The sequence below is a fragment of the Staphylococcus sp. HMSC071G07 genome (genome assembly GCF_001811435.1).
GTDB classification, from domain to species: Bacteria; Bacillota; Bacilli; order Staphylococcales; family Staphylococcaceae; genus Staphylococcus; species Staphylococcus pettenkoferi.
Window position 1 is genome coordinate 375,918 of the sequence record NZ_KV804768.1, and the last position, 115,343, is coordinate 491,260.

Here is a 115,343-nt window from a genome sequence, read left to right on the forward strand (position 1 = left end):
TCTCGACCCATTTGAAGTGCTTTCGTTCTAAGTTGATTAAACTCATTACCAGTAGCACCAGATGTGGCCTTTACTTTGCGCATAGTATCGTCAAAGTCTATACTTTTCTTCATCGCAGCACCAAAACCTGCCACAATTGGTGCGGTAACGTGTAAACTCATGTTACGCCCAACTGACTTCATTGATTCACCAATAGATTTCATCTTAGGTCCTATTTCAGAAAATGTTTGCCCAAGTCTACCGATAGACGATTTACTTACTGCAATCATTTCTCTATATTTACCTCGCGTTTGGTCGAGTTCGTTTTGTAAATAGTTGAGATTATCAGCTTGTCGACTATACTCTTGTCTTAATTGAGCGGCTTTTTTGCTATTCACACCAGATTCTCTTGATACTTCTTGGTATTTTGCTTTTAACGCTGCAACGTTAGCTTTAGATTCTTTGACTGCTTGGGATAATTCCCTAGTTCTTAACTTATATGAGTTCAAACTTTTTTCGGAATACTTAAAGTTATTGTTAGATAATTTTAAATCAGCGTTTAGTCCTTTAAAACTACGTTTTATTTCTGCGAGGCTACGTTGAACGCCCATATCCTTCATGGAAAGGTCAATCTGCAACCCTTTAATTCTTTCTGCCATCACTCCACCTCCTTACTTGTGAGATGTATTACATGAATGCATTAATCATGCTATCCGTTTTCTTGACGTTTTTCTTATTACTTTCGTCAACTAATTCCATGAAGAAAGCGAAAGGCATGTCTAAAATATCGTTAATATCCTTCCCGCCTTCCTTCATCATTTGCAGCATGAGTTTCTTCATATTTTCTTTATGTTCCTTGTATGAAATGGACTTTAGATGATTCGCGCTAGTTCCTTTTTTCTTTCTTCGTCCATTTGTCCCTGTGCGATAAATTCAATTTGCCCTTGTAATTCTTCAACTGCATCTGGTGCATGTAATCTGTCTAGTAAGTCATCTTTAGTGAATTGGTTATTGTAAATGTCTACGACCATGTCTAGCATTTGGTCGATATTTTCTTGTGCGGAAGTATTTTCATCTGATGCACCGTCCATTAAGTCTGCAGCATCATAGATTTTACGGAATGGAATTTGAGTTGGAGTAATGAATGTATCGTATTTTGCGTTGCCTTCTGTATCAGTTACTGCGTTACCTTTTTTGTCTACTTGTACTAATTTAATAAAGTTACGTTTAGCCATATTTAATTGCTCCTTTAATTTTGGTTTTTATTTGCAAATAAAAAGAGGGCATATAGCCCTCAAGTAGAATTATTCTTGTGATTCGTCTGAATCACTTTGTGGTTGATTAACCGTTACTTTAGTTGTTGCTTTTTTATTACCATCTTCAGTAGTGACAGTAATGTTAGCTTGTCCAGGTGCTACGCCAGTAACGTGTCCATTTTGATTTACGGTTGCTACATCTTCGTTTGATGAAGCTAAACTAATAGATTTATTTGTAGCCGTAGACGGCGTTACTGTTGCTTTTAATACACCTTCTTCGCCAACATTAAGTGACATTGTTGTTGGTTCGACTGTCACGCCACTTACTGCGATAGGTTTCGTTTTAAAACCAGGCACTTTCACTTTTTCAGATTCACCGTTTTCGTTTTTACGAGTAACAGTATAAGTACCTGCTTTATAACTAGTATTAGCATTTAAGCCGTCGATAGTGACTGTTGCTTGTCCATCTGTGTACTCTGTGCTTTTGACAAGCTCATCACCTTTGTACACATTAAGTGTTTCTGTCATTCGTATTCACCTCGTTTGATTTTGCCCCTATTCTGCTGAAATAGCCGCAGATGAATCATCTGTTTCTACTTCAACATTTTGGGGATTGTTAGGGTGTTTCTGTTTCTTCTGCATTATCGTCAGAAGTATTTTCTGAATCATCTTCTGCTTTACCATCAAAGATTGCAGACCAAATAGCATCCTTCATAACAGATGTGCCTTTAGCATCGTGACCTAATAACATAGCTTTTTCTTCTTCAAAGCCTTTAACTGGTGCTTGCATGAATTCTGCAGTAGTAGAGTCAGAACTGAATTCTACACCATCTTCTTTTGTGTTACCTTCTAATTCAGGGAATGTGAATAATCCTTTAGGTAGTCCAACGTATTCACGTGAACCATCTTCCATAGTTTTAGCGAACATAACAGCTACATATGGAGGCGTATCGTTACCAACTGATACAATGCCATCTTCTGATTTTTCTAAGCCAAATAACGCCACTCTGTCCTCTAATGGTAGTTTGTGGAAACCAGCTTCTACTTCGATAGTACCGTTAGCAACAGCCATTTCTGCTACTTGGTTATCACCGTATGCTTTTTCAATGTCTTGGTCCTTAGATACTGAAATTTCTTGCAAATATTTAATACGTTCTGGGTCTGTAACAGCTTGTACATCTTCGCCATGTACTTTGTAATAAAACTCTGTTAATCCTGTAAATGAACGGTAGTTTTTCTCTGCCATATTAAAACACTCCTAAATTTTAAAATATTGTTTACCTTCAAACCGTTTAGCTTGATGGTATAAGTTGAACTCTTTAACATATTCAGGTTTCATAGAAGATGTTTCACCAAATCCTAATACTTCCCACATTGTTCTTTGCAATAAAAAAACGAGCCTATCTGATAGGACTCGTCCGTTTACGCCTTGCTTTTGTTTTACAAATACATCTATTTGATAAAAATATTCGTAAGTGAGATTATCATTATCACCAAAATCAGTAGGTGTAGGTGTATCTAATGGATCTATGACAATCACTACATCTTTAATTTCTTGTGCGTTTGGATAATCAAAGAATTTAATATTGTTCTTTTGAACATGCTCCATAATTTCTTTATTATCTGTAATCGCTTCATATATCTTCATTGTGATGTCATCCAATAAGTTACACCCTCTTTCTCAATTCTTCTTTAACTGTTCTGAAATACGTTTCTCTGCCTTCACGCATCGCGTTTTCAATAACGCCTTTGCCTCGTGTATTAACCCACTTTCCAGAACGGTCATAGTGTCCGTACTCATTTAAGTGGATAATTCTATAACGTTGTTTAGGCCCACGCCAATGAATTTTCACTGTGCGCACACCATTTATCGTCATAGGTTTAGATACTGTCGTTTCTTCGACAGATTCACCGGTATCTTTAAATGACTTCATGTTGTTTTTGATTATTCGAACAACCTTCTGGCCACCTTTAGTTAGTGCGAAGTCTGTAACTCGTTTCATCGCACCTCGGCCATATTTGCGTTCTAGAGCATCTTGTATCTCTTTGTAGCCTCTGAGTGTCACACTCATTGTTCTTCACCCACAATCTTGACGTAACCTTTTGTTTTCGCAGGCGACACATTTTTGATATTAAAAAACAACCCTGCATACATACCGTTATGAACTTCAAATACTTGGTTCACAGTCGGTACAAATTGAGGTTGTGCATCTCTAATATTTAATGTGACGGAGCGTTTACTCACTTCTAAATTGTTAAGTTGTACGTCTTTTTGTGTTGGCTCATACATATCTGCAAAGCAACTATAGACGTTTTGCAACTCGCCCATGCCCGCTTCTGGTCCCTCATCTAAATCTGTGTAGAAACTAATACGATAATCTAAACTATTCAGATTCAAGTAATCGTCTCCGTTTCCATTTAACTAAATCTGTTCTTAACGTTTGAATAAGTGACATAGATGAGGCGGGTACGTCATATGATTGTTCATTACTCGTGATTGAACGATTATCGTTGTGGTGCGCGACAATATTTAATACTGCTAAATTAAACAATGCGTTATCTTCGAAAAATGCTTGGTCTTCATCTGCAAGCGATACGGCAGCCTTGACTTCATTGATCGCACTGGGTACATAGACGTTCATGATTAAATCATCATCAAAGTCATGGTCTACACGTATCGCTTTCTTAACAGAATCTTTGTCGTTAATATCAAACAACTAATCACCCCTATTCTGCCGTAATAGATACAGACTTAGCGTTTGCATTAACTACGACATTTTGGGGCGTGTTAGGGCGTTTCAGTAGCCGCGTCATCTTCGAATGTTACGAAATATCCAGCGTTAGCGTCGGCTTGTTTAACGTCGAAACGGAATGCGCCCATAAGGTATTTACCGTAAATGTCGTTGTCAATCCATTGAACCGAAATATCAGTACGGTCTGCGAATAATACGGCACGTTCTAAATCGCCAACGAATGCAACTGCATCGCCGTTTTTACCTAATAAGTCATCACGTACTACTGTTACGTTCATACCTAATACAGTGTTGCCAGCAGTGTTGATAATGCTGTCTTGTAGTAAGTAACGTCCATTGCCATCTTTAAGTGTGTCTAGTTTTTGATAGAAGCTTTGAGTACAAACAATACGACGGTTGTATCCAGGATCTAATTGAACGTTAGTGATTGCTTTTAAGTCATCAACATCAGAAACAGTAGTAGGATTGAATTGTTTTAATACGTCTCCAATTTTTTCGTTGAGAGTATTCACTTTTTGTTCTTGGATATTATCTTGAACGATTTGAGTTAAGTTAGCGATTGAGTCATCGAGTGCCTCTTGAGAAATTGGGATAGCACCACGATAAGTCGCTACTTCCCATGCAACCGTTTCGAATTTTGGTTTAGCGAGTTCTGGGTTTTTCTCTAACTCTTCAACAGTGTGGAATTTGTCGTCCGCACGTTTTAAGATTGGATATTTACCACTTGCAGTTGATACAGAAGTTTTTGTAACAAGTTCAGATAAATCTTGTACCGTTTTTACTTCCTTTTCAGGAATGTATTTGATCTCTTCTGGAATTGTTACACCAACGTCATCTGATTTAACGTTATCACGTTTAGCTCCTTTTGATTTCATGTACTCTTCAAAACCTTGAATTTTAAGGTCTTGTTCTGGGCTCTTTTGTAATTTTGCCATGCGTTTTCCTCCTTGTTTTTCTTTCTTTTTCTTCTCTTCTTCAAGTTCTTCTTCTGTAGGCTCTTCAACCTTTTCGATTGATTTGTCTTCATCAGATTCACTTTCAGAAGCGTCGTCAGAGTCTTTTTCTTCTTCCTCTTTGACTTCTTTAGGTTGCTCCTGTTTAGGTGCATCCTTTACCTCTGATTCAGATTCAGTTGTGTTTTCAGATGTTGGTTTTTCTGGTTTATCTTCAGCCACGTCTGATTCCTCCTCATTTTGATTTGGTGCAATCTCATCGATTTCTTTAGAAAGAGACTCTAGCTCTTCTAAAGACTTTTTCTGTTCGTCGATGTCTGCTTTGAGCTTGCGCGCAGTCTCTAAATCGCCTTTATTAACTGCATCTTGTGCTTGGTTAATTAAGTCTTGAAGTTCTTTCTTCAAGTCGTTAAAGCCAGCCATTTAATCACTCCTTTTTAAAATTAGGTATAAAAAATAGCCTTACGTATCTAAACGAAGGCTGTCTAACTGTAATGAGATTTTCAGACTTTCCAAATCTTTAAATCGCTCTAAAGATTTGGCACGTTGACCAACTTCAACTGATGTGTCTTTGTAAGCAGGGATAGTTACTACACTCACTTCAATGAGTTGGTCAATTTGATGTATGGTTTGCACGTATTCGCCGTCTTCATTCGACCACGTTCGTGCCGATTCTTCGTTAGGTAAGGTGTAGAAGAAACTACATTGATTGACGTTACCTGCTTTAATATTCTCGTAGATGTCACGCGCATAGCTTGTATTAGGCAAGTGACACTTAAAGTAAAGCCCTTTTTCATCTACATTAAGTTCTAACGTCTCTGCCTGGGTACGACCGATAACATAGTTGAAGTCGTGATTAATTAAACATTTCACGTCACTCACATCCACACCATCTAGCGCATCAGGCGATACAACCTCTTTGAAACCACCTAAATCATCACTCATTGAGTTAAATAGTATGGCATATCCCTCAATGACCATGTCTTGTTGTCCAGTGTCAACGTTGCTATTCGTCATTCTCATCACCCCCTTTAAGGGTGTCTATATCTCTGTTTTGTTTGTTAATTTTAGCTTGTTGATAATCTTTAAGTGCAGACAATGGCGCACGGTTAAGGTCGACAAGTGGTTCATCACCGTTATCAATCGGTTGATAACCAAATGTGCTACGTGCTTCATCTGTTGAGATAATCCCTTTACTGTGCAATTCAGATATACGATTGAGTTGCAATTCAGGGTCAATATCAATTAAACGTGATGAATCAAACTCTAATTCATAATCACTGCCAATTGTTTTGAATATCTTCGTCTCAAGTTCGGCAATCATCATCTTAAAGATAGGATCTAATGTACTTTGTAGATACTCTAAATTGGCTTGTGTGATTGATGTATTGACCGTTTCAATTCCGAGTTTAGAAACAGGTAAGCCAAACGCTTTAGCAACTTGAGACGTACTGAATTTGTAACTATTTAAGAAGTTCAATACTTCAGTCGGAATTTGCAGTCTTGAAAATTCCATCGTGTCATCTAAAGCAACTAAACCACCGTTATTCGCTAACTGGCTTTCAGAGAAGTTCTTTTTAAGCTCTTTCAACTGTTCAGCGTTAATCTGACCTTTTTTATACTTGAGTACCGATGTCGATGTTCCACCATTATCAAAGAAATTACGTAAGAACGATTTACTTCCTTGCGATATACCAATCTCGTGCATGAGCGCATACAACGGACTGTAGCCCGTATATCCGTCTAACGTGATGTATCTGAAGTGTAGTATATCGTCGCCCGTTTTACGCTCTGTGTTGCCGTGAGCGTCTTCTGAGACGTTATACATCACTTCCCCGTTCACTTCTTCCAATCCTACCAAATCATTATGTAGGAAGTAGAAACTTGTAGGGAAACCATTTTTATCACGTACAATTTCAACAAACGACTGACCGTTCAAAAGCATATTAGCGATGATAATGAACTTAAAGTGCCAACCAGGCAACTGACCGTCTGGATTATCATTAAACAATTTAAGAATATCATCCATAACAACGTTCGATTCATGACCTTTAACTTTTAAACGTGTACTTGCAATATCGGCAGAGATGATACGTGTTGCAGTAAATACGTCACTGTTACGTAAAGCGTTAATACCTGTAAAACTTGCGTGCATCCCGTGTTCTTGCCAATATAAGATACGTTCCAGGTCACGGTTCATCCGTTGTTCTTTTGTGTTAAAGCCTAAATCAAGTAATGGCATTATTTATCCCTCCTTTCCGCCGAAGAGTCATCGGTATAGAGTTGATTAAGTAAATAAGCAATACCAACTAATACAACACCGATAAAAATAAAGGCTATCGGTTTCCAAAAGATAAATAAGCCATAAAAAATACTCGCAATCCCTAATATAAATACGATAGCGAGCAACAAGGCGTATAGTATTTTGTTCACTTTATACACCTCCTTAAATAAACAGTGGCATGTTAACATCTGCATTCCATTCGTGTTCACACGCTTCTACATAAGCAAAAATTGTACTCATTAATGGATCTATCTTCTCACGATTCATTCGTTTTTCTATCATGATTGAGTCGTTTGTATCTTTAGCGACCGCATTCTTAATTGCTATATCTAGCAATGGATTGTAAGCGTGTTTAATATCGCCATTGATTACGTTAAGTCTAAAGCTCATGTTTGGATTAGATAGTGTTTGCGGTCCTTGTCTTATTTCAATTAAGTCATAATATAAGTGCCATTCCCTACGTTCTATTTCTGCTAGAACACCATGTATAGCATAAGGGTCGTAACAGATTGCTTGTACTTCTAAATTGTGGCTTTGAACATAGTCATCAATGTAATCAAGCACTTGATCTGTGTTAATAATACCGCTTGATAAGTCTGTAATCGTGCAAAAGCCGTCATTAGCAAGTTGCCGATAATCGATATAGTCGCGCTCTATCTTCGCTTGTAAACCGCCTTTAGTACCAACGAACGAATGACTGTCTACATAGTATTGTTGGCTCTCTTCATCTAAGTGGATGAAAGACACTGCAGTTAAGTCATCGGCTCTGGATAAGTCAAGACCGATATAAACTTTAGTACCGTCAATGTCAAACTCTGTTTCGTTCTTTTTCCAGTCATTAAAGTCGAGGTAAGATTCTTCTGATGCTTGCATCCAGTAGTTAAAGTTCTTAACTAAGATTTTAAACATCGAACTTTTCTCTGAACCTTCCTTAACACGCTTTTCAAGGAATGATTCAATCTGTTCACGTAAGTCATCCGACTCGTTTATTAACGGATTAGACTTCGCCCACATCTTTTTATCTTGCCATTCCTCTTCTGAATCTTGTTCAAAGATAATCGCTAGATACTCGTCGTCTCTATACTCTTCATGTAAGATTTTACGAGCGTACGGCAACTCATCGACATACATGGGTGCATTTAAGTTAAAGCCTGCCGTTGAGATGATGAAGATAAGTGATTGTAGTAAGTTCCCTTGCCCAGATTCGATAAGCTCCAACATCTCATCTGTCTTCGCTGCATGATACTCATCGATAACTGCCATGAATGGTTCGAAACCATCGACGCCGCCAGTATCACGGGATAGTGGCATGATGTAAGAACCGTCTTTTAAGTTATTGATTTGCTCACGTACTTTCTTCACATCTTTCTTAACTTCGGGTACGCGTGTTGTAAATGATTGCAACTGTTTAGAGACCATGTTAAACACGATGCTCGCTTGTTTCTTATCATTGGCCGCACAATACATCTGACGCCCTTCTGTAGGCTCGTTATCGAATAGAAAGGCGTATAGGACTAAACCTGCGACCATGAGCGATTTACCCTGTTTACGTGCCATAGAGATGTAAGCTTTTCTAAAGCGTAAGTAGTCATTTTCATTAAACCAACCACGTACCATAGAGATAATGAACTTTTGGAATAGTCCTAGCTTATGCACTTTCCCTTTGGTGTCGGGTAATATCTCGATAAACTTAATTACTTTATTGGCTCTCTTAGGCTTATAGACGTACGGGAATGTATCATCTGATGTTATCCTTTGAATGTCTTTTAAATGGCGTATACAGGCGTTCACAGTGTCCTCACAAGCGACGTATGTGCCAGATAAAACCATGACGCAGTATTTATAAGCATCATCTTTATATTTTTCTGGTATATCAAGCAGTTGTTCATACATATCAGGTATTTTTACGCTAGTCATCATCGTCAACCCCGAATTCATCGTACACAGATTTCTTGACTTCACTTTCGGTCGGTACGACCAATCGCATACGTGAATCAATCGTCATTCCTAATTGACCACAGATGGACCTTAACTCTTTCAATGATTCCATATACGCCATGAAGGCACCTGTTTTACGATTAGTTTCAGGGTCGACCATACCTTCAATACCATCTTTTGAACTAATTGCACGATATAAAGTATCGTTTTGGTCTACTACTTCACAATATTTCTTGATAAGCGTGTAATCTAATTCAGCTATAGGCAATTGTTCGAGTAATGGAACAACTCTCAACCATTCTTTAGCAGCATTTTCGGTTAATCCTTCGGGTATAGAATCGACATTAATCTTTTCAAACTTTTGTAAGCCGTTTTCTTTATACTCAGCTTGCTCTAATACTTCTTTATTGTGATTTCCTGTTTTAGCAGCGTTTAATTTAGGCTTTCTACCTGCCATATCAGCACCTCCTAACGATATATGACTTTGTGAATGTTTTCATTTCTAGAATTTGGTCACAAAAAAGGCCGGCTCGTTTTCGGCGCTCTCTCAACACCCACGCGGTTTTTCTCGCCCCGTCAAAATCAAAAATCGAAAAATTATTTTTGACCGTGAATTTTATTGTGACACCGATAACAGACTGCCTCTAAATTATCCATATCCAGTCTTTTAGACCAATCCCGTTTCAGCTCAACCTTATGATGGACAATCAAACTATCACTTGTAATCACGCCTTGTTCTAGACATCTCTGACAAAGGTAATTATCACGTATTAACACTTGTTCTCTTGTCTTACGCCATACAGTTGAGTTATAAAAGGCTGTATAAGCTTGGTTCTCTCTATTACGTCGAACCTGTGAGTTATACCTTTTAGTATTGGCTTTCCTATACTCTTCCAACTCGCTTTGCTTATACTTTCTGTTTCCTAATCTTACTTTAGTTTCGAATTTCATTTTCAGTTTCAACTTCTTTCAAATCGAAAACAATTCAAACAATAAAATTAAAAAGATAAAAACAAAAAGACAAAACGAAATTCTAAAATAGAAAATCATTTTGTCTTTTCGCATTTGCAAATCAATCATAAAACTTTATTTACTTTTATCATTTGAATTCTCTCAATCAATTCTTCTAAACAATTCTTTACTTGATAATCTTTTTTCAAATGACAAACAACTTCTAAATCAAATCGAATAAACAATTTGAAATAGAAGTTGTCATTAATACAGAAAGGAAATCATAGAATGAATCACTCAATACGAAACGATAACGTTGTCACATTCAGAGACGTTAACTTATCGATCGTAAGCTTAACCCTTTGGCTAGGTTCATAAGTGTGTACCTTAAATACTAGCCATCAATTGATATGGCTTACAATGAGGGGACTATCAAGTATGCCATGGATTAATAGCGTGTGCCTTTAACACACGTGCTATCAATCCCTTATAGGCAAAAGCCTATACTACCATAATAAATCTGTATGGGGTGGACTTACATAGGGTCAAAGTCCGTTCCTAGACATAGCCGATATAGTTAGCAAGCTTAGTAAGCATTGCGTTACGTCGTCTTAATATCGTTGTCTTACTTACATAGAAACGGTCTGCAATTTGATCCCACTGATTACAATCAATAGGGCAATCCCAATAACGCAACCGAATCATTTCCATGTCATCTTCATTTAACTCATCCATCAACCTATCTACACCATTAACAATGTTAGCTAAGTTGTTGTATTTTTTATCCTTAGTCTTCTTAATCACTTCACGCTCTACAGGATTACCAGGTAAGTTTGACTTGCCACCTTCTGGATTATCTATCTCATGACTCTCAAGTAATTCATATTCTCTAAAGCGTAATTGCTTTTTGTACTGTGTAATGTTCTGAATGTAGTCTTCTAGTTTACGTATGTCGTAACGCTCAATCACAATCATGTAAGTCCTCCCAACTACTTATTGTTATAACGTTCAATGATTCGTTGTATATCTTTATCTTTAATCAGACAACTAAATATATAGTGGCACTCGTCTAACTCTTTACGCATAAGTATATTAGATATCAAAGCATACAATGCAATGAGTGACATGATGATAGTTAACATTATCCACATTTTTATCCACAACTCCTCCAAGTTTTAATATAATTGTACTTATTGGAAATGTTATTTCAGCCAGCACTAATCACTCACTTCTGCTTTAATCCTATTCAAATCATATTGGTCCGTTTCTAATGCAAAGTCTTTAGGTGCTTCGATATCATCTTCACTTTCTAAAATAGCGATGAGTAGAGAAGTGAGATGCTTACCTAACTCATACACCGCGATAGTAAACCAAATCTTTAATATGCGTTTAATCAACTTATTCACTCCTTATCCAGCTTATTATTTTCAAATTGTTTTCTTTTACGTTCTTCAAACTCTTTTCGCTTATTCCGAGTTTTCTTTGCAATCTTTTTATACTCACGTTCTTGTTTTGTGTTTTCTAAATAAGTCTTAACAATCATCCCAACTAATATAGCCAATAAAATAAAGCAAACTATAATTATTAGTAAATCACCCATTTACCATTCACTCCTTACCTAATATTCTTTTAATCTCTGCTACTATTTCTTTAGTATCCTGTTGATCCAAACCCTTGCTCTCCTCTTTCCGACTCATTGCTAAACTCCTCTACCTCTTTTAACTCTGGTGTCCAAATAGGTACGATAACGAGTTGTGCGAGTTTGTCGCCTTTGTTGATTTTATATACCTTTCTAGCACCTTCTCCTTCGTTTATACAATTACCTTTTATATCTAAGACGCTTACTAATTCATCATCTAAATCTTCATATAGTGATGTTATACCGTCATCTTCCATATCATTTTTAATGTTAATCCCTAGATTTCCTTGATAACCTGCATCTATCTTCCCAGTTTCAATTACTAAATGCGTTTTGCTACTCACACCACTTCTTGAAGTTAATAGTCCAACGTAACCCTCTGGTATGTTTACAGCTACATCAGTTTTAATTACTACTTTCTCCTGTGGCTCAAGTATTACTGTTTCTGCTGAATAGATATCGTACCCAGCATCTAATCTATCTCTCTTCGGCATAGTTGCATTCTCTGATAATAATTTGATTTCTAATGTATTTTTCATTTATGAAACTCCTTTATATTCAGATTGTTTAAACCATTTACAACCTTTATGTGATTTATTAATACCTCGGATACATTCACTTATATGCCCACTGCTAAAACCATTTCTTTCAGCTTCCATCATTGATTTATAATAGTTACATTCTCCGGTTTTTATATTTATGCCCACTATTGGAATAGTTTGTTCTCTTAACCACTTTGGAGAAGTTTCTCTACTTTTTACCATTCTTATATTCTTGGTGCCATGATTTGCATTATGTTTGTAAGTACACCACTCTAAATTAGACAAACAATTATTTTTGCGGTTTTCGTCTATATGATTAACACATTGGTCTTTTGAATTTTTGTTTAAAAATGTTTCAGCTACTAATCTATGGACTAAATATCGCTTAGTCTTACCGTTCTTCGTCAAACCAACTCTTAAATATCCGTAACCATTGTCTGATTGTTTTAGCATTTTATCACTTTTATTACTCCACACGTTACCTTTATCAGATATCATGTATTCTTTATTAAATTTTTTAATATACATCCAATTTTCTTCCATCCTACTCGTCCTCCAATAACTCTGGGTTTTCGTATATGTTGCCTTGAACTTTTAAAATTAAATCATTTGTATAAGATTTAAAATAAAAATCTGACAACATGATAATTTTAGGAAAATCTATAAACTCTATATAAAAAGAACCTTTTGCGTACTTAACAATACTTAATTTATAATTGACGTGTACAATATCCCCTTCATAAATCTCGATACCATTTATGTCTTTCAAACCAGTTGATTGCATGAGTTCAAAATTTTGCATATGTTCACAAGCCGAATAAATATTAGAAAGGTCTGTAACACTTACATTTCCATTCTCGCCAAAACTCACTATCAATTTCTTATCTGTATATTCCATATATTCTCGGTCTTTATCCCACGCTCTAAATTTAGGCATCATCTCAAACACTCCTTATTTATTGATTTGGTAGTCCTGTGCTCAACTTTTTAACTTATCTATCTCTCTTCTGCATTTAAATTTCTATCTAAACAAAACTGTTCAAACTCTGTCTTATTAAATCGAAACTTTAATCCGTGATACATCGTCCGATAATGTCCACATACTTTATACAAACCATCGACAATGTGAACATGTGCTACTCTTTTGCCATCATTATTTAAGAGGTAGTGTTTATTTTTAAAGTAATCTATCATTATTACCATTCCTCGTTTTTAATTAAGTCTTGGCAAATCTCATTAAACGTTTGTATACCACGTCCATTTGTAATATCCAATATCACACCGTAAACGTACTGATTTATTGAGAACTCCGAACGATTTTGCTCTTTTGATACATGACCAGTACCTTGTCTAACATCAGTACACTGTACGTAGACGTCATATTTATCGTTATCTACATATTGCAATAACCCATGTACATAGCCCATTTCTGCTATCGTCCCTTGTGCATGGGGCAAATAGTCAAAGATGAGTATATCGCTCTTGTAAATACCTGCTGTGTCGTTATAAACGATACGTTCTGCTAATCCTGTTTGATCCGCATTCTGTTTATCATTAATATCCTTGTCATCTTGAGGCGCATAGACTCTAAAGCCTAAACGCTCAAGTTCTTTCTTTTCGAACTCACGACGCATTTGTTGTCCAATAGACAACATATCTCCTCCAAGATATACTTGCTTACTCATCTGCCAGCACCTCACTTAATCGACGTTGATAAACGCCAATCTTATTCAAGTCTTCTAAATCATTTTCTTTACGCCCTAAACGAGTAGTATATTTGATAATGTTGAATTTTAAAGCGCCTACCAATTCATCGTGAGTAAACTGTTGGCGACAGAATTCAATAACATCAATGCCATCAGTGCCTTGATAATGACAAGGGACATCGTTCATCTGTTTACGTTTACGTTGTTGCATATCATTTGTTTGCATAGCGCTGACCCCACTTTCCAAACATTTGATTCCAAGTATTCTCAAACCAATAGTCATCTTTAACTTTGTGATAAGTCGCCATTTCTTGAGCAGACACGTTGCGTCTTTTAGTGATTCTTGCTAGCCGTTTCAATTTCACTTCTCTTTCTTGCATTACCTTTCGTTTACGCTCTACTTTTTGCTCTTCTTTGTGTTCTTTCTCGTATTGCTCTGGATTTTGTTTATACTTAACAACACGTTTAAGATTGCGAATACCTTGCTTGAATTCATCCTTAATCTCTTTATGCGTCATTCCTGTATTGATCGCGTCTTTATAGACATCCACAGGAATGTAATAAGGCTTTGAGCCATCTGTTGTTAGATAGCACAAGCGACCTTTATTGTCCTTTTTCTTTGGCAAATTAATTGTTTTTCCCATGTTCTCACTCCTAATCAATATCTTTAATTTCGACATTATCTATATCCAAAAACTCCAGGTCTTCGTATTCCATAAGTGTTGGTCGTTCGACAAACTTATAAAAAATACGTTCAACCTCTTCATTTACTTCTTCATCATAGTCATAAGTAGACTTTGTTATAACAGGAACTGTCAGTTCTGCTTTGATATTCATTTGAACTTTTACATTCGTTTCTTTCCAATTCATATCATCACTCCATAACTTCTAGTTTTAATACGATGCGTGGATTATCTGAGAATCGTTTAAAGCTCTTTATCTCTACAATTTGTCCATCGTCTTGCCACAAATGCTTATTCGCAGCATCTAATATCGTTTTCATCAAATTATCTATGTCGGGCTTTTTACCTTTGTATCGCCCTATCATTTTGCTACGTTTCTTTTTTGACCACGATTTGAGTAATGGAAAGTAAAATTCCAATTCAAGTCGTATATTTTTATCTATCATGAGCATTGGTAATTGCCACTGAATGTCTTTCTTGTGTTGTTCATAACTTTTAGGCATATAAGTTTGTACATACTTGCCCATGCGTCTGAATCTCGGACGTGGTGACGCTACAGGCTTATCAAGTTTAATTTCAATCGTTTCCATGCCAACACCTACATATCAAAGATAGTCGCTTGACTATTTAGTTCTTCTTCAAGATATAAGTTGTGATTTGTTTTGAATTTATTTAGTGCGTTTGGTGCCATCATTTTGCTATCAACGTTCCAATAGCGTTGTCCTGCCAAATTTTCTACGTAAAAATCACCGTCACCTAATTCAGTTACTCTAAACACTCGTTCGCTCTCTGAAGTGAACAGATAGTATTGGTCATTCTCTTCTTGCATGTTTAAATGCCTCCATTTCGTTAAAGATAAAATCTTTGTTCTCTTCAAAACCATCAAAAATGTTGAGTCGTTTCTCATCTAGTAATCGATTGATTGTTTTGCCCCAATCGATGATACGCATTTGAATGAGCGGCTCTCGCTCGTACTCTTTATACATGCGTCTTAACGTCTCTTGTAATTCATTTATTTTCATCCGTAAAACCTCTGTGTCTTCTTGTAAAATTCTAAGTCAACCGTGCCTGTTTCTCCGTCTTTATTTTTAGCTATGATAAACTCTATATCAGATTTGCCTGTGTCGTTATCCACTAGATCTTTATCGTAATAATCTTCACGGTATAAAAAGAAGATCATGTTAGCGTCTTGCTCAATGCCTCCAGCTTCTCTCAGATCGCTCATAAGCGGTCGTTTATCTTGTCTCGACTCTACCCCTCGACTTAGTTGAGAGAGAGCTATAATGGTGCTCCTAGTCTCTTTAGCGATGACTTTTAAATCACGGCTAATCTTTTCAACTTCTAGTCGTCTATCTTTCTGTGGTGTGTCTGATGACATCAAGGTTAGATAATCGATAAATATTACATTAGGCTTGCCATTGGATTGCATCGCTATTTCTCGTATATCGCTAGGTGTTAACTGAGCTTGGTCTTCAATGCGTAAGTGATTGTGTTTTTTAATTACATCAATCGCTTGCATGACTTTATCAACTTCCTCTGGCTTCAGCCCATCCCCTCGCTTAATCTTATGAAGAGGGGTATTTGTCATCATCGCTACAAGACGCTCAACAATATTACTCCCGTCTGTTTCCAAACTGAAAAAGGTCGTAGGAATTCCTGTTCGCGCAATATGCCACATCATCGTTAGTGCAAGTGATGTCTTACCTAAGCTGGGCCTTGCACCTAAGACATTCAGTTGACCACTTTCAAACCCTATGATTTTGCTATCAATAGAATTAATTCCTGTTTTGATAAACGTCTTGCGCTTATCAGATAAGATATTGTCCATCACTTCCGTCAAAAAGTTATCGGTCGGATTGTCTTTTTGGATAGATAGCTCATTTAATTCGTTGAGTTGTTCTGTTAGTAATTTAAAATTCTGTGGCGTTGGACTAGATTGATAATCTTTTGCGTCTGCTAATGCTTTTTTTAGTACATAGTTCTGTAAGATGTTCATTTGATCAGACATGAAAAACGTCTTATCTGCTTGTTTTGAATCATAGAGTTGACTAAGTCTTTGAGTTGGTATAAATGATTTGTCTTTTCGACTTTTGAAATAGATTTGGTTTACATCAACTTTGCCTTGTTCAATAACATAGGTGATAAACTTCTTAATCCCTTCGTTCTCAAACATCTCTGGCTTGACTTTTAATTTACCTAGTAAATCTGGAGTTTGGAGCAGGTTAGAAACAATCGATTCTTCAGTGGATAAAACATCAATGTTATTCATCTTCTTCAGCCCACTCTCTTTTGAGTTGTTCCCATCGTTCTTTTAATTTTCGGTATTGAGATGCGTATTCACTATCATGTTTCATCTTGTATACATGCGTTTCTTTCTCAGGGACAGTTACGGATTCTGCCTTTTTAGGTTGAATTTTTAATATCTCAGATATTGTCGGCTTAAACTTACTACGACTAATGTGTTGTTTAGCCTTTAATAAAGTGCCTTCGTATTCACCGTACTTAGTAAGTTGTTCAATCCACAACTTTGCTTTTAAATCGTCTTCAGGAAAGTTCATAACGAAGGCAGTTTCAAGTAAACTCATAATTGTCGTAGCTTCTTTTTTAGTCATTCCCATTTAATTACGCCTCCCCATTTTTAACTCGTTCAAAATAACTTCCTTCAGTATTTTTGTTACTTTCTTTTGTTGTTTTAGGCATCTCTTTACTGTAATCGTTCATATAGCTTTCTTGTGATAAGAATGTCTTAGGATATTTTTGATACTGTTTATCTGTAATTGTTTTAAGGTAATCTTTAGTACCATTCATAATTGTTTCAAAGTCGTGTTTCTTTAATGCTGACTTAAATAAACTAAATGCTTTTTTCTTATCTAGTTTCTTATCATATAAATTCCACCATTGGTTGAATTGCTCTTGCGTAACTTTAGTTGCGCTATTATTAGTAGTCTCTGAAGTAATCTCTGTGTTAGTCTCTGGTATTGGTTGTGTCATATTGTCATCATCTAATCGTGACAAATTGTCATTTTGTGTTGTGACATTTTGTCCTAATGGTTGTGTCACTATGTTATTTAGTTTTTGGTAGTTAATTGTGTACCATTTAGTTCTATCAAACGCGTATTTGTTATAGTTACCAGTTAGGATTAATTCTTGTTTTTCTAAACTATAGATAATCCTTTTGATAGTACGTTCACTCCAAAATTTAAATTGTTTATGCCATGAATGATAAGAATTGTATATCCATTTCTTGCCATCAAATTGATTTTTGCTTGCATTCAACCAATAGTGCATTTGTTGTAGTATGATAGCTTCATTTAATCCTATTTCTTCGGCTAGCTTCGGTAATACTTGAATCGGATAATCATCGATTAATAGTTTGCTCAATTTTCTTATCCTCCTTTCAGCAATTTGTTCAACCTGTCATCAACTTCCACCCAATTATTTGTTAAGTGATATTTTTCATTAAATGTATTTATACCTATTTGATGTTGCTCTAAATGATGTGAATGACATAGTGCTAGAACTTGGTTATCTTTATGATTAATCTTGTTTCTGTTGCGCCCTGTACCAACTGTATGGCGGTGTGCTAACTCGGCGTTCTGTGCGCCACATATAACGCAAACTCTATTCACAGTACATTTGTATAAGAAATACTTGTCGTTGCTCATGAGAGCGCTTGTGTGCTTTCTCATGGGGATGTCATGTTCAAATACGAAGTCGAGTATTAACTCAATTAATTGGCTTGCTTGTCTTCTTGTGCAATTACTTAACGAGATAGGCTCGTAACCATTAAGCAGTTCCAATTGTTTTTGAAACATGTAACGCAAGTATTCAATCGGTTGTGCGAAGTAGTCGTAAATATCACGCAGCATTGCGAATATCTTACGACGTTGTTTGTCTGTTATTTGATATGGATCAGTAATATCAACTTCGCACTCTACTTCTAAATCGTTATCTAACAGTAGAAAATCTTTATCAGATAAGTCGACACCTTTGACAACTACTGTTGTAGTACCATCATCTTGCTGAACGTAATTAGTTATAATTGCCATCTATATCAACTCAAAACGGTAATTCAGATTCGCTAATATCGGTATTTTCGAAAGGATTATCATCTTGTGAAACTGGTTGTTTAGCATTAAACGATTGGTTAGATTGATTGTTTTGTTGTTTAGATTTAGATTCTACAAATGTCACATTTTCTACAACGCAGTCATTCGTATATATTGTTTGACCGTCTTTTTCAAATTTGCCTGATTGCCAACGACCAGTGATTCCAATTTTGTTACCTTTATTGAAGTTGTTGCTGATGATTTCTGCCGTTTTACTGAAAGCGATACAAGGTACAAAATCACTTTCATACTCACCTGTTTGCTTGTCTTTGAATGGACGTTGCACCGCCACCATAAATTTGACTACATTGTTATTTTCACCGTACGTTTGTGGATTGTTGACTAAGTTCCCTATTAAGCTAATTGAATTCATCATTTTTCCTCCTTGTACTTTTTAGCAGTATTTTGAAGTTGTTTGATATAACCTACTGCTTGAGATTGAGAAATCTTATTATCATCAGGTATCTTGAACTGTTCTCTTACTTGTGCTTCAGTTACTTTTTTATTAAGTGATGACATTAAATCTAAAAAGTTGTTTATCTCTTCGTTTAGTAACTTGATTTGTTTGTTATCAGCTTTTGAATATTGTTCTTGTTTCTGTTTAGCATCTGCATCGTCTTCATCTGTTGGGATATTAAAGAATTTCATTAAGAAATATCGTTCGGAATATGTGAGCGCAGTGCCAAATGCTTGTGATGGATCTTGTTGCTGACCAATTGCATAAAAAGGAATTTCTAATTTTTCCTGTGGATTGTCTGCGTTAATCCACGTATAAGTTAGGTTTGTTTTTACTACAAACTCTGTACTAGTCACTTCTTTTTTCGCTTTATGGTTATAGCGAGTTAATTCAACTTGTTCATATTCTTCGTTTTCTAAATGAGGCACTAACAACAAATTGTGTTCAATCATTTTCTGTCTAATTCTGTGTAAAATCTGCGAACCGCTTACGTAAGTGTAGTTAAAGCCTTTTGTATCTTTCGTAAAACCGTCTATATTCGATTTAACATCTGCAATCTTTTGATATAGATTCAATTCTTCAGTCATCAATATTGACCTCCTCGTATACATCTTTTTCTATGTGCGTGTGTTTGATTGCTACGTGGTCTGTCATGTCTATACTTGCGCCTTCTATGCCATTAAACTCTCTCGCACGGCTAAAGTTTGTTGAATAACTTATATCGCCGTTTCTGTCGGTCGGTTTATTTGTTACAAATAACTCTGTGTCTTTTCGTTTAATTAAATACGTTATCGTCTCTTTCAAGTTGATTACCTCCGTTAAATTGGGGTATAATAAATTCGGTATATTTATTAAATGTTTGACTGTTTGCTAATTGCCGTTAGCATTCAGTCTTTTTTATTTCTTCAATCCAAGTCTTCCAGAATGGGATTGCAATTAGTAATACGGATAAGCTAATAACTAGTGTTGTAGCTAAATGTACTCTTAGTAATACAAGTGCTAATGCAACGATAATCATTGTTAGGTATGCCAATAGATACTTCATCTCATCACCTCCTTTATTTGCCATGTATTTCATTGAAATGTTCGTCGATAAATTTATTCATCTTTCTTGCGTTGAATCTCCATCTGTTAAAACTTTCATCTGGATAGTGAGCTATCCCTTGTTTCTTCAAGATTTTTTCGAATTTAGGATTGAATAACAATCTATCCTTAATAGTGTCGTCAGAAGACATCTTTAACTTTTTCTTCAAGTCCTTTAAGTCCCAGACAGGATCTAAAGAGTAATTAAATAACTCTTCGTATTCTTCTTTTGCAATGAGTACGTGTGTGTCTGGAATGGGCACTGATACATTAAGTGTTTGTGGCATCAAAGCCACTCCTTTCGTGTATAATTTGGTTATCGCTACTGCGTTAGATTGGGGGTGTGCAAATGTATAACGATCCTTTAAAAAATGTTAGACCGATAATTGATAAAAATATCTATGAGTTAAGAAACGTTGCAATGACAGCAACTAAACCTTCGAGAGAAATTAGACAAGTTATAAATCAAACTATGAAATTCGATTATATTTATAAAGATATTGAGAAAATTCCGATTCAATTAAAGCCAATTAATTTCGATACTTCTAACTTGCTTAAAATTTCTGCACCAAGTATTAATATTGCTAAAAACTTTAGAAATAATTTATTTTCTGAAGAAATTCTTAATGATTTCATAAGCTCTACTAACTTTCAGAAAAACGAAGTTTTGAAAATTAGTAATCGTTTGAGACAATCTTTTATCAATACTGTCGATGTCTCTTCTTTTAGTGAAACCATCGATTCTCCCCATCCAATAGATGAGATATATCGCGATTATTACAACAATATATTCAAAGAAGCGCTCAATCATAAGTTCATTTATCCTTCCGCTAAATTTGTAAAAAATGTTTCAGTAACATCTGCGTCTAGTGTTACTGGACCGGTTTTACTAAGAACTATCCTCGATCAATATGTGAATTACTTTGTATTTTCTTCAGTGATTGCAATATTGTTTACTTGTTTTTTAATAGCAAATTGTTTTGCTGAAGATGATACTGATGATTAGGCTACTCACATGCTTAGCACTTCTAATCTCCTCCGCCAAGATGACGATTAGGAGTGCTATTTTTAGTTTCTGCAGCATGGTTATGCCTCCTTTGATGTATAATTTGCTTATCTTCAAATGAAAGTGAGGTGATATAAATGTCTAAGATATATTTCGACCCTCAACAGTTTGCAAATGCTTATTTAAGCACTCAAGAGTTCAAACCGAGTAATTATGAAAGTGAACAAGAAATGCTTGACGAAGCGTTTGCCGTATATTTAATGGCGTTTGAACACGCTAGAAAATATGTCGAGAAAACCCAAAATGACGGTTAGTATTTAAATCTTTTTTATCGATGTAACTAATTGTCGTTTTCCTAGTGTTTATTTCAATTTTTACAACCTTCCATGTCACAACTGCCATTGTGATGAGGAGGGTTGTTTTGTATAAAATATTCATGTTATGCCTCCTTACTTAAAAACTTGTTAATAAAATATTGTTGACCTTTGCCAGTAATCTTAGTTGTACGAGTAACTCTGATTGAGCCATCTGGATTATTTTGAGTTCTCTTTTTGATGTCCATGATTTTTAAATCCATGCTTCTTTGAGTTGGTAAGTTATAAGCCTCACCTTGCTTCTTGATTAGATAACCATTGTCTCTTAACCACTGGAATAATCTATTTTGTCCTATCTTCACACCGTTTTGACTAATTAATTTAGCAAGTTCTCCTACAAGTATTGAACTTGTGCTTGTATCTACTGCGTCTGCAAACATCACTTTTGGTTTGTCTCTTTCAATTTGAGTTTCTAGTTGGTTAATCGTACTGTTAGCAATTTTTAATGCACGTTGCATTATCATTTCTGGACTGTTCCACGCTTTCTCTACTTGAATAAAATATTGTCGTGCTCTTTTACCTGGCTCACTTCTTTGTATCATTGCAATTTCTTTTGCAGTGTCTAGTGTGAGTGCGTGGTCAGTTATATTTTGATATCCACCTCGGGTAAGACAATTTTGGGTCACCCTTGTGTAATCGATATTTTCTTCAAAACCATATTCAGTCATTCTACTGAACCACTTTTTATATTCTGTTCTAATCTCTAGTGCTTCATGTAATTCACGACCACTTATTGCGATCTCTCCATTTTCTTTTTCATGAATGTTGAACATTTGGCCAATATCATTATTTGTTTGTAATTCGTTCAATTAATTAACCTCCTTTTAAAAGTTATTAAAAGTTATATAGATAGTAAAATTTTTTATACTTTAATTTGGTCAATTTCTACATCGTATAACTTTGCTAAAGCATAAACTGTAACATTGCTTAAATTAGTTTCTTCTTTTTCCCAATGTCCGACAGTTTTAGGATTTACTCCTAAAATATCCGCTACTTCTTGTTGCTTTAAATCTCTAATCAATCTCCACTTTCTAACTGTTAGTTGTTCTGGCATGTTGTTCACCTCTCTTTCACACGTATAACTTTATATTACTTTAAATTACTTGTCAACGGGTAAGGTTATATTTTTTCAATTAAAGTTATAAAAAGTATTGTAAAGTAATGTTAGTTGTGGTAAGTTAATATTACATTAAGTAATATTAAAGGAGACAATTATGGAAAATAACAACGTTAGAAAAAAATTATCTGAAAACCTACAAGAACTTATGAAAGAAAGAAATATCGACCAAAAAGAACTTGCTGAAGCTATTGGAGTAACTCAACCTACGGTCTCAAATTGGATTCAACAAACTAAATATCCACGTATAAAAAGAATCCAACAACTTGCAGATTACTTTAATGTATCTAAATCAAGAATTACAGAAGGGAAAAAGGAAATACAACAAGATACACTTGCCGCACATTTAGACGGTGATTTTACAGAAGAAGAATTAGCTGAAATTAGAAAGTACGCTGAATTAGTAAGAAAAGCACATCGCAATAATTAAGGGGAGATTTCTGTGTCACTGTACGAGAATTTAGTTATTAAAAATAAGCATATTCCTATTGATGATGGAATTGCTTTAAAAGAGGGTTTTGAAGGTTTTTATGATAACGGTGTTATACTTATTGATAAAAATCTATCCGAAACACGCAAAGCCGAAGTCTTATACGAAGAACTTGCACATCACAAACTTACATACGGTAACATTTTAGACCAGTCTAAATGGATAAACCGCAAGTTTGAAAACTACGCCAAACGTCACGGGTACGAGGCAGCACTTCCCCTACGTATTATTGTAGAGGCGCATCATTACGGTGTAAGTAACTTATACGAACTAGCGCAGTATGTTCAATTAAGCGAAGAATACGTATTAGAAATATTAGAACATTACAGAAATAAACATGGTATTTACATACGTTATGGAACTTACTTAATTCAGTTTGAACCATTACGTGTGTTTAAATATAAAAATATTAATTAAGGGGGGACATATTTAAATGTCTAAGAATGTTTCAAATTTAACAAATGAAGAATTGTTGGAAAGACAAAGTCGACAATTCGAAGAGTACAAACAACAAGAAAAAGCTAAAAAGAAAAAAGGATGGCTTTTTGGTTGTGGTGGTTGTCTAGTCCTACTAATTCTTATAATTATTGGTATAACTGCTTGTACTGGAACTTTTGTTAATGAAGTAGATAAAAATATTAATAAAGAGAGTTCTGAAGTTAAACAAGATAAAAATGCTACTAAAGAACAAACTGCTGCATTAAACTCTGCTAAAACTTATGCAGATACAATGCATATGTCTAAAAATGGTATCTATCAGCAATTAACGTCTGATGCGGGGGACAAATTTTCTGAGGAAGATGCGCAGTACGCAGTAGATAACTTAAAAGCAGATTATAAGAAGAATGCTCTTGAAAGTGCTAAATCATATCAAGAAGACCAGAACATGTCGAAAGACTCAATTTATAATCAATTAATTTCTGATGCGGGAGATAAATTCACTGAAGAAGAGGCACAATATGCAGTGGATCATTTAGATAAATAAAACAATAAGGGTACTTAGTACCCTTTTACTTTACTCTATTACGATTGAGCCGTTGAGGATGTTTAAATATAAAAATAAAGAATAAGGAGAATGTAAAATGAAGAAGTTTTTAGTTTTGATTTTATCAAGTTTTTTAGTATTGGCAGCGTGTGGGCAAGAAGAACATAAAGATAAGGATAATAAGACGGAAACAAATAAGAAAGCAGAAAAGAAAGATAAACAAAAGAAAGCTGATAACAAGAAAGAAAAGAATGAGGAAAAATCTGCTACAGAAAAATCTACAAATCAAAACGAAACAGATAATAATCAATCCCAAAACTCACAGCCACAATCTCCTCAACAAAATCAAGAACAAACAAGTAACCAACAAACAAGCAATCAACAATCAAATCATTATTTAACTAAAAGTCAAATGCAACATAGACTAAAAAGTGGTCAAAGCGTAGATGGTATGGTTGATACAGATGGCGATACTTGGTACCAAGCACCTGGTAACGGAGATGTGGTAGGCTACACTAAACCTGATGGCACAGTTTGTACTGTCGGAGGATGTAGGACACCCGAGGAGCTACAGCCACAACAAGATAAATCCAATAATGAAGAGTCTGAAGGTCATGAAGAAAAACAGAGAAGTGATTCTCAAGACAATAACCCCGATCAAAAGCAATAGAACTCCTCATCTACCGAAAAACAATCAGTTAATGAAAGTGAGAAAACACCAATAAGGGGAGTCGTTGTCGCTTCCCTTTATTATTTTTTATCTTTTTTAAGGGGGGGACAGTATGCGAACACGTTGTTATGATGGTAAAAAATGGCAATACGAATTCAAATACGAAGGGAAACGTTATCGTAAGAAAGGCTTTAGAACGAAACGTGAGGCAAATTCAGCAGGATTAGACAAGTTGAATGAATTACGCCAAGGATATAACTTCGATAGTTCATTGACGTTAAAAGACTATTTTAGAAATTGGTGTGAGACTTACAAAGAACCTGTAGTTACACCTACTACTTATCGGCATTATAAATTCACCTTACAACATTTAGAAAATCATAAAATAGGGAGTATGAAACTTACAGAGCTAAATAGACAAGTGTATCAAAAGTTTATTAACGACTTTTCTGATAGTCATGCTAAAGAGACTATACGCAAAACAAATGGTGCAATTCGCTCCTCATTAAATGATGCTATATACGATGGACTGATTAGCAAAAACCCTACTTATAAAGTGAATTACAAAGCGGGTAAAGAAACAAAAAAAGAAAGTGAAAAATACGTCACTATTAATGAATATGAAACACTCAAAGAACACTTTAAAAACTCTAATTCACGTGCAGGATTGGCTTTGTATATTATGATTTGCACGGGTTGTCGTATTAGTGGAGTTAAGTATATGAAAGTACAATATATAGATCAAATTAAAAATCAAATATACATTGACGAACATAAAACAGATTCATCTCCTAGATATGTTACTGTTGCTAAAAAAGATATGCAACATATAGTTAGCGCTATTGATGATATGATTATTAGCTATGATGGTTATATATTTAAAAACGGTGGCATAATTCTAACATCAAACGCTATTAATAAAGCTTTAAAAAAAGCTTGCATTAAATTAGGTATTACACCGATAACTTCACATGCTATACGACATACTCATTGCTCTTATTTACTAGCGAAAGGTATATCTATTTATTACATTTCCAAGCGATTAGGACATAAAAATATATCAATAACTACCTCAATATACTCACATCTTTTAGAAGAGAAATTTGTCGAAGAAGATAATAAAGCGGTAGAAGCATTAAGTGAAATGTGATTTTTAGGGACCCGTTAGGGACTTCGACCCTTATGAAATCCCGTGTTATAAGATGCTTATATTCCCTTCGAGGAGGTAAATTTACACTTTAAAGCCGATGTCATCAGTGCCTATGATACTGTTGATGTCGGCTTTTGTTTGTGTAAAATGTGATTTTCATGGCTTCCTAGTAAATCTATATGTAGCTGTTCAAGATGGTTAAATCCCATTCGGCCCACTTAATCTCTATACCCTCGTTCTCAACTACTAACTATTAATGCTAAAATATAATTAATAGAACTATTAAAAACAATATTTCAGGAGGATGTATTAAAATGCGAAAGTTATTGGCATTAACCTTAGCTGGTATATTCGTATTAGGAGCTTGTAGCGGAAATGACGATGATAAAACCTCTTCCCAAAATAAGTCACACAAAAAAGAAAAAAAGTCGGATAAAAAAGAAAGTAATAATCATACTGAACAGAGTAATGCTTCTCAAAACGATAATGTGTCTCAAAATGATCAACAAATGCTCACAAAAGAACAAGCTATCGACGCAGTTAAAGATGAAGTATTGGATGGAGCAGGCGCCGGACCAGGCTCTCAAATATCTGATATGAAAGTTATTAAAGAAACCTCTGATAATTATCACGTCGAATTTAAATCTGGTAGTGAAACTCATGGTGTGGTGAAGCAAGTGATGATTATTAATAAATACACTGGACAAAGAGCGGGTTACTACCAAACTGATAAAGGTACGAATAAAATGAAAGAAGGTGAAGCGCTTCAAATAGCGAAAAATCATTTTAATGGAGGAGTAATCCGACCAGGAGAAATAGATTTTAACTCCTTCCAACTTGAAGGTGCTAAATCGAACAATAAATATTACTTTGTTCGTTATAATGTTACGCGTCTGTCTGAACCTATACCTTTCGAATTGAAAATTGACAAGGATAAAAAGAAAGTTGTAGATAGCAAATCTCTAGGAACAAAAAAGCAAATGGAAGAATTAAGCAAAGTAAGTGAAGAAGATGAGCGAAAAGACCGCGAAGCAAAAGAAAAAGTTCCGAATCCACCTAATAATCAAGATAAACAGAATAAATCTGAAGATACCGCTCAAAATGGTAGCAGTGATGAGCAAAACAAAGCCCCAAACAACTCAGAGGACACTAACGAAAAGCAAACTAACAATGATGAAACTACTGAGGAGGACCACGATAAAGAAAATAAAAACAATCAACCTAACTCCAATAAAGATGATCAAGAAGAATCCCAACAAGAACACACCGACCAAAACGATTCCCAACAAAACGACTCAGAGCAAGACGCGAACTCTGACGAAAACGAAGATAATTAATTCGCAAAACTTATCAATTTCAAATCCCCCACTACAACACAAAGCTACTTCCCCACTAATCACAGGGAAGTAGCTTTTTTCACATCTAATATAGCGAAACGTCTCCGTTCAACCTACCGACTTTTACAAATTATCCTAATAAATCTTCTAGCGCCACTTTCAAGTTAGCATATTTAAAGTTAAAGCCGTGTGCTTGTAATTTATTCGGCAACACTTTTTGCGTATCTAACACAACGGTAGCCATTTGACCCATCACAACTTTCATCGCGATAGCAGGTACCCAAGTGTAATGAGGACGATTCATCACACGACCTAGCGTATAGCCAAACAAGTTCTGACGTTCTGGCATCGGCGCGGTCATATTGAACACGCCTTCTGCACTATCATCCTCAATAACATGTAGCGCACCTCGTACAAGATCGTCGATGTGAATCCATGAATACCATTGACGACCAGAACCTAGTTTACCGCCTACAAAGTATTTATAAGGCATCGTCATCAGTGGTAGTGAGCCACCTTGATCAGAAAGGATAATTCCGAAACGACCCATGATGACACGTGTACCTAGTGCTTCAAATTTACGTGCATGACGCTCCCATTGATAAACGACGTCAGAGAGGAAATCAAATGGTAACGTACGATATTCTTCTGTGTAAGTGTAATTTGTATCAGGCGGGTAGGCACCTACTGCACTCGCGTTAAACAGCACATCAGGGCGTTGTTTGCGATTCGCAAATAGCTCATATAGCGCTTCAGTACTCTTCATACGACTGAGCATGATTGATTGTTTATTCTCTTTCGTCCAACGTTGCATCAAGCTCGCACCAGCAAGGTTAACCACGACATCAATATCAGGCACTTGTTGCTCCCAGCCGTCCTTAGACCAGTTGATATAGTCGATTTGTGCATCGTGACTCTCTTTATCTTGACGCGTGAGTATCGTAATGTGGTGGCCTTGTGCTCTCACACGTTCTACAATCGCTGAACCGACCATTCCAGTTCCGCCGGTAAATAGGTAACGTTGCATAACAACACCTCTTTCATCTTTCTACTCATTATTTTATAATTCCCGTTCTTTATTATGGAAAACACTTCTGTTGTGTAAGGTGAAAGTCAAATATCACATCTAAAGACATTATACCTTACAACTTTCACAGAGTAATTGATAAGTGCTCCCAACTTTTAACCAAATAAATAATAGGCACTACCTGCAATTATAAGAATAATACCGCCTATGAGATACGGGACCCACTTATGACTCGAAGTTTCTTGTTCGTCATGCACTTTCATCATTTTACGCAAAGACTTACGTTGATCTTGATCATGTTCTTCGAAAAATAACTTCAATTACTCACCTACTCTATTATTTATTATCAGCAACTATTGATTTATACAAAGAAGTTGAAAGTCATCTTATGTTTAGCTTACTATTAAGTTAACTATATTAATAGCTTTAAGAAATCAGTTTCATTAAATTTAGATGACAAATAGCTATATGAGGCTGATTTACGTTTAAAACGTAGCGTAACTGGCAATCTTGCTATTAGTAATTATACCAAAGCGGGGGAAAATGAATGTCGAATCGCCAACAACACAAAGAACAAAATCGTAATTTGACAAGAGAAACAAAGAAGAAAATGAGTACAGGTGCGAAGATCGTCAGCACTATTATCGTTTTACTTCTATTATGTGGCTTAGCCTTTGCGATTTTCGCCTTTGTCGACCACTCAAACAAAGGACAAGAACGTTTGGCTGATAAGCATAAAGAAGAACAGCAAAAAGATAAAAAAGCGAACAAAGGCGAATCAGATAAGGATAAAGACAAAGATCACGACAGCGATAAAGAAAATAAGCAGAAACAAGATAAATCATCTAATCAAAATGGCCAAATACAAAACCAGCAAAATAACAACGCTCAAGTTCCACAAGCTGTAATAGATCCATCCAAAAATAATAAAGAACAACAAAGCAATCAATCACCACAAAAATCTAAAAAAACACAAGCTGATAAAGATAAGAATAACACTAAAAACACTTCTACCAACAACTCAGCTCAACAAAAACAGCAATCAGATCAAAGACAACAGCAAAAACAAAAACCAAAGCAAAAAGAACAGCAAACTCAACAGCAAAAACAACAGCAGGCTCAAAAGCAACAACAAAGACAGCAACAATCTAAATCTGATAATAGCACTAGCCAAAACAACGGTAACTCTAACAATTCTAGTAACGGCAACAATTCAAACAATAACGGCTCAAATCAAAACGGTGCACAACAAAATCAATCTCACGCACAAGATGCGCAAACAAGAGCTGTTCGTCGTCAAAATCAATTATGGCAACAACATCAAAAAGAACAACAAGGTCAACAGAATCAACAATCATCTTCTAACCGTAGTGCTCAGAATAATAACCAACAGGACAATTCATAATCGACCTATCTCAACCCATATAAAAGCTGATCCTCATTCTTCAGAAGAAACGAGGATCAGCTTCTCTTTTTGTTTAAATCTATCAAGAATCTTAAATAGTGATATAGAAAAACGATAATGATACTTAGCGAGAATGATTTAAACAGTCGATTTGGCCACGTCCCCTCATGTGTCCAATACATTGTTATCATACTGCTAATCACTAATAAGATACATAGTAATCCAAATTTAATAAACACCCCATCCACTCCCTTTAAGGATATTTTAGTGGATGGGGTGCAAATTTGCAATATTTTTTCTGAATATTATAACATTCTCTTACTATGACTTTTTCTTACTAATTAATGAGATTTACTTTTTTCTTCAGCTTCACCAAAGATTTTACGTTTAATTTCTTGACCAGTTGGTGTACCGGCTAAGCCGCCCATACCTGTTTCACGAAGAGATGAAGGTAAGTTACGACCAATTTTATCCATAGCTTCAATAACTTCGTCAACTGGAATACGACTTTCAACGCCAGCTAGTGCAAGGTCTGCAGAAATTAATGCGTTACCTGAACCGATTGCGTTACGCATAACACATGGAATTTCAACTAAACCACCTACTGGGTCACAAACAAGACCGAGTAAGTTACTGATAGCTAAGGCCATTGCGTGACCTGCTTGTTGTGGTGAGCCGCCTGTCACTTGTGTTGCAGCTGCTGCCGCCATAGCTGATGCTGAACCTACCTCAGCTTGGCAACCACCTGTCGCACCTGCCACACTACCGTTGTTAGCGATGACTTTACCTACAAGCGCTGAAGCAAATAGGAAGTCAATCAGTTGATCTTCAGTTAAGTCATGTGTTTTTTCAAGTTTAAAAATAACGCCTGGAATCGTACCTGACGAACCTGCTGTTGGCGTCGCACAGATAATACCCATTGCTGCGTTAACTTCGTTCGTTGCAACGGCACCTTTCACAGCGTCCATCATTTCATTGCCCGCTAATGCATGATTTTCTTCACGATATTTTTGGAGTTTAATCGCGTCTTGACCAGTGTAGCCCGTTACACTTTTAACGCCTTCTCCAGTAGTCCCTCTTTTTACGCCGTCACGCATAACTTCTAGGTTCGTCTTCATTTGTTCACGAACGTCTTCTCTAGAAGTTTCTTGTCTGTCCATTTCTTGTTGAATCATCATTTCAGCGAATGTTGTTTGATGTTGTTCTGCATACTCTATTATTTCTTGCATCGTATCAAACATGTAAATACACCCTTTCTAATGTACGTATGAGAAGTTCAAGTTACTGTATTTGTCTCGCATTTGCTCTAGCAAGTCAGATTTCATATCTTTATTGAGATGAAGTGCAAGTAAGCATCCATCTTTATGAATTGTCTTGATTTCTTCGTTAATGTCTACATCTTTATCGATTAAATCGTTGATTAGGTGGTTGATTGATGCAATATCTGAATCCCCGTCAATAACTAAGATTGGTAAACCGTGATTCATTAAGATACATAATCCATTCACATGGATACTCTTAATCTTGATTGTTCCCCCACCGATTGAGATACCGTTGACCTCAACATGACGATCACCAGCATCTGCTTTTAGCAATGCACAGTTAGGATGTTCACCTAAGCTGTGACCTGACTCTTCAATGATATCGACTTTGATACCTTCTTTCTCAGCAATCTTTGTTGATTCTGGAATACGCTCGTCAAATGTTGTGAAACCAAGCGCACCACCAACGATTGCTAAATCTGTACCGTGTCCTTGGTGTGTAGCTGCAAATGATTCATAATAATGTACTTCTAAGTTCTCTGGTTCGTGTTGTAAGACTTCTCTTAATGCGTTACCGATTTTGACTGCACCTGCTGTGTGTGAACTTGATGGACCAATCATTTTTGGCCCGATGATATCAAATGCACTTTTAAAATCTTGTGTGCGTGCCATAACGACATTACATCTCCTTAATTTGCTTGTTTATTTAATTTAGGCGTTTTGAAGTTGAGTTTAGACAAGTTAAGTTTTTTAATCAACTTACCAATGATAAGACTTAATATAATACTTACAACTGCAACGATTACTAACGTAATGACTATTTTAACAGGCTCGTTGAAGCCGAATAAAACGACAGGGCCTGCAATCGGTGTAGCCATACCTGGAGTGTTAAGAACCAACCCACTCACTGTAACAATAATTGCGTTGACTACGCCAATAATAGCGTTTGTACCATAGAGCTGAAGTGGATACTTCGCTATGATATCTATTTGAGTCAACGGTTCAATGGCAACGGCGAATGCTTTAGATGGGCCGCCAATCTTAAGCTCTTTGAAGAGTACGAAGTTGACGAAAGATGCACCCATACAAGTGATCGCACCGATAGCCATCGGTGTACTTGTCAATCCGAGCAATGTTGCTAATACCATTGAACTTAGTGGTGTCATACCCGTTACTGGAATAATTAATCCAAGAATGACAGCTAATGCGTAAGGGTTGTTCTGACCTACTGCAGTAACCGCACTACCAATTTGATGTAATACAGCAATAACTCCTGGGCTAATCAACTTAGCAATTCCGTAAGCAATTGCTGGTGCGAGTAAGATAACTACAATTAAATCTAATCCTTCTGGTACTTTCTTCTGAATATATTTCAATCCAAACGCAACTAAATACGCTGCTATGAACGCAGGTAATAATTGGAAGTCCTTAAGTACTAAACCTACGATAACAGCAAAAACTGGTGAAATGCCTAAGTTTAAGCAAGTTAGAATACCAACTGCGACACCAGTTAAACTTCCAGCTAAATCACCAATATCCTTTAAGAATGTAATATGAAAGATTTCACCTAATGCATAACTAAGAAACGCTTGTGGTAGCATTGTCGAACAAGCAGCTCCCGAGAGTGCTTGTAATCCTTCTTTACCAAATGGCGCAAAGTTTAAAAATAACGTCATCGCCAATAGTACGACAAGCAACGTTCCTATCCCTAAAACGATATCCATTTCCCATAACCTCTTTTCCAAAAGTAATATAATATAGCTTTGTATTATATTAATCTCTCATTGCATATATATTCTATTATTTTAAGAAAGCACTTACAACAGTAAATGTTTATAATTGTTGTCAATATTGTGAAGTTTTTCACAAGTAATTTTAAAATCCTTTCATGATGCCTTTTAAAGACATAAAATAATTATTGACTTTCAAAAAAATAAAGGTATACACACTTAATATTATGTTCTTTTATAAATTATGACAGAATTTTACATAAAATTAAAAACGCCGAGAAACCTAGTAGTTAGGCTACTCGACGCTATTACAAAAAGTTGCGTATTCAAAATATTCTTAATGCATATCTTTAAAAAAACGGAATGATTTCACTGGCTTTAACAATATCTTCAGTGAAGAAATATTGCTTGCCCTCACCTGTATAAGCTGGTGTGAGAACTAAATTAGCTTTCGCACTATATAGCCACTCAGGGTGCAAGCCACTATTTAGAATCTCTTGAAACTCCTGAAACTCTTTCTGCCAATCGATATGAATATCTGCTTGTTTCACTTTGTACCTCCTCTTATCACACTTAAGTTATAGAGGATTCATCTATTTAAACTCCCGTTAATGTTTAATGTAATGTCGGTGTCAAAGCAAACCATCTTCGTAAGTATTGTGAGATGTCTTAACTATAACACAAACATACATTCGTATAAAGAAGTGTACGCAATATAATACCCCACTACAACGATTGCATGCTCTGCAATGTGTAGCGGGGTGCAGTTTAATCATATTAAGTTCTTGCTAAGGAAGCGATAACTAAGCTACTTAGCCATTTTGGTTCGCAAAGACTTTACCTAATTTAATTAATTTCTCTGGTGCATCGTCAATGTTCATTTTCACTTCAACAAGGTGCATACGATCAGAATGTTGATCGATTTGATTTAAAGCATCTTGTAATTGCTTACTTGTATTTACGTGATGTGTCATTACTTGATCTTTGCCACCGAAGACTTCAGGTAACATTGTGTACTGCCATTGCGTAATATCATTGTATGGCGCGCGTTCACCATGAATTTTACGCTCAACCGTATAGCCGTCATTGTTGATAACGAATAATACAGGTTTAATATCTTCGCGCATCATAACAGCAATATCTTGTACTGTAAGTTGTAAAGCACCTTCACCTACTAGAAGTAAATTGCGGCGTTCTTTATTGGCGATTTGTGAGCCTAACGTTGCTGGTAAAGTATAGCCGATTGAGCCCCAAAGTGGTTGACCAATATACATATTATTTGAGCTTAAGCCTAAATTGTAAGAACCAAAGAATGATGTACCTTGATCTGCGAGAAGCACGTCATCTTCTTTGATAAATTGTTGTAACATCGCAAAATATTGTTTTTGAGTTAAGGCCTCATCTGAAACTTGCACTTCTTCAGATGGACGTTCGTATTGAGGGTAGTCTACATTAAATTGCACATCGATATTTTTCAGTTGTTGAACTAAATCGATAAGATGTGCGTCTTGATTTGTTGTCTCACCTGCTTGGAAATTACGGTGATTAATTGTGATGACGTCGTCTAAATCGAATTCGTAGCTAAAGCCAGCTGTAGCTGAGTCAGTGAGTTTACCTCCAATATTGAGGACACAGTCACTATGATCTACATAATTTTTAATTTGTTCTTCAGCTACTTGGCCGTCATACATGCCGATGTAGTATGGATTTTCCTCGTTAAACGCGCCTTTACCTAGAGAAAGTTGTGCTACAGGAATGTGCGTTTGATTAACGAACTGCTCTAGCTCTTCGTGTAAGTTGAAGCTGTTGATTTCATGACCAGTTAAAATAACGGGTTGTTTCGCGTCTTTCAAACGTTTCTCAACCGCTTCGACAAGATTTGAAACGTCGCTCTCTTGATGTGTAGGGTGTTTGAACGTTTCTGTCACTTCGATTTCTTCTCCAGCCACATCAATTGGCAAGTGAATGTGTACAGGACGTTTCTCAGTCCAAGCTGCAGTGAGGATACGTGGAATTTCTGTTTGTGCGTTCTCTGGCGTAATATACGCTTCTGAAGTAGTTATCGGTTTGTACATTTGACGGTAATCATCAAAGCTACCTTCACCTAATGAGTGGTGTAAATAAGCACCCGCTTGCTCTGCAGAACGTGTTGGAGCGCCTGTGATTTGAACGACGGGTACACGTTCAGCGTAAGCGCCTGCGATACCGTTAACCGCACTCAATTCACCAACACCAAATGTTGTAACCATCGCGCTCATACCGTGCATGCGTGCATAACCATCAGCGGCATAGCTTGCGTTAAGTTCGTTCGTATTACCTACCCATTTCATGTCGTCTCTTTCTGTAATATCGTCTAAGAAAGTTAGGTTGAAATCTCCAGGTACACCGAAGATCGTTTCGACACCAAATTCACTAATACAGTCCATTAAATATTGTCCTACACGTCTTTTCATTTCCATTTCTCCTTTGCGATTGATTACTTCTAGGATAAATCTATCTGCATTAAAGGTCAATTAAGTTGACCTATTTGCGTAAAAATTTTTCTGTCGTACGTCACTTTGTATGACGACATTTTACGACACTAGTCTCTTTTTACCCTTTTAAAAGGCATTTCAATCTCAATTTTTGAGGCGGAAATATGAAAAAGACCGCACTTCAAATGAAATGGAAAGCGAGGAAGAAGAAAGGCACTTTAGTAGTGGCCTTTATTCTTCATGTGTCTCGCGAGTTGATTCGTGCTGATGTTTTAAATGTTTAATTTCTTTATATCCGGAGCGATAGGACGCAAATTCTTCCATAATCGCATACCAATCTGTCCCGACACGTTCTTGAATTTCACTAAATAAATCATTTTGCGCTTTATTCAGTTCTTTAACGAGTTTCGTCCCCTCTTCTGTAGGGTACAGCCGCTTCACACGACGATCTTTAGTGGATTGTTGTTCTTGAATTAGCCCTTTATCCTTGAGCTTTTTCAAAGTTGCATGACTCCCCTGTTTCGATATTTCAAGACTTTTTAACAAATTTTTCACTGTAATGCCCGGGACCTTTTCGATAAAAAACAAAAAACGATGATGTTGACGACTCAAACCATACGCTTCGATAATTTCATCTGCCGTATTAATAAATGTCTTATAGGCAAAGTAGAACAGTAAATTCTCATAATCATTGTTACTTGAAGCCATAATTCATACTATCCTTCCTAATTTCATTCAATATCTCAATATTCTTACAAATATTTAGTTAACTCTCTTCGCAATTTTGTACTATCAGAGCCATTGTAACATGCTTTATACTTGAGCAACACTTCAACATACAAAGGGGGACTGTGGGATGAATATCTTGTCATTTGTCTTCTATACCTTTCTCGTCACTGGAACGCCGGGACCCACGAATCTAGATATATTGAACACCATTAAGTCACAAGGTCGTCGCGCAGGCATTCAATATACATATGGCGCATCACTCGCTTTCTTTACTTTACTCGTATTGTCAGCGCTAATTAATAGCTTGTTCGCTCAATATATACCTCCCGTTCTGACGATTATGAAAGTCATTGGTAGTTTGTACATGCTATACTTAGTCTACTTATTGTTTAAATCTCACGGTAGCGATGAGCCTACAAACAAGGGGAGTTTTAAATCGGGTTATTTATTACAATTTTTAAACCCTAAAGTCATCACTTTTACACTTACGGTACTACCCTCATTTGTACTGGGTACCTATCACACTTTCTCGACGATAAGTTTATTCATTATCGTTATTACACTTATAGGTGTCTTCTCTTTCGGATTATGGGTCGTCTTTGGCGCGTTACTTCAGCGCTTTCTTCAACGCCATGAGATGGTAGTTACGATTGTGATGGCAATATTTCTCGTTTATGCTGCTGTTGTAGTTTGGCTTTGATATGAGAGGCGATGATAGATGATGAATCATTTTAAGTATAAAAATGCAATCGGCATTACTGCGATGCATGCGCATTTGGATGACTTTCGCTATAAGAAACACGCCCATCAAGAATATGCTATGGGCGTGACATTGCGTGGTCTGCAATCTTACCATTTAGGTGGTACACATCATCTTTCTCATACGAGTGGGGTGATGTTATTTAATCCTGAAGAAACGCATGATGGCCAATCGTATGATGCTCAAGGACTGGAATACATTATGCTCTATATCAAGCCTGTTATGTTGAGAGAAGCATTGGGGATCACCACAAATGTGAAGTTTACGACTCCAATTATTTACAATCCACGTATTTCAGAACGTATCATCAAGTTGTGGCAAGCGATATTTTATGAGCATTCTGAAGTTGAATGTCATGAACGTTTCGTAGATTTAATCGATCAATTTCCAAGACAAGTGATATCTTCATCTTCAAGAGCTGATAATGCAAAGACAAAGTTAGCTATAGAAATAATTAAACTGCATTATAATGATAAATTGAATTTAGAACAGTTGAGCCAAGCTCTAGAAATGTCTAAATATCAATTTATTCGCTTCTTTAAAAAGCAGACAGGATTAACGCCGCATCAGTATTATATTAATTACAAAGTAGAACGTGCTAAGCAAATTATCGAGACGTATAAAGATGTGTATTGGGCTATTGCTGAATGCAACTTTGTGGACCTTGCTCATTTAAATAAGTGCTTCAAGTATCGCTATGGCGTCACAGCCTATCAATTCATGTCGGGATTAAAATAACGCGGAGATTGTCATATATAACTTAAGCGCTTTTCAAATACTCGAAGTTGAAAAGCGCTTTACTATTGATATACATATTTATTAACTTTGTGTACGTGGCCCCTTGTGTTTTATCACTGCGTGTCCTCTATCTACATCTCTATCGTTTCACCGCTACGAATCTTATCTGCCAATTCATTTAACTTACGCATACGATGGTTAACGCCAGATTTTGAAATTTTGCCTGAAGACACCATTTCTCCTAATTCTTTCAACGAAATCTCTTGGTGCTGCACACGTAATTTCGCAATTTCTCTCAAACGGTCAGGTAAATTATCTAAGCCAATTTCTTGGTCGATAAGTTGTATACTTTCAACTTGCTTCATTGCCGCACTTACTGTTTTATTGAGATTAGCCGTTTCACAGTTCACGAGACGGTTCACAGAATTACGCATATCTCGGACGATACGCACATCTTCAAATTTCAATAAGGCTTGATAGCCACCAATAAGACTGAGGAAATCAGAAATCTTCTCCGCTTCTTTCAAGTACACAATGCTGCCTTTCTTACGCTCCAGATATTTCGCATTCAGGCCGTAGTGGTTCATTAATTTCACTAAGCCTTCTGAATGCGTCTCATATTGTGAAAAAATTTCTAGATGATAAGAAGACGTTTCAGGGTTATTGACGGAACCTCCTGCTAGAAAGGCGCCACGTAAATAACTTCGGCACATTTCGTCATCGTCAGTCATCGCTGCGTCTATTTCATGCATAAACATACCATCACGCAAAATGCATAAATCATCTAGTATTTTTTTCGCTAGCATTTTAATACGACAAATATAGATGTTATTTTTCTTTAATTTCATTTTTTTACGCACGAGAATTTCAACTTCTACATTAAAAACTTTTTTAATCAACGAGTAGATTCGACGTGCAGTTGTCGCATTCTCCGTTTGTACATCAATGATGAACTGTTGATTAGAAAGGGAGAGCGCACCGTTCATACGAATCAACGCGCTTAGTTCTGCTCTTGCATTCGCTTCATCGACTTCTATTCTCGTTAATTCATTTTTCATATCAGATGCAAAACTCATCGTTATGACAACCTTTCTAATCTACATATTCACTTAATGATTTCTGCGATTTTTATCCCTTTTAAACTCAATCGTACTTGTCTCACGCAACGCGATTTCGTAAATCATCTTAGATAAGACTTTTGTATTGTGGCGCACGTAATGCTCCGACGAAATTTCAACAAGATCTTCACTTGAGAAGACTTCTACGCCTGCCGCTTCTAATCGCTCAATATCACAAGTCACGGGCTCAGCGTTCTCTTTGCGATACCGTTCGAGTACCTCATCGTTATACGTTTGGTCCCCGCAGATTATATAGCTGATAAAATCTTGGCCTACGTGGTCATGAATAGCTTGTAAGTGGTCCATCGCAGTATAGTGCGTCGTCTCGCCTGATTGTGTCATCACATTTGTGACATACAATTTAGGTGCATAACTCTCTACAAGTGCTTCAGAAATACCTTTAACACATAAGTTAGAAATCACACTCGTATAAAGCGAACCTGGTCCTAGAACGATGAGATCTGCCTCTTCAATTGCTTCGATGGCTTCGCTCATTGGCTCCACATCTTCAGGCTCTAGAAACACACGTTTAATGTGTTTATTCTTCTTCGGAATGTTAGACTCCCCGTAGACCACTTCCCCATCATCCATTTCGGCATTCAAGCTCACACTCGAATTGGTAGAGGGAATGACCTGCCCTTTAATGTTTAAAATCTTACTCAATTCTTTCACTGCATGTCCGAAATCATCCGTGATATTCGTCATCGCAGCGATAAGCAAGTTACCTAACGAGTGCCCTTCAACTTGATCTTCTTCAAAGCGATATTGGAAGAGCTGTTCAAGCACAGGTTCCGTTTCACTTAAGGCAGAAATGACGTTACGAATATCACCTGGCGCAGGAATATCCATTTCGCTTCGAATCTTACCGGTACTTCCGCCGTCATCTGCCACTGTTACGATTGTCGTAATATCTATAGGAAATTGCTTAAGTCCACGCGCGAGCACTGACAATCCAGTCCCGCCGCCGATAAGCACGAGTTTGATTCGTTTCATTATTATTCGCCACTTTCAATATGTGCATCGCGATGTTGCACATATACATGATAATCAAAGCTTTCTTTCAATTCTGAGCCGATTCTTTTCGCTAATGCGACAGAGCGGTGCTGTCCACCTGTACAACCTATCGCAATAACGAGCTGAGATTTACCTTCTTTCTTATAACCTGGAATCATAAATTTCAATAAATCCATGAGTTTGTTATAGAAAATTTCTGTTTCTTTCCATTTCATCACATACTGATAGACACTATCATCTTCACCCGTTAAAGGTCTCAATGATTCAACATAGTACGGGTTAGGTAAGAAACGCACATCAAAGACGAGATCCGCATCAATTTGAATCCCATGCTTGAAGCCAAAGCTAGTAACGTTAATACTAAAAGGCTCGTATTTATTGGAAGTGAAGTAATCATTAATACGTTTCTTCAATTCTTTCGTTGTTAAATGTGTGGTATCTATCGTGTAATTAGCTAAACTTTTAATTTCTGATAACAGTTTGCGTTCTTCATCAATCGCTTCTACTAATGAGCGTTGACCTTGATCGTTTAATGGGTGTGCACGTCGAGACTCTTTATAACGTGAAATCAGTTTCTCATTCGTCGCTTCTAAGAACATTAAATCTACAATAACGTCATTACGACTCTTGATCTGATCAATTTCTTTAATCAAGGATTTAAATAACTCTTTACCTCTAAGGTCGATGGCAATAGCGACTTTCTGTAACGATGGATTCCCTTGCTCCATCAGTTCTACAAATTTCGGCAAGAGTATCGGCGGTAAATTATCGACACAGAAGTAGCCGATGTCTTCTAAAGTTTGTATCACAAATGATTTACCTGCCCCTGATAATCCTGTTACGACTAACAGTTCACTTTTCACAATATCTTTGTCATCTCGTTGCATTTCTCAATCCACCATCCGTTGCTTTATGTTATGTTGTTGCTGCTTTGTTTCACGTTACCTTTTCTTCAACGTCTTCTATGCTTGACCACTAGTCAACTATGTAAAATTTTAATTGTTTCAAGTTACAATCTAGTGCTGCTCTTGTGATAAAGAACGTTTATCTCTCCATCATATTTTACATGAAAAGTCATACATATCACAATGTTAAGTTTAGGAGTTGAGCTGAATATAACTATAGGCAATGCAAGTTCTCCGGACTCTATACGCCATTATTATGTATAGAAAAGAGATTCATAGAGGGTCAGAACACCCTCGATATGAATCTCTCGGAAGATAGAAACTCAATTAACCTTCAAGTTTCTCTTTCACTTGTTCGATATAGGCATTGGCACTTTGTGCTGCGATACTGCCATCACCTGTAGCTGTAACTATTTGACGTAAACCTTTCTCACGTACGTCACCAGCAGCATAAATACCAGGGATAGATGTGCTCATATCGTCATTGGTAACGATATAGCCTGTCTCATTTGTAATGCCTAAATCTTCAAATGGTGCTGTTAATGGTTTCATACCGATATAGATAAATACACCATCAGCATCCACTGTTTGTTCTGAACCATCTTTAGTGGATTCAAGTGTAAGTGAGCCTACTTTGCCATCTTTCTCATTAATCGTCTTCAACGTATGACTCCAAATGAAATCAACTTTGTCATTTTTGAACGCACGATCTTGTAAGATTTTTTGAGCACGTAATTCATCACGACGGTGTACAATTGTTACGCTATCTGCGAATTTAGTAAGGAAAGTACCTTCTTCGACAGCTGAGTCACCGCCACCGATAACGTAAAGTTTCTTACCTTTGAAGAATGCACCGTCACATACGGCACAGTAACTTACACCTCTACCGCCGAGTTCTTGTTCACCAGGGACACCGATTTTCTTGTATTCTGCACCAGTGGAAATAATCACAGCATAAGCTGTAATTTCTTTGTTACCTAAATTAATTACTTTATAGTCACCTTTGTCTTCAATTGACTTGATATCGCCATATTGATATTCAGCACCGAATTTCTTCGCATGCTCAAACATTTTAGTAGAAAGGTCTGGACCTGTCACAAAGTCAAAGCCAGGGAAGTTCTCAACCTCTTCTGTATTTGCCATCTGACCTCCTGGCATACCTCTTTCAATCATTACTGTACTTAAATCTGCACGAGAAGCATAAACTGCTGCTGTCATACCTGCAGGACCTGCGCCTACAATTGCAACATCGAAATCCACTTGTTCAGTCATCTACATTGCCTCCTAGTTATTTATCATCAAGCGCATTATATAACACGCCCTATCTTTGTAAAAACTATATGCTCATGAATATATCTATTGCTTTGTCGAGACGATAATAAGTTAAATCAAACCAGTCACATAGCTGTTTCTTCGTCATCTTCAGTCCTTCTGAACTGAAATACAAATAGATAGTTGCAGCTACAAAGGGTTCTACTTCAGGCAACTCGTCATAGGTATCGATTATCGTTTCGGCTAAATCAATCCATCTGATAAACACATCTTGATATTGTCGCAATGACGGTTGCTCATATATCGCTTGTAAACCTCGATGTATAAAATCCAATTTATTTAACTTCAAATCTTGAATGAGATAGGTGAGATAAAGTTTCTCGTAATCATTCATGCTTTCAAGTATCTTCCAGATTTCTTCAGTGAGTAGAATCTCTCGACCTTTCAATTGATTAAGCAAGAAAATACCATAAATACGATAATGATCATCGTCATCTAACAATAACGGCAAGATTTGAGTATTAAATTGTTCTTTACTCTTCTCTATCATCCAAGGTGGATAACCGCTTTCCACTTGAGAGACTTCGCGTAATTTATTCCAATAATATTCACTATCTTCAATATTTCCTAGGAAATAATTGTTATAGCTTAAAGCGTGATACATTTGTAAAGATAAGAACTTCCCTTTTTTATAGAGCGGAACGAGTAACTTCTGAGAAGCTTCATACTGTTTCAAATAGCTCAACACAATACCAAGTTTAAATGACTCGTCGTCATTCATAGGTACAACTTTACTGAGTAATTTCAAATAGCGTTGATACTTCTCTGTCTCGTTCATATTATGCAACAACAATGTATAGTGACAGAGTGCATGCACATCTGTATTATCTTCCGCAAGTAACGCTTCAAACATCGTTTTGGCTGTATCGTACTCGTTCATATACAAGTAGCACATAGCCAAGAGATTTCTCACGATGCGATGTTGCTGGATTTCTTCACTTTGTCTATAGATGAAATCATGAGCCGCTTCCATACGTCCTTGAGAGAATAAATATTGGAAGATGAGTTGAGTCGAGAATAATTGCGCTTCCTTTTCCAAATTCTCTGGTGCGTGATAAGAGACTTCGAACATCGACTCTAACTCTTTTTGATAATCTTTATTGCCCGAAATAATCACGTAATTAATTCCAAATAAGAATGCTTTGTTCGGTTCATTTAATGTAATGTTTAACTGGCTTAATTCATAATAGCTCTCTTCGACATTTGCACCTTCTGCGATTTGTTCGAAATAGAGCGCTTCAGCCTTTTTACCTAAACCTAATTTCGTCAATGACGTAGCATATTTATTCAGCACTTGAAAGGCTTGAGGTGACGCTTCCAGCACTTTTTGAAAATACGTTGCCGCTTTTTTAAAATCTTGTTGCGCAAATCGATGCTCAGCCATATTTCGATAGAAACTTTCATCTCTTTTCATTGGGATCACATTGTTGCGTTGTGCCATGGGGTCACCTCCTTTAATCTTTAGTCTTTAATGATTTGCATTGGATTTCCTTTTACTAAAGCACCATCAGGAACATCTTTACTCACAACAGTTCCTGCAGCGACTTGAACATTCGATCCAATATGAATACCAGGTAGTATTATAACATTCGCACCTATCAATGTATTGTCATCAATATTTACTCGACCTTTACGATGTACTTGAACTGTGAATTCATGAGTGAGAATGGTAGTGTTATAGCCAATGACACAATTCTCCCCTATCGTAATCAGTTCAGGATAGAGTAAATCCGGCATAACTTTAAAAGCAAATGCAGTATGTTGACCAATCGTCATGTTTAACAAATGAATATATACCCAGCGCTTGAGCTTTAAACTGGGTATATAACGTGTTAACTCTATGATCAGCGTATTCTTAAATAAACGGCCGCGTTGCACAAAGCGATACATTTGCCACAGTGGGTTGGCACCTTTCACTTTCTGTTCCTGTAACTTACGCACTAACGCTCACCTGCTCGTTGATTTGGCCATGGTAAAGGCTTAGCTTCTTTAAAACGTTGTGGTTTGAACTTCACGTGTCTAATAATAATGATGACGATACCCACAATCACGAGAACGATAGACATCAGTTGGGCGATGCGGATATGACTCGTCAACATTAAACTATCAGTACGTAATCCTTCTACAAAGAAACGACCGATTGAATACCAAATGAGATATAATGCAAACGTATCACCGATTCTCAAGTGCTTGCGAAGACTGAGTAGGATGATAAATCCAAGGACATCCCAAATCGATTCATATAAAAATGTTGGATGATAATAAACACCATTAATATACATATTATCAATAATAAAGTCAGGAATATGTAAGTGTTCTAAAAATGAGCGTGACACTGGTCCACCATGCGCTTCATGGTTCATAAAGTTACCCCAACGTCCGATACCTTGAGCAAGTATCATACTTGGCGCGGCGATATCTCCCATTTGAAATGGATTAATATTTTTACGCTTACAGATGAAAATACCTGTAATGAAGCCACCGATAATACCGCCGTGAATGGCGATGCCTCCATGCCAGATCTTCGGTATTTCCGCTGGATGCTGCGCATAATATGGAAATTGGAAGATAACAAAGTAAATCCGAGCGACGATAAAGCCAATAATCGCACTCCAAAAGAGAATATCTACGAGTACGTCTTTATCAAATCCGACACGTTGAAGTGTTCGTTGCGCTATAAAGTAACCTAATAATATGCCACAAGCGATGATAATACCGTACCATCGCACCGCAATAGGTCCTAATTGAAAGGCAACGGGATCGATGTAATTTAGAGTAAAATTCATGCCTTAGTTCTCCTTGTCCTGTTCTTTCTGGCTATTTCTTAATATTTCGGCGTTTAAGCGGTCATTAAATTCTTCCGCTGTATTAATTCCCATGACATTCAAGCGATAATTCATCGCTGCAACTTCGATAATGACCGCAACGTTACGACCTGGTCTCACTGGAATGGTCTTCTTCGTAATTTCCGTTTCTAATATTCGCAGCGTTTCTTCGTTAAGTCCAACGCGATCATACAATTTATCTTCATGCCAATTTTCTAAATGAATATTCAAACGTATACGTTTTTCTGTAAGAATTGAACCTGCCCCGAAGAGTGTCATCACATTGATGATCCCCAGCCCTCGTATTTCAAGTAAATGTTCGATGAGCTTAGGCGGCTTTCCAATAAGTTCGTCTTTCGTTATTTCACGAATTTCGACATTGTCATCTGCAACGAGACGGTGTCCACGTTTGATAAGTTCTAGTGCAGTTTCACTTTTACCGATGCCAGAATCACCTGTAATTAAGACACCTACGCCATATACATCGACCAGCACGCCATGGATGGACGTTGTCTTAGCAAGCTCGTGCTCTAAGAAAGTAGTAAGCCGACTCATGAGCTGCGTTGTCGCGACTGACGACATAATGAGAGGCGTATCGAGTTCTTCAGCTGCTTGATACAATTCTTGAGGTGGCTCAAGATCACGAGTCACGATAATAGCGGGCGTTTCAGGACGGCACAATTTGCGCATACGCCCTTGTCTCTCCTCGTCTGGTAATAAATTATAGAACGATAACTCTGTCGTTCCGAGCAGTTGAATGCGGTCTGAAGCATAGTGAGAGAAATAGCCTGCCATTTCAAGACCTGGTCTTGAGATGTCAGTATTCATAATCTTCTTGTTCAGACCCTGTTCTCCAGCCACGAGTTTCAGTTCAAAGCGTTCAATAATACTTTTCGTAGTTAACATCCGTACACCTCTATCACTCTTAGTACTTTTCAAGTCAGCTGATGCTGATTGATGTAAAAGTCACTACATTCATTTCATTCTATCATTATTTCACTATAAAAGTGAATTGCTCTAATCATTGTCATAAAATAGTAACCCTTGGGAGTAGCTCAGAAATATGTAATATCGTAGTTCTATCACCACAAGTAGTGCGAGAGTTCAAGAAAGCTAAATATTTCTCGAACTCAACCAGCTATCCCGCTTAGTATTAAAGACATATTTTCATAAAAAATCGGCAATGATTCAATACAGATTCTTATCTTACATAGTGAATTGTAATATGCATACACTCATTACACCATACTACTTTAGTTTCATGATATCAAAAAGCTTTATTGGAACACATTAAAAATTGATTAAGAACGGTATAAATAGCGAAGTAAGACGTGAGATGTAATGATACAAAAAGGCATTCTCACTTTCTAACTCACTCAAGAAAACGAGAATGCCAATTTCTATCTAATGGCGTGTATCTCTTTCTAATACAGGTTTCAAGTATTGACCTGTATAACTTTCTTTAACTTCAGCCACCTCTTCAGGTGTACCTGTCGCTACAATGGTGCCACCACCGTCGCCACCTTCTGGTCCTAAATCAATCAGATAGTCTGCTTTCTTAATCACATCTAAGTTATGCTCGATAATTACCACGGTATCTCCATTGTCGACAAGTTTATTGAGCACATTCAGTAGACGACGAATATCATCAACGTGAAGTCCTGTCGTTGGTTCGTCTAAGATGTAGATTGAACGACCTGTAGAGCGTTTGTGTAATTCGGAAGCAAGTTTAACACGTTGCGCTTCACCACCTGAAAGTGTCGTCGCAGGTTGACCTAACTTCACATAACCTAAACCTACATCTACCAATGTTTTCAACTTGCGATGAATCTTCGGTACATTTTCAAAGAAGTGTGTTGCTTCTTCAGCGGTCATCGCAAGCACATCCGCGATATTCTTACCTTTATAAGTCACTTCTAATGTTTCGCGATTATAGCGTTTACCATCACAAACTTCACAAGGTACATACACATCCGGTAAGAAGTGCATTTCAATCTTGATGATTCCGTCACCTTTACATGCTTCACAACGTCCACCTTTAACGTTGAAGCTGAAACGGCCTTTAGAATAGCCTCTGATCTTCGCTTCATTCGTTTGAGCAAAGATGTCACGTATATCATCAAACACACCCGTATAAGTCGCCGGGTTAGAACGCGGAGTACGTCCAATTGGAGATTGGTCGATATCAATAACTTTATCAAGTTGATCAAGTCCATCGATACCATCGTTATCCCCTGGTTTTACTTTCGAGTTATTAATTTCTTTCGATAATGTCTTGTAGAGGACTTCGTTGACTAACGAACTTTTACCAGAACCTGAAACACCAGTAACTACTGTCATTGTAGATAGAGGTAAATCCACGTTAACGTTCTTCAAGTTATTGCTACGCGCACCTTTGATATGCAGCTTTCTATCTGTAATTTCACGTCGATGTTCAGGAACTTCTATTAACTTCTGACCACTCAAGTACTGACCAGTAAGCGATGATTTCTTTCTCATGACTTGCTTAGGTGTACCGCTCGCAACGATTTCACCACCATGCTCACCTGCACCAGGACCAACATCAATAAGATAATCCGCTGCACGCATGGTATCATCGTCGTGTTCAACTACGATTAATGTATTACCTAAATCACGCATCTCTTTCAATGTGTTGATGAGACGGTCATTATCACGTTGATGTAAACCAATTGAAGGTTCATCAAGCACATATAATACACCTGTCAGTCTTGAACCTATCTGAGTAGCTAAGCGAATACGTTGTGCTTCACCACCTGATAAAGTTCCTGCTGATCGATCTAATGTAAGATACTCAAGTCCCACATTATACAAGAATTTCAGACGTGAATAGATTTCTTTAAGAATTTGATCTGCAATTGTACGATCTTGACTAGAAAGTTCAAGGTTGTCGTAATAATTTAACGCTTCTCCAATGGAATAAGCTACAACATCGCCTATATTTTTATTTCCTACATAAACAGAGAGTGCTTCACGACTCAAACGTTTACCATGACAAGTTTGACATGTAAGCTGCGTCATATACTTGCTCATCATCTCTCGCGTGTACTCTGAAGGTGATTCATGGTAACGTCGGTTAACGTTGTGAACAACCCCTTCAAATTCCATGGTTCTTTTACGTTTCTGTCCGTTTCTTTGACGGAACATAAATTCAATCTTCTTACCTTTTGAACCATACATTAAAATGTCTTTCTGACGTTGTGTGAGCTTCTTGTAAGGTTTATCCATATCAATTTTATAAACTTCACACACACGTTTAAGTAGCGTTGGATAGAAATCGGAGCTCGTTGGTTCCCAAGGTAATATAGCACCTTCATTCAACGTCTTGTTTGGGTCAGGTACGACTAAATCTAAATCTACACGTAGGATTTGTCCTAGACCATCACATGTTGGACAAGCACCAAACGGACTGTTGAAACTAAACATACGAGGTTCTAATTCGCCTATAGAAAAACCACAGATTGGACACGCATGGTTCTCTGAGAATTTCATCTCTTCGCCACCGATGACATCAACAATGAGCGTACCCTCTGAGAGTTGAAGCGCCGTTTCAATAGAATCTGCAAGACGTGTTTCGATGCCTGGTTTAACTACTAATCGATCGACTACAACCTCAATTGAATGATTCTTGTTCTTATCTAATTCAGATACCTCATTTACATCTGTAATTTCACCGTCGACACGTACACGAACATAACCCTTCTTACTAATATCGTCGATAAGCTTTTCATGTGAACCTTTGCGATGTGAAACGACAGGTGCTAAGAGTTGAATCTTCGTACGTTCCTCTAAATCGAGTATACGATCTGTCATCTGTTGCACTGTTTGAGATTCGATTTCTATACCATGGTTAGGACAATATGGCTTGCCTACACGGGCATACAATAAACGAATATAATCATAAATTTCCGTTACTGTTGCAACAGTGGAACGCGGGTTTTTACTCGTCGTTTTCTGATCAATTGATATCGCTGGAGACAACCCTTCAATACTGTCGACATCTGGCTTATCCATTTGACCTAAGAATTGACGTGCATATGCACTGAGTGATTCGACATAACGTCTTTGACCTTCAGCATAAATCGTATCAAAAGCAAGTGAAGATTTACCTGAACCCGATAAACCTGTCATCACGACGAGTTTATTCTTAGGTATTTCGATATCTACACCTTTTAAATTGTGTGCTCTTGCTCCTCTAATTGAAATGGATGGTTGTTTCATTCATGTCACCCTTCTGCTTTTAATTCAAATAACATATCACGAAGTTCGGCTGCTTTTTCGAAGTCGAGATCTTTCGCTGCTTGTTTCATTTCTTTTTCTATATTATCAATTGTTTTTTCACGCTCTTTTTTAGACATTTTCTTAGGCACTTCGGATTGTTTCTTCTCGTTCGTGTCGTCGTTCTCCACCGTCGCGCTGATAACATCGTGAATCTTCTTATTAATTGTAGTAGGCGTGATATTATGTTCTTCATTAAATTTCATTTGAATTTCACGACGACGTTGCGTTTCGTCTATGGCATGTTGCATAGAATCTGTAATCTTATCGCCGTACATGATTACTTCCCCTTCGCTATTACGCGCTGCACGTCCGATAGTTTGGACGAGAGAACGTTCCGAACGAAGGAATCCTTCTTTATCGGCATCAAGAATTACTACAAGAGAAACTTCTGGTATATCAAGTCCCTCTCTCAAGAGGTTAATCCCTACAATAACATCATACGTACCCATACGTAAGTCACGAATCGTTTCAATACGCTCGAGCGTCTTAATTTCCGAGTGTAAGTAATTGACTTTGATTCCCGCTTCTTTCATATATGTCGTTAAGTCTTCACTCATCTTCTTGGTTAACGTCGTAACTAGGACACGCTCATTTCGCTCGATACGCGTGTGGATTTCACTGAGTAAGTCATCAATTTGATTCTCAGTTGGTCGGACATCAATTTTAGGATCCAATAAGCCTGTTGGACGGATGATTTGTTCCACCATCTCGTCGGTATGTTCCATTTCATACGGACCAGGCGTAGCTGAGACATAAACGAGTTGATTCGTTTTCTCTTCAAACTCTTCAAATTTAAGTGGACGGTTGTCCATTGCACTTGGTAAACGGAAACCGTGATCGACTAACACTTGTTTGCGCGCACGGTCACCATTATACATTCCACGAATTTGAGGTAACGTCACGTGAGATTCATCAATCATAACTAACCAATCGTCACCAAAGTAATCAAGCAATGTATATGGTGTAGAACCTAAAGGACGTAATGTTAAATGCACAGAGTAGTTCTCGATGCCAGAACAGAAGCCCATTTCTCTCATCATCTCTAAATCATAGTTCGTACGTTGCTCGAGACGTTGTGCCTCTAACAGTTTGTTCTCAGAACGCAATTCTTCTAAACGCTCTTCAAGTTCTTTCTCGATGCGTTGAATTGCCACCTTCATCTTCTCATCACGAGTAACGAAGTGGGAAGCCGGGAAGATCGCAAAATGCTCTCTATCTCTGAGCACTTCACCTGTTAAGTAGTTAACTTCACGGATGCGATCAATTTCATCACCAAAGAATTCCACACGAATACACATTTCTTCTCGAGAAGCAGGGAAGATTTCTACGACGTCCCCTCTCACTCTAAAAGTACCGCGTTGGAAATCAATATCATTGCGTGTATATTGAACATCAACGAGTTTACGTAATAACTCACTGCGATCCATTTCCATACCTACTCGAATACTAACTACTAAGTCGCGGTATTCTTTCGGGTTACCTAAACCGTAAATACAGCTGACACTGGCGATGATAATGACATCGTCTCTTTCAAATAACGCACTCGTAGCAGAGTGACGTAATTGGTCAATTTCATCATTAATAGAAGCATCTTTCTCAATAAAGGTATCAGTTGAAGGTACATACGCTTCAGGTTGATAATAATCATAGTAACTTACGAAATATTCTACTCTATTTTCAGGGAAGAACTCTTTAAACTCACTGTAAAGTTGCCCCGCCAACGTCTTGTTATGAGCAATTATTAAGGTAGGTTTGCCTACTTCTTTAATTACGTTACTCATCGTAAAGGTCTTACCTGTACCTGTGGCACCCAGTAAGGTTTGATGACGCTTACCTGCTTTAACGCCGTCTGCAATCTTTTTAATCGCTTGAGGTTGATCCCCTTGTGGTTCGAATTCGGAAGATAACTTAAATGGATGGTGCTCCATATATCATACACTCCTATTGATTAATCGCTTATAATTGTCATCTTTGACACTGCTTATTTCTATTCGCCCGTTATACTTATTCATATTTTAACAGATTCATTATACGAAGTCCAAACGTTTGTTCGCTTATCATCAACTTATTTTGTAGCATAAAAAAGAGTCTGAGACAAAATCAAAATTTACTCAAGAAGTTATCTTAAACTAGCTATTTATTTATCTCAGAAGCAAATTATCTTTAATATATCGGGTCACTTTTCAACATAAAAAAACAAACATAGTTACTTATCTATGTTTGCCTATTTTAAAAATTTTAAACCTGTAGAGCTAGCGTCTAGCCGGCCATATAATAAGAACAGAAATGGAACTGTACAGTTACTCATCATCTTGATGTTTATGAAACTGTAATTGATCGATAATAAGATAACCTGCCGCCAGTGAAACGACATCTATAAATATAATCCACTCATTATGAAAGAAGCCTTTCCAAACAGAGACGCCAATCAATATTAATGTCAGTAATGTGCCAACCCACTTGCTGCGTGTGAGCACACTAAAAAGCACTATCAGTACGCACGGAAAGAACGCTGCCATGAAATACCAAATCAATTCGCTTCACCCATTTCTCTTCTTCAAAATACTTACTCAAGTTGAACGCACTATTATAATATTTCTTCCAATTCATACTTCAATTTCACTAACTTTTAACGTACGAATTTCCTAGATAAGTGGTTATCTAAATTATGCAAGTTTTAGCGTTATTTTTCAAAGTATTTTATAAGAGGATTTGAAATTTATTGTCGTACAGTTAAAGATATTAAACCATCGCATTAATAAAGGAACGACGCTGACACTCTACTCATTTCTTCTACTCCACAAAAAACACGCCAACATCTACCGTAAAACGATAGAAATTGACGCGTCTATAATATTATTTAAATCTATATCCTAGTGGATGTAGCTGTATTGACCTGGGTTTGTAACTGTACGGTATGATTTCTTACCGAAACCGCCATTCCAGTTCATTTCAGAAACGAGGATTGAACCATCATTGTTCTTTCTTTCAACGACTCCTACGTGACCATAGCTACCTGCAGTAGTTTGGAATACTGCACCAACTTCAGGTGTACGGTTTACAGTGTAACCGTTACGTTGCGCAGCATTTGCCCAGTTGTTCGCATTGCCCCAATAGTTACCGATGCCACGGCCTAACTGTTGACGGCGTTCAAATGCGTAGTAAGTACAGTAACCCCAACTGTAAGAGTTAGCAGCATTTGTAGATGCTGGATGATGTACTGTTGCAGGTGCTGAGTAATGTTGTGACGCTTGAGGCGCTTTAGTTGACGTTGTATAACTTTGTGACGCTGTTGGCGTATAAGATTGTGTGTATGATGCTGGTGACGAAGTTTGTCCAGTCGTAGGTGCTGATTGAGTTGCTGGTGCTTGTGTTACAGCTCCTGAATTAGCATTGTAAGATGGTGCTGAACTATTAGCATTGTATGATGCATAGTTTGAATTTGATGCATAAGTCGTACCGCCTTGGCTATAGGCTTGGTATAAGTTATATAAATGCGCAGAACCCTTTTCAGAAAGCGCTAGTAAATCACCTGGATGAATCACATCACCTAAGTAAGGGTTTAATTGATAAAGTTGTTCTACTGTTAAGTCGTGAGCAGATGCGATACCTTGAATTGAATCGCCTGCTTTCACTTCATAAATATCTACATCAGGAATGATAAGATCAGTTCCTGCATTTACTGAATTACTATTTATATTATTAAGAGATTTAAGTTCGTTTGAATTAGTCGCAAATGTTGAAGCTATATCAGATAATTGTGCATCATCTTTCACAGTGTGAACTTGATCTGCAGAGGCAACGCCATGAATTCCGAAAAACAAAGCTGCTGATGAAACTGCTGATAATGTAATCGTTTTCTTCATAATTAGTTCAATCCTTCGCTGTAATTATTTTGTTAAACTTACTATAGCACAATTCTGAGTGGTAATATTATATGTCATCATTATGTAATATAAAAGTGAAATGATCATGCACTTTAATTATCGAACCACTTTCTCCACCCCTTATAATCCTAGTATTATCAAGGGTTTGCCCTAGTTTAGTAAAATACCCTCCATTCTGCTTTGTAACACAACTGCATGAACATTTCATTTAGTTATCTCACTGAAAATGTATACTTACAATATAATTCTCTCCGCTCACTTGTTCACTGCACATTAAACGTTGCCCATCTGTTCCTAAATCCTCCCCCTTTTATACACCCTCTGTAATAACTATATTTTTCAAACTTACAGTAAACTGACTATCAACCTTGCCCTCTCTTAACTTTTACAACCTACTCAAAAAACATAAAAAGAGCAGACAGAAGCGCCTCAAACACTTCCTGCCTACTCACGTTTATAAGTGCGATATTAAGATTCTTGATCAATTTGGCTACGTAAATATGCTTCGATAAACGGCCCAATATCGCCGTCCATCACTGCATCAACTTTACCTGTTTCAGTATTCGTACGATGGTCTTTCACCATAGAATATGGATGGAAGACGTATGAACGGATTTGACTACCCCATCCAATTTCTTTCTGTTCACCGCGAATTTCAGCCATTTCTTGTTCTTGCTCTTCTAATTTAAGTTGATACAATTTCGCTTTCAACATCTTCATCGCTGCTTCACGGTTCTTAATTTGTGAACGCTCGTTCTGGTTGTTAACGACAATACCAGTTGGGTGGTGGGTAATACGGATAGCGGATTCCGTCTTGTTAATGTGCTGACCGCCTGCACCAGAAGCTCGGAACGTATCTACAGAGATATCATCTGGATTAATTTCAATTTCTATTTCATTGTTATCAAATTCTGGAATGACGTCACATGATGCAAATGACGTATGACGACGACCAGAAGAGTCGAATGGTGAGATACGAACGAGACGATGAACACCTTTTTCAGCTTTCAAATAACCATAAGCGTTGTGCCCTTTAATGATAAGCGTCACGCTCTTCACGCCCGCTTCATCGCCTGGAAGATAGTCCGCAACTTCAACTTTGAACCCTTTCTGCTCACAGTAACGTTGATACATGCGCAACAACATGCTCGTCCAATCTTGAGATTCTGTACCTCCTGCACCTGGGTGAAGCTCTAAGATAGCATTGTTAGCATCGTAAGGCCCGTCGAGCAGCAGTTGAAGTTCGAAAGAATCCAACTTACTTTGATAATCTTCCACATCTGACTCTAAATCTTGTTTCATGTCCTCATCGTACTCTTCAGCTAACAATTCACGCGTTGCATCCATATCTTCGAGTGTGCTTTCTAAATCGCGGAAACCATTCACGACTGATTTCAAAGCGTTATTCTTATCGATAATCTCTTGCGCTTTGTTCTGATCATCCCAGAATGATGGATCTGCCATCATCTCTTCATATTCCTGGATGTTTGTCTCTTTCTCCTCTAAGTCAAAGAGACCCCCTAATTTGGTCGAGTTTCGCCGCATAGGCATCGATATTACGTTTGATTTCGGATAATTCCATTCTTATCTCTCCTCATTCACAATTACTTTTTATTCATTTTAACATATATCTCCACTAGGCTGAGTTTTGATTGATAAACGTGGCTACTGTTCACACACTCCTCAGTAAAAAGATCTCAACATCAGCGGTGTCATAAACACCCCGCTCAACGTTGAGACCTTAATCAGATTAGCATGAGCCTACATTCGCTTTATGCCCCATGACAATTTTTATATTTCTTACCACTACCACAAGGGCAAGGATCATTACGTCCTACTTCCTCACCTTTAACGTAAGGTTGTGGTTTCACTTTCTCTTTACCATCTTCAGCATTCACATGTTCTGCTTTACCTAGGTCTTTTGTTTTTTCACGTTCAACATCGTCTTCAACAGTAATTACTGATTTCAAGATATATTTGCTGACATCTTCTTCGATTGCCGTCATCATATCATCAAACAGTTGATGACCTTCGTTTTGATAATCACGAAGTGGGTTCTGTTGACCATAAGAACGGAGATGAATACCTTGTCTTAATTGATCCATCGTGTCGATATGATCTGTCCAGTGTGCATCGATAGAGCGTAGTAAAATCATGCGTTCGAACTCATTGAACTGCTCGCCAATCTTAGAACGTTGACTTTCTAATACTTTTTCAATCTTAGCCCAAACCACTTCAAAGATATCTTCATGGTCTTTACCGCGAATATCTTCAACTTTTAAGTCGCCTTCACTTAAGAATACATCGTCTACGTAATTGATGAATGGCTCGTAATCTGGATCGTCCTCTTCTTCGTTAATGTAATAACGAATCGCTGTTTCGAGCGTAGAACGTAACATACCTTGAACAAGTTCGTCACTGGATTCACTGTCGATAATGTTATTACGTTCGCCGTAAATAATTTCACGTTGTTTACGTAATACATCGTCATATTCAAGAATACGTTTACGCGCATCGAAGTTGTTACCTTCAACACGTTTCTGAGCAGATTCGACTGCTCGAGAGACCATACGAGATTCAATTGGCGTAGAATCGTCCATACCTAAGCGGTTCATCATTTTTTGTAAACGATCTGAACCAAAGCGCACCATCAATTCGTCTTGAAGTGATAAGTAGAAACGGCTGTCACCTTTGTCACCTTGACGACCAGAACGACCACGTAATTGGTCATCGATACGGCGAGATTCGTGACGTTCAGTACCAATAACCGCAAGACCGCCAAGTTCTTCGACACCTTCGCCTAGTTTGATGTCTGTACCACGACCGGCCATGTTCGTCGCGATTGTAACGGCGCCTTTTTGACCTGCTTTAGAAACGATGTCTGCTTCGCGTTCGTGGTTCTTCGCGTTGAGTACGTCATGACGTACGCCGCGTTTCTTCAAGAGATTAGAGATATATTCACTGGTTTCAACCGCTACAGTACCTAAGAGAATCGGTTGACCTTTCTTATGTTTCTCAATGACATCTTCTACTACCGCATCGAATTTACCTTTTTGGCTAATGTAAATAAGGTCTGGTTTGTCGACACGTTGTACCGGTCTATTCGTAGGAATTTGCGTAACTGTCATATTGTAAATGTTACGGAACTCTTCTTCTTCCGTCTTCGCTGTACCTGTCATACCAGATAATTTGTTATACATACGGAAGTAGTTCTGGAATGTGATAGACGCCATCGTCTTAGATTCGTTCTGAATTTGAACGCCCTCTTTCGCTTCAATCGCTTGGTGAAGACCTTCAGAGAAACGACGTCCTGGCATTGTACGTCCAGTAAATTGGTCTACGATGAGCACTTCGCCCTCGTGTACCATATAGTCAACATCACGTTGAAGTGTCACGTGCGCACGTAATGCCGTGTTGATATGACTAATAATTTCTACGTTTTTCACATCGTAAAGGTTGTCGATCTTGAACATACGTTCAGCTTTATCGATACCTTGTTCTGTTAGCTGAACAGATTTCGTTTTCTTGTCATAGTTATAGTCTTCTTCATTTTTTAACATTTTAGCGAACACATTAGCCTGCGTATAGAGTGAAGTTGATTTCTCCGCTTCTCCTGAGATAATGAGCGGTGTACGCGCTTCATCAATTAGAATAGAGTCGACCTCGTCAATGATAGCGAAGTGAAGTGGGCGCATAACACGTTCTTCAGCATAATTCACCATGTTATCTCTCAAGTAATCGAAACCGAGCTCGTTGTTCGTACTGTAAGTGATATCAGATGCATAGGCCTCACGTTTCTCTTCTGTAGATTTGCTGTTCAAGTTTAAGCCTACAGTCAAACCTAAGAAGTTATAGAGCTCTGCCATCTCTTCACTTTGAACACTAGATAAATATTCGTTGACGGTGATAACGTGCACACCACGACCAGCTAAGGCGTTGAGGTATGTTGGCATAGTAGCCGTCAACGTCTTACCTTCACCTGTTCTCATCTCTGCAATGTCACCTTTGTGGATAGCAATACCACCCATGACTTGAACACGGTAAGGTGACATATTAAAGACACGTTTCGCACCTTCACGAACGAGTGCATAGGCTTCTGGCAAGATGTCATCTAACATCTTGTTCTGTTTCTTCACATCTTCTTCAGCATGTAATTTCTCTTGGAATGCTTTCGTCTTTTCCTTGATTTCGTCATCAGTCAATAGCGATATATCTTCTTCTAGAGCAAGCACTTTATCAGCGATTTTGCCTAAGCGCTTAACTTCCTTCTTATTACCATCAGCTAATTTTGATAAAAAACCCATTCTGTTCGCTCCTTTAGCTTTAATAACATCTAAGCTTACAACAATTTATCATATCATTTTTCTGAGTAAAATTGTACTCTCGCACCCCACGCGTGCGATTTATTATTAAAATTATATATCTGTGAGTAAACAACCGTTATTTCTTTTAAAACTTCTAATTGCAATGTTTCTCATTCATAGTACACGAAATCATCATACAACCTAAAATCGTATCATCTTGATAGTTATTTACTCGTATTGTCAATACCACTTTACTTATAACATTTCACTTTAACTTCGCACAACAAAAGCGCGTCTCTGACCATTTCATTTAAGCAATCGTCGACGCGCTCTAGATTATTTATGATATTGTTAACAATTAATGACTCTCGCCACATTGAATGATTATTACTTTATTTACTGACTTGAAAGTCGAGTACTTCTTCTCATCTCATGTCGAGGTTAAACCAGAGTCGTTAATTATTCTTCAGTCGTTTCGATTAAGCCGTATTTACCATTCTTACGTTTATAAACGATACTAGTTCCTTCAGTGTCTCTATCTCTAAAGACGAAGAAATCGTGGCCTAATAGATTCATTTGTAACACTGCTTCCTCAGCGTCCATCGGTTTCAAACTGAACTGTTTAGAACGGATGATTTCAATTTCGTCTTCGTCATCGTCCTTATCCGCTTCAGTGTTGTAAGTCGCTTTGATTTCTTGATCATCAGGCAGTGCCGCAAAGACATCTTGAATACCGTGGTCTCTGTTCTTTCTGTTCACACGTGTTTTATACTTTCTAACCTGTCTTTCAAGTTTGCTAGTGATTAAATCAATGCCTGCATACAAGTCATCATGGCGTTCTTCAGCTCTTAAAGTCACATTCTTAAGCGGAATAGTCACTTCAATCTTAGTCGCTGAATTGTGATACGTCTTCACTTTAACGTGTGCTGTTGCATTCGGAACGTTATTGAAATAGCGTTCTAACTTACCGATCTTCTCCTCGATGTAGTTGCGAATCGCATCAGTAATAGTGAGGTTCTCTCCATGAATTTCAAATCTAATCATTGCAATCGACTCCTTTAAAACCTCTATTTATATATTGTTCCTTACTTATATATTACCACGTTCACCCTACCGTGCAAACGTTAACACTCCTAATTTTCTGATTTTTCTAACATAAAGTTGTGCGCCTGCATTGTGGACCGTCAAACCTGTTGTGTAGATATCATCTACCAATAATATAGATTTGTTTGCAATATTAATTTCACTGTTAAAGGTAAAAGGATTGGCAGAACGCGCTCGCTTCATCTTACCTAAAGCAGACTGTTTTGGACGAATCCGCGTTTCTAACATCTCTGTGTAATGCACCCCCATCTGATCTAACACGACTTTCACTGGACTAAATGTCCGATCGCGATCACGTTCTACTGGCGAAGGAATGGGAACGATGTAATCAAACTGCTCTTGAGGGAGACGCACTTTAGAAGCAATCACTTCCGCAAGCGCCACATCTTTGAGGAATTTGTACTGATGAATGGTTTCACGCACGATTCCCTTATATTGATAAGTGCAATACAGCTGATCGATGAGACGATACGATTGCTCTAGGAAGGTACAGTCGAGACACGCGGCCTCATCCTCTGCTAACACTTTGAGACATCTTTCACAGCGTCTTACGTTTGATGACTCACCCTTTGAGATACGCATGTCCTCCCACTGTTGCTCACATGAGGAACAAATTAAAGGCGTTGCTTTATAGAAATTGAGGATGTGAAGCGGTTCGTGAAACTGATCGTGACATTGCATGCATCTACTCATGAATCCACCCTCTTTCCATAGCGAGTCTATTCATCGCACGGATATCCCGACGCGCCCGTAGCATCTCACCAGTAATACCTTCATGTAAAAATAGCACACGTCCAGTTGGCGCTTCTTTCTTACGCCCTACACGTCCTGCAATTTGAACTAGTGCTGCTTTCTTGAACGTATGGCTGTTCACGACAATGGCATCAAGTTCCGCCATCGTAAAGCCACGTTCTAGAATGGTTGTGGTAAACACAATTCGGTGTTTCCCTTCTCTTAAAGCTTGAACTTTATCGTGGCGTAACGCATCTTCACTATGGACATAAATTAAATCCGGAAACGCATGCTGATAGTGAGTGTAAGCTTGAACCATCGTGTCAATGTGATTGAAGAAGACGAGCGTGTAACGTTGTTGTTCGACTTGTTCTTGAAATAATCGCATAAGTTTGAGTTGGCGACGTCGTGGTTTTAATTTGAAAAGTTGAAACTGTGGAACAGGAAGTGGATGTTGATGAAAGCGCGCAGGTAAGCGAACAACATGTGTTTCATCAAAGGTTTGCAATAAATTGTTGGGCGGTGTGGCCGTCATATAAATAATAGCATGGCGTTCTTTACACGCAGCATGCAACGCTTGGGTCAAAGTCGGATCTCCTGCTAGAGGAAAGGCATCAACTTCATCGACAAAGACGACATCGAAATGTGCTTTAAAACGATATAATTGATGTACCGTCGCGATAACAAAATGGCCATCTCCATGTTGTGTTTGTCCTTTGTACAAGACATCAATCGTTTCAGTCGTAAAAGCATCTTTCAAGCGATAGCTAATCTCGATGACTACATCAACGCGTGGAGATACCACTGCAACGTTATCGCCGCGTCTGCGTGCCAGTTGAATCGCTTCAAAGATCATCTCTGTCTTCCCTGCGCCTGTCACTGCATATAATAATAAATCGTTATAGTTTGTTACTGCGGCAACAATTTCACTCGAAGCATAGGTTTGTTGGGCAGAAAGTTCAAAGGGTAAATGATAGTCCGCTTCACTTTTAAACAGTTCTGAAGCAATCTGATATACCTGATTCACATTGTCCATCCGACCAAGTTGAATACACTTACGGCAATAGCAAACCTCTGTATCTAGCAGCTTAGAATAATAAGTGTAAAAGAACCGGGCATCCCTGTTGCCACATTGCTGGCATATATCACCTTGTTGATTGCGCGTCACGCCGGTAGATGTCTGGCGTACCGTTTCTGTCGTAAGCACATCTAAGTTGTCAATTAATCTTCCGTAGTATTTAATGTCGTAACCTCCTATAAAAAAAGAATGCGCCAAGAGCACGCTTAAGAAGTATGACTACAGTGACTGTCAGTTTATCATTATTGATAGACGCTCAAGCCTTTTCCTCAAAAACTGACCTCACAGTTAACCATACACTTCTTAATATATACTCTGACACATTCCATAATGATTCGTCTTAATGATCTCTAATAATTCGTGGCATATAACCAAATCCGATACCACCTGAACCAAGGTGCGCTGCGATTACAGGCCCAAAGTTAGAATAGATAATGTGCGCATCGGGTCTTTGACGTTTCGCTTCCTCGTACATCCACTCTGCGTCTTCTTCGATATCACCGCCGATGACATAGAGTGTTAAGACATCATAATCTTCAACACGAGCAAGCACTTTCTTCACGATGGCTTTCAATGCGCGTTTCTTCGTACGTACTTTCTCTTCAGGTACGATGAGACCGTCTTCAAATTTCAAGACAGGCTTCATTTTTAACAAATTACCTAACCATGCTTGTGCCCCTGTAATACGGCCACTCTTCTGAAGATTCTTCAAATCATCTACCATGAGAATCGCACCTGTCTCTTCGCGAATAGCAACTAATTCGTCGATAATCGCATCAGGTTCATATCCCTCTTCAATCATTTCAATCGCTCTTAAAGCGTATCCACCTTCAACCATGGCTGCAAGTTTCGTATCAAATGGATGGACGTTAATCCCGTCCACCATGTCTCCAGCTTGCTTTACAGTTTGGTAACAGCCACTTATGCCTGTGGAAATACATATAGCAATAACATCGGTATAGCCCTCATCACGTAATTTCTCAATACGCTTGATAAACTCTCCAATTGCTGGCTGACTCGTTGTAGGGATGGTCTTTTCACTATGCATACGTTCGTAGAATTCTTTAGCGAAAAGCGTGTCCCCCTCTACAAAATTCTCACCGTTTTCAAATGTCACGCTTAACGGTGCAATCTCGATGTGATATTTATCTATAAGATCTTGTGGGAGATAGCTGGTTGAGTCTGACAGTACAGCAATCTTCATCTTAATCCTCCTAAATTATACTTAGCACAATCATACCTTATTTTTCACTAAAAGAAAATTGCTTTTTACATTTAATCTCATCTGCCGTTCAGTGTATAATAAAAGGTATTACAACTTTAAATAGTGCGCGTGAAGACATGATGAGCTTAGAAACCTATGACAGAGACATTTTAACACGAGATGCACAGTAAAATTCACGTAAAGAGAACAAAGGATGTGACGACAGAATGGACGCCATCATAACAGTTAAAAATGAACATACGATTGAAAATGTTATTAATAAATCAAGATTTATCGCTCACATTAAACCTGTGGAGACAGAACAAGAAGCGAAAGACTTTATCGCTCAGAAGAAGAAAGAACATCATGAGGCGACGCACAACTGCTCTGCCTATACTGTGGGCGACCAAATGAACATTCAGAAAGCGAATGACGACGGTGAACCCAGTGGTACAGCCGGTGTACCCATGCTCGAAATATTAAAAAAATTAGATACACATAATGTTTGTGTCGTCGTAACACGTTATTTCGGCGGAATTAAATTAGGCGGCGGTGGGCTTATTCGTGCATACAGTGGTGCTGTACGCGATGTAATCTATGATGCGGGACGTGTTGAGCTACGCAGCGCCCTCCCAACCACAGTGACGATCGGCTATGATCTTACTGGCAAACTTGAATACGAACTGGAATCCACGCCTTACTTGTTGCGCGATACGACGTATACTGATAAAGTAAGCTATCAAATTGATGTCGTTGAAGCGGATTACGACGACTATGTTGATTTTCTTAACCGAGTAACAGCCGGCCAGTATGATTTAGAGACAGGTGAACCTATGCGGTTGCCGTTTGATATTGAGACAAATTAACTTGATGAGTTAACGAAAGCCACTCCCTGATAATAGCAGCGGAGTGGCTTGTTGTTAGTTGTAAAATGTTTTTAATATATCAAACTCGGAAGATAAACTTAGCTTCAAAAAACCCTCATTGAAAACTACTCTCCTCGATGTTTACGCTCCCTCTGTTCAATCAATTTCAACAACGGACGATAGTCATCATCAATCAATCCAGTGAACTCTACAATCAGTTCAATCGTAATTACGATGAGAATGAGCATCATGAGTACGCCCCATGGTTGTGATAAGTACAGAATAATACTAGATAGACTAAACATGAGTGCAATGGAGTAAATTAGCATTACGGTTTGTCGGTGCGAATAACCAAGTTGTAATAACTTATGATGCAAATGAGATTTATCTGCTTGCATAATATGTTGTCCTTTCTTCACGCGACGTATCATTGCAAACAATGTATCGATAAACGGTACTGCGAGGATGACAATCGGGAAGAATAGCGATACAAAGGTAATATTTTTAAAACCTAAAAGAGATAAGAAACCGACGATAAAGCCAATCAGCAACGCGCCACTATCTCCGAGGAAAATCTTCGCTGGATGGAAATTGAATACTAAAAATCCAAGTAACGTACCGAAAAGTACACTACAAATCATAATAATGAAGATATTCCCTTGTAAGATAGCGATAAAGCCAATCGTTAACAAGGCGATTGCTGAGACGCCTGAAGCCAAGCCATCTAAACCATCAATTAAGTTAATCGCGTTCGTAATTGCAATAATCCAAATTACTGTAATGGGTACGCTCAAGATTCCAAAGTGAATCGTTGGACCGATGGGTAGCGAGATGAAATCAATCGTCACACCATAGAAGACTACGACGAGTGCAGCCACAATTTGTCCAGCTAATTTCACAAGTGGTTTCAAATCGTAAATATCGTCAATTAAACCGACGAGATAGATAATTACCGCGCCGATAATCAGTGGTTTCACTTCCGTTTCAATAGGATGGCCTAACCATATACCAATGAGAAATGAGAATAGTATAACTGTACCACCTAAAACCGAGATAGGTTGCTTATGTATCTTGCGATAATTGGGTTTATCTACAATTCCTAATCTATAAGATATCTTAATAATAATAGGCGTTATAATTAAACTGACTATCATAGTGAATAATACGAGCAATAATGTATACATCAGTTCACCTTCAAATATATAAGTTTCGTGAGGTTGGTGAAAGCAAGTCTGTGAGGTGAGGATATGGGTAAAATCGCACACACTTATACATAGACTTAACTTACCCTTTACGTTCATTTTACTTTACTATGCTACAATATGTCACTTGAAGATATAATAACGCATATACTTTTAATAAGACAATCCATATCATTGTAGATTGTTAATTTAATCTTGAACTTATTTATTGCTATGGATAATTATCAATCGTTCACACTAATATAGCTGCATCATTTTGCGATAGAGCAAGTGCCAGATACATAATTTTTATCATTGTTTACTTTCATGAACTTTTCAACTCCACTCAATTAAATAGAATCTTCATTTCAAATAAGCGCTCGACCGCTTCTCTGCATTTTACTCAAAAGCGACCTCCCCACTTTCACTCAAAACCTTTGAACAATTTCGCCTACTACCCACGCCATCTCGAACCCCATCCTCCTATCCAAACAAACTATAAATACCGCTCGAATCTGAGGAACTAAATGACAAAAAGTAGAATTTCACTTACAATAACAAAGGAGATTTAAAAGGAGCGAACCAGTCATGTTTGAAGCTATCATTTACAACATTGCAGTTACTGTGGCAGGAATCTACTTATTCCATCGCTTACAGTATTCCGAGAATAAAAATATGGTATTCTCGCAAGTGTATGTGGCCATCTTAATGACCATCATTGCGCTACTCTTAGCAGTCAATCCGATACCATTGATGAATCGATACGAACTTTATCTCACGTTCGTACCGCTACTCTTCCTCGGTCGCTATACGAATATGTTCTTTACCGTCAGCTCGGCCGTAGTGGTATCTATCGTGAGTATACTCGTCTTTCATTACGATTATATTGGCAGTATTATACTCATCGTTATTGCGGTCATCGTCAGCGCTATCGGACCTTTCTTGAAGCAAAGTGATTTCGCTTCAATACAAATTCTTAATTTAATCACTCTCGTCTTATTACTTATTCTAGCGTTGATCAGCCCTTATTATGAGTTAGTCAAATTAATGTTCTTAGTGCCATTGTCATTCGTATTAACGATTACGGCGTCACTGACTTTCTTAGATATTTGGCATTTCTTCTCACTCGTAAACCGTTATGAGAATGAAGAGAAACTCGACTATCTCACAGGATTGGGTAATGTTAAAGAATTCGACCGTCATCTCAACGAAACGTCACGTCTTGCGGATGAACATCAAGAAGGTTTAGGTCTGCTACTCATCGATATCGATGGCTTTAAAGATGTTAACGATGATTATTCTCACCAAGCTGGAGATGCAGTCCTACGTCAAATGGCACAACTACTTATCAATTATGTACCCGAGCATATTCAGATCTTTAGAAATGGTGGCGAAGAATTCTCTATCGTCTTGCGCAACTACTCACTCGATCAATGTGTGAAACTAGGCGAAAGCATCCGCAAAGGGGTAGAACAATCGTCATTCCACTTGCCAGATAAAGAAGTCATTAAACTTTCTGTATCTATCGGAGTCGGCTATTTAACGCGCGAAGATTACAAATCACAACGCAAAGTCTTTAAAGATGCAGATGATATGTTGCATGTAGCGAAAAAAGAAGGACGAAACCAAGTGATGTTCAACCCAATTATCAAGGTTTAATCTCACATTTTTCTGGTAATAACTAACTAGTCATTATTAATATTTAAGCTTGCCCATTGGGGTGTGACTAACGCACGTTAACGTGTGGCTAGTCTCATCCCTTTTTTAAGGTGCAGTACATCAATCTTTGATTCTAGCGTACTGCACATGCATGATTTTAAACGCACATTTTAGAAAAATGAAAAATTGATTACAACTCAAAAAATATATTGAAAGAAGACCGTCCAAGCTGTAAACTTTCAATAGCTCTATTGTGGTGAATAGGAGGCGCACTTATGTCAGAATCAATTACAATCATCGACGAAGATAAGGTCATCGATCTCGTGCTCGTAGCCGGACGGATATTGCTAGAGAGCGGTGCTGAAACCTATCGAATTGAAGATACGATGAACCGCATGGCTGCAAGCTACGGTTTAAAGGATACATACAGTTTCGTCACGTCGACAGCGATTATCTTCTCGTTAAATAATCGTACCAACACGCGTTTAATCCGCATTCGTGAACGCACGACAGATTTAGAGAAGATCGCTTTAGTTAATAATATTTCTCGTAAAATTGCAGCGCACAAATTAACCATCGATGAGGCGAAATCAGAACTCGTGCATCTGCATCATATGTCTTTACAATTTACGACGGTATTGAAGTTCTTCGCTGTGGCCATCGCATGTGGTTTCTTCCTATTTATGTTTGGAGGCGTGGCACATGACTTCATTTACGCAGTCATTGCGGGTGCTGGTGCCTTTCTTACATTTGAATGGATTCAGAAATTTATCCAAATTAAATTCTTCTCTGAATTTATCAGTGCCGCTGTTGTTATCTTAATTGCGGCTACAGCGACGCATCTTGGTTGGGCGTACAATCAGAACACGATTACCATCGCAGGTGTAATGCCTCTTGTGCCCGGGATCCTGATTACCAATGCGATTCGTGACTTAATGGCCGGCGAGCTCATCGCGGGTATGTCGCGTGGTGTCGAAGCTGCCTTAACATCCTTTGCGATTGGCGCAGGCGTTGCCATCGTATTACTAATCTTTTATTAAGGAGAGACGCAGACAGTGAGTATTTTTGTATATATCTTTCACTTTATTATCAGTTTCTTAGCTACAATCCTATTCTCAATCTTGTTTAATGCGCCACGGCGTCTACTCTTAGCCTGTGGTTTCGTTGGTGCCATGGGTTGGATTATTTATAAACTGACACTAGACGCAGAGTTAGGTAAAGTGATGGCGGCCTTTCTCGGAAGTTTCATCTTGGCTTTGATGAGTCACATTATGAGCCGTCATTATAAAAGACCCGTTATCATCTTCATCGTGCCCGGCATCATCCCTCTCGTTCCTGGGGGATTAGCGTACGAAGCGACACGCTTCCTCGTGTCTAACGAATACACACATGCCGTTAATACATTCTTAGAAGTTACACTGATTTCTGGTGCCATCGCCTTCGGTATCTTGTGCGCCGAAATCGTTTACCACCTCTATATACGGATTAAGCAGTACTTTGGACGTATTAAAGGTAAAACGTATCGTAAAAGTTATAATATGAATAACCGTGCTTAAATCTTTGAAATCCTAGACATAGATAATTTAAATATGACGTCAATTTCCATCCTTAACTGTCCTTTCTTCCAATGTCAGATTGGTAAAAGGAAGAGTCACGCAAGTCAGATGAGAAATTGGCGTTTTTTCTATTTGAACAAGCGTTTTTAAAGCTATAAGGACACGCTTCTTCATAGGGCTAAGTTATTTTGAGCACTTGCGTACATCTTTTAAATCCGCCAACCGTCCTCCCCTTTTACAAACCTCAAACCTCGTCATGTAAAAAAGACGCAATCACAGATTCCTGTCATTCTCACCCACACACGTTATAATAGGTATACAAGAAAAGGGGTTGATAGCAATGAAACAACAATTAATCGAGCGTTTAAAAACCTATGCGCAAATCGATACACAATCAAATCCTGATTCAGACACGACACCTTCTACAGAAAAACAATGGGATTTACTCAAATTGTTGGAAAGTACATTAACAGAGATGGGACTAGAAACGGACATGGACGAGAATGGCTATCTCTTTGCGACACTTGATAGTAATATCGATGCTGAGGTACCCACAGTCGGTTTCCTCGCTCACGTAGATACATCACCAGATTTCAATGCAAGCAATGTTCACCCTCAAATCATCGAAAAATACGATGGGGAACCTATTCAACTTGGAGATACTGATCGCGTATTGAGCCAAGATGTCTTCCCTGGGATGAAACAAGTGGAAGGTCATACATTGATGATAACTGATGGGACTTCACTACTCGGAGCTGACGATAAAGCAGGTGTGGTCGAAATCGTAGAAGCCATGCGCTATCTCACAGAACACCCTGAGATTAAACACGGCCGTATCAGAATTGGCTTCACTCCGGATGAAGAAATCGGACGTGGCCCTCATAAATTCGACGTCAACCGCTTCGATGCAGATTTCGCCTACACGATGGATGGGAGTGAATACGGCGAACTACAGTACGAGAGCTTTAATGCTGCAGGTGCGACGGTGACATGCCATGGTGTGAACGTCCATCCTGGTTCTGCTAAAAATGCGATGGTTAACGCCCTATTACTCGCCCAACAATTTAACCAACTGCTTCCACAAGATGAAGTGCCTGAACGTACAGAAGGTTACGAAGGTTTCTATCATCTCATGCAGTTAAACGGCGATGTCGAAGAGGCGAAATTACAATACATCATCCGCGACCATGATCGCGACACATTCGAAGCACGTAAGACGAAACTGCTTGAAATTCGCGACGACATTAACAGTCATTACACAAATGACCCTGTCGAAGTAGATATTGAAGATCAATACTATAACATGGGTGATAAGATTCAAGCCGTCCCTCATGTTATCGACATTCCTAAACGCGTCTTTGAACGTTTAAATATCACGCCGAATACTGAACCGATTCGTGGCGGTACAGATGGTAGTCAATTGTCTTTCAAAGGACTTCCAACGCCAAATATTTTCACAGGTTGTGCCAACTTCCACGGTCCGTTTGAATACGCTTCAATCGACATCATGGAACAAGCAGTGAAAGTAATTATTGGTATTGCAGAAGAGGTTGCGAAGTCACAGGATTCGACAACGACAGATTAATTGACGACTTTTTGTTGTGGTAAAATGATTTTTAGCCCATATGAAAAAGGCCTTAAACTTGAGTGTCCTAACTCAACGTTTAAGGCCTTTATTTAAATTTATTGGTCATTTAAAGTGGTTTGCAGTAATTTGATCGCTTGAACTGTATAGTGACGGATTTGAATACCCATTTTAAAATCAGTGTAAGACTTCGGCATCTCAATAAAGGTATTGAACATCGCTGTGACGCCGAGCGACTCGAAATGCTCGAACTTGTCCGGCGTAGCACAAATCGCAATCGATGGCTTGTCATACTTCGTCGCAAGTTCAGCAATGCGCTGAGTTGTCGTCTCTAACACATGGTCGCGTTCGTTCACACCTTCCCCGAAAAGAATCAAGTCGGCTTGCTCAATTAAGCTTTCCAAGTGTGTAATTTGATCGACGAGTTCGTGGCTCGTCATAATTTCCGCTTCAAACATTTCATTGAGCAATGCTGCAATACCGCCACCAGCGCCACCACGTAAGACAGGTCCTAAAGTCAGACGTTCTTCACTCTTTAATATTTCACTGAAGTACCATACTAAATTATCAATTTCTGCAGCTTTCTCACGCGATAAACCGTAAGCTTCATACGTCTGCATAATTTCACTATGACGGCCGTAGAGCTTACTATCGAAGTCAGACATAACTTGGATACGTGCACTTTGTAAGCCTGAATGTAAATCAGAGAAGTCAACTTTACGAATATACTTCAATACACGTGGACCTTCAGTTACATCGATAGGCTGTGCTTCGTCATCATAGAAACGTGCGCCTAATGCTTGCAACATACCTGCCCCACCATCAAAGCTATCTAAACCACCGAGAGAAATAACTAAATGTTCAGCACCATGGTTCAAGGCATCTGCAATTACTTCGCCCATGCCGTAACTTGTGCGAGCTTCGATTGATTTCTCACCTTTTAAGAATAAATTTCCTTCAATCACCGCCATACCCTTTTCAGTGATGCCATATAACGCTTCAACTGGGTTCATATCCACATCATGTACATTGAGACGATATTTGGTTCCTGATTGCCACAAGAACACTGAATCTGTGAGTTCGTGACGTCCATTAAACAATGGGACTTGAACAATATCAGCAGAGTCGATTTGACTTGCCACTGCTTCTTCTACATATCTATTCGCCTGGTAACTTGAAATGATACCATTAAATTCATCCATGGCTACTAATACTTTCATCCTGTCACCTCATCTATTTCTTACTCATTACTTACTGTTTGAAAATTAATTGTTGTTGGTTAAATATCTGTGTATTTAATGTGTCATTCCGTTCTACGCGACACTCAATCAATCTGTCGCTCATCGAATTGTTCAATACTCTATTATACATGTCCTGTGTCACGATTTCATGAAATAAGAAATGGGAGCAGAACGATGCCCGTAACTTACGTTTACACGAGACAACTTCTACTCCCTACCGTCACTGTTGAGAAAGGAGCTATCGCCCTGCTCTAACAATGACACATGTATAATTCTTTATTCTTCAGCTTTAGCTAATGTTGCAACGTTAATATCATCGTGACTCGCATGCCACTTCACTTTGCCATCTACAAAGTAGAAAGCTTGTGGTGATTCATGCTTCACGCCTGTTTGCTCTTCGATATAATCAGATAAATTTCTTTCTTGTTGAACGATTAAATAATAACCGTCCATGTCCCTTTCATATAAGAATTTGTTGAACTGATCATATGCATTCGCAGAAATCGGACATGTCTCACTGTGTTTCAGTATATAGACATAACGATTCTCCTCTAGCACTTGTTCAAACTGGTCAATCGAACTCAGCTTTATAGCCATTCTATTCACCTCTAAGATAATTTAGCGAGCAGACGTCTTACTTTATCGAAATTGAGATGAGATTAATACACGATGTTACATCGATTTTTCGTCTACTCTTCGTAATGATAAATAATTTCCTATGTCAATGTTTCCAATTATACACAATTACCTTTTTGTTGTTAACCGTTTATTATAAATTAATATGACTTTGAATTGACAAAGCGACTAAGATTTAAGTTGATTTAATTCCTTATCAAAGGCTTTGTCATCGTTCTCTAAGTCTTCACCTTTTTTCGGTAAGTTCTGAAGATCAATCTTTGCTAAACGTTGTGTAATGCCCATCGTATCTTGACGTGTTTCATAATAGTTCTGCAAGCTATAGTACATTTCAATCGCATTTTTACGCGCTTCATTCACATTTGAATCTGTAATCGTCGTTTGATTGAGATCTTTGATTTGCTTATCAATGAGCGGCATAATATGCTCTTCAATTGCTTTTTTCCTTTTTTTAGGATTCTGGTCGTTGATGTGATTTTCTGCCGTATTTTTGAGTTCCTTGTTATTATTTTCTACCTTTTTTGTAAAAGTTTCAACATCTTGCTTGTTACCATGCTTGTTCGCTTTATCAACATTTTCTTCCATGAGTGAGCGTTTTTTCTCGAACAATTTCGTGTAATCTAGAATATCCTCGTTTGCTTTAACAGATTGATTACATAAATCGACGAATGTTTTAAGATCTTTCACTTTCTGCTTTTTCTGTTTCACACCTTGAAGATACGTTTGTTTAAGATGTTTCACTTTAGAAGACTCGGCTGGCAACTTTTTTGCGGATTTCTCGTATGCTTTCATCTGGGGCATCAGCTTACTGTTGATGTCAGTTTGAAGCTCATTGAACTCTTTCTTATTTTTATCTGTCATTTGTTGTTCTTTAAGTTGATCAATTTGTTTCAAATCCAGATGATTTAACGTCTGTTTCATTTTTGCTTCTTTCTGCTGGGTTTGATCAAGATGCTTTTCAAATTTTGCTAAGTCTTTAGGTTCATTGTTTTTACAACCTGCGACTAAAAGTGTTAAAACGATTAGAGTAAGTAAACAACTAATTTTCTTCATTTTTGCACTCCTATCATTTCGTATTATACATAAACACGATTACAATGAAAATAATGCACACTTTATCTATACTAAAATTCAAAATTTCATGATGAACAAAGGAGGTACTTAACCGTGTATTCGGCAATTCAACCCTTTATTAAAATGGACTCAGAACAACGTTTTAAATCTGAATACGAAGAACTACGTCATCTTCTCTTTAATCTCTTAGATTCACCCGTGAAGTCCACACATCATATAGGTGGCACGAGTCATTTTAACTATCCAACAGAACCTATACTCGATATCTTGGTCGGTGTAGATAACTTACACGATATCACAGCTTTAGATGAAAAGCGTCTAAATTATGCGGGTTTCTATCGCTTACATCACCCATATAAAAAGAAAGTGGTCATGGCGAAATTTAATAATTTAATCGATCTCAAACAAGAAGTGCGCTTGCATATCATCCAAAGAGACACACGCCTTTTCAAACAATATCTTGAGATGGATGAAGCTTTAGCTCATAATGACGACATCGCGAAACATTTTAATGATAAAAAGACACAAATTCTCAAGCATGTGGAGCGTATTAGTGATTATGAACAACGTAAACAGCAAGCATTAGATAAGATTTATAAGAAGTATGTGGCTGACTCAAAGTGAGGAAGTTGTATGAATGAAATGACACTCCTGTAATAAGCACTTGATTTAGAAATAGTTATCTCATGTGATAAGTTGAGGTAAAGTCATCGTTCACATTATTGTTAATCGCAAATCGTTCCGAGAGTTGCTATAATGGGAGTAATGACTGTTAAAGAGAATATGGAAAGGATGTTCAGAGTTGCTTAAAGATGACATCTTAACAAAATTGAAGGAGATTGTACCTACCGACATTATTCGAGTAGATGAACCGTTGAAACGTTATACATATACAGAAACGGGAGGAGAAGCTGACTTCTACCTTTCACCAACAACGAGCGAACAGGTTCAACAAATCGTCCGCTTCGCATATGAGAATGATATTCCAGTTACATATTTAGGTAACGGCTCCAATATCATCATCCGTGAAGGCGGTATCCGTGGTATTGTCTTAAGCTTACTATCACTTGATTACATTGACGTTTCAGATTCATCTATCATCGCAGGCAGCGGTGCAGCGATTATCGATGTCTCACGTACTGCACGAGACCACGTATTAACTGGTTTAGAGTTCGCATGTGGTATACCAGGATCCATCGGAGGCGCTGTATTCATGAATGCGGGCGCTTACGGTGGCGAAGTGAAAGATTGTATCGATTACGCTTTATGTGTAAATGAAAAAGGTGAATTACTCACTTACACAAATAATGAACTCGAATTAGATTATCGTAACAGTATTGTTCAAGAGAATCATCTCGTTGTCGTCGAAGCGGCTTTTACCCTCACACCTGGAGACCTCGACGATATTCAAGCTAAAATGGATGACCTCACAGAACGACGTGAATCGAAACAACCTCTTGAATACCCTTCTTGTGGTAGTGTCTTCCAACGCCCACCAGGTCACTTTGCTGGTAAGCTCATTCAAGATTCTGATCTTCAAGGACATCGCATCGGTGGTGTTGAAGTTTCTAAAAAACACGCTGGTTTCATGGTCAACGTTGATGGAGGCTCAGCTACGGACTACGAAGATCTCATCCACCATGTGCAACATGTGGTTAAAGAGAAATTCGATGTTGATTTACATCCTGAAGTAAGAATTATTGGCGAATACCCTCAAGAACGACAATAACTACAACTGAGTAATTGAGGTAAGTAGTATGGTTAAAGTTTATGGAGATACTGTAGATAATGAAACGCGTTGCAAACATTATCATGCACCGGTAGATATCATCGCGATTAAATTTAAATGCTGCGATAAATATTATCCTTGTTACAAGTGTCACGAAGAGCATGAACAACACCAAGTGAAACGTTGGAGTGAAGATGAGTTTAACACTGAGGCTGTGCTATGTGGTGTTTGTAAACGGCATCTCACTATTAACGAATATATGATGACAGAGACCTGTCCTTATTGTGATTCACACTTTAATACGCGATGTATGTTTCATTATCATCACTATTTCGAAGTATAGAAAAGGTCGAGAAAGAGCGTGTCTTACACACCTCTTCTCGACCTTTTTCTCTAGTTTATTGCTTTAAAAGTGAACACTACATCATTATTTTAATGCTTTTTCTAACTCTTCAATTTGTTTAAGTGCTGTCGTTGATGTAGAACCACTTGAGAAGTACCATAATTTAGGATCTAATTCGTAAACTTGGTCTTCTTTATTCGCTTTTACATCTTTAAGTACATCGTTGTTGAGTGCTTTCTTAGCTGTAGCTTCACCACCAATTGCTTGTCCACGGTCCATCGCAAAGATGATACTTGGATTTTTCTCGTTGATGTATTCGTTACTTACGTTTTGACCGTGTGTACTTGCTTTGACGTCTTTATCTGCTGGTGTGAAACCGAGTGTATCAAAGATTAAGCTTCCGAAACGCGCTTTAGAACCGAATGTAGATAGTTCTCCTTCGTTAACGAGTAAGAACATTGATTTATCGTCTTTCATGTCCTTTGTATGTTTTTTAACATCTACGACTTTGTCATCTAATTTTTTATTAAGTTTCTTAGCTTTATCTTCTTTATCGTAGATTTTTCCAATATTTAATGTGTTGTCTTTCAATGATTGAAGTTCGTTATTATCATCTGCACCTACATAGACGATCTTCGCATCTGGAGCTGCTTTCTTAAATTCATCTAAGTTTTGTTGTGAAGCTGCACGTCCAGAAATATAGATGACATCCGGTTTAGCTTCAGCAACTTTATCGAAGTTGATTTCTTTAAGGTTACCCGTGTTGATGTATTTGTCATCTTTAAATTCTTTTAAGAAATCAGGTAAGCTTTTACCACCTTCACCTTTAGGTAAACCTTTCACTTTATCTGCTAAGCCAAGTTCTTTGATCGTATCTAACGCACCATAATCAAGAACGACTGCGCGTTTAGGATTCTTCGGTACTGAAACTTTGTCGTCTACTTTCTTCGCATCACTACCGTCTTTCTTGTCGCCTCTAGCTTCAAACTGGTTATGAATCGTTACAGTCTCTTTGTCACTCTTACTGCTACTGTCCTTACCTTTACTACCATCACCTTGGTTACCACATGCAGCAAGGACAAACATTAAACTAATTAATAGAAATATAGTAAACTTCTTCATTGATATCCTCCATTTGTTCTTCCCAAGTTATATGCCGCGTTCCCCCATAGCGTTAACTTTGTAGCGACACATCACTCCCTTCAATGTACTATCGATTTTATGCTTCTGCTTGCGTTGTTCCCTCTCGCTCATCGTAGTAAATACAAATACGTTGAGACTCAATTTCTTCCACTTTCACTGGCATATCGTAGAGCTGACTCAAGGTCTCTGCTTGTACGACTTGGTCTTTCACATCAGAGATAAAAGTCTGTCCATCTTTAATCGCAATGATATGATCTGAATAACAGGACGCGAAGTTAATATCATGTATCACGACAACAATCGTCTTGTTGTAATGATGTGCAAGATGACGCAGAATTTGCATGATTTGCACCGCGTGTTTCATGTCCAAATTATTCAGTGGCTCGTCTAACAAGATATATTCCGTATCTTGAGCAATCGTCATTGCGACATATGCACGCTGACGTTGACCACCTGATAAAGTCTTAATATAACGATCTTTAATTTCTGTTAAATTAAGCAGAGATAAAGCTTCCTGAATCTTCTCTTTATCCTCTTTTTTAAGTCGCCCCTTCGAGTATGGGAACCGCCCAAACTGCACGAGTTGTTCCACAGTTATGTTAAGTTCAGTGATGTTCGTCTGTTTTAAAATGGACAACTTCTTCGCTAAATCATTACTTTTGTAGTCATCTATGGCGTGCTCGTCGATTGTAATCGTCCCTTGATCGTAGTCTGTCAGACGCGTTATCGCTGAAAGCAATGTACTTTTGCCTGCACCATTAGGACCTATAATCGTCGTCAACTGGCCTTTGTGAATATCTACGTTAATATCTTGTAGAATGGGTCGCTGCTCAATCGTTTTAGTTAAATTCTTTACACTAATCACACCGTATTTCTCCTTTTAACTAATAAGTAAATGAAGTAAAGTCCACCAATTAAATCAATAACGATACTTACTTGTGTCGTCGCGTCAAAGATGTGCTCCATCACACTTTGAGCTACAAACAAACTGATCCAACTCAAACACAATGTGGCAGGGAAAATATATTTATGCTCATAAGTTCGCATTAATTCGTGGGCGATGTTTACTGTCATTAATCCTAAGAATGCAATAGGACCTACCAGTGCTGTCGAAAGCGACACGAGAACCGCAACCATGATCAGTAACGTACGTGTCATCCACTGATAAGGTACGCCAAGGTTGATCGCTTGTGCTCGCCCTAGTAATAAGACGTCTAAATATGGAATGAGATAGAAAGTCAGTCCGATAAGAATAAGTAAGATAATCGCTGACAAAGTCATTAAACGCGGGTTCGCTGCGTTAAAGTTCGCAAACATCGCACTTTGTACTGCAAGGAAATCTTCCGGGTCAATGATGAGTTCCAAGAAGCTTGTAATACTTCTGAAGAACGTACCCATAATGATTCCGACGAGTAAGATGAAATAGACAGAAACATTCTTCAGACGAAAGATACCTTGGAATAAAATGAGTGCGAAGCTAATCATCGCTAATACGGTAATCCCAAAGTTGAGATAAATATTCGTATTGAATAATGACTGTGCGCCAAATATAAAAACTAATAAGACTTTAATAAACATGTAGACTGCATCTAATCCCATAATAGAGGGCGTAAGCAAGCGGTTGGTTGTAATCGCCTGGAAGATAACGACAGAAGCAGCGATTGCGCCACCGACGATGAACATTAATATCAACTTCTTCATCCGAGCAGGTAACTGATAATGGATGATGTCGAAATTAAGTCCAAGGAATAAATACAACGCACCACTTAGGATAACCACTGCTATCAGTATCGCTAATTTGAGATTGAGATTAATTCGCATAGTGACGGCGTCCTTTCAATAGCATTATGAGGAAGATGACCGTACCAAACACGCCAATCGTTAAACCGATGTTGATTTCATATGGGTAAACGACGAGACGTCCGATAATGTCTGAGAACAATACAAATATCGCTCCGAGCATTGCTGTTTGTGGTAATGCATGTTTCAAGTGATCCCCTCTAAAGATCGCTACAATGTTAGGCACGATGAGTCCTAGAAATGGTAATGTTCCTACAGTTACGACTACTAGCGCAGTAATTGTCGCTGTGATAAACAAGCCAATGTGAATAATGCGTTCATAGTTGACACCGAGATTATTGCTGAAATCCTTGCCCATACCCGCTATCGTAAAATGATTCGCAAATATGTAAGTGAGTATGAGAAGCGGAATACTAAGGTATAGAATCTCATAACGGCCACTCGTAATGATGGCAAAATTACCATTGAGCCAATTGCCTACACTCTGGACGGTATTCGTTTGCAGAGCCATAAACGTAGTGAAACTTGAAACGATGCCACCAAGCATAATCCCCATCAAAGGTACAAAGATGACTTCTTTAAAGCGAATCAATTGAATGAGCTTCACAAAAAGGAATGTGCCACCAATGCTAAGTAAGACAGCAAATGCGAGCTTGATGAGTATATTCTCTTGCGGGAACCAAATCATCGCTATCAAGATACCGAGCTTAGCCCAATCCATCGTACCTGCTGTAGTTGGACTCACAAATTTATTCTGCATCATTTGTTGCATAATCAGACCCGCTAACGCTAATGTACTTCCACTAATAAGAATGCTAATCGTACGTGGAATACGACTCGTTAAGATAATATGAAGTTGTGTTTGTGTTAAATGTCCAAGATCTGAAAGAGGTATTTGCTTAACACCGATAAGTAGGGATAACAGTGTTAATAGGATGAGAAGTAGGAATAAAGTGAATCGGTTAATAATCCCTCGTAACAATAGTCTCCATTCCTTTATCATAGATTAAAAAGCGATAATGATAATCGTTATCATTAAGCATAAATCTAGTTTATCATGAAATTCAGATATTTCAATAGCCTACGATAAAATCATAGATAAATCGTATAGTTAGAGTATATTTACAATTGAATAATTTATGATAGAGAATTTTTTGTGCAGAATGTTTTATAACACTTCTTTTTCAAATAAAAGTAGATAGAGAAAATAATTATTAGAAGGCAAAAATAAGTAAGAAAAAGAGCAAGACATGCCAATGATACTGCCCTGCTCCTAAAATAATGTTATCAAGATCATGCATGACTATTTTTCGTCATCAAATATGAAGTCTTCATCTTGTAGCGCTTCTACATTAAGTGCAAGTGTGTAACCATCACCTTTAACTGAGAAGAAGTCATGGTTTTTAGTTGAAGTGTCTAACGCGTTCTCAATAATTGGGTTGAATTCGCGTTCTTCAAAGTAAGGTTCAAATCCTAAGTTAGATAATGCTTTATTGCCGTTATAACGCACGTAATTAAGGACATCATCTGTTAGTCCAATGTCATCATATAATTTGTGAGTATAAGATACTTCATTTTTATATAAATCTTCGAGCAAACGATACATTTCTTGGTCTGCTTTTTGCTTTTCACTCTCAGAAAGCTCATTGCGTAAATGTTGTGCATCTAAACCAGTAAACACACCATGAATTGACTCGTCGAGCAATATTTTACGGATAATTTCTCCAGATGTTGTCATCTTACCTTGACCTGCTAAATAAAGTGGATAATAGAAACCAGAATAGAATAAGAATGTTTCTAAGAATACACTTGATACTCGTGCAATATATTGATCGTAGATTGAAGCTTCTTTGCCCCATAATTTGTGATAGTTACCCACAATAACGTCCGCTTTATATTTTAGATGTGGTTCTTCAATCACCCACGTATCTAGAAGATAATTCGTTTCACTAGATGGTAATAGCGTTGTAAAGATGTGAGAATAACTTTTCGCATGAATTTGCTCCATCATGGCCATAAATGAATATACTGCTTTTTTACGTAAATCAGTTGTGTGCATCATGACGAGAGGCATACCATCATCGGCTTGGTGCGTATCTAGACCAGTTAAGCCTGCAAGAGCATATTTGAAGGCGTTCTTTTCTTCATCTGTTAATGTCTTCCAACTTGCAATATCTTTGGAAACCTTAAATTCTGTTTCCACCCACATTTGCGATATGTTTTGGCGCCAGAACATGTTGGTCATATCTTCTTGCGTATTCCAATTGACTGCTTTCATGTGTTTAACGTCTCCAATCTCATTTAAATATTGTATGTATGATTAAGTAGGAAAGATGAGCACCGAGACAAGAATAGTGCCAACACTCTCCTACTTAATCTACTTCATGCTTGAAAACAATACGTACTACTTTATGCTTAGATTATTTACTCACAATGCTTAAACTGAGCAACTTGTACACTCTTCTACACTTAATAGTTTGTTACGTGTGTAGTAAAGTGATTTAAGCCCTTTATGATGGGCATAAACATATAAGCGTGACAATTCACGTGTAGATACTTCAGAGTTAACATAAAGAATCGTTGAAATACCTTGGTCAACGTGAGTTTGAATTGTTGAAATTAGATCAATTAATTTCATTTGATCTGTATTAAATGCTGACTTGTAATACCACATTGTTTCTGGTGATAAGAACGGCATAGGATAGAATGTTTCTGAGTTACCATAAGTACGACGTTCAATTTGGTCAACGATAGGCATTACAGATGGTGTCGCATTCTGCACATAAGAAATACTTTGTGTTGGCGCGATAGCAAGACGATAAGCATGGTATAGTCCATGTTCTTCAACTTGTGCTTGCAATGCTTTCCAATCTTCAGGAGTAGGAATGTCTAATCCTTCGAATAAACGTTTCACTTTCTCATATTTCGGTTCAAATGTTTGTGAAGTGTAGAATTCGAAGTACTTACCATTCGCATAATCAGATTTGTCAAAGTCCTTGAAGATTGTTTGACGTTCTTTAGCGATTTCCATAGAACGTTGGATTGAATAATAGTTCAACATCATAAAGAAGATATTCGCGAAATCTTTCGCTTCTTCTGATTCATAACCGATCTTATTCTTAGCAAGGTAACCGTGAAGGTTCATCGCACCTAAACCTACGGAATGAAGCTCACTATTCGCTTTCTTAACACCTGGCGCGTTTTGAATGTTCGCTTCGTCACTCACAAATGTTAAAGCGTCCATACCTGTAGCTACAGAATCTCTGAATTTACCTGATTCCATAACATTAACGATGTTTAAAGAACCTAAATTACAAGAAATATCCCTTTTAATATCGTCTTCTACACCATAATCGTTGATGACAGATGTTTCTTGAAGTTGAAAGATTTCTGTACAAAGGTTGCTCATCTTGATTTGGCCAATATTAGAGTTAGGGTGTACTTTGTTGGCATTATCTTTGAACATTAAGTATGGATAACCAGATTGTAATTGCGTTTGTGCGATAAGGTTTAGCATTTCACGTGCGTCTTTTTTCTTCTTGTCAACATTAGGGTTAGCAACAAGATCATCATAATATTCGTCTAAATTTAAATCGTCTAATGTTACACCGTACTCTTTGTAAACTGTGTGTGGTGCGAACATGTAGAAATCCTTACCTTCTTTAGCTAAATCAAAGAATTTAGAAGGCACAATGAGACCCGTAGAAATTGTTGATAGACGAAGGTCTTCGTCAGCGTTAACTTTCTTCGTATCTAAGAACTCTTCAACATCATAGTGGAAGATGTTAAGGTAAACTGCACCTGCACCTGGACGTTGACCGAGTTGGTCAGCATAACTAAAGCCACCTTCAAGGGATTTCGCCACAGGTAACACACCTTTAGCTACACCTTTAATACCTTTAATCGCTTCACCACGTGCACGTAATTTAGATAAGTTGATAGCCACACCGCCACCAATTTTACTCAATTGCTTAGCCGTAGAATCAATAAAGTTGATTGAGTTCAAGCTGTCATCTACTTCTAATAAGAAACAAGATACGAGCTCACCACGACGCGCACGACCTGCGTTTAAGAACGTCGGTGTAGCAGGTTGATAACGTTGTTCAACCATACCTGAGATAAAGCGTTTCGCTAAATCAACGTCGCCATCTGCTAAGTAAAGTGAAACGATAGCCACGTGTTGATTATAATCTTCAAGAATATTCTCTTTGTCATTCGTCTTCAAAGCGTAGTCTTTATAGAATTTACTTGCTGACATATAACTTGCAAATTGGAAGTTAATGTTTTTCGCATAATTTGTCACGTCAACAAGTTGGTCTTCCGTATATTTCTCGAATACATTGAAATAGAAGTCATTATCTACGAGATAATGTAAGCGTTCAATTTCACTATCGAAATAGATGGTCTTGTCATGAATCTCTTGTAGATAGACTTCTAAAGCTTCTTGGTCTTTCTCTAAGTTGAAGAATCCATTGTCTTTCCTCTTTGTCACTTCATTATTTAATTCAATATGATTGTATCTTTTCTCGTCCATAGTCTTCATTAACCTGTCCCACCTTAACTTTAAATTCCTCAACATCACTGTTTGTTCCTTGAACTTCGAATTTCATTAGCAATGGCACTTGATAGTCTTCAGAAATGGTAATACCAGCTTTAGCGAAATTCTGTCCCCAATTTCGATTACCACTGGCTGCTACCGCTTCTAAATGTTCACTGTTGTGATTCAAGAATGACTGCACCGGCTCAGGCACTTCTCCGAAACCGATTGTTCCAGTGACCAATATATAGGGTTCATCTATACGATCTGTACAGTTAGCTTGAGTGATTTCTAAAGTATCTTCGAGTTCAGTACGCTGTATGAAACGTCTCACATTTCCTGTAAATGAGAAATAGACCACTTTCATTGGCTCACCTTCTTTCTAATTATGTATATCATTCAGGTGTTCGCCTAAACGACTGTCATTCTTATTTTCTTATCTTGGGTTGTCCATTGCATTTCTACCACAACATATAGTGTTAATAACCTAGCAAGTGACCATGTAATTTAGCATCTATTTGATAGCGTTACCCTATTTCAAGGGATAAATCACTTCTTCTACGTGTTAAATTACCTCTTTATAGTCATTTTATTAAAATGACTATTTCGCCACAAAACACAACATGTTGTGTTTGTTTTTAAGAATTCGTACTACATTATGTGTTTCATTATACATAACTGTGATTCCATTTTAAAGAGATACTCACATGTCAGTTTGATGTCAATTTTGTATCAATTTATATAACTCGCACCACCACACGCTTTTAATCTCAAAAAATGAAACGAAAAAATTTTATTTCGTAAACCAAAGGGTTTTTGGTTGCATTTTCATAAAAAGCGTGTAACTACGGTGTCGCTTAAGATAGAGCAATTCGGCGTTTTCAGTGAGTTACCATACATTTTAAAAGATATAGAATAACCCCCTAGTGTATACTCGATGATAATCGAACGTTTGTTCGTATAATCTATATTATCCTACTCCTGAAATTTTTGCAACCCTCATTACATGAATATTTTTTTATGCTAAGATAGATACGTTAAATTTATATGAATGAGGCGATATCAGTGAATCCTAAAGTGAAAGGTATTATAGCGATTCTGATTTCCGCAATTGGCTTTAGCTTCATGTCTGTGTTCTTTAGACTAGCGGGTGATTTACCCGTCTTCCAGAAGTCTCTTGCTCGAAATCTCGTCGCTATGTTTATCCCTTTATTTTTCCTATATAAATACAAACAGCCCTTGTTCGGTAAGTTGAGTAGTCAACCTCTACTCATTGCTCGTTCGGCTCTAGGGCTCACAGGTGTGCTATTCAATATTTATGCCATCGACCATATGATCTTAAGCGATGCTGATACATTGATGAAACTCAATCCGTTCTGGACGATCTTGCTCAGCCTGTTCTTCTTGCGTGAGAAGATCTTTAAGTATCAGATTATCGCAATGATCGTCGCAATCGCAGGAATGCTCTTCGTCGTGAAACCTGAATTCTCTTCTGCGATGATTCCTAGTTTAATTGGTTTAATGTCCGGTATCTTTGCAGCAAGCGCATACACATGTGTTCGTGCATTAAGTACGAGAGAAGCGCCATACACGATTGTGTTCTACTTCTCATTCTTCTCTATCATCGTACTGATTCCGTTCACGATCTTTACTTATGAACCGATGTCATGGCTGCAAATGCTTTATCTCTTAGGTGCAGGTTTGAGTGCTGCTGTAGGTCAAATTGGTATCACTCTCGCGTACAGCTTTGCACCAGCGAAAGATATTTCTATCTTTACTTACGCATCAATAATCTTTACGGCGCTATTCGGCTTTATCCTGTTCGGCGAGTCACCAGACTTCTACGCGATGTTAGGTTACGTTATCATTATTGGTGCAAGTTATTACATGTTTGAAAAGGCACGTCGACAACCACGCAAATCTCAAACGAATTCAAATTAAAGGAGTATGATTATGGCTCAAGGACGCAATCAAGAAGAACTTGAAGATATCACGTTATTAGGTAACCAGAATAATCAATACGATTTCGACTATCGCCCTGATGTATTAGAAACTTTCGACAATAAACATCAAGGCAGAGATTATTTCGTGAAGTTTAACTGTCCAGAATTCACATCACTCTGTCCTATTACAGGTCAACCTGATTTCGCGACAATTTATATCTCTTATATTCCTGATGTTAAAATGGTCGAATCCAAATCACTGAAACTTTATTTATTCAGCTTCCGCAATCACGGTGACTTCCACGAAGACTGCATGAATATTATTATGAATGATCTCATTGACTTAATGGATCCACACTATATTGAAGTTTGGGGTAAATTCACGCCACGTGGTGGCATTTCAATCGACCCTTATACGAACTACGGCCGCCCTAATACGAAATATGAACGTATAGCTGAACATCGTTTAATGAATCATGATTTATATCCTGAAAAAGTCGATAACCGTTAATTTCATACTATGAACTACATCCCATCAGTTCCTATCTACATTATGGAGTTGATGGGATATTCTATTATCACACGCGTCTCCCCCCTCTTTTTAAACACCTCCCAACTTACTCATAAAATTCCTAAAACATTCATAATTCACTAAAAAGTTAACACATTTATTACTATAGTTGTTGTAATTTTCGCAAAATAGTATTACGATAAAGTTTACTTTAACACTTAAACAATATAAAAGAGGGATGCTTATGAACAGAGCACAACACACACGCGAAGAAATCCTTAACAGTACACCACGTAAAGGTTTCTTCGGACATCCAAAGGGGTTAAGCACACTCTTCTTAACCGAATTCTGGGAACGCTTTAGTTATTATGGGATGAAAGCCATCCTAGTCTATTATCTATACTATAGTGTGTCTAAAGGCGGATTCGGTTTAGACGAAGGTGTAGCTTTGCAAATCGTGTCCATCTACGGAACGTTGATTTATATGAGCGGCATTATCGGGGGATGGATTGCCGATCGTATTACTGGTACGCAACACGCAGTCTTTTACGGTGGTTTCTTGATCATGATTGGTCATATCCTGCTATCTCTACCGAACAATTTAACGATGGTTATGATTGCATTACTATTCCTCATTTGCGGAACAGGGTTACTGAAACCTAACATTTCAACGACTGTCGGTGAGCTCTACGCTCAAAACGATGCACGTAGAGATGCTGCATTTACCATCTTCTACATGGGTATTAACTCAGGTGCATTGCTTTCACCACTCGTGACAGGGTACTTACAGGCGCGCTTTAGCTTCCATTTAGGTTTCCTAGTTGCAGCAATTGGTATGTTCTGTGGCTTAGTGATTTATGTTGTGACGCGTAAAAAGTATTTAGGATTAGCTGGTTTATCTACACCAAATCCTTTAACGAAACAAGAGATTAAAAAGACGTCTCTTTATGCAGGCGTCGTCATTATCTTGATTGCACTTTATCTCATCATTTTACAATTCAATAACGCACTCACACTACAGAACTTTAGCTTATTTATTACGATATTAGGTGTCATTCTACCGTTCGTCATTATCGTTAACATGCTCGTCAGCAAGGATGTGACGAAAGTAGAACGTTCTCGTGTATTAAGCTATATTCCGTTATTTATTACTGCCGTTGCATTCTGGATGATTCAAGAACAAGGCTCTACCGTTCTAGCAAGCTTCGCAGATAACAAGACGCAGCTGGATTTAGGGAAAGCGACAAATGGACTGATTCACTTCCATGTACCAGCAGCTTGGTTCCAATCCTTTAACCCTATCTTTATCGTAGCTTTAGCACCGGTCTTTGCTGCACTGTGGGTCAAACTAGGGAAGTTCAATCCGCCAACAGTACATAAATTCGCATTAGGCACTATCGTAGCTGGATTATCATTTATCGTTATGTATATCCCGCTTTCTGGTCCTCATAGTTTAATCAACCCGTTATGGTTAATACTGAGCTATTTACTCATTACGATTGGTGAGCTATGCATTTCACCAGTAGGTCTATCTACAACGACGAAACTCTCACCAGTCAGCTTTACAGCACGTATGATGAGCTTGTGGTTACTCGCCGATGCGACTGCACAGGGTCTCAACGCCCAACTTGTAGTGGTGTATACGAAGATATCTCAAATGGACTACTTCCTCTATTCAGGAATCGTTGCCATAGCTATTGGAGTTATACTCTTCCTTCTCTCTCCTTTAGTTAAAAAAGGAATGAAAGGTGTATTCTAAACGAACCTTTAGAAATCACATTATAAATAAGTATTAAATTCACCTAATCTCAAGAGCCTATAAATGACAAGTTACGATCATTTATAGGTTCTTTTTTTATCCCATCATTCCTATCATTTTAATTCAAAAACACCAATTTTCAACAATCTTGAATTCATTTTCTTACGTCAAAAAGGCGATGAACATCAGGACTATTCCCTCTTATCTTTCTTTAATTAACCTCACTCATATACTTAAATTTCACAATTTTGCCAATATTATTATTTTATGAATATTATTGAAACAATGAATTAATAAGAGTAGAATTTATTTAATACTCTTTTTAAAGGGGAGAAAGGATGGGAATGTTATGAGAGAAACGAAGAATCATGAACAAGCAGTTCAAACGATTCCTCAGAAGGGATTCTTTGGTCATCCAAAAGGTCTAGGTGTACTCTTCTTCGTAGAATTCTGGGAGCGTTTCAGCTATTACGGCATGCGCGCCCTACTCATCTTCTACATGTACTACTCCATTAAAAACGGTGGCTTAAACATGGACGAAGGTACTGCCCAATCGATCATGTCCGTTTATGGAGCGCTCATCTATATGACTTCAATTTTAGGAGGATGGGTTGCCGACCGACTCACAGGTACACGTTCTGCCACGTTAATCGGTGCAGTTCTTATTATAATCGGGCATATCTGTTTAGGTTTACCCTTTGGCATGGCAGGATTGTTCTCATCAATGTTCTTTATCATTGTGGGGTCTGGTTTGATGAAACCCAATATTTCTAACATCGTAGGACGTTTATATCCTGAAAATGACAAACGTATCGACTCAGGTTTCGTTATCTTCTATATGTCAGTGAATAGCGGTGCATTAGTCGCGCCACTAATTCTTAACCAATTTATCGATAATGGTAATTTCCACATTGGTTTCTTAATCGCAGCATTTGGTATGGCACTTGCACTCGTGTGGTACTTACTCTTTAATCGTAAAAATTTAGGACAAGTGGGATTGAAACCTTCAAATCCTTTAACAAAAGCAGAGCGCAAAAAATATAGTTTAATTTTCGGGTTAATTATCGCAATAATTATAATATTGTTAATTGTGACTGGTTTAACAGGCACACTTTCATTCGGTCTTGTAAGTACTGCCGTATTAATCTTAGGCGTGGCTTTACCGATTGTATATTTTACTATAATGATTCGCAGTAAAGAGGTCACAGATGTAGAACGTTCACGCGTTATCTCATTTATCCCCCTCTTTATACTCGGGGTGATCTTCTGGGCCATTCAAGAACAGGGCGCGAACGTACTAAATTTATACGCTCTGAAATACACAGATATGCAATTGAATCTCTTCGGTTGGACTACAGAGTTTGGTAAAGCTTATTTCCAATCTATTAACCCACTGTTCATCGTGCTACTCGCAGGTATCGTGTCTGTGATCTGGATGAAGATGGGTTCTAAACAACCGAGTATGGCCGTGAAATTCGTTCTAGGTGCTTCACTCGCTGGGCTATCTTACTTCTTAGTGGCTGGTGTAGACTACGCGACAGGTGGACATGCACAAATCAGTGTGAACTGGGTTATTATTTCATATATCGTGTGTGTTATCGGGGAGTTATGTCTATCTCCTACTGGTAACAGTGCGGCCGTTAAGCTCGCGCCGAAAGCTTTCAACGCTCAAATGATGAGTGTGTGGTTACTGACAAATGCGACAGGTCAAGCATTGAACGGTTCACTCGTGCGTTTGATTAAACCTTTAGGCTATGCCAACTACTTCATCTTTATTGGCGCTATCGCCCTAGTGGTGAGTTTGATTACATTAGCGTTTGTTCCGAAGATTAATAAAGGCATGCGAGGCATTAAATAAAGTAACCTTTCAACTTCTTATGGGTAGCAGAGTTATGATAAAGTAGAAAGCAAGTATGATTTTATTAAGCTAACTTAACATTCAACTAGGACGTTCTTAGTTAAAATGCTACAGCATCATGACACAACTTGACGTCCTAGTTTCTACCCAAGAATACAAAGAAATGCGGTGAAACATTTGTCTAGACAATACAATCATGGTGTGCTTTTTTACCACGAACATTCCGGCCTCAACGATATTTACGGTGGCATCGGCACAGTGGCACAATATTTATCTCAAATGTGCAAACACCTTTCTATTCAACTGAGTGAAGAGGAAGGCAATATCATCGATTACTGTGAAGCCATAAAAGCTCATGACTACGGTTCAGATATTGATATCTTATTTATCCTTGGCGGAGATGGTACCGTTAATGAGCTCGTCAATGGCGTAATAACGCATCAACTTGATATCCCTATTGCCATCATTCCAGGTGGAACGTTCAATGATTTTACTAAAACGCTCAACCTCGATGGAGATTATACTAAGGCGAGTGAGCAACTGCTCGAGGCACGTCCACAACGCTATGACGTGATTAAGGTCAATGGGCAATACGCGCTCAACTTCGTCGGTATGGGGCTGATTGTTCAGAATGCGAAGAACGTTCAGTCAGGAAATAAAGATATCTTCGGTCGCTTAAGTTATATCGGTTCTACGGTTAAAACGCTCGTCAATCCTGTGAAATTCAACTATCATATCGCTGTCGATGGCGAAGAAACACAGGGTCAAACTTCAATGCTCGTCATTGCCAATGGACCTCACATCGGTGGTAACCGTATACCGCTGACAGATCTATCGCCAAGCGACGGTTTCCTTAACGCCTTTGTGTTTAAACATAGTAAGATGAGCGTCTTCAACGACATCTTCAAGAAGCGCGACAGCATGAATTGGAATCGCGTGACGAAAGGTATTACGCATCTTCAAGGACGCAAATTTAGGATTACGACGGACAAGCATCTTGATGTTGATATGGACGGAGAGATTGCTTTATCGACGCCACTAGAGATTGAAGTCGTGCCACAAGCCATTGAAATCTTAACTTTGCCTGATTAGTTGTTTAAAATAACTAAACACTGTAACTTTAATAAGCTCCCTTGCACGTCATTTAGGTATGCAAGGGAGCTTGTATATTAATAGGTTTATTTTTTACCCAAAGTGATTCATTATTTTAAAAAGTACTCAGCAACATCTTTCCATCCGCTCACTCGAGTGAAACGGTCTTCAGATGCATTGTGCGGTGCTGTGAACATAATAGGTTTGCCTTCAAAGATTTCTAATTGTCTTGGATTGTCGTCTATTAAATAGTCTGCTTTAACGATATTTTTACGGCCACAAAAGACGAAATGTTGGGGATCTAAAAATGGGAAATACGTACGTAACCATTCGTATTTCTCTTGAAACGACGTCGGAACGTCCATCGCCGCTGTGGCGATATACACATCGTAATGCTCGTTTAACTCTCGCACAACCTCTTGTGCATTGTCCATCACATCTAAGTTAAGGAAAAAGCCAGGTTCGCGAAGAATTTCAGGTAATAAACCATCGTGCTCAGGAATAACATGCTTTAATTTCTGTCCATCTAACATGCCGTAAGTAATCCCTAAGTTTAAACGTTCATTCACAGTGTTCATCATTGCACCGAGCGTATCTGCAAGTACTTCGTCCATATCAATTGCAATAGATTGTCTTGTCATAACATCATTTCTTCCTTTCTGTTCACCCTCGATTATAGCAAAGATAATATAGAAATGGGAGCAAGACAGAAATCTTTGATTTCGTTGTCTTGCCCCCGCGAGGATGACTAGAGTTCGAGAAAAGCGAAGCGTCATCTCGAATTCAGACATCTACCGCGTAGATGTAAATTTAGAAAAATACAGTACGTAGTACATTGATTAGTTACACACAAATACATAGACAGCAATCTATTTGATTGCGTAGTCTTTCCCCCGCAAGGATGTCTAGCATAATCAATAGCTGCTAAGCCATTGAGTGTACAGACAGCTACTGCGTAATTGCATAAATAGAACTAACAGTATCATACATTTACTTTCAACGGTAATAAGTTAATAGACAGCAATCTACTTGATTGCGTAGTCTTGCCCCCGCAAGGTTATTTACTCGTCATACTCAAATTGACGCAACACTTCTACCATTCGATCATTCTGTTCCGGGAAACCAATCGTAATTCGCACCCCATTCGGAAATTCTCGCGTGATACATCCTACTGATAAAAGTTGTTTAAAGAGTTCGTGTGGTTGTGACGTACGCACAAAGACGAAGTTCGTTTGACTTGGATAGAAATGACGACTTTCTGGAATTTGATAGAACTTGTCTCTTTCGCGTGCATTGCGCTCTCGAATTTGAGCTAAATATTCTTGGTCCTTACAAGCAGCGACAGCCGCATGTTCTGACAAGCGTCCCACATTAAATGGCGGACGAATAATATTGTACTTTTTAACCGCTTCTGAATTCGCAACTACATAACCAATACGCATACCAGCTAAGCCATATGCCTTTGAAAAAGTACGGAGTAAAAAGGCATTATCAAATTCTTCTTGTAATGCTAAAGTATCTGGGAAATCCTTTGCTGTGACGAACTCAAAGTAAGCCTCATCAATCATTACAGGAACGTCGTTAGGTACGCGAGACAAGAAGTCACGTAACTGTTCATGTGTGAAATAAGTACCCGTCGGATTGTTTGGATTACAAAGCCAGATGAGTTTCGTATCGTCATCCACTTCTTGCAGAATACCTTCTAAATCAAACTGGCCATCTTGTAAAGGAACTTGAACTACCGTAGCCGCTTCAACTATAGCATTATGATAATATTGTCCAAAGGTCATTTCACTCGTTACAATCTTGTCCCCTGGCGTTAAGACAGCACGAGAAATCATGAGAATCACTTCGTCCAATCCAGCGCCGAATAAGATGCGGTCCGCGTCGATGTTCAGATGTTGACTCAACACTTCTCTAAGTGTCGGAGAACCGGTTTCAGGATAGTAGAAGAGCTCATCTAAATGTTGCGTGATGGCTTCTTTCACTTTAGGTGATGGGCCATATAAATTCTCATTTGATGCTAACTTGTGCAGTTCACCTTCTACGCCATATTTCTCCTTTAAACCTCTCGGAGAAAGACCTGGTTCATATGCTGATAATTGATTAATTTGTTTTTTCATAGTGGTCCTCCTTTATTTATCTGAAATTTCAAAAGTTAATCACTATTATACGCGCTCGCCTAGCAGAACACAATATAATCAGTTTATTCCATTAAAGAGGCATAGAATAGAGATACACGAAATGACACCTCACAATAAAAAGAGCAGGACGATACAATCAACTTGATTGCGTCCTACTCCAATCACTACTTTACTTGTTATTTTATTAAATGATGTTGTTCTAAATAATGTTTAGCAACATCATACGGATCTTTCTTCTTCACCGTAACTTGATAGTTCATTTCTTGCATGTCTTCATCTGAAATCTTACCAGCGAGTTTATTTAAAGGTTTCTTCACTTCTGGATGATCTTTAAGATATTTCTCTTTAAACATCGGCGCACCTTGATATGGTGGGAAGACATTTTTATCATCTTTCAACACTTTCATATGATACTGTTTCAATTCTGCATCTGTAGAGTACGCATCGATAAGATTGATGTCACCTTTCTTCACAGCTTGGTAACGTAATTTCGGTTCCATCGTCTTGACGTTATCGAAGTGCAAGTCGTAAGCTTTTTTAACTGCTGGATAGCCATCGCCACGATCATTGAACTCTAACGTAAAGCCTGGTTTAATTTGATCCTTGACCTTGTCTAAATCACCAATCGTTTCAATATGATGTTTCTTGGCGAAATCTTCTTTCACAGCCAAAGCATAGGTATTGTTATATTTCATCGGCTTCAACATCGTCATATCATATTTCTTCTCTAGACTCTGTTTCGCTTGATGATAAACTTTCGGCTCCTCTTTCGATTTCAGATCTTCTTTCGTCAATTCGCCTAAGACTGTTCCTGTGAATTCTAAATAACCGTCGATATCGTCCGATTTCAAGGCGTTAAAGAGGAAGGACGTCTTGCCCATACCATCTTTCACTTCTACAGTGTCGTCGGTTTCGTCTTCGATCAGAATTTTATACATATTAGTGATAATAGACGGTTCTGAGCCTAATTTACCTGCAATCGTGATATGTTCACCTTTGTTAGATAAAAGTGGTGCGATAATTGCAATCAATAAGACAATAACGATAGCTGCGAGTGACAGCATCAATTTCTTGTATGACAATTTCTGCATAAAGCGCAACACTAAATCAAAGATAATGGCGAGCAAGGCTGCTGGAATCGCTCCGATCAATATCAATGAAGAATCATTACGGTCGATACCGAGTAAGATGAGATCCCCTAAACCGCCAGCGCCGATTAACGCAGCAAGTGTTGCAGTACCAATGATTAAGACCATTGCGGTACGAATACCAGCCATAATCACCGGCATCGCCATTGGTAACTCTACCTTACGTAAACGCCGCCATGGTTTCATTCCAATTCCTTTCGCTGCTTCTACAAGTGATTGGTCGACTTCAGCAATCCCAGTGTATGTATTGCGTAGGATAGGCAGTAACGCATACACAACGAGTGCAATGACTGCTGGAACCTTGCCAATACCGAAGAGTGGGATCATTAACCCTAACAATGCGAGTGAAGGTATCGTCTGCAAGACTGCTGCTATATTCATGACAATTTCTGATAGTCGCTTCGTCTTCGTTAGTAAAATACCTAAAGGCACACCAATTAATGCGGCGATCAACAATGCGATAAAGGATAGTTGAATATGCTCAAGAATCGTTGAGAGCAGTTGCCCTTTCCGGTCTGAGAATGTTTGAATTAATTCATTCATGCGTGCTCACCTACCCGTTCTTGTGAGTGGGATAAGTAATCAAATACTGCTTCACGCGTTAATAACGCTTGTTGATCATTTTTCTGATCGTTCACTATGACGGCTTCGTGGTTAGCCAGCGCTTGATACACTTCGTCGACACGCTGTGCACTATCGAAAGTTGGATAACTTCCGAAATGATTATTATGCGCATCGCTGACATTCTCAGATGTCACTATATCTCCTAATTTCACCCACTCGGTTTGCTTAATTTGATCACCCATAAACTGTCTGACAAAGTCATTCTTCGGTGCATCGATAAACGATTGAGGTGTCCCAATTTGTTCAATATGTCCATCATTTAACAGACAAATACGATCGCCTAATTTCATCGCTTCATGAATATCGTGTGTGACAAAGACAATCGTCTTCTTAATCTTAGACTGCAAATCGAGTAAATCTTCTTGTAGTTTCTCTCTACTAATCGGGTCAAGTGCACTAAAAGGTTCGTCCATTAAGATGACCGGTGGATCAGCTGCTAATGCACGCACGACACCGATACGCTGACGTTGCCCACCAGATAGTTCGTCAGGCTTGCGCATCTTATATTGCTCAGGATCCATATTCACCATTTCCAACAGCTCATCTACACGCGCATCAATATCTTTCTCTTTCCATTTCTTCATCTGAGGCACTTGTGCAATATTCTCCTTCACCGTCATATGCGGAAAGAGTGCAATCTGTTGAAGCACGTAGCCGATATCCCAGCGCATTTCATACACAGGATAATCGCTAATCGGCTGGTTGTTAAAATAAATATAGCCTTCTGATAACGGTATCAAACGATTAATCATCTTTAATGTTGTTGTCTTACCGCAACCAGAAGGTCCAATAAGCACGAAGAACTCGCCTTCGTCAATGTTGAAACTCACATCATCTACAGCGACTTTATTACCATAACGTTTACTTACATTCTGAAATTCAATCAAGATATCACCTTTATTTCTCTCTGTCTCATCTTCTGGGTTGCAATAACCACAGGTTCATCTATACTCATTCCCTTTTTTCCAGAGTTTAAAGACGATTTCAGAATTATTTTTACTGGTAAAATAAATTTTTCAGATGGACGACTTTATTTTTAATCCTACATTAAAAAACAGCGCCATTTCAGTCCTCTAGCATGAAATGACGCTTACACATTAATAAACTATTATTCTATTATATTGTCATATCGCCGACGTCTTAGCCTCGCGTAACAATTACCATATCGAGACTTTGATAAAAATAATACTACCTCATTTTCAATACTTGATCTCTCGCTCACTCATGGGAGTCACGTGCTTTATAATCACGTATCGCTTCGATAAATTTCGGACAGTAATGTTTCAATTTATAGCTTCCTACGCCCGATATCGCAATCATCTCTTGTTTCGATTCTGGTTGACGTTTCGCAAAGGCTTCTAACGTTGCATCGTTAAAGATACTTGTAGGTGCGATATTCAATTTCTCACTGAGCTGCTTTCTCACTTCAACTAATTCGTCAAAGAGGTACGCATCGACACTATCTATAGTATTGATCAAGACTGTTTCATTCGATTTCTGTTTAAATGGCGTTGTCATAATCTTCACTCGGCCATGTAAGACGTCTCTTACCGATGGATCACAGACGAGTTTACTATTATATTCGTTGAGATAACCTTGGAAATGGAGTTCATCGATGAGATGGGCGATTTCCGTCGTGGTATAGTCCTTCATCAGACCATGTGTCGTTAACTGACTGTATCCATAGCGTCGGATATAATCTGTAGTTTCACCACGCAATACTTGAATGAGCACACTATGACTTTCTTGTTGATTCAATCGTGCGATACAACTAATAATCATTTGCGCCTCACGTGTCATATCATAATCTCTCTTCGTCTCGAGACAGTTACTACATTTACCACAGGCTTTCAAGCGCTCATTCGGTTCAAAGTAGTAGACAATCGTCGCTTCTAAACAACGTGTCGTTTTCGTATACTGAATCATTTTAGTGAGCTTTTTACGCATTTTATCCTTATATTCCTCATCTCCGTTAGAAGAAGAGATAAAGTAACGGTGTAGTCCTACATCTTGATCGCCGTAGAGCAGAATGCAGTCACTCTCTAGCCCATCACGACCTGCACGCCCCGCTTCTTGATAATACGACTCAATGTCACCTGGCATGTTGTAGTGAATCACGTAGCGCACATTTGATTTATCAATCCCCATACCAAAGGCATTAGTAGCTACGACGACATTAACACGATCGTAAACAAAGTCATTCTGCGCTGCTTCACGCTCTTCAGTCGTCAATCCAGCATGGTACATCGCACTCTTCACATTATTATGGATTAACGTCTCATGGAGTTCTTCAACCACTCGCCGGGTTGAACAGTAAATAATGCCTGCTTCTTTCGCATGTTGCCGACAGTATTTGACCACAAATTGGCGTCGTTGATAAGTTCGATTGATTTTAAAATGAAGGTTAGGACGTATGGGGCTCGTCTTCACGAGGTGTGGTTGGTCAATATGAAGTGCGTGCATAATATCGCTCTGAACCTCGGTAGTAGCAGTCGCTGTTAAGGCGATGAGGACGAAATCTTGCGGCAACTGAAAGACCTTACTAATAACTTCTCGATAGCTAGGTCGAAAGTCATGCCCCCACTTAGAGATACAGTGTGCTTCATCAAAGGCGATGAGCGGTATCTTTAACTGGGAGATGAGATGGGTGAAACGAGGATTCTCAAAGCGTTCGGGAGCAACATACAAGAATTTCAGCCGTCCTTGCATCAGTGCGTGTTCCACCTCACGTTGCTCAGGGTCACTGAGACTGCTATTTATATAAGCAGCCTCGATACCCATGGCTTGCAACTGGTCCACTTGGTCTTTCATCAACGAGATGAGCGGGCTAATCACAATCGTTGTCCCTTCGAGCATCAAGCCAGGAACTTGATAGCATAATGATTTACCTCCGCCTGTCGGTAAGACACCTAAGACATTATGATGTTCAATTACCCGGGAAATAATTTCAGCTTGGCCGGGTCTAAAGGTTTGATAACCAAAATAATGTGCTAAAGTTGCTTCCATATCTTAACTCCTCATTATCCTTGTTGTTTCTCTTCTAATTCGCCCCACCGCTCTAAATCCGCTTCATATGTCTCATTTAGAGCCGCCTGTTCTTCATTTAATGCTTTGACTTTCTCGTAATCTGCGCTCGCTTCTACCATTTCTTCTTCAATTTCAGCGAGACGCTCTTCTGTCTCATCGATGCGCTCCAAGAGCATTTCATATTCTCTCTTCTCTTTGTAAGACAACGACTTACGTTGACGGGGTTGTGACTGTGTTGATGAAGAAGCTGATGTCGAAGCCTGCTCTTGTTTAGAGGATTCGGCTGCTAACTTATCTTGTTGTTTCTTATATTGCTCATAATCCTCAAAGGTACCGAGAATGCGCTCGATTTGCCCATCATGCACGTACCAATATTCTTGAGCGACTTTATTTAAGAAATAGCGATCGTGACTGACTGTAATAACCGAACCGCCGAAATTCGCGATGTAATCTTCTAAAATCGTAAGTGTTTCGGTATCCAAATCATTGGTCGGCTCGTCTAAGAGCAATACATTCGGCTGATGTACGAGTAACTTTAATAAATACAAACGTTTCTGTTCTCCACCAGATAATTTATATAACTTTTTACCATGCGTATTACTCGGGAAGAGGAATCTCTCAAGCAATTGCGTGACAGAGACTGAAGTACCGTCTTGCTCTTTCGCCACTTCACTTTCCTCTCTCAAATAGTCAATCATGCGAATATCTCTATCTAGCCGTTCTTCCGTTTGTTTAAAGTATGCAATCTTAACCGTTTGACCAATCTTAACAGTACCTGTGTAATCTGTATCCTCACCGCAAAGGATGTTCAACAATGTCGTCTTTCCTGCGCCATTTGGACCGACGATACCAATTTGTTGGCCATTCTGGATGATTTGTGTAAAATGCGCAAACAACGTCTTATCATTGATTACTTTCGTCACATCTTCAAGCTCAATGACCTGCTTACCTAAACGAGAAGAAGCTAAGTTAAGTGACGCTTTCTCTTTCTGATGATGGTTCTTCACATCTTGTTCCAGCTCTTTAAAACGATCTTTACGCGCCTGTTGTTTCGTCGTACGGGCACGCACACCTGCACGCATCCACGCTAACTCTTGTTTATATAACGATTTCTGTTTCTCCTGTTGCTTCTGCTCTTGCATTTCATTTTCAGCACGCATCGCAATGTAATCTTCGTAGTTTCCTGGATAGCCTTGTAACTTACCACGATCTAACTCGATGATACGTGTTGATACTTCGTTTAAGAAATAGCGATCATGTGTGACGAAGAGCACTGTATGTGGGTATTGTTTAACGTAATTAATCAACCAGTTGATGGATTCAAAGTCCAAGTGGTTGGTCGGTTCGTCTAATAATAACAAGTCAGGTTGTTCAATGAGTGTCTTAGCGAGCCCTACACGTTTCTGCTGACCTCCAGATAGGTCTTTCACTTGTTTTGATGTATCAGTAATCCCTAATTTAGAAAGGATGGTCTTAATTTCAGCACTATAATCCCAAGCTTCATGTGCGTCCATTTGTTCCTGCGCACGCATCATAGACTTGAAATCATCATCTGATTGCGTTTCAGAATAACGTTGGACAGCTTGTTCATATTCACGGATGACCTGAAGTGTTGGCGTATTCGTTGCTAACACTGCTTCGAAGACCGTCATCGATTCATTAAAGACTTGTTTCTGAGAAGAATAACGAATGCGATAGTTATTCGGATGTGATATCTCAGCTTGATAATCATCATCGATACCAGCGATGACTTTGAGAAGTGAACTTTTACCAGTTCCGTTAATACCTACGAGCCCTATACGCTCACCTTCTGATATAGAAAGGTTGAGATCGTCGAAGATCACCTTATCTGCATAGGACTTATTTAAATGTTCAATCTTATAAGCTTCCATGAATCAACACCCTTTATTCATACCATTCTGATAAATTGTCAGTTCTATCTATTATACACCTTTTAGAAGTTGAATGATACACGCACACATGAATCAGCTAGCGTAGATTTCACTAGTAAAATGAGAAGATTCATGTGGCACATTCGGTCTCGAATGTATTACTTTAAAGCATGGTGAATTCTTTCTTATAATATAAGTAAGAGATAAATGAAAGGAGACGAAATGAGTGGGAATCCTATTATTAGTCATCATAGTGGCAGCAGTCGGCTTTGCCATGTATCAGCGTCGTAAAAGAAAAGAAGCTGAAGAATTAAACAGACAGAATTGGGACTACATTGATGCTAATGAAGTTGACCAACGAATGAAAGAGAAAGGTTACAGTGAACAAGAACGACGTCAACGTTTCGACTATGCGCGTCAACACAATTTAATTGGTAACAACAATATGATGAGCATGTTGATGTTTACAATGTTAATGAGTACTGCTTTCAGTGTGGGTTTACCTCTCTCTGAGAATATCGCACATGCAAAAGAGGAAAATGACGATCATGATAATGACGACGATCGTGATTCAGATGATCACGATGATGATAGTCATAATGACCATGATTCAGACGACCACGATGATGGAGATCACGGTTCAGGTGATGACTCTGGTAGTACAGGTGGCGATCAAAGTGATGATGGCGGCCTCTTTGGTGGCGATGACGGTGGTCTCTTCGGAGGAGATTTCGGCGACTTTGGAGACTTCGGTGACTTCTAATTTATTGTAGTAAAGATCAGTACAAATCGTTACAGTAAATATGGTTTTGAAATCCATTTTTTCTTCAACATCGCATATTCCAAAGTTAAGCTAGACACATAAATAACAAGAGGAGCATCAATATGGTTTTTAATAAAATTAAATGTAGTAACTGCGCTAAAGAATTAGACAAAAATGACAAAATTGCTATTTTAACTGGAGTAAAAGAATTAAAGGGTATTACAAATTTGAAGAGTTGGGCACAAATGCAAAAAATTATATGCAACGATTGTTATAAAAAAGAAGTATAAGACTGTATCTTTTGAATTAAATCAATTACTATGAATAAGATTAATTACTGTAGATTAAAAAGCCTAGGATAGCTCGCAGACATGAGGGTTCTGCGCATCCTAGGCTTTTGTGTTATTTAAAATTTTCCAACCTTATTTTGAGTCAAAGTAATAGAATAAACGATCGAACTGTAAGTATAAATTACTTTCTGCACGTGAGAAGCTATGAACTGTAGCGATATAAGATTTATGCTTCTCCTGTTTCAATCTTCCAACTTTCAGATTGATCACGAATACTTAGAAAGTCTCGGTAGATACCATGTTCTTGCATGAGTTCTTGATGCGTTCCGCGTTGTACAATTTGTCCTTCATCTAAGACGATGATTTGATCAGCATTCTTGATAGTATTAATCTTGTGCGCGATAGTGATCATCGTCTTCCCTTCACTCAAATGATCAATGGCACTTTGAATTAAGTGCTCGTTCTCTGGGTCAATGCTTGCTGTAGCCTCGTCAAAGATGATAATAGGCGCATCTTTTAATATCGCTCTTGCGATAGAAATACGTTGTTTCTCTCCGCCTGAGAGATTATTCCCTTTCTCATTAATCACTGTTTGATACCCTTGAGGTAAAGACATAATAAAGTCGTGACACTGAGCCTGTTTAGCCGCTTCAATAATATCACTTTTAGTCGCATCAGGCTTACCAAAGAGAATATTATTATATATCGTATCATTAAACAGATAGACTTTCTGAAATACCGTACTGATTTGCGACATCAATGATGGAAGTGTCATTTCGCGAATATCGATTCCGCCTACCTTAATATTGCCCTTGTCGATATCATAGAAGCGCATCAGCAAATTACACAACGTCGTCTTCCCGCTACCCGAAGGTCCGATGATAGCAAGAGAGGTACCTGGTTGAACTTCCAAGGTCACATCATTAATCACCTTTTTATTGGAAAATGAGAAATCAACATGATCAAACTCAATTCTGTGTTGTTGAACAGCAATTTCATGACCACCTTCATCTAGAGTAGGCGCCTCTTTAATTTGTTGTAAATCTTCTAGCGTGACCGCAATCATTTCTAATACATGAGCAGCACTATTAATGTGTTCAATACTTTCAAAAATGATAAATGAGAAGATAGAAAGCATAATTAACGTCGATAAATCAATATGGCCATTAAAATACAGCATTACAGCACAAACTACAATAAATACCGAAATTACTTTCAAACTTAGCAGATGAAGTAAATTAAACGGTGTATATTGCAATTCCACTTTAGTATTTACACGCTTGCTATTATCAACTGCTGCATAGAAACTTTTTAAACTTGTATCTTCTTTTGCGAAAGTCTTAATTACCTTAATACCTCTAATCATTTCAATAACTTTTTCAATCAATTGATTTTGTTGCTGATGATATAAAGACGCATTTCTCTTACTCATTCTTTCTAATAAATAGATACTTATGAGCGATAAGATAACGCCTGATAAAGCAACAAGCGCTACTTGCACAGATATAGTTAACAATGAAAGTATTAATACCGAAATAAGTATGTAACCATTGATGACGATATCTATCATTTTCATCGTATAATTTTCAAGAAAAGTTAAATCTGTGGTAACAGTTGTAGTTAAATTATTTGTCGTTTGGTCATCGAAATACCCTAATTTAACCCCTTTCAACTTTTCACCGATCTTCAAACGTTCATCAGCTGTCATCTCATACGCAATACTTTCATGTAATCTACTCTTTGCATATGTCATCACAAAACGACCAGCGACGAGAAAGATCATCGCCAAAAAGATATTGAAAATCTCTTTATTGCTAATAGTTTCTTGTGACATGATTCGCGCAAATACTTGGGCAGCTAAAAAAATGGGTAACGCAATAAGAATTGAATTGACAAACGATAGCATAAATCCTGCAATCATTCTTCCTTTATATGGTGCCATCCAGTGTAGTATACGAAATGTAATTCTAAACATTTGTGAGCTCCTTTCATGGTGACTTAGTTACGAAGACACACCCCAATTTCTCGAATCGATATGCGTTTGCCACATGTGATGATATAACCCTTGCTGTTCGATTAACGCTTTATGTGTGCCTTTCTCAAGCAGTTGTTTCTCTCCTATAACGAGAATCTGATCTGCATTTTTAATCGTTGAGAGTCGATGTGCAATAACGATAAGTGTCTTGTTATGCGTTAAACTCGCTATCGCTTGTTGAATTTGTTGTTCGCTACCTGGATCAATATAAGCTGTAGCTTCATCAAGAATGACGATAGGTGCATCCTTTAACAACATTCGCGCAATAGTCACACGTTGCTTCTCTCCACCCGACAATTTATCACCAACTGACCCTACTACCGTATCGTATCCCTCTGGTAACACGCTAATGAAATCGTGACAATAAGCTAACTTCGCCGCATGGATCACTTCTTCATCTGTAGCTTCAGGTTTCCCTAATTTGATATTATCTTTAAAGCTTAAATTGAGTAGAAAGTTGTCTTGATCAACAAACCCAATGAGCTCATTAAGATCTTTAGGTGAAATATCTTTAATGTTTACACCACCAATGTAAATATCACCACGAGTCGTGTCCCAAAAGCGTAATAGCAATTTCGCGACTGTTGATTTACCACTACCAGAAGGCCCTACAAGTGCTGTATAAGTTCGTTCAGGTATTTCAAAAGAAAGGTGGTTAAATATCATATCTTGTTCAGTGTTATGGTACGAGAAACCCACATCTTTAAAAATAATATCTTTAGTCTGAGGAAGACTTGGTTGCTGAGATTCTGGCAATTCATCTATCTCTAAAATAGTTGTCACATCTAATATGGCGTATTGTATAGATTTAATTTGATTAATGTAATTAGTGAAGTTTCGAATAGGTGCAACTACACCGAGAGATAGTACTAAGCAGAGAAAAAATTGAGCGTTATTAAGTTGATGTACTGAAACCAAATACATTCCCATAGGTAAGACGCCTACGAATGTCGAAGGTAGTAAGCTTAAGCATAAACTCATGTATCCCCAAGTATCTCGAAACCAATTGAGTGTATGTGTCTTGTAATTATGTACAGCATCTCTATACTTTTGATAAGAAGTCTGGGACTGATTAAAGGTCTTAATAACTTCAATCCCTTCGATATATTCAACAATAGAACTATTCATGTAGTTACTCGATTTCACTTGGTTATCATAGGTTGCATCGAACCCAGACATCAGCCGTTGAAATGCGAATAGTGATAGAGGTAGCATAATTAATAGCGCGAGAGCTATTCTCCAATCAATAATGATCATAGAAATAAATATCGCTAATGATAGAAGAAGATTACCAATGACTTCAGGTATCAGGTGCGCCAGTGGCAATTCAATCTTTTCAACCTTATCTACAAACAAACTTTTGAGTTCTCCAATATTTTTACTTTCAATCACACCTAGAGGTAATCGCATCAGTTTCTGAGCGAGTCTTACTCTAATTTGACTTAAAATGTGATAAGCGGAAACGTGTGACAGTACAGTTGAAGCTCCAAAGCTGATTATTTGTATAATATACGCACTAATCGCAATCACAATGTAGATTTTAATCTCGTTAAAACTTCGTGCACCTTCAATAATTTGCAATATTAAGCGATAAATCGCCCAATAAGGGATAAGGCCAGCAAAAACACTTAATATAGATAGTAATGTAGAGCATAGTAACCTTAATTGACTCCCCTTACTAAATTCCCATAAGCTACTCATCCAATGTCGATGATTATTCATACAACGATCGCTCCTTTCTAAGATGTCTCCTTTTACATATCAATTATGAAAGATCTATATACTTTAACTTTATATTGTTCAATATGTGTAATTTAACTATATACTAATTGATAACGATTATCAATATCATGCAAAGATATTTATTTCCCCCGCTTTTACCCCTCTCGATTTAACGTAAGTCTCCTAGTAATCCTTAAACCCAAACAACACAAAGCAAGCCCTCCAACAATTGAAATCAACTGTTGAAGGGCTTATCACCTATATCATATATTATTTTTTCTTCTCTTTACCTTCTGGACCAGACTTATAGTTGTAATCTGATGGCTTAATCTTGTCGAAATCCGGATTGTCGTAGAATCTGAACAAGTCACCATTTAAGACGTTGTCACTCATTTCAAGGTTTTTCACCGTTTGGTTCTTACGTTTGTCGAAGTCTTTCGGTTTCTTAGTTAACGGTTTGTTATCTTTATTAGAATAAATACGACCATTCACGTATTTGTAATCTTTCGTAACGAAGTCACCATTTCTGAATGGCACGGTATCGTTATGATCTTTAGATAACATATCAGTACCCATCATGAGGTAGTTATCTGTTTTAATGCCTAGTAAGTGTAACAATGTTGGCATAACGTCTTGTTGTCCAGCATACGTATGGTCAACTGTTCCTTCTTTACCAGGAATCTTCAACCAGAAACCTGTACGGTTCAAGTCAGTAAATTTCGCTGGAGTAATCTTTTCACCTAACAGTTTTTCCATCGCATTATTATGGTTTTCAGAAATACCGTAGTGGTCACCGTAAATCATGATGACAGAGTCTTTATAAACACCTTTTTTCTTGAGATCATTAATAAATTGCTCTAATGATTGGTCAAGATAATGTGCAGTTTGAATGTAACCATCTACAGTTGAATCGCCTGTATTCGGTTTATCTATAGACGCATCTTGTTCTTTTAACGTAAATGGATAATGGTTCGTCAACGTAATTAAGTGCGTATAGAATGGTTCATTCTCTTTAGAAATGTAATCTGCTGACTTTTTAAAGAATGGCTTATCTTTCAAGCCTAAGTTCTCCAAATTGTCTTCAGACATATCATAGTACGTTGCATCATAGAACTTATCGATACCGAAATGTTTATAGATTTGGTCACGGTTCCAGAATGTCTTGTAGTCCCCATGCATTACGCTCGTAGTATAGCCTTGTTTCTGATGGAGAATAGCCGGTAACGACTGATACGTATTGTCACCTTTCAGTGAGTACGCTGAACCTTGAGGTAAGCCATACAAGCTGTTATCCATAGTAAACTCAGAGTCTGATGTCTTACCTTGACCTGTTTGGTGGAAGAAGTTTGGATAATATCTAAAATCTTCGTTTCCTGTTGATAATTTATTGATAAATGGTGTAACCTCTTGACCATTTACTTTCTTATTCACTAAGAATGTTTGGAAACTTTCTAAGTGAATCTTAATGATATTTTTCTTCTTCGCAGCACCATAATACTCAGGATTAGGTTTCGTATTCTTCTGTTTCGTATAGTTTAACACTTTCGTTAAGTCGTCTTCGTTAGCTAACGCTTTCTGTTGATTGTTCTGAATTGTCTTCACGCCATCATAAACAGTGAAGTTATACGGTCCTAAATATTTTACTAAATATTTATGGTCAAACGTACGTGTTAATAATTCAGGACGATTAGATTCTGCAAAAGCTAAGTTTAAGAAGAATAGTGCAACAGCAGCTGCCATTACAACAGGTACAAACTTTTTACTAAATGCGCGTTTATCTAACCATTTATGTTTAAAAATTAAAATAAAAAGGTAAACGATAATATCGATAAAGTAAACAAAGTCGTACCATTGGAAAGAAGCACCTACTGCGCCACCCATAGAATCGACGTTACTGACTTGGTTTAACGTACTAAATGTTAAAAAGTCAGAGAAGAATCTAAAGTAAACGACGTTCGCGTATAATAGGAAAGTCAACAAGAACCCGCCTATAAAGATAAACCAGTATGCTTTCTTACCTTTGAAGAATAAGAAGATACTCAGTATCAACGCGATTAAACTATATGGATTCATTAATAATATTAAATTCTGTACTAATCCTTTCACACCTAAAGAAAAATCAACGTAGTATGAAAAGTATGTTTTTAACGTAATTGTGAGTACGGTTAATAGAAAAAACGCAAAAAGAGACAATTTCTTTTTGTGCAGGCTCATGTTTGTTCCCCCGATTATTTAGATCTGAATATGTAGGTTCATCTATTTCCCTTACATACCATCTTTATACTAGTTCGTCATTGTTATCCAAAAGCCCGATAAGGCAAGCACAAGATTTTCAATGCATAGACTGTTGATGGTCGAGTAACCCTTCAAAGCATGCCATCTTATACTTTTATTTCATTTACAACTTCGAGTTTTCAGAAATAGCCTAAAACTCTCTCATTTTCTTATAAAACGTTATAGGTGTCGCTTACCTTCTCATAGTCATAAGCGACAACATTGACTTATTTTCACTAAATTTTTCCATTTCATCATTCTCTTCATATGACTTGATTAATCATCCAATCGAGCCCAAAGAGATAGTTCAGTTTAATAATATATAGCAAATTATAGCAAATATCAAGTAAAAAGTGACTTTTACAAGCCACCCTACTCAATTTAAAAGTGCGACATGACAGAGATGACGCCTTATTCATCTTCTTACCTAAGAAACATAGGATTACTAAATTATAGAACGTTTCCCATCATAAATCATCAGACTTTAGGCCGAAGTTAAATTCAGCTCTACCTTAGTCTTAAAGTACTCGCACTTCGCCTCGCTAATCCAATCCATCCTCATGTTTGCCTATTTCAACATTTCTAATTGCATGCGATATTCAATAGCATGGAACAACTGATTAAGCCAGTTACTATATTTCACGAGATTCTTCTCAGCTGTTTGAACGTCGATAAATTGGAACTTCAAACGTGTTCCTTGATGTTTCTGAGCTAATTTCGACAGGTGATAGCTCGCAATCGTACCAATCTGCGGATAACTGCCCAACGTAAAGTGATCATTAAGCAAGATGATAGGCGTTCCATCACGTTTCACTTGAATCGTACCTCGCTTCACTGATTGATGACGTGGCATATCATCATAGAAAGCTTGAACAGGAGTACCTTCAACCAACATTCCGATACGGTTGGCTTTGCTCGTCACCTTGTACTCGCTCGTCGTGAAGCGTGTTAGCATCTCTTGTTCAAAGTCCTCTGTCCCCTTGTTCGGAATTACGTGGAAGACATCTGAGATATAGTTAAATGACAACGCATAACCATCGACACCCCAATCCGCTTGATGTGTCTCTGCCAAATTCTCAAAGAGTTTATGATGTCGTTCGGTATAATCCCGTTTCATATTAATTTCGTCACCTTTACGCAATGCACGACCATGATGGCCACCAATTTGTGCTTTGAAGTCAGTAGAAGCAGATCCGAGCCAGTCGTCTAGTTCAAATCCTCCACCGATAGCGAGGTATAAACGAGAGGTATGACGCGTTTCGGTAAAATGTAAGACGTCACCCTTATCGACGAGATACAGTTTATTAGGATAGATTTCCATATGTTGCGTTGCTGCTTTGAAATTCCCACCGCAAATCGCAATTAACGTGGGTTCGGTAAAACGAATACTTGCCATTTGATTGGTCATTTCTAACGTTGCTTCACCTTTATCATTAGCGACGAGACGATTCGCAATTTCATGGGCAAGCGTATCCATTGCACCACCTGGTATCACACCATTATGTTCGTAACCCTGTCTCCCGAAATCTTGAAAGTTGGAGAACAAGCCTGGCTCTTCAATTATGATTGACATGGTTGATACCCTCCTAGTTCAACATCTTCTGGTCGTTGTGCTTTAAACTGCACGCTATCCCCTAGCTTTAAAGATGTAAAGTCACTTTTTGACGGATCAAAGAGGCGCAGTGGCGTGTAACCGATAACTAACCAATCCCCGTACGTATCCGTCGTAGTAATGCCTGTCTTTTTACCTTCAATAATGACTGAACCCGCTGGAATAAAGGACTTCTTCTTACCTGTATAATTCACGTATAATGACTCATCCATACCTGTGAGATACGGAAAGCCAGGTGAGTAGCCCATCATTGAAACGAAATAAGTAGGTGCTGTGTGACGTTCGATAAATGTCGCCTCATCAATTTGATAGTCCTTTATGAGCTCATTCAAATCTGGTCCGTACTGCCCACCATAAATGACCGGAATTTCATTAATGACGTCATCATGATTCTCATACTTGATTTCTAATTGAATCGATTCGACTAATTCTTTCATATATAAATAAGGCGAAGCAATGTCATAATGTTTAATCATATCTCGCGCATCATAACAAATCATCATGTCAGATTCGGTTGGTACAATTTCAGTAATAAACGGATAATTTCGCGATAATAAATACTTTCTTAAAGCGAGTAAATCTTCCGTTAGATCTTTCGAGACTTCCTTCTCAATTGAGACGACAATCGCTTGGTCTCCTTGACTATATATCTTCATTTGCTCACCTCATTATTAATTATCACTCATGGTAAAATAAGCCCAAACCTCGAACGATGAACTTCACAATTTCTTGTACTAGATAATAAATGACAACACTCTCTACTATCAGCATCACAACTATAATCACTTGTTGCATGACGTAAGATAGATGTTTCTGATACCGTTTAATAGCACAATACGTTAACACTACGATAAGCACAGCACACAACAACCAGATGATGATCATTCACTCGCCTCATTTATTCTAAAATCATGTCCTACCATAAAAAATGTTCGCCTAACTTTGATTCATATCAGGCTTGACGCTTCTATTAAAACTAACTTAACTTGTGTCATCTTATTCTTACACTATTTTATAGATGAATGTCGACCTCGGCAACCTCTCGCAAGCTATTAATCATGTATACCTTGATCTGTTGCGCTCGAAGTTTCTCGATTAACTCCGCTTTCTGATAGTTTCTTATCTGCAATTTCCCAGTTGCTAAAAGTTCTCGACGTTTACATCCTTCCAATAAATCTTCGTCATTTGCTGGCGTGTACCACTCACCCGCTTCTTCAATAACGACATTACCGATATCAAATTCTAACACCTTGCCATCTGAACGGTAGAGTAGAATCAAATCCGTTTGATGATCATGTTCTAAATGGCTTCGATCTGTCGTTTTATGCGTCACCACAGATGGATCGACGGATGACTGACTGAGCTTAAACCGTGCACTAAAACGAGATTTAGTCGGTAATTCTGCAATTTCTGAAGTCACTTCTCCTTGGGCATCCACTCGTACTTTTAATCGCCATACCCCATTGGGATAGTGCGACATTAAATGGTCAATTTCTCTGTGCCATTTCTCAGGGTCGAATTGAAAGTTCAAATCATCACATGCGTGTGCCAATCTTTCATAATGGTAACTTAAGCGAGGTATTTGCCCGTCCTCTAAACGCATCGTTTCAAATAATTGCATTATAATTGCTCCAATATCTTCGTTTTATCCTTAAACTCTTGAACCTCTTGAACAGGGTCTGAATCAATCGTAATACCAGCACCTACACCGTAACGTGCTTGCCCATTCACATATTCCACCGTTCGAATCGGAACATTGAAGATACTTTGCCCGCTCGGTAACATCAGGCCTAGCGTACCACAATAAATATAGCGTGGTGTTTGTTCTAAATCGGCGATGTAACGCATCGTATTGAGTTTCGGTGCACCTGTGATTGAACCACATGGGAAGAGCGCTTGAAAGATTGTGTTCAGCGAAGTCTCTGACGTCACTTCACCTGTTACCATTGAGGTCATTTGATACACCGTTTCGTATGCCTCAATCGCAAATAAATGATGTACATCGACACTATCTGTTTGAGCAATACGCGCAATATCATTTCTTAGCAAATCAACAATCATGACGTTCTCCGCTTGGTCTTTCTTCGATTGCGTAAGGTGTTGATAGTTCGCCTCATCTTCCGCTTCATCTGTAGCACGCGGCGCTGTCCCTTTCATCGGTTTACTTACAATTGTATTCGGCCGTCCCCCGAAGCTCCCTTTTTGGAAAAAGAGTTCTGGCGAGAAAGACGCAACTTTCACTTCATCAGTATCGAAGAGCGCCGCATAATTTCCATGCCCTTTCGCTAACAAGGCATAGTACAAATCTGCAATAGGCTGACGAATCGCATCAGTTAAACGGGTTGTATAGTTCACTTGATACGTATTTCCTTCGACAATCGCATCTTGTACACGTTGAATATGGTCTTGCATCGTTTCATCACTCAACTGAAATGTGAACTGCTGTTGAGGTTCATGCGGCGCGGTCTCAAATTCCCCGTCGTAATATTGAATGCTATCAAAGATGTAAGCAGCCGCGTAGACATAGTCTTCTGGTGGCGTCACTGTCGTCATCTCAGGGTTAAATGCACGTGCTGATTCGTATGGTAGATAGAGTGCGACGTAATAGCCTCTCTTCTGCATATATTCAGCAAAGCGCACCACTTCTTGCACTTCCGAAAGTTGCATCGCGATACGTTTCGTCACAAACTGTTCAAGCGACGCATGATGCGTTTCAAAGTCATCTGGGTTCACGTAATACCGGTAGTTAAATTGGATTTGCATGACGTTCTCCTACCTTTTCTAAAAATAGCTGTATTTGTGCACGGCCATACTCACTCAAGATGGACTCAGGGTGATATTGCACACCGTAAATCGGCAATGACTGATGCATCACACCCATTGGAATCCCATCCTCATTCGTCGCACACACTTTCAATGGTTCAGTTACATCGCCTGCCATCAACGAATGGTAACGCATCACGTGGAAGCCTTGACTTAACTGTTCAAACAGTCCTTCATTATCATGCGTAATCGCTGTCGTGTGACCATGAACAGGACGGTCACTATGTATGATTCGACCACCATAGTAAGCAATCATGAATTGAAAGCCGAGACACACACCGAGAATGGGTATCTCTGTTTCATAACGCTGAAAAATATCATAGAGCTGCGGATAGTCTTCAGGTCGACCTGGACCAGGTGAAATAATTAACCCCGTCGGATTGAGCGCTTCGAGTTGTTCGACATTCGCTTCAGTACTACTGATGACTTGTATTAACGCCCCTAACTGTTGTTGAATTAAATCTACTAAATTATATGTAAATGAATCTTGATTATCGATCATGACCAGCATATATGCGCCTTCTTTCCATCCCCATAATTAATTCACTTACCTTTATTATCACAAATCTGTCCTTGATTTTACAATACAAATATATTATTCTTGTGAACGAACATAGCGCAGATTAACGCCAATTAAACAATATGAATACTCACAGAGGTTCCTAGCTTATAACCCTCTATAAAAAACTAGACCCGTGATGACACGTCTATCTTTTTTATAGAGATAGGCGTTTTTTTATGAGGTCATAAGTGGGAACGCAAATTAAAGGAGCGACTTACGTAATGACTGAACAAACTTTAGACAAAGAGAAAGCCATTGTCGTGTTTAGCGGTGGCCAGGATAGTACGACATGTCTGTTCTGGGCTCAGAAACATTTCGAACATGTCGAATTGGTTACTTTCCAATATGGACAACGTCACGACAAAGAAATTGAAGTAGCGGAAGCGATTGCGAAAGAACAAGTACTGAAACACCATGTGCTCGATATGTCCTTGTTATCACAACTCACACCTAACGCACTTACGCAACACGATATGGATATTGAACAAGAAGGTGACGAGATGCCAAATACGTTCGTCCCTGCACGCAACCTGCTCTTCTTGTCCTTTGCAGGCGCCCTGGCTTATCAACTCAATGCGAAGAATATCATTACCGGCGTATGCGAAACGGACTTCTCTGGCTATCCAGACTGCCGAGACAGCTTTATCAAATCAATGAATGTCACGCTCAGCTTATCTATGGATAAAGATTTCGTTATTCACACGCCGCTGATGTGGTTAGATAAAAAAGAAACATGGGCCTTAAGCGATGAACTTGGTGTCTTAGACTATATCCGCCACAACACGCTGACTTGTTACAACGGTATCATCGGAGAAGGATGTGGCACTTGCCCAGCTTGTCAACTTCGCGCACGTGGCTTAAATGCCTATCTTGAAGAAAAAGGAGAGAAATAAGATGTTCCAACAAATGTATCCTTCAATCAACCATAAATACTCATTTGAACTTAATAAAGACTTCAATTTCTCTGCAGCACACTATATTCCTAGTGAAGATGCTGGCAAATGTATGCGAACACACGGACATACTTATTTCGTCAATTTAACCATCGTCGGAGATGAGTTGGATCACAACGGTTTTTTAGTTAATTTTAGTGAATTAAAGCAACTGGTACACGGTCAGTTCGACCACCATTTATTAAACGACCTACCCGCATTTGAAGGTCAAAGTCCTTCTACTGAAATTGTGGCTCAAACGGTTTACGACATGGTTCAAGAACATCTCGACCAACGTGACAATCAACCGAAATGCGCGCAAGTATTCGTGCGAGAAACGCCTACAAGTTACGTACGTTATATCGCGAAGGAGTTTCGTCATGGCTAAGATTCCTGTATTAGAAATATTCGGTCCTACGATTCAAGGTGAAGGCAAAGTCATTGGACGCAAGACGATGTTCGTCCGCACTGCTGGATGTGACTATCGTTGTGACTGGTGCGACTCCAGCTTTACGTGGGACGGCAGCGCTAAAGATGAGATTCGCATGATGACAGCAGAAGAGATCTATGCAGAGTTAAAAGAGGTCGGTGGCGATTACTTCAATCACGTCACAATTAGTGGTGGCAACCCTGCTTTAATCAAAGCGATTCAAGATCTCGTCGACCTCTTTCAAGAAAAAGGCGTTTACACTGCACTCGAAACTCAGGGCAGTAAGTATCAACCATGGATGCGTCAAATCGACGACTTAACAATCAGTCCGAAACCACCTAGTTCAATGATGAAACCAAACCTCCCACTACTGGATGAGGTCATCGAACAATGTGTACACGACACACTCAACTTGAAAGTCGTTATATTCGAAGAAGCTGATTTCGACTTTGCGAAGATGATTCACCATCGTTACCCATCTATCCCGTTCTATTTACAAGTGGGCAATCCTTATCTTGAAGGTGAGCATGTGGATAATCATACTTACAAACTTCTCTCGCTATATGAAGATCTCGTCGACCGTGTTATGAAGAGTAGCGAGATGAATGACGTGTATGTATTACCACAACTCCATACGCTGCTATGGAGTAACACGAAAGGTGTGTAAGAATTCCATCTTTGAAGCGCTAGTACAAGGAGCCCGCTGTTAGTTAATCACAGGCTGAATGCTCGAATAGCTCATCAGAGCCAAAATAAAAAAACAAAACAGTTCATTTTAACTTATAAGAAGTGAGACGTGTTCGCAATACAGCTACCGTCTCACTCCTTTCATGTTAGAATAACGATACGATACTTAATGTAGCTTTAGACGTTTTCAAATGCTTAAAGCGACGTTAATTGATATAATGTTGCAATAAAGTCTTAAAGATAGGAGAACACCATGCTGATACCAATCATAGTCGACATAGTTGCAGTGTTCATCATCGTATTTGCTGATTTATATAGACAACACTACAAGAAATTAAGTTTCAATACGATTATTATTTCGATGGCTGTGACTGGCTTAATCAACTTATTATTTATAAACAAATATAACTTTATCACTATAACGACAGTGGCTATGCTGTTAATATGGGCCGTACTTCAATTCTATGTTGATAGAAAGAATGGCCATGCGCTCATACATACACAACGCTTCATTGCAATCATCTTCGCGTTTGTCATGAGTTTATCCACGCTCCTTACTTACAAGATGAGTGAAGCGTCATATTACATGTCGTTACCTTACTTAGCACCTGCTGTCTTTCTTATTGGCGGGATTGTTCTTTTCGTAAGTACATTTCAATATTCAGAGCGCAAGAAAGTGAAACCGATCCATCAACTTTCCTATCCAATGACTGTCGGCGAAATCATCATGGTTCTCTCCTTTGCGGTGATGACCATCTTAACTCCTTTCTGGTATGTGCTACTCATTATCAACTTATTATTCTGCGTATTTATTGTATGGTCGAAATTATTTTTTTCTAAAAATGATTAACCTCAAAACTTTATGGGTATAATGTACCAGCACAACGTAGAAAAGGAGGTAACATTCATGCATTTAATTATTATGCTTATCATCGGTGGTCTTATCGGTTGGATTGCTGGTGGTATCGTTGGTAAAGATATTCCTGGTGGTATTATTGGTAATATCATCGCTGGTATCGTAGGTGCCGCTCTAGGTCACTGGATTTTAGGTGAATGGGGTCCAAGCTTAGGTGGAATTGCAATCTTCCCAGCACTTATTGGTACTATTGTATTAGTATTTATCGTATCATTAATTGTTGGTAAATTACGCGGTAAAAAATAACAATCGTTAATCAACCCTTGTTGTTACCATTTGTAGGGACAATGATGACTTCGAATTGTCATCAACTAATGAAATGTTAACTTCAAGGGAATGAGGGCTAGAGGGCTATATACATAGTGTTCTGGTCCTTTTTTATATACGAGGGCGCCCCTCTCTGCTGCGAATTAACAGTTTGAGAGGGGCGTCTTTTTTGCTCTATTAAACATGAGAATTCTCTTTCTTCTCGGATGCTTCCACATCCTGAGTACGACTTTTACCATTCAACATCTCTTGCACCGCTTGCGCCTGCAAATCATCAGTATCTGGCTCGTTCAAATTGGAAGCCTGCACAATGTACTTCGGACGCTTCTTCACCTCATAGTAAATCCGTCCGATATATTCACCTACAATACCGATTGAGATGAGTTGAATACCGCCAATAAGTAATATCGCTGCGATCGTTGAGAAATACCCCGGCGTTTCGATGCCGTGAACCATAATACTAATCAATATATAAATGATATACAGCAAACTTAAGCCGAAGACGATGAGACCGAGATAAATCATAGCGCGCAACGGTTTATTATTAAAGGAAATTAAACCATCAATGCCGTAATTTAACAATTTACTAAAGGACCATTTCGACTCGCCATCTTCGCGTTCGACGTTCTCGTAGGTAAACACTTGGGTATGGTAACCGATCCATGCGTAGAGTCCTTTAGAGAAACGATTCGTCTCGTCGAGTTGTGTAAGCGAAATCACTGCACGTTGACTCAATAAACGGAAATCACCGACACCGTCCTCAAGACGAATATCTTCCACGAAACGGTTAATCATACGATAATACAATTTCGTCAGCCACTTACGCGATTTATTCTCTCCACAACGATTACGTTTCGCTATCACTTGATCATAGCCGTCCATATAACCTTGAATCATCTTCGGTATCAAATGAGGTGGATGCTGCAAATCTGCATCAATCATAATAACCGCATCACAATCTGTACTGTGCTGATAACCTGCAATCATCGCAGATTCCTTACCGAAGTTGCGGCTAAAGGAAATAAATTTCACATGTGAATCTGTAGTCGCTGTCTCTTGAATATAACTGATGGTACTGTCTTTACTCCCATCATCTATAAAAAGTAAGTCATAATCGTAATGTTGTCGCAGACTATCTGTTTCTAATATTTCTATCAATTTTTTATACGTTTTTAATATGACTTCACCCTCGTTGTAACAAGGTATAATGACTCTTACTTTCATCTATTTAACACCTTTCACCCGTGGTTATCATTACTTTATCAATGATGGAATTTCATTGACGACTCAAAAGTCACAGTTTTACAAAAACTTAAAGTTGAGTTAATAACCACGTTACATACCGTTTTAATTATTGCAGAAATCAACTGATTTTAAAAGAAAAACTTGTTAATAAGCAATATACTTTGTTTGTATTATAAGTTTACTGATGAAATGCTATCATCTACATAAACAGTACAAGTGCTACAAAAATTCCACCAAAACAGGTCTGATAAACCTATTTGGTGGAATTATTTGCTTCAAATCATATTAAATTCTTATTTCAACGTACCGATGCGAACCTCATCTGGATCTTTACCTTGTCGCGCACCTTGATCTAGACTATCAATTTCAGCTATATCAGTGAGTTCTAGGTTGAAATCAAGGATATCGTAATTCTCACGAATACGTTCAGGTGTTTTAGATTTCGGTATGATGACACGGTTGTGCGCTAAATGCCAACGAAGTACAATTTGAGCTGGCGTCTTATCGTAGCGTTCTGCAATATTCACCACAGTTGGATGATCTAACAAGCCACGATTACGCATCAATGGCATCCACGCAGTTACCGCAATGTCATGTTTGTCACAGAAATCTTGTGTCTCTTGTTGATTAAAGTATGGGTGACATTCAATTTGGTTTACAGCTGGCGTTACATCTGTTTCCGCCATTAAACGTTCCAAATGATGTGGCTTAAAGTTACATACACCAATCGCACGAATTTTACCTTCATGATAAAGTTGCTCTAACGCTTTGTAACTTTCAATAAACAGTTCGTCCGCTTCACACGGCCAGTGAATGAGATACAAATCTAAATAATCCGTACCTAAATTCTGTAACGATTTCTCAAAGTAAGTTAACGTCTGCTCATACCCTTGGTAATCGTTCCACAATTTAGACGTGATAAAGAGGTCTTCGCGATCGACACCTGATTGCTTCAGGGCACGACCCAACGCTTGTTCATTTCCGTAAAAATACGCTGTATCGAAAGCACGATAACCCGCTTCAATCGCAGTCTCTACTGCCGTCTCCATTTCCTCATCAGTAACCTTATAAACGCCGAGACCAATCTTCGGCATTGGATAACCATTGTTTAAGTAATAAGTATCTTGAACCATACGCTCTCTCCTCACTTTCATTCTCAACTCAATTTTGCCATGTTCGGCTTTAGAATGACAAGAAAGTGCTCTTCGCTATCTGTACAGTAGCCAATAACAAGTGTGATAAAAGTCAGTGATTATCATTTTATTTTGGGGGAATGTTTATTTTCTATACGTTCTTTCATCTTCTGTAGTCTTTGTTTTACGCCAAATCTGCTTTTAATTCTTCATTTTCCTGTCGAAGTTTCGCAAGATCTTCTCGTTCTTCTGATGTGTGCGCAATATCTTTTCGTGACTGAGTCTTCATTAGTAAAAGACCTCTCTTTCTAAGATTTGGACTCTGCAATCCACTTTACATTTCCATTTAATCTTACCCCACCTGCTGAAAAAGCTCGAGTCAGAACGCTAATTCCAACTCGAGCCTTTATCTACGTCATCGATTCAAACTTTCGACGCTTCTACCAATTTATTGATGGTCGTCTTCTTCTTCGTCTTCATCTGTATGACGTGTTTCGTTGTATTCATATTTTAAAATAACATTAATGATTTGATGATTATCGATTTCTGAAATAATCCAACGATCAAATATTGTATCGACATAATCATTCTGTTGTAAGTTGGTGTTATGTGCTTGTAACCAACCTCCAATCGTGTCGATATCCTCTGAATCTTCGAATTCGATGCCAAATTGATCTTGAATGTCATCTAGTAACACACGACCGTTGATTTGGAAGGTGTCGTCATTAATTTTAACAATATCGTTAACCTCGTCGTTATCGAACTCATCTCGAATTTCGCCGACAATCTCTTCCAAGATATCTTCCATCGTTAAGATACCTGCTGTACCGCCATACTCGTCAATGATGAGACTCATATGTACGTGCTCACGCTGCATGCGAATCAATGCGTCGCTAATACGTGTCGTTTCAGAAA

At 38.2% G+C, this 115,343-nt stretch carries 125 protein-coding genes and 1 pseudogene (2 of these 126 cut by a window edge); 31 read left to right on the forward strand and 95 right to left on the reverse strand.

Going from position 1 to position 115,343, the window contains the following annotated elements:
• The 38 genes from HMPREF2802_RS06105 to HMPREF2802_RS06285 form a co-directional block, all read right to left on the reverse strand.
• On the reverse strand, positions 1-638 hold the beginning of the coding sequence (locus tag HMPREF2802_RS06105) for a phage tail tape measure protein (RefSeq protein WP_070503111.1). 4,237 nt of this gene lie to the left of the window's left edge; the window shows 638 of its 4,875 coding nt (coding positions 1-638); its start codon is at positions 636-638; its stop codon lies off the left edge, out of view.
• 28 nt (positions 639-666) lie between these two features.
• Positions 667-819 (reverse strand): phage tail assembly chaperone GT, encoded by a 153-nt coding sequence (gene gpGT, locus HMPREF2802_RS12230; RefSeq protein WP_218085167.1) that lies wholly within the window; start codon positions 817-819, stop codon positions 667-669.
• Between the two features lie 32 nt (positions 820-851).
• On the reverse strand, positions 852-1,214 hold the full coding sequence (gpG, locus tag HMPREF2802_RS06110; protein ID WP_049408512.1) for a phage tail assembly chaperone G: 363 nt from the start codon (positions 1,212-1,214) through the stop codon (positions 852-854).
• 69 nt (positions 1,215-1,283) lie between these two features.
• Positions 1,284-1,763, reverse strand: coding sequence for an Ig-like domain-containing protein (locus tag HMPREF2802_RS06115; protein WP_070503112.1), 480 nt, complete (start codon positions 1,761-1,763; stop codon positions 1,284-1,286).
• Between the two features lie 88 nt (positions 1,764-1,851).
• A complete protein-coding gene (locus HMPREF2802_RS06120) occupies positions 1,852-2,481 on the reverse strand; it encodes a major tail protein (protein WP_070503113.1) in 630 nt (209 codons plus the stop codon).
• A gap of 12 nt (positions 2,482-2,493) precedes the next feature.
• Positions 2,494-2,898 carry a hypothetical protein gene (locus HMPREF2802_RS06125; RefSeq protein WP_070503114.1) on the reverse strand — a complete coding sequence of 135 codons (405 nt, stop codon included), beginning with the start codon at positions 2,896-2,898 and terminating at the stop codon, positions 2,494-2,496.
• Positions 2,899-2,902: 4 nt separating this feature from the next.
• On the reverse strand, positions 2,903-3,307 hold the full coding sequence (locus HMPREF2802_RS06130; RefSeq protein WP_070503115.1) for a hypothetical protein: 405 nt from the start codon (positions 3,305-3,307) through the stop codon (positions 2,903-2,905).
• Entirely contained in the window at positions 3,304-3,633 is a 330-nt protein-coding gene (locus tag HMPREF2802_RS06135) for a hypothetical protein (protein WP_070503116.1), read from the reverse strand. The genes HMPREF2802_RS06130 and HMPREF2802_RS06135 overlap by 4 nt, the downstream gene beginning before the upstream one ends.
• Complete coding sequence (locus tag HMPREF2802_RS06140) at positions 3,620-3,952, reverse strand: head-tail connector protein (RefSeq protein ID WP_070503117.1); 333 nt, start codon at positions 3,950-3,952, stop codon at positions 3,620-3,622. The genes HMPREF2802_RS06135 and HMPREF2802_RS06140 overlap by 14 nt, the downstream gene beginning before the upstream one ends.
• Positions 3,953-4,023: 71 nt before the next feature.
• Positions 4,024-5,364 (reverse strand): phage major capsid protein, encoded by a 1,341-nt coding sequence (locus HMPREF2802_RS06145; RefSeq protein WP_070503118.1) that lies wholly within the window; start codon positions 5,362-5,364, stop codon positions 4,024-4,026.
• Positions 5,365-5,403: 39 nt separating this feature from the next.
• On the reverse strand, positions 5,404-5,958 hold the full coding sequence (locus HMPREF2802_RS06150) for an HK97 family phage prohead protease (RefSeq protein WP_070503119.1): 555 nt from the start codon (positions 5,956-5,958) through the stop codon (positions 5,404-5,406).
• Positions 5,948-7,183 carry a phage portal protein gene (locus HMPREF2802_RS06155; protein WP_070503120.1) on the reverse strand — a complete coding sequence of 412 codons (1,236 nt, stop codon included), beginning with the start codon at positions 7,181-7,183 and terminating at the stop codon, positions 5,948-5,950. The genes HMPREF2802_RS06150 and HMPREF2802_RS06155 overlap by 11 nt, the downstream gene beginning before the upstream one ends.
• On the reverse strand, positions 7,183-7,374 hold the full coding sequence (locus HMPREF2802_RS06160; protein ID WP_070503121.1) for a hypothetical protein: 192 nt from the start codon (positions 7,372-7,374) through the stop codon (positions 7,183-7,185). Before HMPREF2802_RS06160 ends, HMPREF2802_RS06155 begins: the two co-directional genes overlap by 1 nt.
• Positions 7,375-7,387: 13 nt before the next feature.
• Entirely contained in the window at positions 7,388-9,142 is a 1,755-nt protein-coding gene (locus tag HMPREF2802_RS06165; RefSeq protein ID WP_070503122.1) for a terminase large subunit, read from the reverse strand.
• Positions 9,135-9,620 carry a phage terminase small subunit P27 family gene (locus HMPREF2802_RS06170; RefSeq protein WP_070503123.1) on the reverse strand — a complete coding sequence of 162 codons (486 nt, stop codon included), beginning with the start codon at positions 9,618-9,620 and terminating at the stop codon, positions 9,135-9,137. Before HMPREF2802_RS06170 ends, HMPREF2802_RS06165 begins: the two co-directional genes overlap by 8 nt.
• A 140-nt stretch (positions 9,621-9,760) precedes the next feature.
• Positions 9,761-10,114 (reverse strand): HNH endonuclease, encoded by a 354-nt coding sequence (locus tag HMPREF2802_RS06175; RefSeq protein WP_070503124.1) that lies wholly within the window; start codon positions 10,112-10,114, stop codon positions 9,761-9,763.
• A gap of 558 nt (positions 10,115-10,672) precedes the next feature.
• The gene (locus HMPREF2802_RS06180) at positions 10,673-11,089 is read right to left on the reverse strand and encodes a DUF722 domain-containing protein (RefSeq protein WP_070503125.1); all 417 of its coding nucleotides are present in this window, start codon (positions 11,087-11,089) and stop codon (positions 10,673-10,675) included.
• 242 nt (positions 11,090-11,331) lie between these two features.
• The gene (gene rinB, locus HMPREF2802_RS06185) at positions 11,332-11,511 is read right to left on the reverse strand and encodes a transcriptional activator RinB (RefSeq protein ID WP_070503126.1); all 180 of its coding nucleotides are present in this window, start codon (positions 11,509-11,511) and stop codon (positions 11,332-11,334) included.
• Between the two features lie 5 nt (positions 11,512-11,516).
• Positions 11,517-11,714, reverse strand: coding sequence for a hypothetical protein (locus HMPREF2802_RS06190; RefSeq protein WP_070503127.1), 198 nt, complete (start codon positions 11,712-11,714; stop codon positions 11,517-11,519).
• A gap of 50 nt (positions 11,715-11,764) precedes the next feature.
• A complete protein-coding gene (locus HMPREF2802_RS06195) occupies positions 11,765-12,292 on the reverse strand; it encodes a dUTP diphosphatase (protein ID WP_070503128.1) in 528 nt (175 codons plus the stop codon).
• A complete protein-coding gene (locus HMPREF2802_RS06200) occupies positions 12,293-12,838 on the reverse strand; it encodes an NUMOD4 domain-containing protein (RefSeq protein ID WP_070503129.1) in 546 nt (181 codons plus the stop codon). It lies immediately after the preceding gene.
• A 1-nt stretch (position 12,839) separates the two neighbouring features.
• Positions 12,840-13,235, reverse strand: a complete 396-nt coding sequence (locus HMPREF2802_RS06205) for a YopX family protein (protein ID WP_070503130.1) — start codon at positions 13,233-13,235, stop codon at positions 12,840-12,842.
• Positions 13,236-13,291: 56 nt separating this feature from the next.
• Positions 13,292-13,498: an SAV1978 family virulence-associated passenger protein gene (locus tag HMPREF2802_RS12470; RefSeq protein ID WP_070503131.1), complete on the reverse strand. Its 207-nt coding sequence runs from the start codon at positions 13,496-13,498 to the stop codon at positions 13,292-13,294.
• Positions 13,492-13,980, reverse strand: a complete 489-nt coding sequence (locus tag HMPREF2802_RS06215) for a nucleoside 2-deoxyribosyltransferase (protein ID WP_070503132.1) — start codon at positions 13,978-13,980, stop codon at positions 13,492-13,494. The genes HMPREF2802_RS12470 and HMPREF2802_RS06215 overlap by 7 nt, the downstream gene beginning before the upstream one ends.
• Positions 13,973-14,227, reverse strand: coding sequence for a DUF3310 domain-containing protein (locus HMPREF2802_RS06220; protein ID WP_176744775.1), 255 nt, complete (start codon positions 14,225-14,227; stop codon positions 13,973-13,975). The genes HMPREF2802_RS06215 and HMPREF2802_RS06220 overlap by 8 nt, the downstream gene beginning before the upstream one ends.
• A complete protein-coding gene (locus HMPREF2802_RS06225) occupies positions 14,214-14,645 on the reverse strand; it encodes an SA1788 family PVL leukocidin-associated protein (RefSeq protein WP_070503133.1) in 432 nt (143 codons plus the stop codon). The genes HMPREF2802_RS06220 and HMPREF2802_RS06225 overlap by 14 nt, the downstream gene beginning before the upstream one ends.
• 10 nt (positions 14,646-14,655) lie before the next feature.
• Positions 14,656-14,871: a hypothetical protein gene (locus HMPREF2802_RS06230; protein ID WP_070503134.1), complete on the reverse strand. Its 216-nt coding sequence runs from the start codon at positions 14,869-14,871 to the stop codon at positions 14,656-14,658.
• Positions 14,872-14,875: 4 nt separating this feature from the next.
• Positions 14,876-15,274, reverse strand: a complete 399-nt coding sequence (locus tag HMPREF2802_RS06235; RefSeq protein WP_070503135.1) for a RusA family crossover junction endodeoxyribonuclease — start codon at positions 15,272-15,274, stop codon at positions 14,876-14,878.
• A gap of 8 nt (positions 15,275-15,282) precedes the next feature.
• The gene (locus tag HMPREF2802_RS06240; protein WP_070503136.1) at positions 15,283-15,513 is read right to left on the reverse strand and encodes a DUF3269 family protein; all 231 of its coding nucleotides are present in this window, start codon (positions 15,511-15,513) and stop codon (positions 15,283-15,285) included.
• Positions 15,497-15,706 carry a hypothetical protein gene (locus HMPREF2802_RS12130; protein ID WP_070503137.1) on the reverse strand — a complete coding sequence of 70 codons (210 nt, stop codon included), beginning with the start codon at positions 15,704-15,706 and terminating at the stop codon, positions 15,497-15,499. Before HMPREF2802_RS12130 ends, HMPREF2802_RS06240 begins: the two co-directional genes overlap by 17 nt.
• Positions 15,703-16,953, reverse strand: a complete 1,251-nt coding sequence (locus tag HMPREF2802_RS06250) for a DnaB helicase C-terminal domain-containing protein (protein WP_070503138.1) — start codon at positions 16,951-16,953, stop codon at positions 15,703-15,705. Before HMPREF2802_RS06250 ends, HMPREF2802_RS12130 begins: the two co-directional genes overlap by 4 nt.
• Positions 16,946-17,302, reverse strand: coding sequence for a hypothetical protein (locus tag HMPREF2802_RS06255; RefSeq protein ID WP_070503139.1), 357 nt, complete (start codon positions 17,300-17,302; stop codon positions 16,946-16,948). The genes HMPREF2802_RS06250 and HMPREF2802_RS06255 overlap by 8 nt, the downstream gene beginning before the upstream one ends.
• A gap of 4 nt (positions 17,303-17,306) precedes the next feature.
• Positions 17,307-18,065, reverse strand: coding sequence for a replication protein (locus HMPREF2802_RS12325; RefSeq protein WP_256277929.1), 759 nt, complete (start codon positions 18,063-18,065; stop codon positions 17,307-17,309).
• Between the two features lie 5 nt (positions 18,066-18,070).
• Positions 18,071-18,733, reverse strand: a complete 663-nt coding sequence (locus HMPREF2802_RS06265) for a putative HNHc nuclease (RefSeq protein ID WP_070503140.1) — start codon at positions 18,731-18,733, stop codon at positions 18,071-18,073.
• Between the two features lie 10 nt (positions 18,734-18,743).
• Positions 18,744-19,166 (reverse strand): single-stranded DNA-binding protein, encoded by a 423-nt coding sequence (locus tag HMPREF2802_RS06270; RefSeq protein ID WP_070503141.1) that lies wholly within the window; start codon positions 19,164-19,166, stop codon positions 18,744-18,746.
• Positions 19,166-19,837 carry an ERF family protein gene (locus tag HMPREF2802_RS06275; protein ID WP_070503142.1) on the reverse strand — a complete coding sequence of 224 codons (672 nt, stop codon included), beginning with the start codon at positions 19,835-19,837 and terminating at the stop codon, positions 19,166-19,168. Before HMPREF2802_RS06275 ends, HMPREF2802_RS06270 begins: the two co-directional genes overlap by 1 nt.
• Positions 19,830-20,054, reverse strand: a complete 225-nt coding sequence (locus HMPREF2802_RS06280; protein WP_070503143.1) for a DUF2483 family protein — start codon at positions 20,052-20,054, stop codon at positions 19,830-19,832. The genes HMPREF2802_RS06275 and HMPREF2802_RS06280 overlap by 8 nt, the downstream gene beginning before the upstream one ends.
• Positions 20,055-20,308: 254 nt before the next feature.
• A complete protein-coding gene (locus HMPREF2802_RS06285) occupies positions 20,309-20,620 on the reverse strand; it encodes a DUF771 domain-containing protein (RefSeq protein WP_070503144.1) in 312 nt (103 codons plus the stop codon).
• A 62-nt stretch (positions 20,621-20,682) separates the two neighbouring features.
• On the opposite strand from HMPREF2802_RS06285, the gene HMPREF2802_RS06290 reads away from it, so the two are divergent.
• Positions 20,683-21,339 carry a hypothetical protein gene (locus HMPREF2802_RS06290; protein ID WP_083307601.1) on the forward strand — a complete coding sequence of 219 codons (657 nt, stop codon included), beginning with the start codon at positions 20,683-20,685 and terminating at the stop codon, positions 21,337-21,339.
• Between the two features lie 137 nt (positions 21,340-21,476).
• Positions 21,477-21,653: a hypothetical protein gene (locus HMPREF2802_RS12135; RefSeq protein ID WP_011276076.1), complete on the forward strand. Its 177-nt coding sequence runs from the start codon at positions 21,477-21,479 to the stop codon at positions 21,651-21,653.
• Positions 21,654-21,669: 16 nt separating this feature from the next.
• On the opposite strand, the pseudogene HMPREF2802_RS12330 reads toward HMPREF2802_RS12135, so the two are convergent.
• The 3 genes and pseudogenes from HMPREF2802_RS12330 to HMPREF2802_RS06300 form a co-directional block, all read right to left on the reverse strand.
• Positions 21,670-21,777: pseudogene (locus HMPREF2802_RS12330) on the reverse strand (hypothetical protein); the annotation flags it as partial.
• A gap of 1 nt (position 21,778) precedes the next feature.
• The gene (locus HMPREF2802_RS06295) at positions 21,779-22,522 is read right to left on the reverse strand and encodes a phage antirepressor KilAC domain-containing protein (RefSeq protein ID WP_141746385.1); all 744 of its coding nucleotides are present in this window, start codon (positions 22,520-22,522) and stop codon (positions 21,779-21,781) included.
• Positions 22,523-22,575: 53 nt separating this feature from the next.
• Entirely contained in the window at positions 22,576-22,767 is a 192-nt protein-coding gene (locus HMPREF2802_RS06300) for a helix-turn-helix transcriptional regulator (protein ID WP_070503145.1), read from the reverse strand.
• Between the two features lie 160 nt (positions 22,768-22,927).
• On the opposite strand from HMPREF2802_RS06300, the gene HMPREF2802_RS06305 reads away from it, so the two are divergent.
• The 6 genes from HMPREF2802_RS06305 (at position 22,928) to HMPREF2802_RS06330 (ending at position 27,462) form a co-directional block, all read left to right on the forward strand.
• A complete protein-coding gene (locus HMPREF2802_RS06305) occupies positions 22,928-23,260 on the forward strand; it encodes a helix-turn-helix domain-containing protein (protein WP_070503146.1) in 333 nt (110 codons plus the stop codon).
• A gap of 12 nt (positions 23,261-23,272) precedes the next feature.
• A complete protein-coding gene (locus HMPREF2802_RS06310; protein WP_070503147.1) occupies positions 23,273-23,737 on the forward strand; it encodes an ImmA/IrrE family metallo-endopeptidase in 465 nt (154 codons plus the stop codon).
• A gap of 16 nt (positions 23,738-23,753) precedes the next feature.
• Positions 23,754-24,305: an Ltp family lipoprotein gene (locus tag HMPREF2802_RS06315; RefSeq protein ID WP_070503148.1), complete on the forward strand. Its 552-nt coding sequence runs from the start codon at positions 23,754-23,756 to the stop codon at positions 24,303-24,305.
• Positions 24,306-24,402: 97 nt separating this feature from the next.
• On the forward strand, positions 24,403-24,975 hold the full coding sequence (locus HMPREF2802_RS06320) for a hypothetical protein (protein ID WP_070503149.1): 573 nt from the start codon (positions 24,403-24,405) through the stop codon (positions 24,973-24,975).
• A 112-nt stretch (positions 24,976-25,087) separates the two neighbouring features.
• Positions 25,088-26,125: a tyrosine-type recombinase/integrase gene (locus HMPREF2802_RS06325; RefSeq protein WP_070503150.1), complete on the forward strand. Its 1,038-nt coding sequence runs from the start codon at positions 25,088-25,090 to the stop codon at positions 26,123-26,125.
• A 314-nt stretch (positions 26,126-26,439) separates the two neighbouring features.
• The gene (locus HMPREF2802_RS06330; RefSeq protein WP_070503151.1) at positions 26,440-27,462 is read left to right on the forward strand and encodes a hypothetical protein; all 1,023 of its coding nucleotides are present in this window, start codon (positions 26,440-26,442) and stop codon (positions 27,460-27,462) included.
• 130 nt (positions 27,463-27,592) lie between these two features.
• Here HMPREF2802_RS06330 and HMPREF2802_RS06335 read toward each other — a convergent pair whose 3' ends face one another.
• Together HMPREF2802_RS06335 and HMPREF2802_RS12140 are read right to left on the reverse strand one after the other, a co-directional pair.
• Positions 27,593-28,489 (reverse strand): TIGR01777 family oxidoreductase, encoded by an 897-nt coding sequence (locus tag HMPREF2802_RS06335; protein ID WP_070503152.1) that lies wholly within the window; start codon positions 28,487-28,489, stop codon positions 27,593-27,595.
• 155 nt (positions 28,490-28,644) lie between these two features.
• Complete coding sequence (locus HMPREF2802_RS12140; protein ID WP_176744776.1) at positions 28,645-28,809, reverse strand: hypothetical protein; 165 nt, start codon at positions 28,807-28,809, stop codon at positions 28,645-28,647.
• A 227-nt stretch (positions 28,810-29,036) separates the two neighbouring features.
• On the opposite strand from HMPREF2802_RS12140, the gene HMPREF2802_RS06340 reads away from it, so the two are divergent.
• Positions 29,037-29,894 carry a DUF4887 domain-containing protein gene (locus HMPREF2802_RS06340; RefSeq protein WP_070503153.1) on the forward strand — a complete coding sequence of 286 codons (858 nt, stop codon included), beginning with the start codon at positions 29,037-29,039 and terminating at the stop codon, positions 29,892-29,894.
• Between the two features lie 341 nt (positions 29,895-30,235).
• Here HMPREF2802_RS06340 and sdaAA read toward each other — a convergent pair whose 3' ends face one another.
• From sdaAA to HMPREF2802_RS06370, 6 genes are all read right to left on the reverse strand, one after another.
• A complete protein-coding gene (sdaAA, locus tag HMPREF2802_RS06345; protein WP_002472928.1) occupies positions 30,236-31,135 on the reverse strand; it encodes an L-serine ammonia-lyase, iron-sulfur-dependent, subunit alpha in 900 nt (299 codons plus the stop codon).
• 15 nt (positions 31,136-31,150) lie between these two features.
• Positions 31,151-31,828: a serine dehydratase beta chain gene (locus tag HMPREF2802_RS06350; RefSeq protein WP_002472938.1), complete on the reverse strand. Its 678-nt coding sequence runs from the start codon at positions 31,826-31,828 to the stop codon at positions 31,151-31,153.
• Positions 31,829-31,845: 17 nt separating this feature from the next.
• Complete coding sequence (locus HMPREF2802_RS06355) at positions 31,846-32,880, reverse strand: PTS sugar transporter subunit IIC (RefSeq protein WP_002472907.1); 1,035 nt, start codon at positions 32,878-32,880, stop codon at positions 31,846-31,848.
• 356 nt (positions 32,881-33,236) lie between these two features.
• Positions 33,237-33,437 (reverse strand): hypothetical protein, encoded by a 201-nt coding sequence (locus tag HMPREF2802_RS06360; protein WP_002472910.1) that lies wholly within the window; start codon positions 33,435-33,437, stop codon positions 33,237-33,239.
• A gap of 261 nt (positions 33,438-33,698) precedes the next feature.
• Entirely contained in the window at positions 33,699-35,339 is a 1,641-nt protein-coding gene (locus tag HMPREF2802_RS06365) for an alpha-keto acid decarboxylase family protein (RefSeq protein ID WP_070503154.1), read from the reverse strand.
• A 252-nt stretch (positions 35,340-35,591) separates the two neighbouring features.
• Positions 35,592-36,068: a MarR family winged helix-turn-helix transcriptional regulator gene (locus tag HMPREF2802_RS06370; protein WP_070503155.1), complete on the reverse strand. Its 477-nt coding sequence runs from the start codon at positions 36,066-36,068 to the stop codon at positions 35,592-35,594.
• 148 nt (positions 36,069-36,216) lie between these two features.
• Here HMPREF2802_RS06370 and HMPREF2802_RS06375 point away from each other — a divergent pair, with 148 nt between their 5' ends.
• Both HMPREF2802_RS06375 and HMPREF2802_RS06380 read left to right on the forward strand, forming a co-directional pair.
• Positions 36,217-36,789, forward strand: coding sequence for a LysE family translocator (locus tag HMPREF2802_RS06375; RefSeq protein ID WP_070503156.1), 573 nt, complete (start codon positions 36,217-36,219; stop codon positions 36,787-36,789).
• 18 nt (positions 36,790-36,807) lie between these two features.
• Entirely contained in the window at positions 36,808-37,587 is a 780-nt protein-coding gene (locus HMPREF2802_RS06380; protein WP_083307602.1) for an AraC family transcriptional regulator, read from the forward strand.
• A gap of 131 nt (positions 37,588-37,718) precedes the next feature.
• Here the strand turns inward: HMPREF2802_RS06380 and whiA are convergent, their stop codons facing one another.
• The 18 genes from whiA to fakB1 form a co-directional block, all read right to left on the reverse strand.
• A complete protein-coding gene (gene whiA, locus HMPREF2802_RS06385; RefSeq protein ID WP_070503157.1) occupies positions 37,719-38,663 on the reverse strand; it encodes a DNA-binding protein WhiA in 945 nt (314 codons plus the stop codon).
• Between the two features lie 33 nt (positions 38,664-38,696).
• Positions 38,697-39,698 (reverse strand): gluconeogenesis factor YvcK family protein, encoded by a 1,002-nt coding sequence (gene yvcK, locus HMPREF2802_RS06390; RefSeq protein WP_070503158.1) that lies wholly within the window; start codon positions 39,696-39,698, stop codon positions 38,697-38,699.
• A gap of 2 nt (positions 39,699-39,700) precedes the next feature.
• The gene (gene rapZ, locus HMPREF2802_RS06395; protein ID WP_002472923.1) at positions 39,701-40,606 is read right to left on the reverse strand and encodes an RNase adapter RapZ; all 906 of its coding nucleotides are present in this window, start codon (positions 40,604-40,606) and stop codon (positions 39,701-39,703) included.
• 345 nt (positions 40,607-40,951) lie between these two features.
• On the reverse strand, positions 40,952-41,896 hold the full coding sequence (gene trxB / locus HMPREF2802_RS06400; RefSeq protein WP_002472925.1) for a thioredoxin-disulfide reductase: 945 nt from the start codon (positions 41,894-41,896) through the stop codon (positions 40,952-40,954).
• 64 nt (positions 41,897-41,960) lie between these two features.
• Positions 41,961-43,397 carry a tetratricopeptide repeat protein gene (locus tag HMPREF2802_RS06405; protein WP_070503159.1) on the reverse strand — a complete coding sequence of 479 codons (1,437 nt, stop codon included), beginning with the start codon at positions 43,395-43,397 and terminating at the stop codon, positions 41,961-41,963.
• A 20-nt stretch (positions 43,398-43,417) separates the two neighbouring features.
• Positions 43,418-43,897: an acyltransferase gene (locus HMPREF2802_RS06410; RefSeq protein ID WP_070503160.1), complete on the reverse strand. Its 480-nt coding sequence runs from the start codon at positions 43,895-43,897 to the stop codon at positions 43,418-43,420.
• Positions 43,897-44,742, reverse strand: coding sequence for a prolipoprotein diacylglyceryl transferase (gene lgt / locus HMPREF2802_RS06415; RefSeq protein ID WP_070503161.1), 846 nt, complete (start codon positions 44,740-44,742; stop codon positions 43,897-43,899). Before lgt ends, HMPREF2802_RS06410 begins: the two co-directional genes overlap by 1 nt.
• A 3-nt stretch (positions 44,743-44,745) precedes the next feature.
• Positions 44,746-45,687 carry an HPr(Ser) kinase/phosphatase gene (hprK, locus tag HMPREF2802_RS06420; RefSeq protein WP_002472935.1) on the reverse strand — a complete coding sequence of 314 codons (942 nt, stop codon included), beginning with the start codon at positions 45,685-45,687 and terminating at the stop codon, positions 44,746-44,748.
• A gap of 498 nt (positions 45,688-46,185) precedes the next feature.
• A complete protein-coding gene (uvrA, locus tag HMPREF2802_RS06425) occupies positions 46,186-49,020 on the reverse strand; it encodes an excinuclease ABC subunit UvrA (protein ID WP_070503162.1) in 2,835 nt (944 codons plus the stop codon).
• A 5-nt stretch (positions 49,021-49,025) separates the two neighbouring features.
• Positions 49,026-51,008 (reverse strand): excinuclease ABC subunit UvrB, encoded by a 1,983-nt coding sequence (gene uvrB / locus HMPREF2802_RS06430; protein ID WP_070503163.1) that lies wholly within the window; start codon positions 51,006-51,008, stop codon positions 49,026-49,028.
• Between the two features lie 372 nt (positions 51,009-51,380).
• Positions 51,381-51,614 carry a CsbA family protein gene (locus HMPREF2802_RS06435; protein ID WP_040806976.1) on the reverse strand — a complete coding sequence of 78 codons (234 nt, stop codon included), beginning with the start codon at positions 51,612-51,614 and terminating at the stop codon, positions 51,381-51,383.
• Between the two features lie 339 nt (positions 51,615-51,953).
• Positions 51,954-52,946: a CHAP domain-containing protein gene (locus tag HMPREF2802_RS06440; RefSeq protein WP_070503164.1), complete on the reverse strand. Its 993-nt coding sequence runs from the start codon at positions 52,944-52,946 to the stop codon at positions 51,954-51,956.
• A 489-nt stretch (positions 52,947-53,435) separates the two neighbouring features.
• Positions 53,436-54,549 (reverse strand): peptide chain release factor 2 gene (prfB, locus tag HMPREF2802_RS06445; RefSeq protein WP_100207903.1). Its coding sequence is split into 2 segments (ribosomal slippage): positions 53,436-54,476 and positions 54,478-54,549, totalling 1,113 coding nucleotides; the frame shifts between segments, so codons are not numbered across the junction.
• Between the two features lie 190 nt (positions 54,550-54,739).
• Entirely contained in the window at positions 54,740-57,271 is a 2,532-nt protein-coding gene (secA, locus tag HMPREF2802_RS06450; protein WP_002470979.1) for a preprotein translocase subunit SecA, read from the reverse strand.
• A gap of 459 nt (positions 57,272-57,730) precedes the next feature.
• Positions 57,731-58,315, reverse strand: coding sequence for a ribosome hibernation-promoting factor, HPF/YfiA family (gene hpf / locus HMPREF2802_RS06455; RefSeq protein ID WP_002470980.1), 585 nt, complete (start codon positions 58,313-58,315; stop codon positions 57,731-57,733).
• Between the two features lie 66 nt (positions 58,316-58,381).
• Complete coding sequence (locus tag HMPREF2802_RS06460) at positions 58,382-59,068, reverse strand: ComF family protein (protein ID WP_070503165.1); 687 nt, start codon at positions 59,066-59,068, stop codon at positions 58,382-58,384.
• Entirely contained in the window at positions 59,061-60,134 is a 1,074-nt protein-coding gene (locus HMPREF2802_RS06465) for a DEAD/DEAH box helicase family protein (RefSeq protein ID WP_371091350.1), read from the reverse strand. Before HMPREF2802_RS06465 ends, HMPREF2802_RS06460 begins: the two co-directional genes overlap by 8 nt.
• A gap of 391 nt (positions 60,135-60,525) precedes the next feature.
• Complete coding sequence (gene fakB1 / locus HMPREF2802_RS06470; RefSeq protein ID WP_070503167.1) at positions 60,526-61,389, reverse strand: fatty acid kinase binding subunit FakB1; 864 nt, start codon at positions 61,387-61,389, stop codon at positions 60,526-60,528.
• Positions 61,390-61,616: 227 nt separating this feature from the next.
• On the opposite strand from fakB1, the gene HMPREF2802_RS06475 reads away from it, so the two are divergent.
• Positions 61,617-62,255: a YigZ family protein gene (locus HMPREF2802_RS06475; protein WP_070503168.1), complete on the forward strand. Its 639-nt coding sequence runs from the start codon at positions 61,617-61,619 to the stop codon at positions 62,253-62,255.
• A 125-nt stretch (positions 62,256-62,380) separates the two neighbouring features.
• Here the strand turns inward: HMPREF2802_RS06475 and HMPREF2802_RS06480 are convergent, their stop codons facing one another.
• Positions 62,381-63,439 (reverse strand): glycosyltransferase family 4 protein, encoded by a 1,059-nt coding sequence (locus tag HMPREF2802_RS06480; RefSeq protein WP_002470984.1) that lies wholly within the window; start codon positions 63,437-63,439, stop codon positions 62,381-62,383.
• Positions 63,440-64,024: 585 nt separating this feature from the next.
• On the opposite strand from HMPREF2802_RS06480, the gene HMPREF2802_RS06485 reads away from it, so the two are divergent.
• The 4 genes from HMPREF2802_RS06485 to pepT all read left to right on the forward strand — a co-directional run bounded on the left by HMPREF2802_RS06485 (position 64,025) and on the right by pepT (position 68,236).
• Positions 64,025-65,095: a GGDEF domain-containing protein GdpS gene (locus tag HMPREF2802_RS06485; protein WP_002471770.1), complete on the forward strand. Its 1,071-nt coding sequence runs from the start codon at positions 64,025-64,027 to the stop codon at positions 65,093-65,095.
• Positions 65,096-65,370: 275 nt separating this feature from the next.
• A complete protein-coding gene (locus tag HMPREF2802_RS06490) occupies positions 65,371-66,135 on the forward strand; it encodes a threonine/serine exporter family protein (protein ID WP_002471817.1) in 765 nt (254 codons plus the stop codon).
• A gap of 21 nt (positions 66,136-66,156) precedes the next feature.
• A complete protein-coding gene (locus tag HMPREF2802_RS06495) occupies positions 66,157-66,651 on the forward strand; it encodes a threonine/serine exporter family protein (protein WP_040806453.1) in 495 nt (164 codons plus the stop codon).
• 340 nt (positions 66,652-66,991) lie between these two features.
• On the forward strand, positions 66,992-68,236 hold the full coding sequence (gene pepT, locus HMPREF2802_RS06500; protein WP_070503169.1) for a peptidase T: 1,245 nt from the start codon (positions 66,992-66,994) through the stop codon (positions 68,234-68,236).
• Positions 68,237-68,334: 98 nt separating this feature from the next.
• Here the strand turns inward: pepT and HMPREF2802_RS06505 are convergent, their stop codons facing one another.
• The 3 genes from HMPREF2802_RS06505 to HMPREF2802_RS06515 form a co-directional block, all read right to left on the reverse strand.
• The gene (locus HMPREF2802_RS06505; RefSeq protein WP_070503170.1) at positions 68,335-69,456 is read right to left on the reverse strand and encodes a glycerate kinase; all 1,122 of its coding nucleotides are present in this window, start codon (positions 69,454-69,456) and stop codon (positions 68,335-68,337) included.
• A gap of 297 nt (positions 69,457-69,753) precedes the next feature.
• Complete coding sequence (gene ytxJ, locus HMPREF2802_RS06510; protein ID WP_002471822.1) at positions 69,754-70,074, reverse strand: bacillithiol system redox-active protein YtxJ; 321 nt, start codon at positions 70,072-70,074, stop codon at positions 69,754-69,756.
• Positions 70,075-70,281: 207 nt separating this feature from the next.
• Complete coding sequence (locus HMPREF2802_RS06515) at positions 70,282-71,166, reverse strand: EMYY motif lipoprotein (RefSeq protein ID WP_070503171.1); 885 nt, start codon at positions 71,164-71,166, stop codon at positions 70,282-70,284.
• A gap of 114 nt (positions 71,167-71,280) precedes the next feature.
• Between HMPREF2802_RS06515 and HMPREF2802_RS06520 the strand changes: the two genes are divergently transcribed.
• From HMPREF2802_RS06520 to HMPREF2802_RS06530, 3 genes are all read left to right on the forward strand, one after another.
• Positions 71,281-71,811 carry a GrpB family protein gene (locus HMPREF2802_RS06520; RefSeq protein WP_070503172.1) on the forward strand — a complete coding sequence of 177 codons (531 nt, stop codon included), beginning with the start codon at positions 71,281-71,283 and terminating at the stop codon, positions 71,809-71,811.
• Positions 71,812-71,989: 178 nt separating this feature from the next.
• Positions 71,990-72,916, forward strand: coding sequence for a UDP-N-acetylmuramate dehydrogenase (gene murB, locus HMPREF2802_RS06525; RefSeq protein WP_070503173.1), 927 nt, complete (start codon positions 71,990-71,992; stop codon positions 72,914-72,916).
• 28 nt (positions 72,917-72,944) lie between these two features.
• Positions 72,945-73,259, forward strand: coding sequence for a CHY zinc finger protein (locus HMPREF2802_RS06530; protein WP_002471811.1), 315 nt, complete (start codon positions 72,945-72,947; stop codon positions 73,257-73,259).
• Between the two features lie 84 nt (positions 73,260-73,343).
• Here HMPREF2802_RS06530 and HMPREF2802_RS06535 read toward each other — a convergent pair whose 3' ends face one another.
• The 7 genes from HMPREF2802_RS06535 to nrdI all read right to left on the reverse strand — a co-directional run bounded on the left by HMPREF2802_RS06535 (position 73,344) and on the right by nrdI (position 81,106).
• On the reverse strand, positions 73,344-74,381 hold the full coding sequence (locus HMPREF2802_RS06535; protein ID WP_070503174.1) for a ferrated catecholamine ABC transporter substrate-binding lipoprotein SstD: 1,038 nt from the start codon (positions 74,379-74,381) through the stop codon (positions 73,344-73,346).
• A 97-nt stretch (positions 74,382-74,478) separates the two neighbouring features.
• On the reverse strand, positions 74,479-75,267 hold the full coding sequence (locus HMPREF2802_RS06540) for an iron ABC transporter ATP-binding protein (protein WP_070503175.1): 789 nt from the start codon (positions 75,265-75,267) through the stop codon (positions 74,479-74,481).
• Positions 75,264-76,223 carry an iron chelate uptake ABC transporter family permease subunit gene (locus tag HMPREF2802_RS06545; RefSeq protein WP_049409181.1) on the reverse strand — a complete coding sequence of 320 codons (960 nt, stop codon included), beginning with the start codon at positions 76,221-76,223 and terminating at the stop codon, positions 75,264-75,266. The genes HMPREF2802_RS06540 and HMPREF2802_RS06545 overlap by 4 nt, the downstream gene beginning before the upstream one ends.
• Positions 76,213-77,205 carry an ABC transporter permease gene (locus tag HMPREF2802_RS06550; RefSeq protein ID WP_040806447.1) on the reverse strand — a complete coding sequence of 331 codons (993 nt, stop codon included), beginning with the start codon at positions 77,203-77,205 and terminating at the stop codon, positions 76,213-76,215. The genes HMPREF2802_RS06545 and HMPREF2802_RS06550 overlap by 11 nt, the downstream gene beginning before the upstream one ends.
• A gap of 300 nt (positions 77,206-77,505) precedes the next feature.
• A complete protein-coding gene (gene nrdF, locus HMPREF2802_RS06555) occupies positions 77,506-78,480 on the reverse strand; it encodes a class 1b ribonucleoside-diphosphate reductase subunit beta (protein WP_002471780.1) in 975 nt (324 codons plus the stop codon).
• A 159-nt stretch (positions 78,481-78,639) separates the two neighbouring features.
• A complete protein-coding gene (gene nrdE, locus HMPREF2802_RS06560; RefSeq protein ID WP_002471783.1) occupies positions 78,640-80,745 on the reverse strand; it encodes a class 1b ribonucleoside-diphosphate reductase subunit alpha in 2,106 nt (701 codons plus the stop codon).
• Positions 80,708-81,106, reverse strand: coding sequence for a class Ib ribonucleoside-diphosphate reductase assembly flavoprotein NrdI (nrdI, locus tag HMPREF2802_RS06565; RefSeq protein WP_049409178.1), 399 nt, complete (start codon positions 81,104-81,106; stop codon positions 80,708-80,710). Before nrdI ends, nrdE begins: the two co-directional genes overlap by 38 nt.
• 698 nt (positions 81,107-81,804) lie before the next feature.
• On the opposite strand from nrdI, the gene HMPREF2802_RS06570 reads away from it, so the two are divergent.
• From HMPREF2802_RS06570 to HMPREF2802_RS06590, 5 genes are all read left to right on the forward strand, one after another.
• Positions 81,805-82,680, forward strand: a complete 876-nt coding sequence (locus tag HMPREF2802_RS06570) for a DMT family transporter (protein WP_049409177.1) — start codon at positions 81,805-81,807, stop codon at positions 82,678-82,680.
• Positions 82,681-82,692: 12 nt separating this feature from the next.
• Complete coding sequence (queF, locus tag HMPREF2802_RS06575; protein ID WP_002471800.1) at positions 82,693-83,193, forward strand: preQ(1) synthase; 501 nt, start codon at positions 82,693-82,695, stop codon at positions 83,191-83,193.
• 244 nt (positions 83,194-83,437) lie between these two features.
• Positions 83,438-84,952: a peptide MFS transporter gene (locus tag HMPREF2802_RS06580; protein WP_070503176.1), complete on the forward strand. Its 1,515-nt coding sequence runs from the start codon at positions 83,438-83,440 to the stop codon at positions 84,950-84,952.
• A gap of 349 nt (positions 84,953-85,301) precedes the next feature.
• The gene (locus HMPREF2802_RS06585) at positions 85,302-86,810 is read left to right on the forward strand and encodes a peptide MFS transporter (RefSeq protein WP_070503177.1); all 1,509 of its coding nucleotides are present in this window, start codon (positions 85,302-85,304) and stop codon (positions 86,808-86,810) included.
• 177 nt (positions 86,811-86,987) lie between these two features.
• The gene (locus tag HMPREF2802_RS06590; RefSeq protein WP_070503178.1) at positions 86,988-87,902 is read left to right on the forward strand and encodes a diacylglycerol/lipid kinase family protein; all 915 of its coding nucleotides are present in this window, start codon (positions 86,988-86,990) and stop codon (positions 87,900-87,902) included.
• A 110-nt stretch (positions 87,903-88,012) separates the two neighbouring features.
• On the opposite strand, the gene HMPREF2802_RS06595 is transcribed toward HMPREF2802_RS06590, so the two are convergent.
• The 6 genes from HMPREF2802_RS06595 to HMPREF2802_RS06620 form a co-directional block, all read right to left on the reverse strand.
• Positions 88,013-88,543: a 5' nucleotidase, NT5C type gene (locus HMPREF2802_RS06595; RefSeq protein WP_049405912.1), complete on the reverse strand. Its 531-nt coding sequence runs from the start codon at positions 88,541-88,543 to the stop codon at positions 88,013-88,015.
• A 420-nt stretch (positions 88,544-88,963) separates the two neighbouring features.
• Positions 88,964-90,025: a histidinol-phosphate transaminase gene (hisC, locus tag HMPREF2802_RS06600; RefSeq protein ID WP_070503179.1), complete on the reverse strand. Its 1,062-nt coding sequence runs from the start codon at positions 90,023-90,025 to the stop codon at positions 88,964-88,966.
• A 197-nt stretch (positions 90,026-90,222) separates the two neighbouring features.
• Positions 90,223-91,737 (reverse strand): ABC transporter permease/substrate-binding protein, encoded by a 1,515-nt coding sequence (locus tag HMPREF2802_RS06605; RefSeq protein ID WP_049409772.1) that lies wholly within the window; start codon positions 91,735-91,737, stop codon positions 90,223-90,225.
• Positions 91,734-92,705 carry an ABC transporter ATP-binding protein gene (locus tag HMPREF2802_RS06610; RefSeq protein ID WP_070503180.1) on the reverse strand — a complete coding sequence of 324 codons (972 nt, stop codon included), beginning with the start codon at positions 92,703-92,705 and terminating at the stop codon, positions 91,734-91,736. Before HMPREF2802_RS06610 ends, HMPREF2802_RS06605 begins: the two co-directional genes overlap by 4 nt.
• Before the next feature lie 331 nt (positions 92,706-93,036).
• Entirely contained in the window at positions 93,037-94,824 is a 1,788-nt protein-coding gene (gene recQ / locus HMPREF2802_RS06615) for a DNA helicase RecQ (protein ID WP_070503181.1), read from the reverse strand.
• A 14-nt stretch (positions 94,825-94,838) separates the two neighbouring features.
• Positions 94,839-96,737, reverse strand: coding sequence for an ABC-F family ATP-binding cassette domain-containing protein (locus tag HMPREF2802_RS06620; RefSeq protein WP_070503182.1), 1,899 nt, complete (start codon positions 96,735-96,737; stop codon positions 94,839-94,841).
• 226 nt (positions 96,738-96,963) lie between these two features.
• Here HMPREF2802_RS06620 and HMPREF2802_RS06625 point away from each other — a divergent pair, with 226 nt between their 5' ends.
• Together HMPREF2802_RS06625 and HMPREF2802_RS12145 are read left to right on the forward strand one after the other, a co-directional pair.
• Positions 96,964-97,500, forward strand: a complete 537-nt coding sequence (locus tag HMPREF2802_RS06625; protein ID WP_070503183.1) for a hypothetical protein — start codon at positions 96,964-96,966, stop codon at positions 97,498-97,500.
• A gap of 122 nt (positions 97,501-97,622) precedes the next feature.
• Positions 97,623-97,790 (forward strand): hypothetical protein, encoded by a 168-nt coding sequence (locus tag HMPREF2802_RS12145; protein ID WP_176744777.1) that lies wholly within the window; start codon positions 97,623-97,625, stop codon positions 97,788-97,790.
• A 226-nt stretch (positions 97,791-98,016) separates the two neighbouring features.
• Here the strand turns inward: HMPREF2802_RS12145 and HMPREF2802_RS06630 are convergent, their stop codons facing one another.
• From HMPREF2802_RS06630 to HMPREF2802_RS06670, 8 genes are all read right to left on the reverse strand, one after another.
• Positions 98,017-99,765, reverse strand: coding sequence for an ABC transporter ATP-binding protein (locus HMPREF2802_RS06630; RefSeq protein ID WP_070503184.1), 1,749 nt, complete (start codon positions 99,763-99,765; stop codon positions 98,017-98,019).
• A 27-nt stretch (positions 99,766-99,792) separates the two neighbouring features.
• Positions 99,793-101,547 carry an ABC transporter ATP-binding protein gene (locus tag HMPREF2802_RS06635; protein ID WP_070503185.1) on the reverse strand — a complete coding sequence of 585 codons (1,755 nt, stop codon included), beginning with the start codon at positions 101,545-101,547 and terminating at the stop codon, positions 99,793-99,795.
• A 270-nt stretch (positions 101,548-101,817) separates the two neighbouring features.
• A complete protein-coding gene (gene ltaS, locus HMPREF2802_RS06640) occupies positions 101,818-103,761 on the reverse strand; it encodes a polyglycerol-phosphate lipoteichoic acid synthase LtaS (RefSeq protein ID WP_070503186.1) in 1,944 nt (647 codons plus the stop codon).
• 628 nt (positions 103,762-104,389) lie between these two features.
• Positions 104,390-105,394, reverse strand: coding sequence for a 5-oxoprolinase subunit C family protein (locus HMPREF2802_RS06645; RefSeq protein ID WP_002471775.1), 1,005 nt, complete (start codon positions 105,392-105,394; stop codon positions 104,390-104,392).
• A complete protein-coding gene (locus HMPREF2802_RS06650; protein ID WP_049409758.1) occupies positions 105,382-106,089 on the reverse strand; it encodes a 5-oxoprolinase subunit B family protein in 708 nt (235 codons plus the stop codon). Before HMPREF2802_RS06650 ends, HMPREF2802_RS06645 begins: the two co-directional genes overlap by 13 nt.
• Before the next feature lie 356 nt (positions 106,090-106,445).
• The gene (locus HMPREF2802_RS06660; RefSeq protein WP_070503188.1) at positions 106,446-107,054 is read right to left on the reverse strand and encodes an aminotransferase class IV; all 609 of its coding nucleotides are present in this window, start codon (positions 107,052-107,054) and stop codon (positions 106,446-106,448) included.
• The gene (locus HMPREF2802_RS06665) at positions 107,054-108,196 is read right to left on the reverse strand and encodes an anthranilate synthase component I family protein (RefSeq protein ID WP_070503189.1); all 1,143 of its coding nucleotides are present in this window, start codon (positions 108,194-108,196) and stop codon (positions 107,054-107,056) included. Before HMPREF2802_RS06665 ends, HMPREF2802_RS06660 begins: the two co-directional genes overlap by 1 nt.
• The gene (locus tag HMPREF2802_RS06670) at positions 108,180-108,767 is read right to left on the reverse strand and encodes an anthranilate synthase component II (protein WP_070503191.1); all 588 of its coding nucleotides are present in this window, start codon (positions 108,765-108,767) and stop codon (positions 108,180-108,182) included. Before HMPREF2802_RS06670 ends, HMPREF2802_RS06665 begins: the two co-directional genes overlap by 17 nt.
• A 272-nt stretch (positions 108,768-109,039) precedes the next feature.
• Between HMPREF2802_RS06670 and queC the strand changes: the two genes are divergently transcribed.
• The 5 genes from queC (at position 109,040) to HMPREF2802_RS06695 (ending at position 112,029) form a co-directional block, all read left to right on the forward strand.
• Complete coding sequence (queC, locus tag HMPREF2802_RS06675) at positions 109,040-109,711, forward strand: 7-cyano-7-deazaguanine synthase QueC (RefSeq protein ID WP_070503426.1); 672 nt, start codon at positions 109,040-109,042, stop codon at positions 109,709-109,711.
• Position 109,712: 1 nt separating this feature from the next.
• The gene (gene queD / locus HMPREF2802_RS06680; RefSeq protein WP_049409749.1) at positions 109,713-110,138 is read left to right on the forward strand and encodes a 6-carboxytetrahydropterin synthase QueD; all 426 of its coding nucleotides are present in this window, start codon (positions 109,713-109,715) and stop codon (positions 110,136-110,138) included.
• On the forward strand, positions 110,131-110,847 hold the full coding sequence (gene queE / locus HMPREF2802_RS06685; RefSeq protein ID WP_070503193.1) for a 7-carboxy-7-deazaguanine synthase QueE: 717 nt from the start codon (positions 110,131-110,133) through the stop codon (positions 110,845-110,847). Before queD ends, queE begins: the two co-directional genes overlap by 8 nt.
• A gap of 273 nt (positions 110,848-111,120) precedes the next feature.
• Complete coding sequence (locus tag HMPREF2802_RS06690) at positions 111,121-111,717, forward strand: hypothetical protein (protein ID WP_070503195.1); 597 nt, start codon at positions 111,121-111,123, stop codon at positions 111,715-111,717.
• Positions 111,718-111,774: 57 nt separating this feature from the next.
• On the forward strand, positions 111,775-112,029 hold the full coding sequence (locus HMPREF2802_RS06695) for a GlsB/YeaQ/YmgE family stress response membrane protein (RefSeq protein WP_070503197.1): 255 nt from the start codon (positions 111,775-111,777) through the stop codon (positions 112,027-112,029).
• A gap of 198 nt (positions 112,030-112,227) precedes the next feature.
• Here HMPREF2802_RS06695 and HMPREF2802_RS06700 read toward each other — a convergent pair whose 3' ends face one another.
• The 3 genes from HMPREF2802_RS06700 to HMPREF2802_RS06710 all read right to left on the reverse strand — a co-directional run.
• Positions 112,228-113,274, reverse strand: a complete 1,047-nt coding sequence (locus HMPREF2802_RS06700; protein ID WP_070503198.1) for a glycosyltransferase family 2 protein — start codon at positions 113,272-113,274, stop codon at positions 112,228-112,230.
• 314 nt (positions 113,275-113,588) lie between these two features.
• Complete coding sequence (locus HMPREF2802_RS06705; protein ID WP_070503200.1) at positions 113,589-114,428, reverse strand: aldo/keto reductase; 840 nt, start codon at positions 114,426-114,428, stop codon at positions 113,589-113,591.
• A 448-nt stretch (positions 114,429-114,876) separates the two neighbouring features.
• Positions 114,877-115,343 carry the final stretch of a hemolysin family protein gene (locus tag HMPREF2802_RS06710; protein WP_002471777.1) on the reverse strand. The gene runs 880 nt beyond the window's last position, so 467 of the gene's 1,347 nt are visible here — the last part of the coding sequence; its start codon lies beyond the right edge, outside the window; it ends in the stop codon at positions 114,877-114,879.

Excerpts from the sequence above, each read along its gene's own strand:
- uvrB (WP_070503163.1), bottom strand. The coding sequence starts at position 51,008 with ATGGAGCACCATCCATTTAAGTTATCTTCCGAATTCGAACCACAAGGG.
- hisC (WP_070503179.1), bottom strand. The coding sequence starts at position 90,025 with ATGAAAAAACAAATTAATCAATTATCAGCATATGAACCAGGTCTTTCT.
- HMPREF2802_RS06325 (WP_070503150.1), top strand. The coding sequence starts at position 25,088 with ATGCGAACACGTTGTTATGATGGTAAAAAATGGCAATACGAATTCAAA.
- HMPREF2802_RS06475 (WP_070503168.1), top strand. The coding sequence starts at position 61,617 with ATGGACGCCATCATAACAGTTAAAAATGAACATACGATTGAAAATGTT.
- HMPREF2802_RS06175 (WP_070503124.1), bottom strand. The coding sequence starts at position 10,114 with ATGAAATTCGAAACTAAAGTAAGATTAGGAAACAGAAAGTATAAGCAA.
- HMPREF2802_RS06630 (WP_070503184.1), bottom strand. The coding sequence starts at position 99,765 with ATGTTTAGAATTACATTTCGTATACTACACTGGATGGCACCATATAAA.
- HMPREF2802_RS06650 (WP_049409758.1), bottom strand. The coding sequence starts at position 106,089 with ATGAAGATATATAGTCAAGGAGACCAAGCGATTGTCGTCTCAATTGAG.
- HMPREF2802_RS06515 (WP_070503171.1), bottom strand. The coding sequence starts at position 71,166 with ATGAAGAAAATTAGTTGTTTACTTACTCTAATCGTTTTAACACTTTTA.
- HMPREF2802_RS06145 (WP_070503118.1), bottom strand. The coding sequence starts at position 5,364 with ATGGCTGGCTTTAACGACTTGAAGAAAGAACTTCAAGACTTAATTAAC.
- HMPREF2802_RS06250 (WP_070503138.1), bottom strand. The coding sequence starts at position 16,953 with ATGAATAACATTGATGTTTTATCCACTGAAGAATCGATTGTTTCTAAC.
- HMPREF2802_RS06580 (WP_070503176.1), top strand. The coding sequence starts at position 83,438 with ATGAACAGAGCACAACACACACGCGAAGAAATCCTTAACAGTACACCA.
- HMPREF2802_RS06690 (WP_070503195.1), top strand. The coding sequence starts at position 111,121 with ATGCTGATACCAATCATAGTCGACATAGTTGCAGTGTTCATCATCGTA.
- HMPREF2802_RS06365 (WP_070503154.1), bottom strand. The coding sequence starts at position 35,339 with ATGAAAAGACGTGTAGGACAATATTTAATGGACTGTATTAGTGAATTT.
- queD (WP_049409749.1), top strand. The coding sequence starts at position 109,713 with ATGTTCCAACAAATGTATCCTTCAATCAACCATAAATACTCATTTGAA.
- nrdF (WP_002471780.1), bottom strand. The coding sequence starts at position 78,480 with ATGAAAGCAGTCAATTGGAATACGCAAGAAGATATGACCAACATGTTC.
- queE (WP_070503193.1), top strand. The coding sequence starts at position 110,131 with ATGGCTAAGATTCCTGTATTAGAAATATTCGGTCCTACGATTCAAGGT.
- sdaAA (WP_002472928.1), bottom strand. The coding sequence starts at position 31,135 with ATGTTTGATACGATGCAAGAAATAATAGAGTATGCAGAACAACATCAA.
- recQ (WP_070503181.1), bottom strand. The coding sequence starts at position 94,824 with ATGGAAGCAACTTTAGCACATTATTTTGGTTATCAAACCTTTAGACCC.
- HMPREF2802_RS12145 (WP_176744777.1), top strand. The coding sequence starts at position 97,623 with ATGGTTTTTAATAAAATTAAATGTAGTAACTGCGCTAAAGAATTAGAC.
- HMPREF2802_RS06350 (WP_002472938.1), bottom strand. The coding sequence starts at position 31,828 with ATGGCACGCACACAAGATTTTAAAAGTGCATTTGATATCATCGGGCCA.
- HMPREF2802_RS06190 (WP_070503127.1), bottom strand. The coding sequence starts at position 11,714 with ATGGGTGATTTACTAATAATTATAGTTTGCTTTATTTTATTGGCTATA.
- HMPREF2802_RS06665 (WP_070503189.1), bottom strand. The coding sequence starts at position 108,196 with ATGCAAATCCAATTTAACTACCGGTATTACGTGAACCCAGATGACTTT.
- HMPREF2802_RS06320 (WP_070503149.1), top strand. The coding sequence starts at position 24,403 with ATGAAGAAGTTTTTAGTTTTGATTTTATCAAGTTTTTTAGTATTGGCA.
- HMPREF2802_RS06550 (WP_040806447.1), bottom strand. The coding sequence starts at position 77,205 with ATGATAAAGGAATGGAGACTATTGTTACGAGGGATTATTAACCGATTC.
- HMPREF2802_RS06285 (WP_070503144.1), bottom strand. The coding sequence starts at position 20,620 with ATGCCACAAACACTTAATGTATCAGTGCCCATTCCAGACACACACGTA.
- HMPREF2802_RS06460 (WP_070503165.1), bottom strand. The coding sequence starts at position 59,068 with ATGAGTAGATGCATGCAATGTCACGATCAGTTTCACGAACCGCTTCAC.
- HMPREF2802_RS06505 (WP_070503170.1), bottom strand. The coding sequence starts at position 69,456 with ATGAAAGTATTAGTAGCCATGGATGAATTTAATGGTATCATTTCAAGT.
- HMPREF2802_RS06330 (WP_070503151.1), top strand. The coding sequence starts at position 26,440 with ATGCGAAAGTTATTGGCATTAACCTTAGCTGGTATATTCGTATTAGGA.
- HMPREF2802_RS06335 (WP_070503152.1), bottom strand. The coding sequence starts at position 28,489 with ATGCAACGTTACCTATTTACCGGCGGAACTGGAATGGTCGGTTCAGCG.
- HMPREF2802_RS06480 (WP_002470984.1), bottom strand. The coding sequence starts at position 63,439 with ATGTATACATTATTGCTCGTATTATTCACTATGATAGTCAGTTTAATT.
- yvcK (WP_070503158.1), bottom strand. The coding sequence starts at position 39,698 with ATGAAACGAATCAAACTCGTGCTTATCGGCGGCGGGACTGGATTGTCA.
- HMPREF2802_RS06205 (WP_070503130.1), bottom strand. The coding sequence starts at position 13,235 with ATGATGCCTAAATTTAGAGCGTGGGATAAAGACCGAGAATATATGGAA.
- HMPREF2802_RS06200 (WP_070503129.1), bottom strand. The coding sequence starts at position 12,838 with ATGGAAGAAAATTGGATGTATATTAAAAAATTTAATAAAGAATACATG.
- HMPREF2802_RS06355 (WP_002472907.1), bottom strand. The coding sequence starts at position 32,880 with ATGGATATCGTTTTAGGGATAGGAACGTTGCTTGTCGTACTATTGGCG.
- ytxJ (WP_002471822.1), bottom strand. The coding sequence starts at position 70,074 with ATGGCTATAAAGCTGAGTTCGATTGACCAGTTTGAACAAGTGCTAGAG.
- HMPREF2802_RS06230 (WP_070503134.1), bottom strand. The coding sequence starts at position 14,871 with ATGAATTGGAAAGAAACGAATGTAAAAGTTCAAATGAATATCAAAGCA.
- HMPREF2802_RS06545 (WP_049409181.1), bottom strand. The coding sequence starts at position 76,223 with ATGCGAATTAATCTCAATCTCAAATTAGCGATACTGATAGCAGTGGTT.
- HMPREF2802_RS06485 (WP_002471770.1), top strand. The coding sequence starts at position 64,025 with ATGTTTGAAGCTATCATTTACAACATTGCAGTTACTGTGGCAGGAATC.
- HMPREF2802_RS06255 (WP_070503139.1), bottom strand. The coding sequence starts at position 17,302 with ATGGGAATGACTAAAAAAGAAGCTACGACAATTATGAGTTTACTTGAA.
- HMPREF2802_RS06585 (WP_070503177.1), top strand. The coding sequence starts at position 85,302 with ATGAGAGAAACGAAGAATCATGAACAAGCAGTTCAAACGATTCCTCAG.
- HMPREF2802_RS06380 (WP_083307602.1), top strand. The coding sequence starts at position 36,808 with ATGATGAATCATTTTAAGTATAAAAATGCAATCGGCATTACTGCGATG.
- HMPREF2802_RS06120 (WP_070503113.1), bottom strand. The coding sequence starts at position 2,481 with ATGGCAGAGAAAAACTACCGTTCATTTACAGGATTAACAGAGTTTTAT.
- HMPREF2802_RS06315 (WP_070503148.1), top strand. The coding sequence starts at position 23,754 with ATGTCTAAGAATGTTTCAAATTTAACAAATGAAGAATTGTTGGAAAGA.
- HMPREF2802_RS12130 (WP_070503137.1), bottom strand. The coding sequence starts at position 15,706 with ATGAAAATAAATGAATTACAAGAGACGTTAAGACGCATGTATAAAGAG.
- nrdI (WP_049409178.1), bottom strand. The coding sequence starts at position 81,106 with ATGAAAGTGGTCTATTTCTCATTTACAGGAAATGTGAGACGTTTCATA.
- hpf (WP_002470980.1), bottom strand. The coding sequence starts at position 58,315 with ATGATTAGATTTGAAATTCATGGAGAGAACCTCACTATTACTGATGCG.
- HMPREF2802_RS06275 (WP_070503142.1), bottom strand. The coding sequence starts at position 19,837 with ATGACTGAAGAATTGAATCTATATCAAAAGATTGCAGATGTTAAATCG.
- ltaS (WP_070503186.1), bottom strand. The coding sequence starts at position 103,761 with ATGAGCCTGCACAAAAAGAAATTGTCTCTTTTTGCGTTTTTTCTATTA.
- HMPREF2802_RS06405 (WP_070503159.1), bottom strand. The coding sequence starts at position 43,397 with ATGGCACAACGCAACAATGTGATCCCAATGAAAAGAGATGAAAGTTTC.
- HMPREF2802_RS06370 (WP_070503155.1), bottom strand. The coding sequence starts at position 36,068 with ATGGCTTCAAGTAACAATGATTATGAGAATTTACTGTTCTACTTTGCC.
- HMPREF2802_RS06705 (WP_070503200.1), bottom strand. The coding sequence starts at position 114,428 with ATGGTTCAAGATACTTATTACTTAAACAATGGTTATCCAATGCCGAAG.
- HMPREF2802_RS06490 (WP_002471817.1), top strand. The coding sequence starts at position 65,371 with ATGTCAGAATCAATTACAATCATCGACGAAGATAAGGTCATCGATCTC.
- HMPREF2802_RS06155 (WP_070503120.1), bottom strand. The coding sequence starts at position 7,183 with ATGCCATTACTTGATTTAGGCTTTAACACAAAAGAACAACGGATGAAC.
- HMPREF2802_RS06265 (WP_070503140.1), bottom strand. The coding sequence starts at position 18,733 with ATGGCAATTATAACTAATTACGTTCAGCAAGATGATGGTACTACAACA.
- HMPREF2802_RS12135 (WP_011276076.1), top strand. The coding sequence starts at position 21,477 with ATGTCTAAGATATATTTCGACCCTCAACAGTTTGCAAATGCTTATTTA.
- HMPREF2802_RS06235 (WP_070503135.1), bottom strand. The coding sequence starts at position 15,274 with ATGGAAACGATTGAAATTAAACTTGATAAGCCTGTAGCGTCACCACGT.
- HMPREF2802_RS06300 (WP_070503145.1), bottom strand. The coding sequence starts at position 22,767 with ATGCCAGAACAACTAACAGTTAGAAAGTGGAGATTGATTAGAGATTTA.
- HMPREF2802_RS06340 (WP_070503153.1), top strand. The coding sequence starts at position 29,037 with ATGTCGAATCGCCAACAACACAAAGAACAAAATCGTAATTTGACAAGA.
- pepT (WP_070503169.1), top strand. The coding sequence starts at position 66,992 with ATGAAACAACAATTAATCGAGCGTTTAAAAACCTATGCGCAAATCGAT.
- HMPREF2802_RS06700 (WP_070503198.1), bottom strand. The coding sequence starts at position 113,274 with ATGAAAGTAAGAGTCATTATACCTTGTTACAACGAGGGTGAAGTCATA.
- HMPREF2802_RS12470 (WP_070503131.1), bottom strand. The coding sequence starts at position 13,498 with ATGGTAATAATGATAGATTACTTTAAAAATAAACACTACCTCTTAAAT.
- HMPREF2802_RS06305 (WP_070503146.1), top strand. The coding sequence starts at position 22,928 with ATGGAAAATAACAACGTTAGAAAAAAATTATCTGAAAACCTACAAGAA.
- lgt (WP_070503161.1), bottom strand. The coding sequence starts at position 44,742 with ATGAATTTTACTCTAAATTACATCGATCCCGTTGCCTTTCAATTAGGA.
- HMPREF2802_RS06660 (WP_070503188.1), bottom strand. The coding sequence starts at position 107,054 with ATGCAATTATTTGAAACGATGCGTTTAGAGGACGGGCAAATACCTCGC.
- HMPREF2802_RS06215 (WP_070503132.1), bottom strand. The coding sequence starts at position 13,980 with ATGAGTAAGCAAGTATATCTTGGAGGAGATATGTTGTCTATTGGACAA.
- uvrA (WP_070503162.1), bottom strand. The coding sequence starts at position 49,020 with ATGAAACAACCATCCATTTCAATTAGAGGAGCAAGAGCACACAATTTA.
- gpG (WP_049408512.1), bottom strand. The coding sequence starts at position 1,214 with ATGGCTAAACGTAACTTTATTAAATTAGTACAAGTAGACAAAAAAGGT.
- fakB1 (WP_070503167.1), bottom strand. The coding sequence starts at position 61,389 with ATGAAGATTGCTGTACTGTCAGACTCAACCAGCTATCTCCCACAAGAT.
- HMPREF2802_RS06165 (WP_070503122.1), bottom strand. The coding sequence starts at position 9,142 with ATGACTAGCGTAAAAATACCTGATATGTATGAACAACTGCTTGATATA.
- HMPREF2802_RS06150 (WP_070503119.1), bottom strand. The coding sequence starts at position 5,958 with ATGACGAATAGCAACGTTGACACTGGACAACAAGACATGGTCATTGAG.
- HMPREF2802_RS06130 (WP_070503115.1), bottom strand. The coding sequence starts at position 3,307 with ATGAGTGTGACACTCAGAGGCTACAAAGAGATACAAGATGCTCTAGAA.
- HMPREF2802_RS06225 (WP_070503133.1), bottom strand. The coding sequence starts at position 14,645 with ATGGGAAAAACAATTAATTTGCCAAAGAAAAAGGACAATAAAGGTCGC.
- HMPREF2802_RS06645 (WP_002471775.1), bottom strand. The coding sequence starts at position 105,394 with ATGTCAATCATAATTGAAGAGCCAGGCTTGTTCTCCAACTTTCAAGAT.
- secA (WP_002470979.1), bottom strand. The coding sequence starts at position 57,271 with ATGGGTTTTTTATCAAAATTAGCTGATGGTAATAAGAAGGAAGTTAAG.
- HMPREF2802_RS06180 (WP_070503125.1), bottom strand. The coding sequence starts at position 11,089 with ATGATTGTGATTGAGCGTTACGACATACGTAAACTAGAAGACTACATT.
- HMPREF2802_RS06375 (WP_070503156.1), top strand. The coding sequence starts at position 36,217 with ATGAATATCTTGTCATTTGTCTTCTATACCTTTCTCGTCACTGGAACG.
- nrdE (WP_002471783.1), bottom strand. The coding sequence starts at position 80,745 with ATGAAGACTATGGACGAGAAAAGATACAATCATATTGAATTAAATAAT.
- whiA (WP_070503157.1), bottom strand. The coding sequence starts at position 38,663 with ATGAGTTTTGCATCTGATATGAAAAATGAATTAACGAGAATAGAAGTC.
- HMPREF2802_RS06290 (WP_083307601.1), top strand. The coding sequence starts at position 20,683 with ATGTATAACGATCCTTTAAAAAATGTTAGACCGATAATTGATAAAAAT.
- HMPREF2802_RS06535 (WP_070503174.1), bottom strand. The coding sequence starts at position 74,381 with ATGAAGAAGTTTACTATATTTCTATTAATTAGTTTAATGTTTGTCCTT.
- HMPREF2802_RS06635 (WP_070503185.1), bottom strand. The coding sequence starts at position 101,547 with ATGAATAATCATCGACATTGGATGAGTAGCTTATGGGAATTTAGTAAG.
- HMPREF2802_RS06240 (WP_070503136.1), bottom strand. The coding sequence starts at position 15,513 with ATGCAAGAAGAGAATGACCAATACTATCTGTTCACTTCAGAGAGCGAA.
- queC (WP_070503426.1), top strand. The coding sequence starts at position 109,040 with ATGACTGAACAAACTTTAGACAAAGAGAAAGCCATTGTCGTGTTTAGC.
- HMPREF2802_RS06270 (WP_070503141.1), bottom strand. The coding sequence starts at position 19,166 with ATGAATTCAATTAGCTTAATAGGGAACTTAGTCAACAATCCACAAACG.
- HMPREF2802_RS06170 (WP_070503123.1), bottom strand. The coding sequence starts at position 9,620 with ATGGCAGGTAGAAAGCCTAAATTAAACGCTGCTAAAACAGGAAATCAC.
- HMPREF2802_RS06115 (WP_070503112.1), bottom strand. The coding sequence starts at position 1,763 with ATGACAGAAACACTTAATGTGTACAAAGGTGATGAGCTTGTCAAAAGC.
- HMPREF2802_RS06195 (WP_070503128.1), bottom strand. The coding sequence starts at position 12,292 with ATGAAAAATACATTAGAAATCAAATTATTATCAGAGAATGCAACTATG.
- rapZ (WP_002472923.1), bottom strand. The coding sequence starts at position 40,606 with ATGCAACGAGATGACAAAGATATTGTGAAAAGTGAACTGTTAGTCGTA.
- HMPREF2802_RS06620 (WP_070503182.1), bottom strand. The coding sequence starts at position 96,737 with ATGGAAGCTTATAAGATTGAACATTTAAATAAGTCCTATGCAGATAAG.
- HMPREF2802_RS06605 (WP_049409772.1), bottom strand. The coding sequence starts at position 91,737 with ATGAATGAATTAATTCAAACATTCTCAGACCGGAAAGGGCAACTGCTC.
- hprK (WP_002472935.1), bottom strand. The coding sequence starts at position 45,687 with ATGTTAACTACGAAAAGTATTATTGAACGCTTTGAACTGAAACTCGTG.
- HMPREF2802_RS06530 (WP_002471811.1), top strand. The coding sequence starts at position 72,945 with ATGGTTAAAGTTTATGGAGATACTGTAGATAATGAAACGCGTTGCAAA.
- HMPREF2802_RS06595 (WP_049405912.1), bottom strand. The coding sequence starts at position 88,543 with ATGACAAGACAATCTATTGCAATTGATATGGACGAAGTACTTGCAGAT.
- HMPREF2802_RS06670 (WP_070503191.1), bottom strand. The coding sequence starts at position 108,767 with ATGCTGGTCATGATCGATAATCAAGATTCATTTACATATAATTTAGTA.
- gpGT (WP_218085167.1), bottom strand. The coding sequence starts at position 819 with ATGAAGAAACTCATGCTGCAAATGATGAAGGAAGGCGGGAAGGATATT.
- HMPREF2802_RS06695 (WP_070503197.1), top strand. The coding sequence starts at position 111,775 with ATGCATTTAATTATTATGCTTATCATCGGTGGTCTTATCGGTTGGATT.
- HMPREF2802_RS06220 (WP_176744775.1), bottom strand. The coding sequence starts at position 14,227 with ATGCAAACAAATGATATGCAACAACGTAAACGTAAACAGATGAACGAT.
- trxB (WP_002472925.1), bottom strand. The coding sequence starts at position 41,896 with ATGACTGAACAAGTGGATTTCGATGTTGCAATTGTAGGCGCAGGTCCT.
- queF (WP_002471800.1), top strand. The coding sequence starts at position 82,693 with ATGGCTCAAGGACGCAATCAAGAAGAACTTGAAGATATCACGTTATTA.
- HMPREF2802_RS06440 (WP_070503164.1), bottom strand. The coding sequence starts at position 52,946 with ATGAAGAAAACGATTACATTATCAGCAGTTTCATCAGCAGCTTTGTTT.